This window comes from Bacteroides gallinaceum (assembly GCF_030373775.1).
Lineage (GTDB): Bacteria > Bacteroidota > Bacteroidia > Bacteroidales > Bacteroidaceae > Phocaeicola > Phocaeicola excrementipullorum.
On record NZ_JAUDEN010000004.1, the window covers coordinates 1 to 115,343 of the forward strand.

96 protein-coding genes, 1 tRNA gene, 1 rRNA gene and 1 pseudogene (1 of these 99 running past the window's edge) are annotated in these 115,343 nt (G+C 51.1%); 70 read left to right on the forward strand and 29 right to left on the reverse strand.

The window, feature by feature from the left end:
• The 7 genes from QUW60_RS03250 to QUW60_RS03285 all read left to right on the forward strand — a co-directional run.
• On the forward strand, positions 1-235 hold a 235-nt coding region (locus QUW60_RS03250), incomplete at its 5' end, for a hypothetical protein (protein ID WP_289558417.1).
• Positions 232-2,781, forward strand: a complete 2,550-nt coding sequence (locus tag QUW60_RS03255) for a glycoside hydrolase family 31 protein (RefSeq protein WP_258337713.1) — start codon at positions 232-234, stop codon at positions 2,779-2,781. The genes QUW60_RS03250 and QUW60_RS03255, both read left to right, overlap by 4 nt.
• A gap of 40 nt (positions 2,782-2,821) precedes the next feature.
• Positions 2,822-4,642, forward strand: coding sequence for a glycoside hydrolase family 2 protein (locus QUW60_RS03260; protein ID WP_258337712.1), 1,821 nt, complete (start codon positions 2,822-2,824; stop codon positions 4,640-4,642).
• 233 nt (positions 4,643-4,875) lie between these two features.
• Complete coding sequence (locus QUW60_RS03265; RefSeq protein WP_258337711.1) at positions 4,876-8,001, forward strand: SusC/RagA family TonB-linked outer membrane protein; 3,126 nt, start codon at positions 4,876-4,878, stop codon at positions 7,999-8,001.
• Positions 8,002-8,032: 31 nt separating this feature from the next.
• Positions 8,033-9,862: a RagB/SusD family nutrient uptake outer membrane protein gene (locus tag QUW60_RS03270; RefSeq protein WP_258337710.1), complete on the forward strand. Its 1,830-nt coding sequence runs from the start codon at positions 8,033-8,035 to the stop codon at positions 9,860-9,862.
• Positions 9,863-9,999: 137 nt separating this feature from the next.
• Positions 10,000-11,049, forward strand: coding sequence for a family 43 glycosylhydrolase (locus tag QUW60_RS03275; RefSeq protein WP_258337709.1), 1,050 nt, complete (start codon positions 10,000-10,002; stop codon positions 11,047-11,049).
• A gap of 54 nt (positions 11,050-11,103) precedes the next feature.
• A complete protein-coding gene (locus tag QUW60_RS03285) occupies positions 11,104-13,995 on the forward strand; it encodes a family 43 glycosylhydrolase (protein ID WP_434736842.1) in 2,892 nt (963 codons plus the stop codon).
• Positions 13,996-14,129: 134 nt separating this feature from the next.
• On the opposite strand, the gene QUW60_RS03290 is transcribed toward QUW60_RS03285, so the two are convergent.
• From QUW60_RS03290 to radA, 8 genes are all read right to left on the reverse strand, one after another.
• Positions 14,130-16,505: a TonB-dependent receptor gene (locus tag QUW60_RS03290; RefSeq protein ID WP_289558418.1), complete on the reverse strand. Its 2,376-nt coding sequence runs from the start codon at positions 16,503-16,505 to the stop codon at positions 14,130-14,132.
• Between the two features lie 271 nt (positions 16,506-16,776).
• Positions 16,777-17,835, reverse strand: a complete 1,059-nt coding sequence (locus QUW60_RS03295; RefSeq protein ID WP_289558419.1) for a HaeII family restriction endonuclease — start codon at positions 17,833-17,835, stop codon at positions 16,777-16,779.
• Positions 17,832-18,779 (reverse strand): DNA cytosine methyltransferase, encoded by a 948-nt coding sequence (locus tag QUW60_RS03300; RefSeq protein WP_289558420.1) that lies wholly within the window; start codon positions 18,777-18,779, stop codon positions 17,832-17,834. The genes QUW60_RS03295 and QUW60_RS03300 overlap by 4 nt, the downstream gene beginning before the upstream one ends.
• A 90-nt stretch (positions 18,780-18,869) precedes the next feature.
• Positions 18,870-19,094 carry a hypothetical protein gene (locus QUW60_RS03305; RefSeq protein WP_289558421.1) on the reverse strand — a complete coding sequence of 75 codons (225 nt, stop codon included), beginning with the start codon at positions 19,092-19,094 and terminating at the stop codon, positions 18,870-18,872.
• 54 nt (positions 19,095-19,148) lie between these two features.
• On the reverse strand, positions 19,149-19,727 hold the full coding sequence (locus QUW60_RS03310) for a helix-turn-helix transcriptional regulator (RefSeq protein WP_289558422.1): 579 nt from the start codon (positions 19,725-19,727) through the stop codon (positions 19,149-19,151).
• 11 nt (positions 19,728-19,738) lie between these two features.
• Positions 19,739-21,388 (reverse strand): NAD(P)/FAD-dependent oxidoreductase, encoded by a 1,650-nt coding sequence (locus QUW60_RS03315; RefSeq protein WP_258337706.1) that lies wholly within the window; start codon positions 21,386-21,388, stop codon positions 19,739-19,741.
• Positions 21,389-21,461: 73 nt separating this feature from the next.
• Positions 21,462-21,797, reverse strand: a complete 336-nt coding sequence (locus QUW60_RS03320; RefSeq protein WP_289558423.1) for a GxxExxY protein — start codon at positions 21,795-21,797, stop codon at positions 21,462-21,464.
• 55 nt (positions 21,798-21,852) lie between these two features.
• A complete protein-coding gene (gene radA / locus QUW60_RS03325) occupies positions 21,853-23,229 on the reverse strand; it encodes a DNA repair protein RadA (RefSeq protein WP_289558424.1) in 1,377 nt (458 codons plus the stop codon).
• Between the two features lie 227 nt (positions 23,230-23,456).
• Between radA and QUW60_RS03330 the strand changes: the two genes are divergently transcribed.
• Positions 23,457-23,909: an HU family DNA-binding protein gene (locus QUW60_RS03330; protein WP_258337703.1), complete on the forward strand. Its 453-nt coding sequence runs from the start codon at positions 23,457-23,459 to the stop codon at positions 23,907-23,909.
• A gap of 106 nt (positions 23,910-24,015) precedes the next feature.
• On the forward strand, positions 24,016-24,510 hold the full coding sequence (locus QUW60_RS03335) for an N-acetylmuramoyl-L-alanine amidase (protein WP_289558425.1): 495 nt from the start codon (positions 24,016-24,018) through the stop codon (positions 24,508-24,510).
• Positions 24,511-24,717: 207 nt separating this feature from the next.
• Here the strand turns inward: QUW60_RS03335 and QUW60_RS03340 are convergent, their stop codons facing one another.
• From QUW60_RS03340 to lon, 4 genes are all read right to left on the reverse strand, one after another.
• Positions 24,718-25,827 (reverse strand): MraY family glycosyltransferase, encoded by a 1,110-nt coding sequence (locus QUW60_RS03340; protein ID WP_258337701.1) that lies wholly within the window; start codon positions 25,825-25,827, stop codon positions 24,718-24,720.
• A 237-nt stretch (positions 25,828-26,064) separates the two neighbouring features.
• Complete coding sequence (locus tag QUW60_RS03345; protein WP_258337721.1) at positions 26,065-27,204, reverse strand: LptF/LptG family permease; 1,140 nt, start codon at positions 27,202-27,204, stop codon at positions 26,065-26,067.
• Between the two features lie 64 nt (positions 27,205-27,268).
• Complete coding sequence (gene tgt, locus QUW60_RS03350) at positions 27,269-28,399, reverse strand: tRNA guanosine(34) transglycosylase Tgt (protein WP_289558426.1); 1,131 nt, start codon at positions 28,397-28,399, stop codon at positions 27,269-27,271.
• 19 nt (positions 28,400-28,418) lie between these two features.
• On the reverse strand, positions 28,419-30,899 hold the full coding sequence (gene lon, locus QUW60_RS03355; protein WP_289558427.1) for an endopeptidase La: 2,481 nt from the start codon (positions 30,897-30,899) through the stop codon (positions 28,419-28,421).
• 234 nt (positions 30,900-31,133) lie between these two features.
• On the opposite strand from lon, the gene QUW60_RS03360 reads away from it, so the two are divergent.
• Positions 31,134-31,847, forward strand: a complete 714-nt coding sequence (locus QUW60_RS03360) for a tRNA1(Val) (adenine(37)-N6)-methyltransferase (protein ID WP_289558428.1) — start codon at positions 31,134-31,136, stop codon at positions 31,845-31,847.
• A gap of 50 nt (positions 31,848-31,897) precedes the next feature.
• Here QUW60_RS03360 and QUW60_RS03365 read toward each other — a convergent pair whose 3' ends face one another.
• On the reverse strand, positions 31,898-32,932 hold the full coding sequence (locus QUW60_RS03365) for a diacylglycerol/lipid kinase family protein (protein ID WP_258337697.1): 1,035 nt from the start codon (positions 32,930-32,932) through the stop codon (positions 31,898-31,900).
• Between the two features lie 425 nt (positions 32,933-33,357).
• Between QUW60_RS03365 and spt the strand changes: the two genes are divergently transcribed.
• Both spt and QUW60_RS03375 read left to right on the forward strand, forming a co-directional pair.
• Positions 33,358-34,545 (forward strand): serine palmitoyltransferase, encoded by a 1,188-nt coding sequence (spt, locus tag QUW60_RS03370; protein WP_258337696.1) that lies wholly within the window; start codon positions 33,358-33,360, stop codon positions 34,543-34,545.
• A gap of 110 nt (positions 34,546-34,655) precedes the next feature.
• On the forward strand, positions 34,656-35,186 hold the full coding sequence (locus QUW60_RS03375; protein WP_258337695.1) for a ferredoxin domain-containing protein: 531 nt from the start codon (positions 34,656-34,658) through the stop codon (positions 35,184-35,186).
• Positions 35,187-35,199: 13 nt separating this feature from the next.
• Here QUW60_RS03375 and QUW60_RS03380 read toward each other — a convergent pair whose 3' ends face one another.
• Positions 35,200-36,012: a Cof-type HAD-IIB family hydrolase gene (locus QUW60_RS03380; RefSeq protein ID WP_289558429.1), complete on the reverse strand. Its 813-nt coding sequence runs from the start codon at positions 36,010-36,012 to the stop codon at positions 35,200-35,202.
• 336 nt (positions 36,013-36,348) lie between these two features.
• On the opposite strand from QUW60_RS03380, the gene QUW60_RS03385 reads away from it, so the two are divergent.
• The 29 genes from QUW60_RS03385 to QUW60_RS03525 all read left to right on the forward strand — a co-directional run bounded on the left by QUW60_RS03385 (position 36,349) and on the right by QUW60_RS03525 (position 65,753).
• Positions 36,349-38,829 (forward strand): SLBB domain-containing protein, encoded by a 2,481-nt coding sequence (locus QUW60_RS03385; protein WP_434736788.1) that lies wholly within the window; start codon positions 36,349-36,351, stop codon positions 38,827-38,829.
• 62 nt (positions 38,830-38,891) lie between these two features.
• A complete protein-coding gene (locus QUW60_RS03390; protein WP_289558430.1) occupies positions 38,892-40,151 on the forward strand; it encodes an MFS transporter in 1,260 nt (419 codons plus the stop codon).
• Positions 40,152-40,165: 14 nt separating this feature from the next.
• Positions 40,166-40,735 (forward strand): bifunctional nuclease family protein, encoded by a 570-nt coding sequence (locus QUW60_RS03395; protein ID WP_258337692.1) that lies wholly within the window; start codon positions 40,166-40,168, stop codon positions 40,733-40,735.
• A 19-nt stretch (positions 40,736-40,754) separates the two neighbouring features.
• Positions 40,755-41,453 (forward strand): 16S rRNA (uracil(1498)-N(3))-methyltransferase, encoded by a 699-nt coding sequence (locus QUW60_RS03400; protein ID WP_289558431.1) that lies wholly within the window; start codon positions 40,755-40,757, stop codon positions 41,451-41,453.
• Between the two features lie 36 nt (positions 41,454-41,489).
• Positions 41,490-43,001, forward strand: coding sequence for a DUF4836 family protein (locus QUW60_RS03405; protein WP_289558432.1), 1,512 nt, complete (start codon positions 41,490-41,492; stop codon positions 42,999-43,001).
• Positions 43,002-43,022: 21 nt separating this feature from the next.
• Complete coding sequence (locus QUW60_RS03410) at positions 43,023-43,667, forward strand: ATP-binding cassette domain-containing protein (RefSeq protein WP_289558433.1); 645 nt, start codon at positions 43,023-43,025, stop codon at positions 43,665-43,667.
• A gap of 30 nt (positions 43,668-43,697) precedes the next feature.
• Positions 43,698-44,879: an FtsX-like permease family protein gene (locus QUW60_RS03415; protein WP_289558434.1), complete on the forward strand. Its 1,182-nt coding sequence runs from the start codon at positions 43,698-43,700 to the stop codon at positions 44,877-44,879.
• Between the two features lie 22 nt (positions 44,880-44,901).
• Positions 44,902-45,315 carry a secondary thiamine-phosphate synthase enzyme YjbQ gene (locus QUW60_RS03420; RefSeq protein WP_289558435.1) on the forward strand — a complete coding sequence of 138 codons (414 nt, stop codon included), beginning with the start codon at positions 44,902-44,904 and terminating at the stop codon, positions 45,313-45,315.
• A gap of 199 nt (positions 45,316-45,514) precedes the next feature.
• The gene (locus QUW60_RS03425; protein ID WP_289558436.1) at positions 45,515-45,982 is read left to right on the forward strand and encodes a DUF4890 domain-containing protein; all 468 of its coding nucleotides are present in this window, start codon (positions 45,515-45,517) and stop codon (positions 45,980-45,982) included.
• Between the two features lie 340 nt (positions 45,983-46,322).
• The gene (locus QUW60_RS03430; protein ID WP_289558437.1) at positions 46,323-46,511 is read left to right on the forward strand and encodes a hypothetical protein; all 189 of its coding nucleotides are present in this window, start codon (positions 46,323-46,325) and stop codon (positions 46,509-46,511) included.
• 91 nt (positions 46,512-46,602) lie between these two features.
• On the forward strand, positions 46,603-47,562 hold the full coding sequence (locus tag QUW60_RS03435) for a glycosyltransferase (RefSeq protein ID WP_289558439.1): 960 nt from the start codon (positions 46,603-46,605) through the stop codon (positions 47,560-47,562).
• Positions 47,563-47,693: 131 nt separating this feature from the next.
• Positions 47,694-47,834 carry a hypothetical protein gene (locus QUW60_RS03440; RefSeq protein ID WP_289558441.1) on the forward strand — a complete coding sequence of 47 codons (141 nt, stop codon included), beginning with the start codon at positions 47,694-47,696 and terminating at the stop codon, positions 47,832-47,834.
• A gap of 169 nt (positions 47,835-48,003) precedes the next feature.
• The gene (locus QUW60_RS03445; protein WP_289558442.1) at positions 48,004-50,304 is read left to right on the forward strand and encodes a TonB-dependent receptor; all 2,301 of its coding nucleotides are present in this window, start codon (positions 48,004-48,006) and stop codon (positions 50,302-50,304) included.
• 220 nt (positions 50,305-50,524) lie between these two features.
• Positions 50,525-52,831, forward strand: coding sequence for a TonB-dependent receptor (locus tag QUW60_RS03450; protein WP_289558443.1), 2,307 nt, complete (start codon positions 50,525-50,527; stop codon positions 52,829-52,831).
• A 56-nt stretch (positions 52,832-52,887) separates the two neighbouring features.
• Positions 52,888-53,121: a hypothetical protein gene (locus QUW60_RS03455; RefSeq protein WP_258337682.1), complete on the forward strand. Its 234-nt coding sequence runs from the start codon at positions 52,888-52,890 to the stop codon at positions 53,119-53,121.
• A gap of 88 nt (positions 53,122-53,209) precedes the next feature.
• A complete protein-coding gene (locus tag QUW60_RS03460) occupies positions 53,210-54,523 on the forward strand; it encodes a radical SAM/SPASM domain-containing protein (RefSeq protein WP_258337681.1) in 1,314 nt (437 codons plus the stop codon).
• 44 nt (positions 54,524-54,567) lie between these two features.
• Positions 54,568-56,775: a peptidase domain-containing ABC transporter gene (locus QUW60_RS03465; RefSeq protein ID WP_289558444.1), complete on the forward strand. Its 2,208-nt coding sequence runs from the start codon at positions 54,568-54,570 to the stop codon at positions 56,773-56,775.
• The gene (locus QUW60_RS03470; protein ID WP_289558445.1) at positions 56,768-56,911 is read left to right on the forward strand and encodes a hypothetical protein; all 144 of its coding nucleotides are present in this window, start codon (positions 56,768-56,770) and stop codon (positions 56,909-56,911) included. Before QUW60_RS03465 ends, QUW60_RS03470 begins: the two co-directional genes overlap by 8 nt.
• Positions 56,912-57,118: 207 nt before the next feature.
• Positions 57,119-57,940: an aldo/keto reductase gene (locus tag QUW60_RS03475; protein ID WP_289558447.1), complete on the forward strand. Its 822-nt coding sequence runs from the start codon at positions 57,119-57,121 to the stop codon at positions 57,938-57,940.
• A gap of 366 nt (positions 57,941-58,306) precedes the next feature.
• A complete protein-coding gene (gene atpD, locus QUW60_RS03480) occupies positions 58,307-59,836 on the forward strand; it encodes a F0F1 ATP synthase subunit beta (protein ID WP_289558449.1) in 1,530 nt (509 codons plus the stop codon).
• A gap of 19 nt (positions 59,837-59,855) precedes the next feature.
• Entirely contained in the window at positions 59,856-60,101 is a 246-nt protein-coding gene (gene atpC, locus QUW60_RS03485; protein ID WP_258337676.1) for an ATP synthase F1 subunit epsilon, read from the forward strand.
• Positions 60,102-60,138: 37 nt separating this feature from the next.
• Complete coding sequence (locus QUW60_RS03490) at positions 60,139-60,633, forward strand: hypothetical protein (protein WP_289558452.1); 495 nt, start codon at positions 60,139-60,141, stop codon at positions 60,631-60,633.
• A complete protein-coding gene (gene atpB, locus QUW60_RS03495) occupies positions 60,548-61,615 on the forward strand; it encodes a F0F1 ATP synthase subunit A (RefSeq protein WP_258337674.1) in 1,068 nt (355 codons plus the stop codon). Before QUW60_RS03490 ends, atpB begins: the two co-directional genes overlap by 86 nt.
• A 41-nt stretch (positions 61,616-61,656) precedes the next feature.
• Complete coding sequence (gene atpE, locus QUW60_RS03500) at positions 61,657-61,911, forward strand: ATP synthase F0 subunit C (protein WP_072542418.1); 255 nt, start codon at positions 61,657-61,659, stop codon at positions 61,909-61,911.
• A 13-nt stretch (positions 61,912-61,924) separates the two neighbouring features.
• On the forward strand, positions 61,925-62,428 hold the full coding sequence (gene atpF / locus QUW60_RS03505) for a F0F1 ATP synthase subunit B (RefSeq protein WP_258337673.1): 504 nt from the start codon (positions 61,925-61,927) through the stop codon (positions 62,426-62,428).
• 6 nt (positions 62,429-62,434) lie between these two features.
• Complete coding sequence (locus QUW60_RS03510; protein WP_289558455.1) at positions 62,435-62,989, forward strand: F0F1 ATP synthase subunit delta; 555 nt, start codon at positions 62,435-62,437, stop codon at positions 62,987-62,989.
• Positions 62,990-63,002: 13 nt separating this feature from the next.
• On the forward strand, positions 63,003-64,601 hold the full coding sequence (gene atpA / locus QUW60_RS03515) for a F0F1 ATP synthase subunit alpha (protein ID WP_258337671.1): 1,599 nt from the start codon (positions 63,003-63,005) through the stop codon (positions 64,599-64,601).
• A gap of 5 nt (positions 64,602-64,606) precedes the next feature.
• Entirely contained in the window at positions 64,607-65,500 is an 894-nt protein-coding gene (locus tag QUW60_RS03520) for a F0F1 ATP synthase subunit gamma (RefSeq protein ID WP_258337670.1), read from the forward strand.
• A gap of 178 nt (positions 65,501-65,678) precedes the next feature.
• Positions 65,679-65,753: transfer RNA gene (locus tag QUW60_RS03525), tRNA-Pro, on the forward strand.
• Positions 65,754-65,855: 102 nt separating this feature from the next.
• Here the strand turns inward: QUW60_RS03525 and QUW60_RS03530 are convergent.
• A complete protein-coding gene (locus tag QUW60_RS03530) occupies positions 65,856-66,692 on the reverse strand; it encodes a helix-turn-helix domain-containing protein (RefSeq protein ID WP_289558458.1) in 837 nt (278 codons plus the stop codon).
• Between the two features lie 139 nt (positions 66,693-66,831).
• Between QUW60_RS03530 and QUW60_RS03535 the strand changes: the two genes are divergently transcribed.
• The 3 genes from QUW60_RS03535 to QUW60_RS03545 all read left to right on the forward strand — a co-directional run bounded on the left by QUW60_RS03535 (position 66,832) and on the right by QUW60_RS03545 (position 69,831).
• Positions 66,832-67,680 (forward strand): aldo/keto reductase, encoded by an 849-nt coding sequence (locus QUW60_RS03535; RefSeq protein ID WP_289558459.1) that lies wholly within the window; start codon positions 66,832-66,834, stop codon positions 67,678-67,680.
• A gap of 2 nt (positions 67,681-67,682) precedes the next feature.
• A complete protein-coding gene (locus QUW60_RS03540) occupies positions 67,683-68,543 on the forward strand; it encodes an aldo/keto reductase (RefSeq protein WP_289558461.1) in 861 nt (286 codons plus the stop codon).
• Positions 68,544-68,796: 253 nt separating this feature from the next.
• Positions 68,797-69,831, forward strand: coding sequence for an alcohol dehydrogenase (locus QUW60_RS03545; RefSeq protein WP_289558463.1), 1,035 nt, complete (start codon positions 68,797-68,799; stop codon positions 69,829-69,831).
• Positions 69,832-69,834: 3 nt separating this feature from the next.
• Here the strand turns inward: QUW60_RS03545 and QUW60_RS03550 are convergent, their stop codons facing one another.
• Complete coding sequence (locus QUW60_RS03550) at positions 69,835-70,632, reverse strand: TrmH family RNA methyltransferase (protein WP_289558465.1); 798 nt, start codon at positions 70,630-70,632, stop codon at positions 69,835-69,837.
• A gap of 221 nt (positions 70,633-70,853) precedes the next feature.
• Between QUW60_RS03550 and QUW60_RS03555 the strand changes: the two genes are divergently transcribed.
• Genes QUW60_RS03555 through QUW60_RS03570 form a run of 4 tightly spaced genes read left to right on the forward strand, consistent with a single transcriptional unit; the run spans position 70,854 to position 74,281 of the window.
• A complete protein-coding gene (locus QUW60_RS03555; RefSeq protein ID WP_434736839.1) occupies positions 70,854-71,621 on the forward strand; it encodes a DUF1295 domain-containing protein in 768 nt (255 codons plus the stop codon).
• Between the two features lie 10 nt (positions 71,622-71,631).
• A complete protein-coding gene (locus tag QUW60_RS03560; protein WP_258337663.1) occupies positions 71,632-72,876 on the forward strand; it encodes an NADH:flavin oxidoreductase in 1,245 nt (414 codons plus the stop codon).
• The gene (locus QUW60_RS03565) at positions 72,866-73,717 is read left to right on the forward strand and encodes an SDR family oxidoreductase (RefSeq protein ID WP_289558629.1); all 852 of its coding nucleotides are present in this window, start codon (positions 72,866-72,868) and stop codon (positions 73,715-73,717) included. Before QUW60_RS03560 ends, QUW60_RS03565 begins: the two co-directional genes overlap by 11 nt.
• Positions 73,718-73,735: 18 nt before the next feature.
• A complete protein-coding gene (locus tag QUW60_RS03570) occupies positions 73,736-74,281 on the forward strand; it encodes a methylated-DNA--[protein]-cysteine S-methyltransferase (protein ID WP_289558469.1) in 546 nt (181 codons plus the stop codon).
• A gap of 89 nt (positions 74,282-74,370) precedes the next feature.
• Here the strand turns inward: QUW60_RS03570 and QUW60_RS03575 are convergent, their stop codons facing one another.
• Positions 74,371-75,390 (reverse strand): aldo/keto reductase, encoded by a 1,020-nt coding sequence (locus QUW60_RS03575; protein ID WP_289558470.1) that lies wholly within the window; start codon positions 75,388-75,390, stop codon positions 74,371-74,373.
• Positions 75,391-75,582: 192 nt separating this feature from the next.
• Here QUW60_RS03575 and QUW60_RS03580 point away from each other — a divergent pair, with 192 nt between their 5' ends.
• From QUW60_RS03580 to QUW60_RS03595, 4 genes are all read left to right on the forward strand, one after another.
• Entirely contained in the window at positions 75,583-76,389 is an 807-nt protein-coding gene (locus QUW60_RS03580; protein WP_289558472.1) for a helix-turn-helix domain-containing protein, read from the forward strand.
• A 62-nt stretch (positions 76,390-76,451) separates the two neighbouring features.
• Positions 76,452-77,132 (forward strand): zinc ribbon domain-containing protein, encoded by a 681-nt coding sequence (locus tag QUW60_RS03585; protein ID WP_289558474.1) that lies wholly within the window; start codon positions 76,452-76,454, stop codon positions 77,130-77,132.
• Between the two features lie 5 nt (positions 77,133-77,137).
• Positions 77,138-77,485 (forward strand): DUF3795 domain-containing protein, encoded by a 348-nt coding sequence (locus QUW60_RS03590; protein WP_289558476.1) that lies wholly within the window; start codon positions 77,138-77,140, stop codon positions 77,483-77,485.
• A 2-nt stretch (positions 77,486-77,487) separates the two neighbouring features.
• Entirely contained in the window at positions 77,488-78,096 is a 609-nt protein-coding gene (locus QUW60_RS03595; RefSeq protein ID WP_289558478.1) for a hypothetical protein, read from the forward strand.
• A 388-nt stretch (positions 78,097-78,484) separates the two neighbouring features.
• Here QUW60_RS03595 and QUW60_RS03600 read toward each other — a convergent pair whose 3' ends face one another.
• Both QUW60_RS03600 and QUW60_RS03605 read right to left on the reverse strand, forming a co-directional pair.
• Entirely contained in the window at positions 78,485-79,156 is a 672-nt protein-coding gene (locus tag QUW60_RS03600) for a nucleotidyl transferase AbiEii/AbiGii toxin family protein (protein ID WP_289558480.1), read from the reverse strand.
• Positions 79,156-79,668, reverse strand: coding sequence for a helix-turn-helix transcriptional regulator (locus QUW60_RS03605; protein ID WP_258337655.1), 513 nt, complete (start codon positions 79,666-79,668; stop codon positions 79,156-79,158). Before QUW60_RS03605 ends, QUW60_RS03600 begins: the two co-directional genes overlap by 1 nt.
• 375 nt (positions 79,669-80,043) lie before the next feature.
• On the opposite strand from QUW60_RS03605, the gene QUW60_RS03610 reads away from it, so the two are divergent.
• From QUW60_RS03610 to QUW60_RS03620, 3 genes are all read left to right on the forward strand, one after another.
• Positions 80,044-80,268 (forward strand): hypothetical protein, encoded by a 225-nt coding sequence (locus QUW60_RS03610; protein ID WP_289558483.1) that lies wholly within the window; start codon positions 80,044-80,046, stop codon positions 80,266-80,268.
• A gap of 65 nt (positions 80,269-80,333) precedes the next feature.
• Entirely contained in the window at positions 80,334-82,193 is a 1,860-nt protein-coding gene (locus tag QUW60_RS03615) for an alpha/beta hydrolase-fold protein (protein WP_289558485.1), read from the forward strand.
• Positions 82,194-82,330: 137 nt separating this feature from the next.
• Positions 82,331-83,176 carry an aldo/keto reductase gene (locus QUW60_RS03620; protein ID WP_289558487.1) on the forward strand — a complete coding sequence of 282 codons (846 nt, stop codon included), beginning with the start codon at positions 82,331-82,333 and terminating at the stop codon, positions 83,174-83,176.
• Between the two features lie 59 nt (positions 83,177-83,235).
• Here QUW60_RS03620 and QUW60_RS03625 read toward each other — a convergent pair whose 3' ends face one another.
• The 6 genes from QUW60_RS03625 to QUW60_RS03650 form a co-directional block, all read right to left on the reverse strand.
• Positions 83,236-83,823, reverse strand: coding sequence for a sugar O-acetyltransferase (locus QUW60_RS03625; RefSeq protein WP_289558489.1), 588 nt, complete (start codon positions 83,821-83,823; stop codon positions 83,236-83,238).
• A gap of 139 nt (positions 83,824-83,962) precedes the next feature.
• Positions 83,963-84,910, reverse strand: a complete 948-nt coding sequence (locus QUW60_RS03630; RefSeq protein ID WP_289558491.1) for an aldo/keto reductase — start codon at positions 84,908-84,910, stop codon at positions 83,963-83,965.
• Positions 84,911-86,486: 1,576 nt separating this feature from the next.
• Positions 86,487-86,595: ribosomal RNA gene (gene rrf, locus QUW60_RS03635) — 5S ribosomal RNA — on the reverse strand.
• A 44-nt stretch (positions 86,596-86,639) separates the two neighbouring features.
• A complete protein-coding gene (locus QUW60_RS03640) occupies positions 86,640-86,999 on the reverse strand; it encodes a hypothetical protein (protein ID WP_289558492.1) in 360 nt (119 codons plus the stop codon).
• 122 nt (positions 87,000-87,121) lie between these two features.
• A complete protein-coding gene (gene mobV, locus QUW60_RS03645; protein ID WP_289558494.1) occupies positions 87,122-88,414 on the reverse strand; it encodes a MobV family relaxase in 1,293 nt (430 codons plus the stop codon).
• A 162-nt stretch (positions 88,415-88,576) separates the two neighbouring features.
• Entirely contained in the window at positions 88,577-88,882 is a 306-nt protein-coding gene (locus QUW60_RS03650) for a hypothetical protein (protein ID WP_289558496.1), read from the reverse strand.
• A gap of 122 nt (positions 88,883-89,004) precedes the next feature.
• On the opposite strand from QUW60_RS03650, the gene kdsB reads away from it, so the two are divergent.
• The 8 genes from kdsB to QUW60_RS03690 all read left to right on the forward strand — a co-directional run bounded on the left by kdsB (position 89,005) and on the right by QUW60_RS03690 (position 97,371).
• Positions 89,005-89,766 (forward strand): 3-deoxy-manno-octulosonate cytidylyltransferase, encoded by a 762-nt coding sequence (kdsB, locus tag QUW60_RS03655; protein WP_289558498.1) that lies wholly within the window; start codon positions 89,005-89,007, stop codon positions 89,764-89,766.
• Positions 89,763-91,055, forward strand: coding sequence for a M16 family metallopeptidase (locus QUW60_RS03660; RefSeq protein WP_289558500.1), 1,293 nt, complete (start codon positions 89,763-89,765; stop codon positions 91,053-91,055). Before kdsB ends, QUW60_RS03660 begins: the two co-directional genes overlap by 4 nt.
• A 68-nt stretch (positions 91,056-91,123) precedes the next feature.
• Positions 91,124-92,245 carry a phosphatidylinositol-4-phosphate 5-kinase gene (locus QUW60_RS03665; RefSeq protein WP_289558502.1) on the forward strand — a complete coding sequence of 374 codons (1,122 nt, stop codon included), beginning with the start codon at positions 91,124-91,126 and terminating at the stop codon, positions 92,243-92,245.
• Positions 92,242-93,033: an inositol monophosphatase family protein gene (locus QUW60_RS03670; protein WP_289558504.1), complete on the forward strand. Its 792-nt coding sequence runs from the start codon at positions 92,242-92,244 to the stop codon at positions 93,031-93,033. Before QUW60_RS03665 ends, QUW60_RS03670 begins: the two co-directional genes overlap by 4 nt.
• A 107-nt stretch (positions 93,034-93,140) precedes the next feature.
• Positions 93,141-93,584, forward strand: a complete 444-nt coding sequence (locus tag QUW60_RS03675) for a NanQ anomerase/TabA/YiaL family protein (protein ID WP_258337645.1) — start codon at positions 93,141-93,143, stop codon at positions 93,582-93,584.
• A gap of 24 nt (positions 93,585-93,608) precedes the next feature.
• Complete coding sequence (locus tag QUW60_RS03680) at positions 93,609-95,621, forward strand: alpha amylase C-terminal domain-containing protein (protein ID WP_258337644.1); 2,013 nt, start codon at positions 93,609-93,611, stop codon at positions 95,619-95,621.
• A gap of 9 nt (positions 95,622-95,630) precedes the next feature.
• Positions 95,631-96,785 carry a DUF6057 family protein gene (locus QUW60_RS03685; RefSeq protein WP_258337643.1) on the forward strand — a complete coding sequence of 385 codons (1,155 nt, stop codon included), beginning with the start codon at positions 95,631-95,633 and terminating at the stop codon, positions 96,783-96,785.
• Positions 96,786-96,801: 16 nt separating this feature from the next.
• Positions 96,802-97,371: a flavodoxin family protein gene (locus QUW60_RS03690; protein ID WP_289558508.1), complete on the forward strand. Its 570-nt coding sequence runs from the start codon at positions 96,802-96,804 to the stop codon at positions 97,369-97,371.
• A 267-nt stretch (positions 97,372-97,638) separates the two neighbouring features.
• Here the strand turns inward: QUW60_RS03690 and QUW60_RS15145 are convergent.
• A pseudogene (locus tag QUW60_RS15145) lies at positions 97,639-98,952 on the reverse strand (IS1634 family transposase).
• A 393-nt stretch (positions 98,953-99,345) separates the two neighbouring features.
• Here QUW60_RS15145 and QUW60_RS03700 point away from each other — a divergent pair.
• The 3 genes from QUW60_RS03700 to QUW60_RS03710 are packed head-to-tail and all read left to right on the forward strand — an operon-like array spanning position 99,346 to position 105,030.
• Positions 99,346-102,453, forward strand: a complete 3,108-nt coding sequence (locus QUW60_RS03700) for a SusC/RagA family TonB-linked outer membrane protein (protein ID WP_289558510.1) — start codon at positions 99,346-99,348, stop codon at positions 102,451-102,453.
• Between the two features lie 20 nt (positions 102,454-102,473).
• Complete coding sequence (locus QUW60_RS03705) at positions 102,474-103,994, forward strand: SusD/RagB family nutrient-binding outer membrane lipoprotein (protein ID WP_289558512.1); 1,521 nt, start codon at positions 102,474-102,476, stop codon at positions 103,992-103,994.
• 19 nt (positions 103,995-104,013) lie between these two features.
• Positions 104,014-105,030, forward strand: coding sequence for an endonuclease/exonuclease/phosphatase family protein (locus tag QUW60_RS03710; RefSeq protein ID WP_289558514.1), 1,017 nt, complete (start codon positions 104,014-104,016; stop codon positions 105,028-105,030).
• Between the two features lie 406 nt (positions 105,031-105,436).
• Here the strand turns inward: QUW60_RS03710 and QUW60_RS03715 are convergent, their stop codons facing one another.
• The 3 genes from QUW60_RS03715 to QUW60_RS03725 form a co-directional block, all read right to left on the reverse strand.
• Complete coding sequence (locus QUW60_RS03715) at positions 105,437-108,310, reverse strand: PD-(D/E)XK nuclease family protein (protein WP_289558516.1); 2,874 nt, start codon at positions 108,308-108,310, stop codon at positions 105,437-105,439.
• Positions 108,311-108,316: 6 nt separating this feature from the next.
• A complete protein-coding gene (locus QUW60_RS03720) occupies positions 108,317-111,562 on the reverse strand; it encodes a UvrD-helicase domain-containing protein (protein WP_289558518.1) in 3,246 nt (1,081 codons plus the stop codon).
• A gap of 258 nt (positions 111,563-111,820) precedes the next feature.
• Positions 111,821-113,473, reverse strand: coding sequence for an AMP-binding protein (locus QUW60_RS03725; RefSeq protein WP_258337632.1), 1,653 nt, complete (start codon positions 113,471-113,473; stop codon positions 111,821-111,823).
• A 370-nt stretch (positions 113,474-113,843) separates the two neighbouring features.
• Here QUW60_RS03725 and QUW60_RS03730 point away from each other — a divergent pair, with 370 nt between their 5' ends.
• The 4 genes from QUW60_RS03730 to pulA form a co-directional block, all read left to right on the forward strand.
• Positions 113,844-114,224 (forward strand): hypothetical protein, encoded by a 381-nt coding sequence (locus QUW60_RS03730; protein ID WP_289558521.1) that lies wholly within the window; start codon positions 113,844-113,846, stop codon positions 114,222-114,224.
• A 144-nt stretch (positions 114,225-114,368) separates the two neighbouring features.
• Complete coding sequence (locus QUW60_RS03735; RefSeq protein ID WP_258337630.1) at positions 114,369-114,674, forward strand: DUF4286 family protein; 306 nt, start codon at positions 114,369-114,371, stop codon at positions 114,672-114,674.
• On the forward strand, positions 114,671-115,240 hold the full coding sequence (ruvC, locus tag QUW60_RS03740; protein WP_289558523.1) for a crossover junction endodeoxyribonuclease RuvC: 570 nt from the start codon (positions 114,671-114,673) through the stop codon (positions 115,238-115,240). Before QUW60_RS03735 ends, ruvC begins: the two co-directional genes overlap by 4 nt.
• Before the next feature lie 8 nt (positions 115,241-115,248).
• Positions 115,249-115,343 carry the 5' portion of a type I pullulanase gene (pulA, locus tag QUW60_RS03745; protein WP_289558525.1) on the forward strand. 1,903 nt of this gene lie beyond the right edge of the window, so only the first 95 of its 1,998 coding nucleotides appear in the window; its start codon is at positions 115,249-115,251; the stop codon falls past the right edge of the window.

Sequence of the window (115,343 nt, forward strand, 5' to 3'; positions counted from 1 at the left end):
CATGCAAGTCTTCAGCCTGAAGATGCAGATCTTTAATCTGAAGATGAACTTTTCTGCGGGATGCTCCGACTTTTTTGGGGGAGATAAGGCCGTTTTGCTTTGCAGGAAAGACTGTTTTCGGGAGTTTGATACATTCGTGCTATTAATTGGCATGTTTCTGTTTCTGTGGGTGTATGGGATTCCTACTTTTGCACTTCGTGAACAGTTATCTTTAATTTATAGTATAGTTCCATGAAAAGGAAATTCATATTATTGGTCGGTATGTTGCTGGCGGGTTTGTCTGTGATGGAGGCAAAAACGATGCAGCGTAATGTTGTGTATAAGGACGCGCATGTTCGTTTCACTGTAGTGTCTGATGGAGTTGTCCGGATGGAATATTCTCCGGCAGGCTGTTTTGTTGACGACAAGTCTTTTGTTGTTGTCAACCGTGCGTATCCTCAGGTTGATTATCAGTTGAAGACGAAAGGGAGATGGGTTGAGATCATTACATCGAAAATGAAACTGCGTTATCTGAAGGATAGCGGTTGTTTCACGGAAAAGAATCTGACTGTCAGTTCCAGAGGGAATCTTGTCCCTTTTGTCTGGCATCCCGGAATGCGCCAGTCGGGCAATCTGAAAGGGACGTATCGTACGCTTGACGGTATGGACGGGAATGTACAGACGCAGAAATGGGTGCGCGATACGCAGAAAGGAGATACGTTGGCATTGGAAGACGGGTTGCTCTCGACTGACGGGTGGACATTGATCGATGATTCGCAAAGCCACTTGTTTGATGGTGACAAGAAGTGGGAGTGGGTGAAGGAGCGTCCGGCCGACGGGAATCAGGACTGGATTTTTATGGCTTATGGTCATGATTATAAGTCGGCACTGAAAGATTACATCCTGTTTGCCGGCCGGATGCCTTTGCCGCCGCGCTACGCCTTCGGCTATTGGTGGTCGCGTTACTGGCTGTATTCTGATAAAGAGTTCCGCAGGCTGATAGATAATTTTCATCGGTATGACATTCCGCTGGATGTACTGGTGGTCGACATGGACTGGCATTATACGGAAAAAGGCAAAGGGGGCTGGACCGGATGGACATGGAACCGTGAACTGTTTCCATCTCCTGAAGGCTTTTTGCGTTATGTCAAAGCACAAAACCTGAAAGTCACGCTTAATCTGCATCCGGCGGGCGGTGTGGCATCTTATGAAGAACAATATGCGGAGATGGCCAAAAGTATGGGATTGAATCCGGCTGAGGGGAAGACAATCCACTGGATTAATTCGGATAAATGTTTTATGAACAGCATGTTCGACCAGATATTGACACCGATGGAGAAGTCCGGAGTTGACTTCTGGTGGCTGGACTGGCAGCAAGATTTGTATGATCCGAAGGTAAAAGGGCTGAATAATACATGGTGGATCAATTATGCCTTTTTTAGCAGAATGGAGCGCAACCGCAACACGCGTCCGTTGCTTTATCATCGTTGGGGCGGACTGGGGAACCACCGTTATCAGGTGGGATTTTCCGGGGATGCCGTTATCTCCTGGAAATCTCTCGAATACCAGCCTTATTTTAATTCTACGGCTTCCAATGTGCTTTATGGCTATTGGAGTCATGATTTAGGCGGCCATATAGGCAGTCGCATTGATCCGGAAATGTATGTCCGATGGTTGCAGTTCGGCGCTTTTAGTCCGATTATGCGTACACATTCGCAAAAAAGTGCAGAGCTGAATAAAGAGCCTTGGGCTTTTTCCCGCGGATACAGCGACATTGTCCGTGAAACGATTTGCCGGAGATATACGATGGCTCCATATATTTATACAATGGCCCGTAAGGGATATGATGAAGGGTTGTCACTTTGCCGTCCGTTGTATTATGACTGGCCGGAACAATCTCAAGCTTACCGGTTCCGCAACGAATATATGTTTGGAGATGCCATGCTGGTGTCGCCGGCAACGGCTCCTTCGGACAGCGGATATTTAAAGGTTCGTACCTGGCTGCCTGAAGGTGACTGGTTTGAATGGAGTTCTGGCACATTGTTGTCGGGCGGACAGGTCGTGGAACGGAATTTTGCTCTAGATGAGTATCCCGTTTATGTAAAGGGAGGAGCGATTCTTCCTTTTTATACAGACAAGGTCAAAAATCTGAATGGCAACGATGAGGAGATCGTGGTCACCGTATTCCCGGGAGGAGAAGGTTTTTCGTGTTTCGATCTTTATGAAGATAATGGAAATGATAAAAACTATGACTCGCAATATGCTGTCACGCACTTGGAATCTTGCCGTAAGGGAAACAAACAGACAATAGTGGTAGGCGGGCGTAAGGGTATGTATAAAGATATGCCCGTGTCGCGTCCGTTTAAGGTGAAGGTGCTGCTGTCGCATATGCCGGAATCTGTTTCCGTTAACGGGCAGCCGGCAAAGTATACTTATCAGGCCGAAGAGTTCGCACTTTTGGTCGAGCTGCCTGTCGTATCCTGCGAACAAGAGAAAAGAGTGGAAATTGTATATGGCAGAGGAAATTCTGAATTGAATGGCCTGCCGGGAATAACGCGCAGAATGTCAAAGTCAATGGAAGCGTTGAAGTACCGAAACTCTTATATCTGCTTTAAAGAGGAACTGGGAAAGATGGGCAGCCTGAATGAAACGGTCTTATATTATCCTGATGAGATGGAAAACCGTGTGGCCGAATTCTGGAAAAGTTGGTCAGAACTGCCCGCCGTATTGGAGCGCCAGGGACTGAAAAAAGAAGATGTCAGCTGGTTTTTAAGAAACGTTGGCTGGGAGCGTGCGTTTTGATAGGAATATTCTCTTGTTTTTCATTTAATTTATTTCAAGAATGGATAAATTTAGACTGTTTTTTTTCGTTTTATTGGTGAATGTCTTTTGTGCTGAGGCGCAATGGAGGCCTGCAGGAAATCGTATTCGTACTACATGGGCGGAGCATATGGATGTCAATAATGTCTTGCCGGAATATCCCCGTCCGATAATGGAGCGTGAAGAGTGGCTGAATCTGAACGGATTGTGGCATTATTCCGTTCTTCCTGCCGGATCTTCAGCTCCGGCATCGTATGAAGGTCAGATTTTAGTGCCTTATGCCATTGAGTCAAGTTTGTCTGGCGTAGGCCGAAAGTTAGGAGAGGAAAATGAACTTTGGTACATGCGCGAGTTTGAAATTCCTTCGTCTTGGAAAAACAGGCGGGTGCTGCTGCACTTTGGGGCTGTGGACTGGAAGGCTGACGTGTGGGTTAATGACATTAAGGTTGGATCCCATACAGGCGGATTTGCCCCGTTCTGTTTTGATATCACCTCATCTATTAGCAAAGGTAAAAATGTAGTGTGCGTAAAAGTATGGGATCCTGTTGACAAAGGTTTCCAGCCTCGTGGCAAGCAGGTGGACAACCCTCATGGCATCTGGTATACTTCGGTCAGCGGAATCTGGCAGACTGTCTGGTTGGAGCCTGTGCCCGAGCAATACATTGAAAAGGTCAGGATTACGCCTGATGTAGACCGGAATCTGCTTGCGGTGAATGTTGCTGCTAATATGCAGGATGAAGTGGACAAGGTGGAAGTCGCTGTTTTTGATGGCGGGAAGAAGGTTGCTTCCGGTGCGGCTCTGAACAATGTTGGCATTGATGTAGCCATGCCCGCTGATGCGAAGCTTTGGTCGCCCGACCACCCTTTCTTATATGATTTGGAAATATGCTTGTATGCTCATGGAAAACTGGTGGACAAGGTGAAAAGCTATGCAGGAATGCGTAAGTATTCTACACGCCGGGACAAAAACGGCATTATGCGCCTGCAGCTTAACAACTGTGACATCTTTCAATTTGGCCCCTTGGATCAGGGTTGGTGGCCAGACGGTCTGTATACGGCTCCAAGCGACGAGGCTTTAGCTTATGATATTCTGAAAGCAAAAGATTTGGGATTTAATATGATACGCAAGCACGTCAAGGTTGAGCCGGCCCGCTGGTACAGTTATTGCGACCGTATGGGAATTATTGTATGGCAGGATATGCCTAATGGCGACCGCAGTCCGGAATGGCAACCCGGATGTTATTTTAACGGAAGGGATGTCACTCGCTCCTCCGAGTCGGAAAATAATTTCCGGAAGGAATGGAAGGAGATTATCGACTGCCTTTATTCTTATCCTTCAATTGCTGTTTGGGTTCCTTTCAATGAGGCTTGGGGGCAGTTTAAGACTCCTGAGATTGTTGCATGGACAAAAAGTTATGATCCTTCACGTTTGGTGAACCCCGCAAGCGGAGGCAATCATTATGCCTGTGGAGATATGTTGGACCTTCATAAATATCCCGCTCCAGAACTTTATCTTTATGACGGCGCTCGCCCGACGGTTTTGGGTGAATACGGCGGCATTGGTCTGGCTTTGGAAGGACATACCTGGGAGGACAGACGCAACTGGGGTTATGTTCAGTTTAAAAATGCGGATGAAGCTACCGAGGAATACATAAGGTATGCCCGTATGCTGTTGGAGTTGGCGAAAACCGGATTTTCTGCAGCAGTTTATACGCAAATAACTGATGTGGAGGTGGAAGTCAATGGTCTGATAACTTATGACCGCAAGATTGTCAAGTTGGACGAGGCGAAACTTCGGGAAATCAATCAGACCGTCTGCCATTCGCTCGACAATAGGTTCTGACTGGTTTCTGTGCGGCAGGATGAAAAGATTCATTGCTATTTTCTAACAGTATGAAAATCCCGTTCAAAACCTGTTGTTTGGGACATTACTCCTTTTTTTTAGGATTTTTGTGCTATCCTGATTCTTGTTTTTGCCATAATTTAGCAATGTTGAAAAACTGAAAGCAAATCTTATAGATCTATAATGGACGAGTTTTTAATTTTAATGTAAACTAAGTTTTTAAATTTAATGTCATGAAAAAACGAAAGATTCTGAATGGTTCTTTGACAGGGAGGTGCTGCTTGCTGCTGCTTTTCCTGTTGTCAGTAGCATTTGTACGGGCTCAGTCATTTCGGGAAGTGTCAGGTGCTATTACCGATGATAAAGGTGAACCGATTATTGGTGTAAGTGTGACAGTTGAAGGAATCTCGTCTGCCGGGACGATTTCTGATATTGACGGGCGTTATAGCCTGCAGCTTCCTCAGAAGAAAGTTACTTTGGTCTTCTCTTTTATTGGATATAAGACTGTGGTGAAGACGTTGGACGCCAATGCAAGAATACTAAACGTAGAGATGGAAGAGGACAATAAAATGCTGGATGAGGTTGTTGTTGTCGGTTATGGTACGATGAAGAAGAAGGATTTGACCGGTTCTGTATCCCATATCGGCGAAGAGGTGATGCAGAGCAGGGTGGCGACGAATGCTTTGGATTTTCTTTCTGCCAGCATTGCCGGTGTTAACCTGACTCCTTCTACTGATGCTGCTGGCGGCGGGTCTTTGTTGATTCGTGGCAAACAGTCTTTGAAGGCCAGTTCTTCTCCGCTGATTGTATTGGACGGTGTCATTTTTTATGGTAACATTGATGATATCAACCCCAACGATATTGAAAGCATGGATGTGCTGAAGGATGCTAGCTCTACAGCCATTTATGGTGCTAAAGGTTCTGCCGGTGTAATTATGATCAACACCAAACGGGGAAAATCAAGCAAGCCGGTGATAAATATAAGCGCTAAGGTAGGTACGGTGCAGGCTACTTTCACTCCGGTAATGCCAACACCTGAGCAGTTTATACAGCGCCGTATGGATTATTGGAAAACCCAGGACTATTTTAAGCCCAGCGACTCGCAGATGAAGAACGGTTATTATGATAATCCCTATAACTTGCCTGAGGGTGTGACACAGGAACAATGGGCAGGTTACGATGCTTCATTTTCTGGTGACTATATAGGGACATGGCTGACACGCCTGGGTTTCGACCCGTTGGAAATAGAGAATTATAAGGCTGGCCGTGTTACAGACTGGATGGATCTGGTGTTGCAGAACGGTTTCCGCCAGGATTATAATGCGTCGGTTTCCGGTAAGAATGAACGTACCAATTATTATTTCTCGTTAGGCTATACGAATAATGACGGCTTCAAGGTCGGCGATTATTTTCAGGCTGTACGTGCCCGTATTAATCTGGATACACAGATTACAAAATGGCTGAATGTCGGTTTGAATGCCCAGTTTGCCACCAAAGACCAAAGCGGCATTGGCGCTGACATCTCAGGAGCTAAATCCATGAGCCCTTTTGGCAATATGTGGGAGGAAGACGGAACGATCAAAGTGAGGCCGGCAAACGATAACCGCACTTCAAATCCGTTGCTGGCCCATACGGTAGACAGTAAGTTGAATAAAAGACAGACGCTGGTTTCCAGTGTATATGGAAAACTGAAACTGCCTTGGGGATTTTCCTGGCAGACTACGTTCAATGCGCGTTTTGGCTGGATAAAAGATTATTATTTCGATTCGGACATCAAGCCAGGGGTAGACGCTGGAGGTAAGGCCAAACGCCGTGATTTCTCTGATTATGAATGGAGCGTGGATAACATGTTGAAATGGAATCAGACATTTGGAGGCATTCATAATTTCGATTTTACTTTTGTGTATACAGTCGAAAAATATCAGTCGTGGGACTCTACGGGCGAGAATAAAGCTTTCCAACCCAACGGGAATCTTATTTTTCATGCTATCCAGTCTGGTATCGCTCCTACGGTAACCTCTACGGATGAGATGCAGACCGGCAATGGCTTGCTGTGGCGCTTGAACTATTCGTTGCTGGACCGTTACCTTTTGACGGCGGCTGTGCGTCGCGACGGGTTCTCTGCTTTTGGCCAGAATGACCCTTATGGAGTGTTTCCCTCTGCTGCCGTGGCTTGGCGCATGAATGAAGAAAAATTCTTGAAGAATGTTGATTGGCTGGATAATCTGAAGCTTCGTTTTTCTTGGGGACAGACTGGTAACCGTGACATCGGCCGTTATGCAGCTTTTTCCCGCTTGACGGTAACCAATGCCATTATGAATGGCGTTAACTATAAAGCGGTTTATCCGTCCAGCTTGGCCAACCGTAATTTGAAGTGGGAAACTACTACAGGACGCAATATTGGTCTGGATTTTGGCGTGCTGAACAATCGTATTACAGGTACTGTTGATGCTTATTGGAATAAAACAACAGACTTGCTGATGGACCGGGCGATGCCTGAAATATCGGGATATGGAAGCATTGCTTCAAATCTGGGACAAATTGACAATAAAGGTGTAGAAGTCACTGTTACCACAACGAATATAAATGTTCCGGGAAAAGTGCATTGGACTACATCATTCATATATTCTACCAATAAAAATGAGATTAAGCACTTGTATGGCAATATGATCGATGTATTGGATGCCGATGGAAACGTAGTGGGGCAGCGTGAAGATGATGACGTTCAGAACGGTTGGTATATCGGCCACGGTATCGATGATATCTATGACTATAAATTTGTTGGTATCTGGCAGATGGGCGAGGAGCTTGAAGCCGATAAATACGGCAAGCAGCCGGGAGATCCGAAACTGGAAGACGTTAATAATGACGGAGTGATCAATGAGGATGACAAACAATGGCTAGGCTCTAAGATACCTACTCACCGGCTGAATATTTCCAGCAGCCTGGATTTGTGGAACTGCGTTAATTTCTCTTTCACTTTGCGCGGCGAATTTGGCTGGAAGGCTGTGGATAATTTAGCGCGCAATGAGGATAACCGTTACTTCAATCAGGCAAATTCTGTATGGACAGAATACTGGACTCCCTGGAATCCAAGTGCGGGATATGCTCGTTTAGGTTCTGACTGCAATAACCCTACGGTAAATATTTACAAGAACCGTAGTTATATGAAGATGCAGAACATGTCGTTGTCTTATACATTCCCGAAGCATCTGATACAAAAGTTGCAGATTGAGAACTTGCGTGTTAGCTTGAATGTAGACAATGCGTTCACTATATCTGGATGGCGTACGTCTGATCCGATGGTAAATGCTATTTCTCCACGCATCTTTACGTTTGGAGTAAACATGACTTTGTAACTGTAATTTTATTATATCAATTGAAATCAAAATGAAAACGAAAAGATATGTTGCAAAAGGCATTATGGCTTGTTTTATGGCTGCTGGTTTGTCCGGTTGTGTCGATCTGACGCCTGAACCAATGTCTTTCTTGACTCCAGAAAATACATTTGTAGACCGTGACGGGTTGGAAACCATGTTGCGCCTTTGTCGCAAACAAATTAGTTTTGAATGGTTTGGAGATGCTTTTAATTCTGGAAATTGTGAAACTTTTGCCGTTTACGAATATGCCTGGTCTGACTTGGCGGTGATGGGAGGCCCTGAAACCAAGGAGATTCATAATATGGTGACACAGTTGACGCCTACTACAAACATGTATTTGCATCTGCGCTATTGGGTATTCGGATGGAATGGCATTAAATATGCTAACACTGTTATAACACGTGCGCCTGAAGCTTCGGATATGGCTTCTGAAGAAGACCGTAACGCTGTTTTGGCGGAAGGATACTTTCATCGCGCGTACTGGTATTATTTGCTGACTCATCAATTCGGTGATATTCCTTGGATTGATTCTGAAATAACAGGACCGAAGCTGGATTTCAATACAACTTCACGCTGGACCATCCTGGAAAATATAAAGAAGGACATGGAATATGCCGTCAAGTGGCTGCCGGAATCCGTAACTCCAGGTTCTGTTGGCCGTGCCGCGGGCGAACACCTGCTTTCTAAAATATATTTGGCTTTGGGCGAGTTCAAGAATGCGGAGGATGCTGCGACAAGAGTTATAGACGATTATGGCTTGCATCTGATGACGGAGCGCTTTGGCGTAAATCTGGACGATTCGTCGTTAGATGTGTTCAATGATTTGTTTGATCCGGATAATATCAGTCGCACAGACAATAAGGAATGGATTATGGTGGGACAGGAACGTTATGGACTTGAAGGCTGTTCTTCGCCTAGCGGTTCAAAGCGCAAACGTAATTTCGTTCCTCAGTGGCATGCGGGAAGCAAGGTCAAGACACCCGATGGGAAGCAGGGAACGACGGATGCTTCAGGCGTTTATGATGGATATGAACAATTGGAGGAATTGGGGCGTGGCCTAGCTAAGATCCGTCCGACAAATTATGCTCAGTATGAGCTTTGGAGCAATTGCGGAAGTGACTTGCGGCATAATGAAAACAACTGGTTTGATAAATCGCGTATTGTTTATAACCGCCCGGCTAACAAGGGAGGAAGTGATAAATGGTTTGGAAAACCCGTGGATCCGGCTTATTGTACCGACACGATGCGCTGCTACTTTTCATTCCCTATTGTTAAGGTTCTGATAAGCAAAGACGATCCTAATGCCGGAGGAAAAGTGCCTGTAGGCGGTTATACTGACCAATATATTTTCCGTTTGGCAGAGACTTACCTGAATCGGGCGGAAGCGCGCTGGTGGCAAGGTGACTTGAAAGGTGCAACGGAAGATGTGAACATTATCCGCCGTCGTGCCAAAGCCCCTGAACTTCCGGAAGGATCGGTTACACTGGAACAGATTCTGGACGAAAGGGCGCGTGAACTCTTTCTTGAAGATCATCGTAAGACTGAGCTGACACGCATCGCTTATTTGAAGGCCAAATTGGGTGCAGATGGCTATTCTTTGGAAAATTTCTCTGAAAAGAATTGGTATTACGACCGCATAATGGAAAAAAACAACTTCTTTAAGGAACAATATTTTTATGACACGAATGCGTTTGTTATGGAGCCCTATCATGTATTGTGGCCGATACCTCAAAATGCGATAGAGTCGAATACTCAAGGCCGTATCAATCAGAATTACGGTTATGACGGTTATGAAGACAATATTCCTGTTGAGGAACTTGATGCGAAGATTGGGAAATAACGGAAAGGCAATAGAATGAATTTTAATTTTTAGGCATAATGAGTTTGCTGGAAATCTGTTTGTTGTGTCTATGGAACACTTCCTGGTTCAATGGCTTGCGCCTAAAAATTCAATGTGACAAATTTATATTAGATTTTATGACTAAGAAACATTTTTATATCTCAGCCCTGGCTCTGATAATGGGAGGGGCATCTGTTGCATGTTCGGATGATGAATCAACCACTTATGTGACTTATCAGCATCCTTATTCAAATCCATTGACCGATTATAGTGCGGCAGACCCGACGGTCTTGAAGGAAAATGATCATTCTTTTTATGTGTATTGTACAAATACATGGCAGGCTTTGCATTCTGCAGATTTGGTGAACTGGACTAAATGTGATCAGAATCTGTTTGAAAAGCGGCCTTCGTTTGTAACAGGCTCAGGGGTTTCTGTCTGGGCGCCCGACATAGAAAAAATAGGGGATAAATATGTTCTTTACTATGCGATGTCGGCTATGGGGAAACCGGAGAATGCAGCTATCGGAACGGCTTATTCCGACTCTCCTCAGGGACCCTTCAAACTGGACAAATCACGTGACGGAAAAGGCTTGCTCTTTACTTCTAAAGAGATTGATGTGCGTAATTCCATTGATCCCTGTTTCTTTGAGGAAGATGGCAAGAAATGGTTGTTCTGGGGGAGCTTTAATGGAATTTATGCTGTGCAGCTTTCAGATGACGGAATGAATGTATTGAACGGTGATCTGGAGGCCGCTAAGAAGAACAAGGTGAAAATAGCCGGAACGGCTTTTGAGGCTCCGTATATTTGTAAGCGAGGTGACTATTATTATATGTTTGCCTCTGTCGGCGCTTGCTGCAATGCTATGTTGAGCACCTATACAACAGTGGTTGGCCGTTCGACATCTCTGCTGGGACCGTATGTGTCTAAGTCGGGCGTGTCTATGCTGGATAACGGTTACGACGTGGTTATTCGGGCAAATGATCATTTTGTTGGCCCTGGACACAATTCGGAAATTGTGACAGACAGTGAGGGTAATGAGTTTATATTGTATCATAGTTATAATCGAATGACTCCGTCAAAAGGGCGTTTCCTTATGCTTGATAGGATTTTTTGGAGCGAGGACGGATGGCCATTGATAAAGGGAGATAGCCCTTCCAGTGAAGCCGAAGCTCCTGTATGTAAATGATGAGGAGATATGTTGAGAAGATTGTTTTTGGGAGTAACCCTTGCCATAAGCCAAATGCTTGTGGCAAGGGAATTTGTGGATATATATCGCAACCCTGTTGTGGATTATAGCTTGCCGGATCCTTCGGTCGTTAAAGCGGAGGACGGATATTACTATCTGTTTGCAACAGAAGATATACGTAATATGCCGATTTGCCGGTCTTCGAATTTAGTGGACTGGAAATTTGTGGGAACTGCATTTACAGATGATACTCGGCCTGCTTTTGAACCCGGTGGGGGATTGTGGGCTCCTGATATTAATAAGATAGGCGACAAATATGTACTGTATTATTCTATGTCACGTTGGGGCGGTGAATGGACGTGCGGTGTTGGAGTGGCTACGTCTGACAGTCCGGCCGGACCTTTTCAAGACAAGGGAATGATGTTTCGAAGTAACGAGATTGGGATTCAGAACTGCATAGATCCTTTTTATATTGAGGATAATGGAAAGAAATTTTTATTTTGGGGCAGTTTCCGAGGCATTTATGGGGCGGAGTTGTCGGATGATGGCTTGTCTTTAAAGCAGGGAACAGAGTTTAAGAAGGTTGCGGGGTCTGCTTATGAGGGAACTTACATCTATAAACGGGATGGATATTATTATTTGTTTGCTTCTACGGGCACTTGCTGTGAAGGAGTAAAGAGTACATACCAGACAGTTGTAGGACGGTCTAAATCGTTGTGGGGTCCTTATGTGGACAAACAAGGCCGGCGTATGCTGGAAAACCATCATGAACTTCTGATAGGCCGCAATGACCGCTTTGTAGGAACCGGACATAATTCTGAACTGGTAACGGATGATGTTGGGCAGGACTGGATTCTTTATCATGGAGTCAATGTTAAGAATCCGGGCGGACGCGTTCTGCTGCTGGATAGGGTGGACTGGAAAGATGGCTGGCCGGAGGTAGACAAGAAGTCTGCTTCAGCGGAATCCGAAAAACCTGTATTCTTTTCCGATGCTTTGAGCGCTGTTTTGTCTGTGAAAGTTCCTGGCAATAAGGCTGTTCATTATCCGCTCCATATGGAAGAGGCAGCGGACGGCTATTTTAATTATGAATGGAAAGCTGATACAAGTCTGCCTGTATTAATGTTTCAGAAAATAGACAAGCATGATGATGAGGCTTATCTGACTTTGCGGCTGATGGCTTTGGAAGATGTCTATTTTAATTTCAATTATCGTTTGCTGACAGGCATTCTCCATGCGAACAGCCAGTTTTATATGCCCGGCTTTTGGTATCGTCGCAATCAGCGTTCGCCCAAAAGCGCTCCGTCATTTCAGACTTCAGACAGTTGGGTGGTTCGAGAAGATCGCTTAAGTGCGCCTCTGACCGGTGTTTTTGACAGTAAAACGGGGGCATCGTTGGTCGTGAGCCGAACCGGAGAATTAAGTGTAGATGCACTGACCACGCATAAGGAAGGCGAAGTTATTCTTTCTGGAGAAACTTCGTTGGGCTTTATTGGCTTTGAGAATTTGGACGGACAAAGTGCTCTGGCTTTTGGATATCCATATAAGGAGGCTCCCAAGAGTTATTTGCGCAAACTGACCCTTGCTCCTGAAATTGAAGCCTATCGCTTTCTGGAAAAAGGGAAAACACTTTCGTTGACATGGAAAGTCAAATCGGGCAAGGCGCTTGATTTCTCTGATTTTATTTGTCAGACATGGGAGGATAGTTATGACACTTACCGTCCGATGCCTGTGGATACTCTTTGCTCTGTCGAGGAAGTGAAAAATGTTTTGAGCCGTTATTTTGTCACAAGCCTGGTTGATAAATATCCGTTGGTATATAATTCGGGGGCGCATATACGGGTAGATGATTGTCGCCCCAACGGTATAGCTGAGGTTGGATTTATTGGGCGCACGCTTTTGAATGCTTTCAATGCATGGGAATATGGCTGGCAAATGAATCGCCATGAGCTGATAAACAATAGTGCCCGGATTTTTGGTTCGTACTTGAAGAATGGTTTTACTTCCGCTGGTTTTTTCCGTGAGTATGTTGATTTGGAAGAAGGAACGGAAAAGAAGGAACTTAGTATTCGTCGTCAGTCAGAAGGCGTATATGCAATGTTGCATTATCTATCTTTTGAGAAACAACATGGTCGGCGTCATGCAGAATGGGAGGATAAAATAAGGCATTTGTTGGATGCGTTTCTTCATTTGCAAAAAGAAGATGGCAGTTTTCCACGCAAATTTTATGAAGATTTTTCCGTTGTGGATGCAAGCGGAGGCAGTACTCCTTCGGCAACACTGCCATTAGTCATGGGCTATAAATATTTTAAGGATAAGCGTTATCTGGCAGCGGCCAAGCGTACGGCTGATTATTTGGAGCATGAAATCATAGCGAAGTCGGATTACTTTTCGTCTACTCTTGATGCAAATTGTGAGGACAAAGAAGCATCGCTTTATGCTGCAACAGCTACTTATTATTTGGCTTTGGTTACTTCCGGCAACGAGAGGTTGCATTATGCCAAGCTATGTCGTACGGCGGCTTATTTTGCCTTGTCATGGTATTATTTATGGGACGTGCCGTTTGCGAAAGGTCAAATGTTGGGAGATATAGGATTGAAAACGCGCGGTTGGGGTAATGTGTCGGTAGAAAACAACCATATTGACGTTTTTGTCTTTGAGTTTGCTGATGTGTTGCGCTGGTTGTCCGAGCAGTATTCAGACTCTCGTTTTGCGGAGATGGCTGATGTTATATTTACCTCAATGAGGCAGCTGCTTCCTTTTGAAGGGCATTTATGCGGTGTTGCTAGGCCTGGGTATTATCCTGAAGTCGTACAGCATACGTCTTGGGATTACGGACATAATGGCAAAGGATTTTATAACGATATTTTTGCGCCGGGCTGGACTGTAGCTTCGTTGTGGGAATTATATACGCCAGGCAGGGCGGAAAAATTCCTGAAGCAATAAAGTATGTCGTATGTTTGAACTAAAAACAGGAGGGTATGTTTCCGAAAGGTTCCCCTCCTGTTTTTTTACCGCAGATTTACGCGGATTATTTCCTTTTATTCTTTAACTCCTCTAACTTCTCTAACTCCTCTTCCTCAGAATCTGCATTTGAGGTCGATCCCGAACTGGAGGGGACGGCCTTGCTGCGCGAATCCTCTGTTCATCGTTTCAAAGTAGAAGGCCTGGTAGTCTTTGTTCAGCGCGTTGTTTATCCAGAAGCCGACCTGGCCGTTGCCCTTGTTCAGGCTGACGCGGCCGTTGAGTATGCCGTAGAGCGGCTGGCTGGCGTTGTTCTGCTCTGTCCAGTAGATACGTCCCGCCGCACGATAGTTGGCGTTGACCGTAATGTTGTCCAGCCATGCACCTTTGCGCAGTCTGAACACGTACTGTCCGCCTGCGGTGAACGTGTGCTTCGGGACGAAAGGCACGTAGTTTCCGTTGTAGTCTTCCGTGTCGCTCAGCGTATAGTCAGTGAAGGTGGCGTATGTGTATCCGTAGCTGCCGTACAGACTGAGCGCGTCCGTGATCTGTGAGCGCAGGCTCGCTTCCGCGCCGATGCTTCGGCTCTTTCCGGCGTTGACCGTGATGCGTCCCAGTCCGCTGTCGGCGAAGCGGGAAATCTGCTGGTCGCGCGTGTCCATGTAGAAAGCGGCCAGATCAGCCTGGAGCTTTCCGCCGAACAAGGTCAGGTGCGTGCCGATTTCATAGTTCCACGAATATTCCGGCTTGTAGAGCGTAGCTTCGCGGATGGAAGCGGAGCCTGTCTTGAAATTCTCCAGCATCGAGGCGAAGCGTTTGAAGTTCGGGTCGGCGGCGAGCGCGTCGATCATCGCGTTCCGCAGCGATCCCTGGATCAGGTCGGAAAACATCTGGATGTTGTAGCCTCCCGAGCGGTATCCTTTGGTTACGCTTGCATAGACATTGTTCTGCGGATTCCATGCGTATTCGAGGGCGAATTTCGGCAGGAGCTGCGTGTAGTCGGCCGATTCCTCTCCGATGAAGGAGCTGATGGCGTGCAGGTTCTCGCTGGTGATGTGCATCGGACCCATGCCGAAGAGGAAGTCGAAGTCCATGTCGGTTCCCGAATCGTAGTGCATCTTGATCTTCTCATAGTCCAGACGCAGTCCCACGGTGAGCGACAGACCGTCGACGAAGAGGTCGTTCAGCGTCGACTGGTGGTAGACGGCTCCGTTCAGCACCGGTGTTTCGAACCGTCCGGGCACCGGCAGCGTGCTGTTGTTTACGGTGAGGTGCATGGTCGGTGCGGCAGGGTTTCCGCTGGGGAACATGGAGTTGGCATTGTCTTCGATCATCGTCTTCACCCCGTCCGGGCGGAAAGTCACCGGCGCGTCCGTGTCCAGCCACTGGTAGAATCCGCTCACTCCGGTAGTCCACTGCCATCTGCTTCCCGGCTTCGACTTCATGACGATTTCCTCGCTCAGCGTTTTCGAATTCTGCTTCTGCATGATCGTATAGATATCCTGTTCCGTGAAATCCTGGTCGAGATCCATCCGGTCGTAGAGATACTGGAATCCCGTGGCGCTGCTCAGCGTGAAGTTTCTGCCTTGGTATTCCAGGTTCACTCCCGAGTTGACCAGATTCCGCCTGTATCCGCAGTCGTTGTTGTATGATATGCTTCCGATGTATCCGGCGCGGTCTTCGGTTTCTCCGTCCGTGCGTCCTGTATATTCGTAGGGGTATCCTCCCTGGTTCGTGTATTCGTAGTTCACGGTGAAGTCCAACTTCAGGTTCTCCGTGGGCAGCCAGATCGCGCGGATGCGTCCGCCGAACTCGTTGTCCGTGTCGATGCGTTTTCCGTTGAAGTCGTTCTTGAAGAATCCTCCCTTATGGCTGTAGAAGGCACCTGCCGAAAAGGCGAATTGCGTGCTGATGCGGTGGTAGTGGGTGAGCGAAGCCTGGTAGTTGTTGTAGGTGGCTGCGCTCAGCCGGAGATCCGTTCCTTGGTAGGTGAAGGGCGACTTGGTGAAGACGCGGATCAGTCCTCCCATCGTGTTGCGTCCGTAGAGGGTTCCCTGCGGGCCGCGCATCACGTCGATGCGTTCCACATCGGCATAGTTGAAGTCGAAGGCCGACTTGTCGATGAAGGGGATGTTGTCGACATACAGTCCGATTGCCGGCGTGTTGATGCGCGAGCCGATGCCCCGGATATACACAGAGGTGGTCAGCTTCGAGCCGTAGTCGGGGATGAAGAGGTTGGGCACGAGCGCCGAGAGCGACTTGACCGAAGTGACGGCGTTGTTGCGCATGTCTTCCTGCGAGAGCGAGGTTGCCGACACCGGCTGCTGCCTCAGGCGGCTGTTTTCTTTCGGGGTGGCGATGACCACCACTTCTTCGATGTCGATTACTTTGGTTGTGTCGCCCGGCAGTGTGCCGTTGGCGTTGTTGTTTGTGGCTGCAGCCGCGGATGCGGAAGCCAGCATCAGTCCAGTTAGTATTTTATGCTTTTTCATGTTGCGGTTATTTTTTCCGCTTGCAAAGTAACGGGTTCTTTTTGTGTCCTGCAATCCTAATTTATGAGGATAATTTTCTTGTGCTGTGGGTGTTTTTTGAACCGCTGATTTACGCAGATTTACGCGGATTGTTGTTTGGGTTTTGTTTTTGCAGGACGTTCCGGGCTTGCAGGGTAACATACCGCATTATAACAGCTGCGAGTAGCATAACGCAATTTTACCGAATAGTTTTCTTCCATATCAATAGTAAGTGAAAACTAAAGGCACTGGATTACTTGTACCACGCACTGTCTTTTATGTTCTCATAGTGCCTTGATCTGATTATTTCAGGAGTTGTATCAACTGATGGAAATTCTTCTGCGATTTCTTGAGCTAAACAATGCAATAATTTCTCTCCTAATACAGCAGAATATTTTCCCCGTAATGCCTTTTCATACCAATTTATCAAATCATTTTCAGTAACGATACTTTGAATATGGCTTCGCCATCCTATTTGTGATAGCAGAGAAACTATAATATCTTTTTCTGCATCTTTACAGACTATTACAATTTTATCGCTGGAAACGCCATTGACAATATTTTCAGCCAAAGTGATATCTAAACTTAAATGCTTGATTTGAATCGCAGGTCCCCAATTAGAATACATATCCAATCCACGGTCTGCCGCATTTGTAACTCCAACCCTATAGATTTTGGCTTCTTGAATGTATTGAGGAGAAGAACTGTCCAGACACATTACTTTCTGTGAAAAATCTTCAAACTCTTTGAGTAAAGGATATGCTTCTTCCTTAACGGTTATTTCCACTTCCAAATTTAATGCTTCAACCAAAGTGGAGAACAATGCATATACAATAATTTCATAAACTTTATCAAGGCTTCGTCTTAAGCCAGCTTCGTTCCAAAAAGAATCGATAAATTTCTTTACGTAGAAGTCTTTTGCCGAAGCATTAAGACAATAATCCAATGCGTTGCTGAGCTGAATATGCTTATGAGTAAATTGATTGTATATATATGCTTCAACAGCTCCATTTGTTCTTCTGTTTTCTCTGCCTAATACAACAAGTACTGATGGTGGTGTTGCATTTGCATTAAACAAATCATCCTGGAATCGAGCGCTGCTTGTGCATTTGCGTCCAACAAGAGAAATAGTTACTGCGTCACGCCACTTTTTGCTTTGCGTTCTATAGTCTTCCAGGTTAGAAAGGTCTATGTCTTTGCAAACTCTATCCCGGTATAAGATCTCTGCCACTTGAATTGGCTTGTACAAATGCACCCGCCCCTTCTCTATGACACTATCCAATGCTCTTTTTGCTTCTTCTACTGTAATCATAACTGTTTGTTCAATTCATGTTGTTTTAAAGAAAATATCATCTGCTTGGCTACAGCCGAAATTACTGGCACAGCAACAGAATTGCCTGTTTGATGTTTCATTTGTCCATAAGAAACAACAATTTTAAAGTTTTCAGGGAATCCTTGTAGCCTTAACATTTCCCGTTCCGTTGGTCTTCTCTCATCATTTATGAGAATATAATTGGCAGAAGCTCCTGCGCGTAAACAAGACGAATATGGGTGAGGCGTTATGCTTCCGGCCATATTTTCATGTGAAATATAAGGCTTAGGATAATTAGGGTCTTTAAGCCGCATTAACCGAGATTCTTTAATACGCTCCTTTACATAATATTTATCATCAACTTTTTCTTCTAATATATCAGCAAGTTTTTTACGCTGGGAAACAGGTATCGGATCAGGAAAAGTGAACATTACATCGTCTAGGAAACCAACAATAATGATTCGTTCACGTTTTTGAGGCACTCCATAATCCAAAGCATTTAAAACCTTGGCATATACATTGTATCCTAATGCTTCCAAATGTTTCCGAATAATTTTAAATGTTTTTCCCTTGTCATGAGCCGTTAGGTTTTTCACATTTTCGAGCATAAAAGCTTTTGGCCTTTTTTCCCTTAAAATTCTTTCTATTTCAAAAAACAAAGTACCACAAGTTTCATTCTCAAATCCTTCTTTTTTCCCTATAATAGAAAATGCTTGACAAGGAAAGCCTCCAAGCAAGATGTCAAAATCAGGAATGTCTTTTGCTTCGATCTTGGTAATGTCACCAGATGGATACTCTCCAAAATTAGCTTGATAAGTTTTGCACGCATCTTTATCAAACTCTGAGGAAAAGACACAATGTCCTCCTGCGGATTCAAAACCTAACCTTATTCCTCCGATTCCTGCAAACAAATCAATAAAACTAAATGAACTCCAATCCATCATTATTTTAATTTATTGTTACTGATTGATAAATATTTCACTGCTCTTCTTCGTCTCACAAATACGATTTTTAATTTATTCAAATTAGAGCGTTTAAATTTTCCGATTAAGTATTTTATCCGCCCCTTTTTGAGCTTGTTTCCGGTCTGTTTCCCCACTTTTACTCGTCAGACAGCCTGCTATCATCCTCATGAAATCAGAAAAACATCCTTGAAAACAATTCGCAAAATAAACCTGCACAAAATTTAAACGGCTCTTAAAGTTAAATGCAAATATATATTTTTTTTGCGATAATGCGTTCTGCAGATTCAAATCCATTGTCTGTGCCTTTTCCGACAGCGCATGGCGATTTTTTTTGAACCGCGGATTCTGTCAGATGCTGTCGGCGTCGATGTATCCGTGCATGACCGCATAGATGGCAAGCCCCGACGCAGACTTGATCCCCAGCTTTTCGGTGATGTTCTTGCGGTGCGATATGACTGTGGTCAGGCTGATGTGCAGCTTTTCGGCGATTTCCTTGTTGATGAGTCCCTTTGTGAGCAGCACCAGCACTTCGATCTCCCTCGGGGTCAGTTCGTCTGCCGCTTCCGGTAGGGGGCGGTGCATGTTTTCGTGTCCTGTTTTCCGCAGCATCATGATGGCTTTGACCAGCCTTTCCTGCGGCATGCAGATGTTGAGCGTGGGGATTCCGTTCAGCAGCGGCTGTTCGCCTGCGGTGAGCACGATGCACTTCGGCCTTCTTTCAAGAAAGAAAGCCGTGTGCGCGAAATAAATATTGGCCGACACGAAATAATGCGCGTACATGTCGGGCGTATCGTCGATGAGCTGTCCGAACGAGGAAAAAGTCCGGATGACGGCATTCGGAATCATTTCTTCCAGTATGGTCTGCAAGCCGAGTGCCGTCAGCGTGTTTGGTTCGAGGATAGCGATTTCGGGTGAGGATGCTTTCATCTTGGAACAGTTTATTTTGTGACAGCCTCCAGGTAGGCGAAGGCCGCTTCGGCACACCGTTCGCCGTCGATTCCTGCCGACACGATTCCGCCGGCGTATCCTGCTCCCTCTCCGCAGGGGAAGAGACCCTCTATCGTGACGTGCTGGAGCGTTTCACGGTCGCGCACGATCCTTACGGGCGATGAGGTCCGTGTTTCCGCCGCTATCATTACCGCTTCGTTTGTCAGGAAGCCGCGCGAGCTTTTTCCGAAGAGCTGGAAGCCCTCGCCCAGCCGTTCGCTGATGAACGGAGGGAGCCAGAAGTGCAGGGGCGACGACACCAGTCCCGGGCTGTAAGAGCTGTCGGGCAGGTCGTAGCTCAGCTTTCTGCGCGTGAAGTCCGCCATCCGCTGTGCCGGTGCCGTCTGCCGCATGTTTCCCTGCTGCCAGCACACTTGTTCGAGCTTTTCCTGAAAGCGCATCACTGCCAGCGGATGTACGCCGTCCTGCACCGGATTCGACAGGATCAGCTGCTCCGTCAGTTCTTCGGCAGAATCCTTCAGGGCCTCCGACTGCACCTGCAGCGCGGGGTCTTCCAGGTCTTCGGGATGAATCTCCACCACCATTCCCGAGTTGCTCCACTTCGTTCCGCGGTTGCTCGGGCTCATGCCGTTCACCACAAGCTGGTGCGGGCCGCTGGCTGCCGGGACGACGAATCCTCCCGGGCACATGCAGAAGCTGTAGACTCCCCGTCCGTCAACCTGCTGCACGAAGCTGTATTCGGCTGCGGGGAGGTATTTTCCCCGTCCATTCTTATTATGGTATTGTATCTGGTCGATCAGCAGCGACGGGTGTTCGAGGCGCACGCCCACAGCAAGGCCTTTCGCCTCTACGGGCACTCCGTTGGCGAAGAGCCAGCGGTATACGTCGCGTGCCGAATGTCCCGTGGCGAGAATCACCGGTCCGTGGAACTCGGTTCCCCGGTTGGTCCGGATGCCTGCCACTTTGCCGTTCTCGATCAGCAGCTCGTCCATCCGCGTTTCGAAATGCACTTCACCGCCGCAGGCAAGGATGGTTTCTCTCATGTTCTCGATAACCCTCGGGAGCTTGTCAGTGCCGATATGCGGATGCGCGTCCGCCAGGATCGACGTGCTTGCTCCGTGCTGGCAGAACACGTTGAGGATTTTGTCTACGCTTCCGCGCTTCTTGCTCCGCGTATAGAGCTTTCCGTCGGAGTATGCTCCTGCTCCCCCTTCGCCGAAGCTGTAGTTCGATTCCGGATCCACTTTGTGCTCCCGGCTGATGCGTGCCAGGTCTTCCTTGCGCTTGCGCACGTCTTTTCCGCGCTCCACCACGACCGGCCTTGCGCCCAGCTCGATGAGTTTCAGAGCTGCAAAGAGTCCTCCGGGACCTGCGCCGACCACGATAACCGGCCGCTTTCCCTCCACGTTCGGGTATTCCGTGCGGATGAAGTCGTCGTTGTCCGGTTCTTCGTTGACGAATACCCTTACCTTGAGGTTGATGAAGATGGTCCGTTGGCGTGCGTCAATGCTCCGCTTGAGTGTCCGTACCGCCCGGATTGTCCGGATATCCATTCCTTTTTCTCTGCTGATGTATTGTTTCAGCGACTGTTCGCTTGCTGCCTGTTCGGGCAGAACCCGCAATTGATATTCTTCTGTCATGTTGTTTTCTTTTGTTTTTTTACCGCAGATTTCCTCAGATTTCCGCGGATTTGTATGTTTTTTATTTTATCCGTTATAAGATAATTCTTTTGATTCCATGTTGCAGGTTTGTACTGAAGAAATTAATCAACAGTCCTAAATGGATTTTGCTCAGTTTCATATAAGTTATGATCTGGGCTGTGTGGATAGGGTGGAATTGTTCTACCGTTTTTAAGTTCGATGATAATTCATATAGTACGGGCAGTTCTTTTTGCCTTTCATACTTGATGTTGAGCCTGTTAAGCTCATAGCAGAGGCAAGCTTCGCATGTGTTCTCCAATAATCCCGGACCCAATGCACGATGTACGTTATAGGCACATCCGATAATTTTATACGCCAGTTCGTTTGTTCCTTTATCTATGAATGTCATGAGAATAATCGTAAATTAAAGTGAAGAATCTGTGAAAATCTGCGGTTCGTAAATCTTATCCGAAGAGTTCGCGGAATGCTTCTTCCACTTTTCTTACCGGCGCCAGTCTGATTTTGATCTTCTTTCTGTCCAGTCCCTGCATGTTTTGTTTCGGAATCAGCATTCTGCTGAATCCCAGCTTCTCCGCCTCGCTTATCCGCTGCTCGATGCGGTTTACCGGACGGATTTCGCCGCTCAGCCCGACCTCGCCTGCCATGCACACGCCGGTTTCTATTTCCGTGTCCATGTTGCTCGAGAGGATCGCGCTGATGACAGCCAGGTCGATTGCCGGGTCGTTCACCTTCAGTCCGCCGGCGATGTTCAGAAACACGTCCTTCTGCGCCAGCTTGAAGCCCACGCGCTTTTCGAGCACCGCCAGCAGCATGTTCATGCGCCGCAGGTCGAATCCCGTGGCGGAACGTTGCGGCATTCCGTAGGCAGCCGTGCTTACCAGTGCCTGCACTTCGATCAGAAACGGGCGGATGCCTTCCACGGCTCCGGCTATGGCCACGCCGCTCATGCCTTCGTGGTCCTGCGAGAGCAGCAGCTCCGAAGGGTTGCTCACCTGTCTTAGCCCGTCCTGCCGCATCTCGTAGATGCCCAGTTCGGCGGTGCTTCCGAAGCGGTTCTTGATGCTCCTCAGGATGCGGTACATGTAGTGCTGGTCGCCTTCGAACTGAAGCACCGTGTCGACGATATGCTCCAGCACCTTCGGTCCCGCCAGGCTTCCTTCCTTATTTATATGTCCGATGAGGATGACCGGCGTGCCGGTTTCCTTCGCGAACTTCAGGATGGCAGCCGAGCACTCTCTGACCTGCACGATGCTGCCCGGAGAGGAGTCGATGCTTTCGGTAGATATGGTTTGTATGGAGTCGACGACCACCAGATCAGGCGCAACGTTCCGGATATGCGTGAAGATCTGTTCCAGCGACGTTTCGCAGGCGATGAGCAGGCTGTTGCTTTCGGAGTGGGGGATACGGTCGGCCCGCATCTTCAGCTGGCGGCTGCTTTCCTCGCCCGAGATGTAGAGCACCTTCTTGTCGGCAAGGCGCAGGACAGTCTGCAGCACGAGGGTAGACTTTCCGATTCCCGGTTCGCCTCCGATCAGCGTAAGCGATCCTTCCACCAGCCCTCCTCCGAGCACCCGGTTCAGCTCTTCATCGTGCATGTCGATGCGCTGTTCGTCGCCCGCCACGATTTCTTTCAGGTATTGCGGCTTCGAGCGTGTTCCCTCGATTCCGTGAGCCACATGTTTTGCCACGGCAGGCTCTTTCCGCACCACTTCTTCCACAAACGTGTTCCATTGTCCGCACGCCGGGCATTTCCCTGCCCATTTGGGCGATTCGTGTCCGCAGCTGGTGCATACATATACGGTTTTTTCTTTTGTTGCCATCGGTTGTATTTCGCGCTTTATTTATGCAAAGATAGCGTATTCTTTCTTCAAGGCTAAGGTCCCGTTTGAATTTTTGCGAAAAAAGAGAACTTTATGTCTGTATCCGGCATCTTATGGCACGCCTGCCGCAGACGGCTGCCGTATATTTGCAGAGCAATCAGGAACAATGGCGCCGACTGATGCATGAGAGCAACAATTGTTTTTCAGGTAAACTAAAAAAAGAAAGTATGAAAAGATCAGTGACTTATTCAGTGGTAGCGAGAAAGAATCCGAATCCGATGGCGGAAGGTGAAGTGAAGTATTATGCACGTGCCCAGGCGCGCGGCGTGATGGGCATCCGCGAGATGGCGGAGCGCATCCAGCAGGCCTGTACGGTGACCCGTGCCGATGTGATGGCCGTTCTGGTGTCGCTGGAGGATGTGGTGGCAGAAGGGCTGGCAAGCGGCGAAATCGTCCGTTTGGGCGATCTGGGATCTCTCCAGATCAGCTTAAGCGGTGAAGGGGCCGTGTCGAAGGAAGAGTATGACGATTCGCTCATCAACCGCGTCCGTATACTTTTCCGTTCCGGACAGACGCTGCGGGAGGCCATCAACAACCTCACCTACGAGCAAGTGCCGGTGAAGTCGGCTGCCGACGAAGCGGGAGGAGAGGCCGATAGTGACGAAGAAGAAACAGTGTAAGAATCAGCACTGTAGGATCATTCTATGAAAACCAGGGTAAAATGTATTATTGTCAGGATACTGAACTGTTTGCTCTGCATCCTGACGGGCAGAAAAAGGATTGCGGATGAGAAAGATTGACACGATTGTGATTCATTGCACAGCCACGAGAGCGGACAGCCCGCTCTCGCCGGCTCTGCTGACGAAGATGCACCGGCAAAGAGGGTTCAAGGGCTGCGGCTACCATTATTATATCCGCACCGACGGGAGCATTTGCACCATGCGTCCGGTGGAATGTGTGGGAGCGCATGCCAAGGGACATAACGCTTGCAGCATCGGCATTGCCTATGAAGGCGGGCTGGATGAAAACGGAAAACCGGCCGACACGCGTACCGACAGGCAGAAACACGCGATGACAGTGCTGGTGAGGGTGCTGGTGAAGGAATTTCCGATCAGGCGGATTGTAGGGCACCGCGACCTAAGTCCGGATCTGGACGGCGACGGAACGGTTGAGCCGGAAGAGTGGATCAAGCAGTGTCCGTGTTTTGAGGTAGGAGATTGTCTTCAGGAATGGATCGGGCGTCTTAAGGAACATAATGGCAATGCAGGCCTTAAAGGTTAAATAATGCAAAACGGAGTGCATTTTTCTTGGTTTTTATATGTTGCATAACATAAAAGCCGTATATTTGCACTGTGTTTTTCATGGTATTAGATTTAAGGTTAATGAAGATTGGGAATCTGGGAAGATTCCCTTTTTTTATGCCCGCCCGTTTCCGCCCTTCTGTATTCCGCGGAAAACCGCCACAGGCATCTGAAGCCCTCAAATGTTTTACTGCAGTTTGCTTTTCTTTGTGATTATCTTGTCGAACCAGACGTTAAGCAGCGTCCATGCAAGCACGTCGATAATGAAAACCACCGTGTTGTTGAGGAAATGGATGGCCGCCATCGTGAAGGCGCAGAAGCATGCCGACATAACCTGGATGCTTATCATCGCGCTCCGCGGAGAGAATCCCATGGCCAGGAACTTGTGGTGGATGTGTGATTTGTCGGGCATGAACAGCGGCTTGTGGTTGCGGGCGCGCCGGAGCACCACACGGACAACGTCCAGGCAGGGCACCATCAATACGCTGAACGACACAAGCACCGGGCTGCTCATGGGCATGATGCGCACGGCGGGGTCGTACATGCTGTATTTGATTACGAAGAAGCTCAGGATGAAGCCCAGCGTCAGGCTGCCCGTATCTCCCATGAAGATTTTCCGCCCCCTGTCGATGCTTCCGAACACGTTGTAGGAGAAGAAAGGGATGATGACACCCACGCTTACGAAGGCAAGCAGGGCGAACGACCAGTAGCGGAAGTGGATGAACAGGATGCCGAACACGATCAGCGCGACCATGCTCAGTCCCGACGCCAGTCCGTCGATTCCATCGATCAGGTTGATGGCGTTGGTGATGAACACCACCAGCAGGATGGTGAGCGGGATGCCGATGGAAGGATCTATCTGATAGATGCCGAAAAGGCCGTAGAAGCTGTTGATATACAGTCCGGACAGCGGGAACATGGCAGCAGCGAGAATCTGCACGAGGAATTTCTTGCGGTAGCGCACGCCCACCAGGTCGTCGCCTATGCCCACGATGTAGAGCAGTGTAAGCCCCCCTATCATGAAGAGGAACTCGCAGGCGATTCTCCCGACCTCTCTTGCGTCGGGGTTAAGCCCGATCATGATGCGTATGGCCGTGAACACGGAGAGGGTGAAGAGGATGACCGGAAAGAATGTGACGCCGCCCAGCCGTGGCACCGGCCGCTTGTGGACCTTTCTTGAATCGGGTTCGTCGAACAGCCTTTTCCGCAAAGAGATGACGAGAATGTTGGGGATGATGGCCTGCCCCATCAGCACTGCGCATATGAATGCTCCGATAATGATATATAAGTTTTCCATTTCTGTATGTTTGGTTTTGGCTTTGCCTCAGTCAGGCATCCGGATTTCCGTTTCCTTTCCCGTGCAAAGTTTTTAGCTGCAAAATTAACTTTATTCCCCTAATCAGACAATACGGCAGACACGAAAAATAGGGTATCGGGCTGTTTTTCCTAAAGAAATTTAGGAAATGGCAGTCCCCGAAGTTTTCCGTAGAGCCGGAATGCAACGGGCTTTGAGCTTCGCCTCCTTTTCAGGCGGTTATTTGGGAGCCTTGCGGTACAGATAGATCGCGATGAAGAGGTACAGGATATTCGGGATCCATACGGCAAGGTTCGGAGGCGTATTGCCGTTGATGGCAAACGTAGACGAAATCGTCTGGAACAGGATGTACGAGAAGCTCAGGGCGATTCCGATGCCGAGGTGAAGCCCCATTCCCCCCTTGCGCTTCTGCGACGAGAGCGACAGTCCGATTACCGTCAGGATAAACGCGGCGAAGGATGTGGCGATGCGGCGGTAGTATTCCACCTCGAACACCTTGATGTTGGCGAATCCGCGCTGCTTCTGGTTGTCGATGTATTGCCGGAGCTGGCGGCTGGTCATCGTTTCCTGCTGTCCCCGCGTGATGAGGAAGTCCTGCGGCTCCATATTGATGGTAGAGTCCAGGCGTTCGCCGCGGGTGATGGTTTCGCGCATGCCCCTCATTTCACGTATCATGTAATCCTTGATGATCCAGCGGTGTACGCCCGTCGTGTCGTAGGTGATGCGCCGTGCGGTGAGATGCGACACCAGCTTGTGGTTTTCGAACTTGTCGAGCGAGAAGCGGTAGCCCGTCTTGTTGAAGTTCTCATACCGTTCCATATAGGCCACCACCCCGGTGTCCACCTCCAGCTGGATGTTGCGGGCATAGTCTGCCTGCCGCTTGTTCTTGTATACCTCCTCGAATTTCAGGCGCGTCACGCTTCCCGTGGGGATCACTTCGGTGCTGAGCACATACGTCACGAGGGCGATGATGGCCGCTGAGATCATGTAGGGGACCATGAGCCGCTTGAAACTCATTCCGGTGGAGAACATGGCGATTATTTCGGAGTTCTCCGCCAGCTTGGAGGTGAAGAAGATGACGGCGATGAACACGAACAGCGGACTGAACAGGTTGGTGTAGTAGGGGATGAAGTTCAGGTAATAGTCGAACATGATCGCTTTCAGCGGCGCCTTGTTGTTGATGAAGTCGTCGATGTTCTCGTTGATGTCGAACACCACGGCAATCGAGATGATCAGGGCGATGGCAAAGAAGTAAGTCCCCAGGAACTTCACGATGATGTACCTGTCGAGCCTTTTCAGCCATTTTTTCTTGAAAGGATTCCCCTTGAGCTTCTTCAGTTCTTCTTTCAGCCGGGGCATTCCGGCCTTCATTTTTTCCTTTATGTTCTGTATCGCGTTTATCTTCTTCATGAGCCAGGGCAGTTTAAAGTCGGGTCGTTACCTGTTCCACCATCTTGGGCTTCCAGGTCGAGAAGTCGCCGGCGATGATATGCCTGCGCGCTTCGCCAGCCAGCCAGAGGTAGAAGGCAAGGTTGTGTATTGAGGCAATCTGCAGCGCCAGCAGCTCCTGGGCGTGGAAGAGGTGGCGCAGGTAAGCCTTGCTGTACATGGTGTCGACATACGACGCTCCGTCGGCCTCGATGGGCGAGTAGTCGTTTTCCCACTTCTTGTTGCGCATGTTCATGATTCCCTGCTTGGTGAAGAGCATGCCGTTCCGTCCGTTTCGTGTAGGCATTACGCAGTCGAACATGTCCACTCCGCGTTCGATGCCTTCGAGGATGTTTGCCGGCGTGCCCACGCCCATCAGGTATCGCGGTTTGTCGGCGGGAAGTATTTCGTTGACCACTTCGATCATCTCGTACATCTTTTCGGTAGGTTCGCCCACAGCGAGTCCGCCGATAGCGTTTCCGTCGGCATTTTTCGAGGCGATGTATTCAGCCGAGCGGCGGCGCAGGTCGGGATAGACGCATCCCTGCACGATGGGGAAGAGCGACTGGCTGTAGCCGTACTTCGGTTCCGTTTCGTTGAAGCGCGCGATGCAGCGGTCGAGCCACCGGTGCGTAAGTTCCATCGACTTTTTTGCGTACTCGTAGTCGGACGTGCCCGGCGCGCATTCGTCGAAAGCCATCATGATGTCCGCTCCGATGGTCCGTTCGATATCCATCACCCGTTCCGGCGTGAAGAGATGCTTCGATCCGTCGATGTGCGAGCGGAACTCCACGCCTTCCTCCCTCATCTTGCGTATTCCGGCAAGCGAGAACACCTGGAACCCCCCGCTGTCGGTGAGCATGGGTCGGTCGAAGCCGTTGAACCTGTGCAGTCCGCCGGCCCCCTCGATGATGTCCAGTCCCGGGCGCAGGTAGAGGTGGTATGTATTTCCCAGGATGATTTGCGCCTTGATGTCTTCCTTGAGTTCGTGCAGATGCACTCCTTTCACGGTTCCTGCCGTTCCCACGGGCATGAAGATCGGCGTTTCGATCTGTCCGTGGTCGGTTGTGATCAGTCCTGCACGCGCGTTTGATTTCGGATCAGTATATTGCAGTTCAAATTTCATTGCATTCGGTTGAAAATGATTAATTGCCGGCTTTCCCGTTTTCCTTGTGTTCGGCGGTAAAGTCGATCGGGTCTGCCACCTTTTCGTTTGTCAGGGCCAGCTTGAGCACCTCGCGTATATCCTTCACATAATGGAAGGCAACCCCCTCGAGATACATCGGCTGTATTTCCTCGATATCCTTGCGGTTGTCTTCGCAGAGGATGATGTCCTTGATTCCGGCTCGTTTGGCCGCCAGGATCTTTTCCTTGATACCCCCCACCGGCAGCACCTTTCCGCGGAGCGTGATTTCGCCCGTCATTGCCAGGTTCGCCTTCACCTTGCGCTGGGTGAGGGCAGAAGCCAGCGAGGTGACCATGGTGATGCCCGCCGACGGCCCGTCTTTGGGGATAGCCCCTTCGGGCACATGGATATGGATGTTCCAGTTGTCGAAGATTCCTTCCGGCAGGTTGAGGTATCCGCTGTGCGCCTTGAGGTATTCGAGCGCCAGCATGGCCGACTCCTTCATCACGTCCCCCAGGTTTCCGGTGAGCGTGAGCTGTCCCTTTCCCCGGCTCAGGCTGGTTTCGACGAAGAGGATCTCGCCCCCTACGGCCGTCCATGCCAGTCCCGTCACCACTCCGGCGTATTCGTTGCCCTGATACTTGTCGCGCGAGTACTCGGCGGGCCCGAGGTATTGCGGGATGTCCTTGGCCTTCAGCTCATGGGTTTCCGTAAAGTTTCCGCTGGCGATTTCGAGCGCGATTTTCCGCATCACCTTGCTGATTTTCTTCTCCAGTTCGCGCACGCCGCTCTCGCGGGTATAGTTTTCGATGATGTACTCGATGGCCCCTTTCGAGAATTTCACGTGCTCCTTCTTCAGTCCCGTGGCGTCCATTTCCTTCGGGATGAGGTGGCGGCGCGCTATCTCGATCTTCTCTTCCGTGATGTATCCGCTCACCTCGATCAGCTCCATGCGGTCGAGCAGCGGTCCCGGGATGGTGGCCAGGTTGTTTGCCGTGGCGATGAACATCACTTTCGACAGGTCATAGTCGATGTCGATGTAGTTGTCGTGGAACGAGCTGTTCTGTTCCGGGTCGAGCACTTCGAGCATGGCCGACGACGGGTCGCCGTGGCTGTCGCTGCTCAGCTTGTCGATTTCGTCGAGGATGATGACCGGGTTCGACGTTTCCGCCTTGATCAGGCTTTTGATGATGCGTCCCGGCATGGCTCCGATATACGTCTTGCGGTGTCCGCGTATCTCCGCCTCGTCGTGTACGCCTCCGAGCGACATGCGCACATACTTGCGTTTCAGCGCGGCCGCGATGGATCGTCCGAGCGAGGTTTTTCCCACGCCCGGAGGGCCGTAGAGGCAGATGATGGGCGATTTGAGGTCGCCTTTCAGCTTCAGCACGGCGAGGTGTTCAAGGATTCGCTCCTTCACCTTTTCCAGTCCGTAGTGGTCCTTGTCGAGCACCTTCTTGGCGTTCGGTATGTCGATATAGTCGGTTGAGTAGACATCCCACGGCAGCGAGAGAATGGTCTGGAGGTAGGTATACTGCACGTTGTAGTCGGGCGACTGCGGGTTCACCCTTTCCAGTTTCGTCACCTCTCTTTCGAAGACGTCTGCCACCTCCTTCTTCCATTTCTTCTTCTCGGCCTTTGCGCGGAGCTCGTCGATTTCGTCGTCCTGTCCCGTGCCCAGTTCGTCCTGTATGTTCTTGATCTGCTGCTGGAGGAAATATTCCCTCTGCTGGCGGTCGAGGTCCTCGCGCGTGCGCATCTGGATGTTCTGCTTGAGGGTGGCGAGCTGCACTTCCCTGTTGAGCACCTGGATCAGGCGGTAAAGCCTTTCCTTGAGGCTGTTTATCTGGAGCAGTTCGTATTTGTCTGCGATGGAGAACGGGAAGTTGGCGCTGATGAAGTTGATCAGCATCTCGCTGTTGTCGATGTTCTTGATGGCGAACGAAGTGTCGGGCGCCATGTGTTCGGACAGCTCGATGAGCTTGGCGCTGAGTTCCTTGCACGTGTCGAGCAGTGCCTTGAACTCGTCGGTGTCCTCCTCTGTCATGTTTTCCTCGATGACGCTGACTTTCCCTTTCATGTAGGGCCTCATGGCCGTTACTTCTTCGAGCCTGACCTTCGGTCCTGTCGCCTGCAGGATGACGGTTGTGTTTCCCGTAGGCATTTCAAAAATACGGAGCACTTTTCCGATTACGGCAACCGGGTAGAGGTCCTTGAATTCCGGATTGTCTACTTCGCTGACTTTCTGCGTGGCGATGACGATGGAGCACTTGTTTTTCAGTGCCATGTTGACCAGCTTGAGCGTAGGCCGCCTGCCCACCGTGACCGGCATGACCACAGACGGCAGTATAATCATGTTTCGCAAGGTCATCACCGGCAGTTCATCATTCAGTTCTTCCAGGTTGTTTTCGACCGGGAGAGTTTCTATTTCGGTCAGCATTGAAATGTCTTCTCCTTCTTTTTCCGGGAGAAATGCTTCTTTTCTTGTTCTTCTTGCCATATTTTGGTTTCCGTAAACTTTATATTTGTTCAAAAACGGCACAAAGTTAATCATTCCGCTTTGAATTAAGAAGAACTGCGGCTTCAAATACATATAATAAAAATGAAATGTGCGGTTATTCGCCTCTTCCGGCGGGCAAATGCGTGTGCTTCCGCCGGCTTCCGCGCGAATGACGGCGGGCTGTTTGCGGCTGTGAAATTTATTTTCCGTAACTTTGCCGCAAAATGATACGTTATGCCGAACCCTTATTTCAAATTCAAGCAGTTTACGGTGTTTCATGACAGATGCGCCATGAAGGTAGGTACCGACGGCTCGCTTCTCGGAGCCTGGGCGGAGGTGGAACACGCACGGCAGGTGCTCGACATAGGTACGGGCACGGGGCTGATCGCACTGATGGCGGCGCAGCGCAGCCGAGCGCAGGTGACGGCCGTCGACATTGACGCGGACGCGGCGGAGCAGGCGCGCGAGAATGCCGCCCGTTCGCCCTGGAAAGAACGGATCGCCGTGGAGCGGATGGACGCGAGGCAGCTTCCCGCTTCGTGGGAAAAGAGGTTTGACGCGGTGGTGTCGAATCCGCCTTATTTCGTGGAAGACGTGAAATCGCCGTCTTCGGCGCGTAGCCTGGCGCGGCATTCCGGTTCGCTGGAGTTCGGCACGCTGCTGCGGGAGGCGGGCAGGGTGCTTGCCGGCGACGGCGTGTTTTCGGTGGTTCTTCCTGCAAGTGCGGGGCCGGATTTCACGGCGCTTGCGCTTCGTGAGCGGCTGTACCTGTCGCGCCAGACATGGGTGCTGCCGAAGCCCGGCACATCGCCCAAGCGGGTGCTGCTGGCCTTCACCCATACCCAGCCCGCCGCCACGCTGACAGACGAGCTGGTGATCGAAACGGCTCCGAGGGTGTATAGTCCGGAGTTTGTGCGGCTGCTGTCCCCGTTCTACCTGGCTTTGTAGCTTGACGGATGTTTAGCCGCAGCTCTTGTTCTGCATCTTCCGCCTGCGGATCATTTCTTGGAAAGCCTTCTCAGGATCTGCTGGTTGAGCATGAGCAGCTGCTTGTGCTTGTCGGCGATGGTTGCGGTGATGGGGCGCCGCTCGATGAAGTCGGTGAAGTGCTGCAGGACGTTCAGGGGCGGCGGAGCGATGCGTTTCGGGCGTACCGGCGCTATCACGTTCAGCCCCTGGTGTACGATTTCCACCTTCAGGTCTTTCCCGCCCATCTGCGGATCTCCGTCGAAATGGAATACCCCCTCCTTCGTGCGGTGGATGATGATGCACTTGTCCTTCATGGTCTTGATCCGGCTGTTTTGGTCGAGCATCCTGTTGAAGAGCTGGAAAGCCAGCGTCGGCACGTCGAGCACGGTGAACGGTTCGAGGACGGTGATGTCCATCATCCCGTCGGTAAGCGAAGCGTGCGGCGCGATGTAGGCGTTGTTGCCATACTGCGACGCGTTTGCGCAGGCGATGAGGAAGGCCTTGTAATGGACGGTGCCGGCCGAGTTTTCGATTTCGTACGTTTCGGGCCGGTAGTTCAGCGATTCGTGGAGCGTATTTTCGAGGTACGTAAGCAGTCCCCTCCGTCCCGAGTCGGCGAACTTCAGGCTGACGAACGCATCAAACCCCACGCCGCACGTGCAGAAAAACGGGTGTCCGTCGATTATTCCGTAGTCGATCGTCTTCCGGAGATCGTCGTTGAGCACATGGATGGCCCCTTTCGGGTCCATCGGGATGTGGAGGTGCCTTGCAAGCCCGTTTCCCGAGCCGCAGGGGATGATTCCCAGGCACGAAGACGTATGGATAAGCGAGCGGCCGATTTCGTTGATGGTTCCGTCGCCTCCGATGGCCACTACCGTGTCAACACCTTCCTCCGCTGCCCGGGCTGCTATTTCGGACGCATGTCCTGCATATTCCGTCTTCCTCACTTCATAGTCGAACTTGTTGTGGTCCAGCAATTCATCGATCAGCCGGAGGATGGCCTCCTTGTTGTGTGTCCCTGATATGGGGTTGACGATGAATGTCATTCGTTTTTTCTTATCCATAATCCAATCTTCGGCTTAGAGCCTGTCTGAATTTTCCGGTTGCGTCTTTTTATCCGCCCTTTTTGAGCTTGTTTCCGGTCTGTTCTCCGCTTTTACCCGTCAGACAGCCCGCCGTCATCCCCGTAAAAGCTGAAAAAACATCCCCGAAAGCAATTCTCAAGCCGAGGCAGAGCAGAAATTTAAACAGGCTCTTGGTTTAAGTATACAAAATTAATGCAATATCGGATAAAATTGTTCGGAATTGTGGTTTATTTGTGCCGGAATTGAATTTTTTTGTGGGGCTTGCTTTGCTGAAACGAGAATTTATTATCTTTGCACATTCATTTGCGTTCGGGCCTTGCCGTTGCGGTGCCCGCAGGAAGAGAAGAGATTATTTAATTATATAATGTAAGCGGACCAGAATGCCGCTTATTCATGATTGGAATATGGGATTATTACAAGAAAAGCTAAGTAAATTCAGAGTGCCTCAGATGTATATGGAAAGAGGCGTTTACCCTTATTTCCGTGAAATAGACAGCGCACAGGACACGGAAGTGATGATGGACGGGAAGAAGGTGCTGATGTTCGGTTCCAACTCGTATATGGGGTTGACATACGACAAGCGGATCATTGAGGCGGCCATTGCCGCTACCCGCAAGTACGGTACGGGATGTGCCGGTTCGCGCCTGCTGAACGGAACGCTCGACATCCATGTGGAGCTTGAAAAGGAACTCGCGGAATTTGTGGGGAAAGACGAGGCGTTGTGTTTTTCTACCGGTTTCACGGTGAACGAAGGCGTGATTCCGCAACTGGTGGGACGGGGCGACTACATCATCTGCGACGACCGTGACCACGCTTCCATCGTCGACGGACGCCGTCTGTCGTTTGCCACACAGTTGAAGTACAAGCATAATGACATGGATGCCCTGGAGAAGGAGCTGCAGAAGTGCGACCCCGATGCCGTCAAGCTGATTGTCGTTGACAGCGTATTCTCCATGGAGGGCGACCTGGCCAATCTGCCGGAGATCGTCCGCCTGAAGAAGAAGTACAACGCTTCGGTATACGTGGACGAGGCTCATGGCCTGGGCGTGTTCGGACGCAACGGACGGGGAGTCTGCGATCATTTCGGCCTGACGGACGAGATCGACGTGATTATGGGCACGTTCAGCAAGTCGCTCGCTTCGATCGGAGGCTTTGTGGCCGCCGACAAGGACACCATCAACTGGCTGCGCCACAATGCGCGTTCCTACATCTTCCAGGCGAGCAACACGCCGGCGGCTACGGCTGCGGCAAGAGAAGCGCTGCACATCATCCGCACAGAGCCTGAACGCCAGGAGAACCTGTGGAAGATCACGAACTATGCGCTGAAGTGTTTCCGCGAGGCGGGATTTGAAATCGGCGATACCGAAAGCCCGATCATTCCGCTCTATGTGCGTGATACGGACAAGACCTTCGAGGTGACGAAGCTGGCCTTCGACGAAGGCGTGTTCATCAATCCGGTGATTCCGCCCGCATGTGCTCCGCAGGACACGCTGGTCCGTTTCGCCCTGATGGCTACGCATACGAAAGAGCAGATCGACTTCGCCATCGAAAAGCTGATAAAGTGTTTCAGGCAGCTTGACCTGTTGAAATAAGCGGAAGAAACCGCATACGGGAGGCGCAAAGATACAGAGCAGACAAACGTGGATGAGGCTGTGTCTTTGTGCCTTTTTTGTTTATATCCTATATTTTCTGTATTTGTACTATGATACTCAATGAAAAAGACAGCCGCCACGAGCAGGTGCTTCTGGTGGCGCAGGAGATGATGCTTGCGGCGCGCACGGCTCCGAAGGCGAAGGGGATGGACATAATCGAAGTGGCCATGGTGACCGAGAGCAACATCCGTATCCTGTCGGATACGATGAAGCAGATGTATGAAGAAAACGGATTCAAGTTCTTTCTGCGCGATGCGGAGAATATCCTGAAGGCAGAGTGCATCGTGCTGATCGGCACGCATGAGCATCCGCACGGAATGAACTGCGGGCACTGCGGGTTTGCAACCTGCGGCGAGCGCAGCGAAGGCGTTCCCTGCGCGATCAATTCGGTGGATGTGGGAATCGCCGTCGGCTCGGCCTGCTCTGTGGCTGCCGACCACCGCGTTGACACGCGCGTGATGTTTTCGGCGGGACTTGCCGCCCAGCAGCTCGACTGGCTGGACGGCTGTTCGCAGGTGTATGCCATACCGGTGAGCGCATCGTCGAAAAATCCCTTCTTCGACCGCAAGGCTCCGCAGTAGGAGCGGAGGGCGGTTATGACAGGATGAACTTCTCTACCGCATGCGCCACTCCGTCTTCTTCGTTGGAGAGGGTGATGAAGTCGGCGTTTTCCTTCACCACGTCCTGCGCGTTGGCCATTGCCACGCCCATTCCGGCGAATTTCACCATCGACAGGTCGTTGAATCCGTCGCCTGCCGCCATCAGCTCTTCGCGCTTCAGGCCGAGCTCGTCCAGCAGGACCGAGAGCGAGCGTGCCTTGTCGATTCCCTTCGGCACAAGCTCCAGGAAGTAAGGCTCCGAGCGGAACACTCCCATGCGGTCTTTCAGGTGCTCGCGCATCTCGGCCTCCAGCCGGGCCAGCCGTGCCGGCTCTCCCACGATGAGGCATTTGGCGATGGGGTGTTTCACGGCCTCAAGGAAGTTGTCTACCTTCTTGATTTTCATTACGTTGAGAAGGGCTTCCTTGAGCACGTACTCATCGTCGGGCTTTTCGGTCAGCACGTATTCGTTTTCGTAGGTTACGATGGCGAAGCCGTTCTTTTTCGCGCATTCGTAGAGATACGGAAGGACATCGTGGTCGAGCAGGTTCTTGTACATGATTTCGCGTGTGCGCCAGTCGATAATCTCCCCTCCGTTATAGGCGAGGATATACCCCCCGAACTTGTCCAGCCCGAGCGCGTTGGCGAGAGGAGCCACCCCGTATGTCGGCCGTCCGGATGCCAGGATGATTTTCACTCCCTTTTCCTGCTGCGCCCTGATGAGCGTTTCGCGCGTATGGGGAGTGATTTCCTTCTTCGAGTTGGTGAGCGTGCCGTCGAGGTCGAGTGCCAAAAGTTTGAATTCCATAGAATGTGTCATTTAAATTGATAAACTCTTTTCGTTGCGCAAAAATAGTGGAAAATCGGGACTTTTCCGTGCCGCCTCCGCCTTTTTCGTTCAGGATGGCGGGAAACTTTCTTTTACTTGACGGGACATTTTACTTCGGATGACGGGACATTTTGCTTCGGATGACGGGACAAGTTTTTTTTCTTTCAGCATAAAATCCTAAAAACTTGTCAACTTGCAGTCTTTGTTCATCGAAAAAGATTATCTTTGCACTAATTTTAGCATAACAAAAAGAGAAAAGCTGCCCGGTCTGCGGCGGAATTTCTCCCGTAAAATGTATAACGATTCAGAATAATTATGAGGAAACAGCTCATCGGAATTACTTTTTTTCTGTTGTCATGCGGAATCGTCGGAGTGACCGCCCAAACCAGCAGCATGACAGACTCTCAGGTGATTGAATATGTGAAGCAGGGACTGCAGCAGGGGAAAGATCAGCAGACAATCGCTCTGGAACTGCTCAGCCAGGGAGCTACGCAGGAACAGCTGCTGCGCCTGAAGTCACAGTATTCTTCTTCAACTTCTGCTGCGGAAAGCAGCTCTTCGTCGGACGAGGGAGCGTCCGAATCCGAACTCGATACCGAACGCACGCGGAAAATCAACGAAGGGAAAACCGCCGCACTGACCGGCTCGAACGCATCGGACAAGAATCCGAACGACTTTCTGCTCTCTGACGAGATGAAGGGGACGATGGAGAGGCGCGCGGCGTTGAAAAAGGCAACGGTGTCGGAAGATGACGTGTTCGGACGGAATATCTTCAACATCGACAAGTTGACTTTCGAGCCGAACAACAACATGGCTACTCCTGCCAACTACTGCCTGGGACCGGGCGACGAGGTGATCATCGACATCTGGGGGGCGAGCCAGACTACAATCAAGAAGGAAATTTCGCCCGACGGCTACATCAACATACCCAACCTTGGCCCTGTCTACCTGAACAACATGACGGTTGACGAAGCGCGCCGCGTGCTCAAGGAAGAGCTGAAGAAAATCTATGCCGACTCGGCGAACAACATCCAGGTAACGTTGGGAAACATCCGCACGATTCAGGTGAACGTGATGGGCGAAGTGGTGGCTCCGGGATCGTATGTGCTCTCGTCGTTCTCCACCGTCTTCCATGCCCTTTATGTGTCGGGCGGAGTGAGCGACATCGGCAGCCTGCGCAACGTGAAGGTGTCGCGCGCCGGAAAGCAGGTGGCCACCCTCGACGTGTACGACTATATCATGCAGGGGCGCATTGAGGACGACATCCGCCTGCAGGACGGCGACGTGGTGATCGTGCCTGCCTACGACGAGCTGGTGAAGATAAAGGGCCGCGTGAAACGGCCGATGTTCTACGAAATGAAGAAGGGCGAAACGGTGGCCACGCTGCTGAAATACGCCGGAGGCTTCTCGGCCGACGCATACAAGAAAACGGTGAGCGTGGTGCGGCAGAACGGGCGCGAATATTCCGTGGCTACGGTGGACGAAACGGACTTCTCGGTGTTCAGAACTCAGGACGGCGACGTGGTGACCGTTGATTCGATACTCAACCGCTATGCCAACCGCCTGGAAGTGCGGGGAGCCGTCTACCATCCGGGAATCTACGAGCTGAGCGGATCGCTCAACACCGTGCGCCAGCTGGTAGAAAAGGCCGACGGACTGCTTGGCGACGCCTTTGTGGGCCGGGCTGTCCTCTACCGCGAACGCGAGAACCTGACGAAGGAAGTGAAGTCGGTTGACATTCTGGGCATTCTGGAAGGCAGTTCGCCCGACATCCCTTTGCAGAAGAACGACATTCTCTATATACCGAGCATCCACGACCTTCAGGATCTGGGCAAGGTGAAGATTTTCGGCGAGGTGAACAAGCCGGGAGAATACACGTATGCCGACAACATGAGCCTGGAGGATCTGGTGATCACCGCCGGGGGACTGAAGGAATCGGCTTCGCTGGTGCGTGTGGACGTGGCGCGCAGAATCCGCGACCCGCACAGTACGGCCGAGTCGGAAACGATCGGGCAGAACTTCACTTTCCGCCTGAAGGACGGCTTTGTAGTCGACGGGCAGGCAGGCTTTGTGCTCCAGCCTTACGACCAGGTGTTTGTGCGCCGCAGCCCGAGCTACAACGAGCAGCAGATCGTGACGGTGAAGGGAGAGGTGCTCTATGCCGGCGAATACAACCTGGACTCGAAAGACCAGCGTCTGAGCAGCATCATCAGCCGTGCGGGAGGCGTGAGCCAGTTTGCCTATGTGCGCGGAACGAAGCTGCTGCGTGTGGCTAACCAGGACGAGCTGGACCGCATGAAGGACGTGATCGAGATGATAAAGAAAGAAATCGGCGCAGGGATGGTTTCTATCCTCGGGCTGAAGGTGGACAGCATCTTCTCGGTGGGAATCGACCTTGAAAAGGCTCTCGCCAATCCGGGAGGAGATGCCGACATCGTGCTTCGCGAAGGCGACATGATTGTGGTGCCCGAATACGTGAACACGGTGAAGGTGAACGGCGCGGTGATGATGCCGAACACGGTGTCTTTCATCAGCGGCGAGAACGTGAACTATTATCTGAGCCAGGCGGGCGGATACTCGAACAACGCGAAGAAGAAGCAGAAGTTCATTATCTATATGAACGGCCAGGTGGCCAAGGTGAAGGGCAGCGGAAAGAAGCAGATCGAGCCGGGATGCGAAATCGTGGTGCCGGGCAAGACACGCAGCTTCAACCTCGCCACAATGATGTCGAACGCCACTTCGTTTGCTTCGCTGGCTACGATGATCGCTTCGCTGGCGGTGATGTTCAAGAACTGATCCGCGCGGCCGCATGACGGCCGGTGCCGCCAACTCTTGGTTTAACATTAAACAATAGATACGTGAAAACAAAAGTCAGACTGATCGTGATGAACTTCCTCCAGTTCGCTGTGTGGGGAGCTTATCTCACTTCGATGGGAACTTACCTCGCAAAGGTAGGCCTGGGAGTTCACATCGGGTTGTTTTATGCGATGCAGGGTGTTGTGTCGCTGTTCATGCCCGCCATTCTGGGCATAGTGGCCGACCGCTGGGTGCCTGCCCAGCGGCTGCTGGGGCTGAGCCATCTGCTTTCGGCCCTGTTCATGGGCGGGGCTGGCTACTACGCCATGACGATGGGAGAGGATGTGGAGTTTACCACGCTGTTTGCCTTTTATTCGGTGGCGGTGGCTTTCTATATGCCTACGCTGGCTCTCTCGAATTCGGTGGCCTATACGGCCCTCGACAAGGCGGGGCTTGAAACGATCAAGGCGTTTCCTCCCATCCGCACGTTCGGGACGATCGGCTTCATCTGTTCCATGTGGATTGTCGACCTGCTGGGCTTCCAGCAGAACTACATGCAGTTTTTCGCCAGTGCGGCATGGAGCGTTGTGCTTGCGGTTTATGCGAATACGCTGCCCGAATGTCCGGTGAACCGCGGTTCGGACAAGCGCAAGTCGCTGGTCGACGCCCTCGGACTCCGCGCCTTCCTCCTGTTCAAGGACAGGAAGATGGCGATATTCTTCATCTTCTCGATGCTTCTGGGCGTTTCGCTCCAGATCACCAACGGATTCGCCAATCCGTTCATAACCAGCTTCAGCTCGATACCCGAGTATGCGGGCACGTTCGGCGTGCAGCACGCCAACCTGCTGATTTCGCTGTCGCAGATCAGCGAAACGTGCTGCATCCTGCTGATACCTTATTTCCTGAGCCGCTTCGGCATCAAGCGTGTGATGCTGATAGCGATGGTTGCATGGGTGCTGCGCTTCGGGCTTTTCGGGTTCGGCAATCCGGGAAACGGGGTCTGGATGTTCGTCTTGTCGATGATCGTCTACGGTGTGGCGTTTGACTTCTTCAATGTTTCGGGCTCGCTTTATGTGGACAAGGAAACCGATCTCTCTGTCCGCTCGAGCGCGCAGGGACTGTTTGTCATCATGACGAACGGAATCGGCGCCACGGTCGGCACGCTCAGCGCCCAGTGGGTTGTGAACCGCTTTGTCGACTTCTCTTCGTCCCTTCCTCAGGTAGACGGATGGAGCAAGGCCTGGTTTATTTTTGCCGCATATGCCCTGGTTGTGGCCGTGGCATTTTCGGCGGTATTCAGATATAAACACGAACGAAAATAAAATGGAGGTTTTTTATGAGTGAGATCATACTCAAAGTGCTGGACATATCAACGGTACTCCGTCCGTCCAACGCCCATGCGCTGGTGCTGAAGGAGGACGGTCCTCGCGAGAGAAAGCTGGCATTGATTATCGGCGCGCATGAGGCGCAGTGCATCAAGCTGGCGAGGATGGATTACCAGACCCCTCGTCCGCTGACATACGAAATGATGGCCCATGTCTTGTCGGGAGGCGGCCTGCACATTGAGAAAGCTGTCATCTACGACATCCGGGAAGGGATCTATTCATCGTGGCTGCACGTGGAGCGTCCGGACGGAAGCGTTTTTCTGGTCGACTCGCGCACCACGGACGCCATCTGCCTGTCGCTGCTCATGCACTTCCCGGTCTGCATCGACGAGGAGCTGCTGGAGCGCGAGCGGCTGCACGGCATCTCTGACGACGGAAGCTGCTACACGGTTTCGGTGAACAACGTCAGTCTGGACATGCTGAAGAAGGCGATGGACGATGCCGTGAGGGTTGAGGACTACGAGCGCGCATCGGAACTCAGGGATGAAATCCGGAGGAGAGAGAAAGGAAATGTTTGTTAGTTCGTGATATTTTGTAGGGATGCATTTGTTTTATACCCCAGATATACTCGCCAGTCCCGACCTTCCGGAAGAAGAGGCGGGGCATTGCCTCAGGGTGCTCCGTCTGGGTACAGGCGATGAAGTGACGCTCACCGACGGCAAGGGCTGCTTCTACCGGGCCGTCATCAGTGCGGCGACGGGAAAGCGTTGCCAGGTGAAAGTGTTGGAGAAGATGCCGCAGGAGCCCTTCTGGAAAGGGCATCTGCATCTGGCGATGGCTCCGACCAAGAATATGGACCGGGTGGAGTGGTTTGCAGAGAAGGCTACGGAAATCGGCTTTGATGAACTGAGCTTCCTGAACTGCCGCTTTTCGGAAAGAAAGGTGATCAAGACGGAAAGGGTGGACAAGATTGTCGTGTCGGCCATGAAACAGTCGCTCAAGGCACGCAAGCCGGCGGTGAACGAGATGACTGGTTTCACGCAGTTTATGGAGCGGGAATTTCCGAGTCAGCGTTTCATCTGCCATTGCTATGACGGAGAGAAGCCTTTGCTGAAAGATGTGCTTGTGCCCGGCGGGGATGCCGTGGTGCTGGTAGGTCCGGAAGGCGACTTCAGCCGCGAGGAGGTGGAGCTGGCCGAATCGAAAGGTTTCCGCCCCGTGAGCCTGGGACGCTCGCGGCTGCGCACGGAAACGGCGGCGCTGGTGGCTGTCCATCTGATGAACTTGGCCAACAGCTGACCGGACCGGATTGGATGAACCAAAAGTTTTTTGATTATGCGAAAATATCGTTTTTTACTTGGAGCCGTACTGTGCGCGCTTTGCTTCGTGTCGTGTACGGACAGCAGCAAATATGTAAACGCGCTGCCTGATGATGCGGCGGCTGTAGTGGCTGTGAACCTGGAGCAGATGGCAGCGAAGAGCGGGGTGGACGAGAAGACGGCCGCTTCGTTTGCCGAAGCGCTGAAAGGCGAAATTCAGGGTGCCGACGAGCTGGTCGACAGGATTGCGAAGGATCCGTCGGAAAGCGGGCTTGACCTGAAAGACAAGGTTTATCTGTTCGCTTCTCCTTCGGGAAGTCTGGCGGGACTGCTTGCACGGGTGTCTGACAGCGGAAAGGTCGGACGCATGCTGGAACTTCTGAAACAGCAGCAGGTGTGTGAGGAGCCGGTTGAAAGTGACGGATGCACGTGGACGGTGGCAGGGGCTTCGCTGGTTGCCTACACGGACGCGGCGTTTCTGATTGTGGCCGAGCCGGGAAGATCTGACGCAAGGACGCTGCAGCACAGGGTGTCGATGTTGCTGCGGCAGGGAGATGGCGAAGGCTTTGCGGCAGGCGCGGATTTTGGCAGGCTGAAGGACGCCGCTGAGGATGTGGCAGCCCTGTTGTCGCTCGACCTGCTTCCGAGAACATACGTCGCTCCGCTGACGATGGGCGTGTCGGCCGAACTGAACCTGACGAATGTGAAGTGTCTGGCTACGCTGAACTTTGAGGAAGGGAAGGCGGTGCTGGAAGCCGAGCCTCTGATTGCCGACAAGCTGATGGCAGAGATGCTCGAAAAGCAGCGGAAGGCATCGGGCCGTGTGGAAGGAACCTATCTTGATCTGTTCCCGGCCAACACCGGCGTATGGATGACGGGCAATATGGACGGAGGAAAGATATTCGACCTGCTGTGCGAGAATCCCACCGTCCGCCAGCAGTTTGAAAGCTCGATGATGCCGGTCGACTTCAAGCTGATTTTCAACTCGATAAAGGGAGATATGGCCCTTGCTGTTCCGAATCCGGCAGAAAGCGGGAGCTTCATCGCGTATGCGGATGTGACCAACCGCGATTTCTTGCAGACATTCGAGGATCTGAAGCCGCTGCTGGCGCTTACGGGCGGAACAATGACGCTGAAGAACAACGGTACGGACGAATATGAGTTCCGCATGACGGACGGTTCCGTAATCAATCTGCCCCCCGGAAACGCTTCATTCTGGTTCGGCGTGAAGGACGGGCGTTTCTATCTGACGAACGACCGTTCGCTTGTAGGCCGCAGGGTGCCGGGACTGACCTTGCGCGACTGCGAGTGGGGCGGCCGGGTGAAGGGAAAGATGTTTTATCTGGCTGTCAGCGTGAAGGATCTGGCGGCGAAGACGGCCTCTGCTTCCGGAATGGCGCGTGTCGCTCCCGTGCTGCAGCTGTCGGATTATGTGACGGTGGAGTCGGCTGACGGCAAGAAGGTCCGGATGGAGTGGGTCATGAAGGACCGGAAAAAGAATGTACTTAGACAGTTCGCGGCTTTTTGAGCCGGACGAGCAAGGCGGATTATGAATACAATCGAACTACAACAGACATTGCCCGAAGTGTTTGCGGGACGCGACGGAATCGTTTCGGACGTATGGCACAGGCAGGTAGCTTTCCAGAAAGGGCAGAAATACCTGATCGAGGCGGCTTCGGGCACAGGCAAGTCTTCGCTGTGCAGCTATATCTATGGTTACCGCAGCGATTACCAGGGAATCATCTCCTTCGACGGAGAAAACATAAGGAAGTTTCCGATGGCGCGGCGGGTGGAAATCCGCAGGCGTTCGCTCGGAATGCTTTTCCAGGAACTCCGGCTTTTTGACGAACTGACGGCGTGGGAGAATGTGCAGCTGAAGAACAGGCTGACGGGCTTCCGCGAAAAGAAGCAGGTGAAGCGGTGGTTTGAAGAGCTGGGAATCGCTGACAAGTGGGATCAGAAGGTCGGCAGGATGTCGTTCGGGCAGCAGCAGCGGGTGGCTTTCGTGAGGGCACTCTGCCAGCCGCTCGACTTTGTGCTGATGGACGAGCCGGTGAGCCATCTCGACGACGGCAATGCGCAGATCATGGCACGCATACTGACCGAGGAGGCGCAGAAGCTCGGCGCCGGCGTGATCGTGACTTCCATCGGGAAAAATCTTCCGCTGGCATACGACAGGGTGATGAAACTTTGAATAGTCCTTAATCTTTTAAATGTTAGCAACGTGATTTGGAAATTATTGCGGCAGCATGTCAGCGTGGCTCAGCTGGTGGGGTTCGCCCTGGCCAATCTGTGCGGAATGGTGATTGTGCTGGTGAGTGTACAGTTTTACAAGGATGTGCTTCCTGTGTTTATGCAGGGGGACAGTTTCATGAAAAAGGATTATCTGATTGTGAGCAGGCGCGTGAGCACGCTCGGGTCGGTTGTAGGCAGAAGCAGTGCTTTCAGCAGCGCCGAACAGGCGGAACTGGAGGAGCAGCCGTTCACGAAGAGCGTGGGAGCTTTCACTCCTGCGCGTTTCCGGGTGTCGGCAGGCATGGGTATGCAGGGGATGCAGCTTTCCACCGCTTTGTTTTTCGAATCTGTTCCCGATGCCTATGTGGATACGGACCTGGAAGGATGGTCTTTCAGTCCCGGTCAGGAAGAAATTCCCATCGTGCTTCCGCGCAACTACCTGAACCTGTATAATTTCGGATTCGCCCAAAGCAGAAGCCTTCCGCAGCTGTCGGAGGGAGTGCTGGGGATGATGAAGCTGGATATCCGCATAAGCGGAAGGGGGCAGGTGAGGCAGATGAAAGGGCGCATTGTAGGATTCTCCGACAGGCTGAACACGATTCTGGTGCCCGAAGCGTTCATGAATTGGGCGAATGCGACTTACGGCGACCAGAAAGAGGCCGGACCTTCGCGGCTCATTGTGGAAGTGAAGAATCCGGCAGACGACCGCATTGCTAAATACCTGAAGGATAAAGGATATGAAACCGAGGGCGACAAGCTGGATGCCGGAAAGACCACCTGGTTCTTGAAAATGATCGTGGGCATCGTGATGGCAGTAGGGCTCGTGATCAGCGTGCTGTCGTTCTACATTCTGATGCTCAGCATTTACCTGCTGTTGCAGAAAAACACGAAGAAGCTGGAAACGCTGCTGCTCGTCGGCTACAGTCCGGCGCGTGTGGCGCGTCCGTACCAGCTGCTTACAGTGGCGCTGAATGCCGTTGTGTTGGCGTTGGGGCTGCTGGTCGTGTCGCTGGTGCGTTCCGCCTATCTGGATGTGCTGGGACGCATGTTCCCGCAGATGAAGGGCGGAAGCATGGCGGTTGCCGTAACGGTGGGGATTGTGCTCTTCCTCATTGTGTCGGCAATAAACATTGCGGCGGTCAGAAAGAAAATTAATTCGATAAGCAACTGACGACTTTTGACGCTATAAAAAGATGATAAAACAGATTGAATTTGCTTTGAGAGCCCGTGCGCGCGGATTTCATCTCATTACCGATGAGGTGGTGGCTCATCTCGGACAACTTCCCCGCACCGGACTGCTCAATCTCTTCATACAGCATACCAGTGCGGCGCTCTCCGTCAACGAAAACTGCGATCCGGACGTGCGGAGCGACATGGGAAAGATATTCGACAACTTGGTGAAAGAACGGGAATCGTGGTACGACCACACCCTGGAAGGGTGGGACGACATGCCTGCGCACGCAAAGGCGACGCTGGTTGGCCCGAGCCTGACCATCCCCATTACGGACGGAAGGCTGAATCTGGGAACCTGGCAGGGAATCTACCTCTGCGAGTTCCGCAACCACGGGGGAAGCAGAAGGATTGTCGCCACGATTCTCGGCGAGTGAAAGAGTCGGGATGAACCGGATATATGCGGGACAGCAGCAATCCGGGCGGATTGCCGGTGCCGGCCGGGCCATATCGTGCCAATCTTTTGGCGGTTATTTTCCCGTTTTGGCAGAGTAAACCGTCTTGTTCGTATATTTTGTTTGAAATGGCTATTTATCGGACATATCTTTATCCTGAAATTATAAAAAGGAAAAAGACATGAAAAAGAATCTGGTGATTATGGGGATGATTTCTGCATTGTTCTCATCTCCGTTCAGTAGCATTTTAGCTTGTGAAAATGAATCTGTTTGGAGTATGGCCGTTTCTGACAGGAAATCGGATCATAAGGGGCCGGGAGCTTCGATGCTGACGGATGAGCTCATAAAGGCGCTCTCTTTGTCTGACGAACAGGTCGAGAAGTGGAAAGAAATAGAATCTGGCTTGCAGGAAAAAATGGAAGCCATGCGTCCGGATAGAAATAGCGGCGAACGCCCGGATCCTGAGAAGATGAGGGAAAAGATGGATTCCATGATGCAAGCATATGATGCGGCTGTGAAGAAAATACTTTCGGATGAGCAGTATGAACAGTTTCAGGCATATCGGGAGAAGAACAGGCCGAAAGGTCGTCCCGGGCACAGACCGGAAATGGATGGACCGGATCGTGAATTTGAAGACGAGATGTTTTGATTAAGGAGAAAAAAGGTGTATCAAAATATAAGGGCCTGTTTAAATTTTCCGATTCAGTATTTTTATCCGCCCCTTTTTGAGCTTGTTTCCGGTCTGTTTCCCGCTTTCACTCGTCAGACAGCCCGCTGTATCTTCGTAAAAACAGAAAAACATCCTCGAAAAATTTCCAAACCGAGGCAGAGCAAAATTTAAACAGGCTCTCAGTCTGGGCTATACCAACGCCTCTTATGGCCGCAACGAAAAATCGGAAAGCGGGCCTTGGAGCAACCTTTCCATCAGCTGGAATCTGCCCAAAGGCTGGCAGCTGAGTTTCAACGGACAGAATTTCTTGTTCCCGGCCATGAAACATAAAGTCTGGACGCAGCAGGAAAATTATTATTCATATACTGCTTCGCGCATGACGGACCGTACCCCCATGTTTGTCCTCGGTATCCGTTATTCCTTCAAGAACAAAGTGACTCAGAAGTGGAGGCAGAAGAAGCAGTTTTATGGTCGCGACAATACACTGCAGGGGATTACAGTGCAATAAAATGTGAAGGGGGAATTTTTTTCAAAAAAACAGCCGCAGCCTTGCTTTATTTCTGAATTCTTTATAAGTTTGTGTTCAAATTTAATACCAAATGTACAAAACACTTTCAACATCTCAATTGACGGTCATTATTCCTTTCTTGAATGAGGGGGAGGAAGTGGCTCATACCGTAGAGAGCGTTTGCCGATATGCCGGGGGCAAGGTGGATATATTGGTGATTAACGATGCTTCCCAGACGCTGTATGACTATGAAGAGATGTTGCGCCCGTATCCGGTGACTTATATCCGCAACGAAAAGAGGATGGGCGTCGCTGCCTGCCGGGACATGGGGGTGCGACGAATCGAAACGCCTTATTTCTTGTTTTTGGATGCGCACATGCGGTTTTACGAGGCAGGCTGGGACAGACGCTTGGTTGGCTACTTGGCTGAGGATGACAGGCGGTTGTTGTGCTGTCAGACCTATGCACTGGCCAAGGACGAGAGCGGGGATATCGAACCTATTCCCAACCGGAAAGTTTCTTACGGTACATTCTTGACGTTTGAAGGCAATACGCCGTTAAGCCCCCGCTGGATATTCGGCGAAGACCCGGCTCCAGACCGGGAACTCATAGATATTCCCTGTGTGTTTGGGGCTGCCTATGCGGCCAGCAAGCGGTATTGGACCTATTTGCGGGGATTGGAAGGACTTATTTATTATGGATATGACGAACCCTACATATCGCTCAAGGTCTGGATGGAGGGCGGACGGTGTCAGTTGGTTAAAGACCTGTTGGCCGGGCATATCTATCGGAAGCGTTCGCCCTATCGGGTCACTCCGGATGAATTGATGTACAATCCGCTGTGGATTGCCACCCTGCTGCTGCCGGAAGAAGAAAAAGGAAAGGTATATGCTGTCTATCGGCAGCAGAACGAATACCTGTTTCAACAGATGATGAAACGGATGGAAGAAAACGGCGAGTTGTTACAGGAACTGAAAGTTTACTATAAACAGATACTGAGGACAGATTTCGGTTGCGTCAAGCAACTAAATGTTTCACATATTAATAATTAAATTTATGGAAGTCAAAACAAACAAAGACTCTCGATTGCCATTAGATGACATCGAAGTGATGGAAGATGAACTGACGTTCGTTTTAGGTGGTGCCGCGATGGCTAATGTTGGGCCAGGAGAAGGTTGTGGCTGTGGATGCGCGACTGGAGGTGGTAAGGGTTGTGGTTGTGCCAGTGGTCAGGGCTGTGGCTGTGGATGCGTTGGTGGATTTGGTTGTGGTTGTGGATGTAGTGATTCTGGACAAAGTCCTGCTGAATAATAAGAGCGGTTGAGATGAAGTTTAAATAAGATCAGCCCGCTCTATATTCAAAGGACATATGAGGCATCTCTCTAAAAGTACGAGAGATGCTGTATGTTACTATGTCAGAATCTGATGTTGTGGGATTAAAGAATGATTTTGGTATATTCCCTTTATTTACTTAAACTTAAATAGTAATGCTAATGAAACGACTCTTTTTCATTCTGCTTGTTATGGCAGTAAATATGCTTGCTTATGCGCAGACTACGATAAGCGGAAGTGTAAAAAATGCGGATAACTTTCCTTTGCAAGGGTGTTCGGTATGGTTCTTGCAGGCCGACACCTTGGCGGGCGGGTGTATCACCGATCATCGGGGAAACTTCGCGCTGCAAGGATTGCCCGAGGGTGAATATATATGCAGGGTTTCGATGGTCGGGTTCAAACAGGCAGATTATGCATTCAAATTGGTTGGGAAAATCCAGATTCCTGCCTTTACCTTGACAGAAGATCCCACACAATTGAGTGAGGTGAAGGTGACCGCCGATCGGCGCAACATAGTAAAAAGCAGTGCCGGCTCATTGACTTATACCCTCTCGGAACACGCCAAACAGTCGGCCACGGCTTATGAGGCACTGATGGAAGTGCCGAGGCTGAGAATAGACCCTTTACGGCGCGAGATATTGCTGGACTCCGGCGAATCTCCACTGGTATTGATTGACGGGGTAAGGCGTGAAGGCTATATTGACGTGCTGAATCCGGAAATCATGGAATCGGTGGAGGTGGTGGAAGTGCCCTCTGCGCGCTATATGGGCGATGAGAGTACCACTTGTGTCCTGAATATCCATCTCAAACGGAACAAGATGCTTCCTTATGTAAACGGCAGTGTAAGTATGAGTCATTCTGTGGCTTCTAAATATGGAGTAGGGACATTCAATCTGGAAGTCGGTGATTCCGTTTCTTCGCTATATCTGCTGTTGCAGGACTTTTATTATAAGGATGACATGAGCGACTTCTATTCGGAGAGCCAATCCGGCGACCTGTTAAGGAAACAAACGGCCCGATCGGAATATAACTGCAATATGATATATGCCGGCTTGGGCGGGGACCGTATTTTTTCCGACAAGGACTATGCCGCCTTCTCATTGAGCTACATCACGCAGCCCACGCAGACAAGAAATGATGAACAAGGTTCTGCGGAATACCTGTCGGACGGAAGGAGGTCCGCTATGTCCGGCTATCAGAAGAGTGACAACGACTTCCATATGGTGGGTGCGGATGTGTACTACAAGCATAGTTTCAGCCAAAATCATACGCTGGAACTGACCGGCAACTATTCTTACAACGGCAGAGGCTCATGGGGTGAACGCGATGAAACAAACGATTTCTTCCGGAACCACCACGTCATTGATCTGGACAACAGCTACCATGCCGGCAAACTGAATGTGGATTACACCAAGGTGTTTCAGAGCAAGCATGCCTTGTCCGCCGGCTCCAACACGTCTTATTCCACTACGGACATTGACGACAGGATAGACGGACTGCCCTCTTTCCTTTACAATCGTTGGAAAGAATACTTATATGTGGGGGTGGACAACAACCGTTCTGCCGGCAAGTTCAAATATACGGTATCCCTGGGCCTGGATATGATGTTTTCCAAGGCCGATGGCGTGAAGAATCATTACATTGACGTGCTGCCGTCTGTGGCCCTGACGTATCAGTTCAGCCAGGTCCATGCACTGACCCTCTCGTATAACCGTCTCCGCTTCAGTCCCTCGCTCAGCATGTTGAACCCGCGCAATCTTTCTACCGACAGCCTCTACATACAGCAGGGTAATCCGTTCCTGACTCCCAGTTATCAGGACAAGGTGAGACTGAGCTACCGCCTGAATTACAAGAAGCTGTTCTTTGAACCCTACTTCACTTATCTCTATTCCTCCAAGTTGATTTCTGCCATAGGCTTCGTGAAAGACAATATCTATACCAACACGTATAAGAATTTTCTGTGTGCCAACATCATTACAGCGGGTGCTTCCGTCAATTACAATTTGCCGTTTGGCAACCTGAGCCTGAACTCTTCATACCAAAAAAGATACCAGAATGGCATGATGTTCGAAGGCAGCACCTGGAACACGTCTTTTGCCGGAAATTTCTGGTACAAGAACTTTTCGGGCTATATCAGTCTGGGCTATACCAACGCCTCTTATGGCCGCAACGAAAAATCGGAAAGCGGGCCTTGGAGCAACCTTTCCATCAGCTGGAATCTGCCCAAAGGCTGGCAGCTGAGTTTCAACGGACAGAATTTCTTGTTCCCGGCCATGAAACAGAAAGTCTGGACACAGCAGGAAAATTATTATTCATATACTGCTTCGCGCATGACGGACCGTACCCCCATGTTTGTCCTCGGCATCCGTTATTCCTTCAAGAACAAAGTGACTCAGAAGTGGAGGCAGAAGAAGCAGTTTTATGGTCGCGACAATACACTGCAGGGGATTACAGTGCAATAAAATGTGAAGGGGGGGGGTAATATTTGCAAAATATTGTTCAGTGCTTTGGCTTATTTCGGATGTTTCTGTAAATTTAACTTCAAATTTAATATCAAATGTATAATACACTTTCGTGTTAATGATACAAAGCTCTTTGATTGAATATATCTTAAGAGAATGTGTCATGCTTTTGCATAGCGAATGATAATTGGAATACTTTTTAACCTTTAGAATGCTTTGTATGCTGCGTTGTATTTGTTTGCTAATATCCTTATGGGGAGGCATCAGCTGGCTGGCTGCACAGAGTCGGTTGACCGGGTGTGTGACTGATAAGAAAGGTACTCCGTTGGAGGGTTGCTCGGTATGGTTCTTGCAGGCCGACACTTTGGCTGGCGGTTGTGTCACAGACAAGAAAGGCCGTTTCGAGCTGAAAGGGCTGCCGGGAGGCGATTACGTTTGCAGAGTGTCGATGCTGGGCTTCAAAAAGTCGGAGCGCACTTTCAGCTTGTCCGGCGACGTGAAGCTTCCGCTGTTTGTGCTGGAAGAAGACTCGACGCAGCTGGATGAAGTGACGGTGGCGGGAGACAAGCGGGATATCGTGATGAGCAATGCCGGCTCTACGACGTATTTCCTTTCTGAACACGCCAGGCAGTCGCGGACATCCTATGAAGCCTTGGCAGAAGTGCCTAAACTGATAGTCAATCCCATAGAACGTACTATTAGCCTGAATAATGGTGAATCCCCTTTGATACTAATAGATGGCGTGAAACGTCCCAAATACCTTGATGTCTTGAATCCGGAATGGATAGAATCTGTGGAGATAGTGGAAGTGCCGTCGGCCCGATATTTGGGCGACGAAAGCGTAACGTGCATTCTGAACATACATTTGAACCGTAAGAAAGTGACGCCGTATGTCAATGGGAATGCCTACGCGCAACATTCTGTTACTTCCAAATTCGGAGTGATAGGCGCTTCCGTGGAAACTGGGAATGCCAAATCTTCCCTCTACCTGAATTTGCAGACCTTCTATTTTGCTGATGATGTGTCCGATAATTATACAGAAAGCGTTTCCGGTGACATTAAGCGGACAGATACTTTCAAACATATTTATAATTCGAACAGCTATTTTGCCGGATTGGGAGGAGACCATACCTTTTCGGACAAGAGTTATCTGGCGTTTTCCGCAAGGTATGTAGCCCATCCGTCGGATGTGGAGAATAACGGGCAGGGCTATGCGGAGTATCTGTCGGACGGAAGACGCTCCGATCTGGTGGAAAATGCACAGACCGATGGAACCTATCATTTGGCCAGTGCTGACTTGTACTATCGGCAGACTTTTGCCCCTCAACATACGCTGGAGATTGCCGGGAACTATTCATACAGTGCTTCCACGTCTATGGGAAAACGGAATGAGGTGAACGATTTTTTCCTGAACAACCATCTTATCGACACGGACAACAGCCGTAATTCCGGCAAACTGGATGTGGACTATACCAAAGTATTCGGAGGGAAATACACGTTGTTGGCCGGTTCCAATACGTCCTATTCCTCCACGCGCATAGACGACCGGGTGGACGAACTGCCGGTATTTATTTATGACCGCTGGCAGGAGTATCTGTATGTGGGGTTCGACAATAACCGTTCGAGTTCCAAATTCAAATATACTTTTTCATTGGGAATGGACATGATGTTCACCAAGGCTGACGGCGTAAAGAACCACTACATAGACATGTTGCCTGCTGTGGCACTGACTTATAACTTCAGTCAGGTACATGCGCTGACCCTCAGCTATAAGCGTTTGAGATTCAGTCCTTCACTCTCCATGCTGAATCCCCGCAACATGTCGACCGACAGCCTTTATATACAGCAGGGTAATCCGTTTCTGAGACCCAGCTATCAGGACCGCGTGCGGCTGTCCTATCGGCTGAATTACAAGAAACTCTATTTGGAACCCTACGTCAACTACACCTATTCGTCCAAACTGATATCCGCCATCGGCTCGGTGACCGACAATATTTATACCAATACCTACAAGAACTTTCTGGAGGCTCATATTCTTACGGCAGGACTTTCGGCCAATTATAACCTGCCTTTTGGCAACTTGAGTGTGGGCACCTCCTTTGCCAAACGCTTTCAGGACGGCATGGTCTTTACAGAAGGTGGAGGCTGGAACTCGTATTTGTCGGGATATTTCTACTACAAGCAGCTCTCCTTGTCCCTGAATGCAGGTTATCTGACTGCCTCTTTCGACCGTAATTCTAAATCGGAGGGCATCCCGTGGAGCAATGCCACTCTCAGTTGGAATCTGCCAAAGGGATGGCAGCTCGGAGTCATAGCTGAAAGCTTTATTTGCCCGAAGATGAAGAGCAAGAGTTGGGTGGTGCAGGATGGTTATCGTTCGTTCAGATCGTCCCGCATGACAGACCGTTCTCCGAGATTCCTGGTGCGGCTGGCCTATTCGTTCAAGAACAAGGTGGAACAGAAGCAACGTGTGAAAAAGAGATTCTTTGAACAAGACAATGCCTTGGAGGGTATTCAAGTCCAATAAACAGGGTTTTTATCTTGCGGCGCAGAATGTGATATAACACCTAAAATATCTGGCATATGAAACAACAATTGACTACTAACGGAATCCTGCCATTGGATGGCATGGAAGTGATGGAAGACGAACTGATGTTCGTCTTGGGCGGCGCCTCCGGACACGGCGAGAGCGACAGCGGCTGTTCGTGCGAGGCCGGCAAGGATTGTGGTTGCGACTGCTCAGGCGGAAAAGGCTGCGGTTGCGGATGCGAAGACGGCAGCGGCTGCGGATGCGGCTGCACCAAGAAAAACGACTGACGCTGAAGGCAAGAAGTCAAGGGGGATATATCTTCCTGACTTCTTGCCTCCTTATCTATCCTAAGTTCCTAACCTTACTTGACTGATCATGAAAGCAAGTTTCTATAACATTTATACCAAGAATAAGAAAAACATCCTCTGCTATAACACAAAGAACGACGTATTCTGCCTGCTTACTCCGAAAGACTATGAGCTGCTGCGCAACGCCCCGGCACAACTGGTGCAGGAGTCGCCCCGCGTGTACGCCAAGCTGCAGGAGCTGCGCTTCGTGGTGGAGGACGACGCGGACGAGTACAAGGAACTGTGTGACGAATACCGCGCAGCCATCTACAACCCGGCTGTCTGCTACCTGACCCTGCTGCCTTCGCTGGACTGCAACCTGCGGTGCTGGTATTGCTTCGAGAAGCATGTGAAGGGCAGCCACCTGACACCGGAAAACGCGCAGGCCATCCTGACCTACGTGCGGCGGCTGTGGGACGAGCATCCGGAACTGACCTTCCTCAACGTGGAGATGTTCGGCGGCGAACCGCTGCTGTATTTCCGTGAAGAACTCTATCCGCTGCTGGAACAAATCCAGCGGGAAGCGGAAGAACGCGGACGGAAAGCTTCGTTCTTCTTTGTCACCAACGGGGTCTGCATCACGCCGGACACGCTTCCGCTGTTCGACAAGCTGCACGCCTCGTTCCAGATATCCATTGACGGCTTCAAAGACCGGCACGACCAGGTGAAGTACTTGCCCGACACGCACGAAGGCACGTATGACGGGATGATAGCTACCATCCTCCGTCTGACCCGCGAGCTGGAAAACACGTACATCAACCTGCGCATCAACTATGACGACGAAACGCTGCCCCATATGAAAGACCTTATCCAGGACCTGCTGGAGGTGGACCGCCGCAAGATAGGCGTACACCTGGAGCGCGTGTGGCAGACGGGCAACTTCATCAATTACGACAACGAAGAGCTGAAGTCTGTCATCAACCTGTGGATGCTGAACGGCTTCAGGGTGTCCTACATGAACCTGGGACGGCGGAGCTTCTCGTGCAAGGCCTCTGCCCGGAACCAGGCGGTCATCTCGTACGACGGGGCGGTGTATAAATGTTCAGGACGCGACTTCACTCCCGCACACCAGGAAGGCCGGCTCAGTGCCGACGGCTGCCTGCACTGGGAGGAGGAGAAGCTGGCCCGTCGGATGAGCATCGTGACGTATGACAACGACATGTGCCGCCGCTGCAAGCTGATGCCCCTGTGCTGGGGGCCGTGCTGCCAGAAGCAGCTGGAAGCCGCGCCGGAAGAGTTCGGACGCTTCTGCCAGAAGCAGCACATGGAACTGAGCATGGCCGACTACATGCGTTACCGCTTCAACAACGCCTGCATCGAGGATTCCCTGCGGAAATCCTGAAAATTTTCTCCTGCAATCCATCAACTTCCCCGAAGAGCACACCAATGTTCAAACGTCGTTTTCCCTATCTCAAGCAGCCGGATTCCATGGAATGCGGAGCCACCTGCCTGCGCATGGTGGCGCGCTATTACGGCAAGCTGTACTCGGCGGAGGCCATGCGGCGGCTGTGCGTGCCGGGCCATAACGGGGTGTCCATGCAAAGCCTGAACGAGGCGGCGCAGAAGATAGGCTTCCGCACGGTGTGCGGGCGCATGACGGTGGATAAGCTGGTGGAGCGACATCCTTTCCCCTGCATCCTGCATTGGAACCAGGAACACTTCGTGGTGCTCTATGGGGTGAAGGAGTCCCGGCGGGGCACCCGTATCTTCCGCATTGCCGACCCGGGGCGTTACCTGCTGAACGTGGACGAGGAGGCTTTTTGCCGCGCCTGGGCGCCCGGTGGCGGCGGACGGCAGGCCAAGGGCATCCTTATGGCTCTGCAGCCCACGGACGGATTCTACGCGCAGCAGGGCGAGGAGGGCATGGGCTATTCGGCCTCCTTCCTGTGGGGCTACCTGAAAAACTACAAGCAGCTGTTCGGGCAACTGCTCATCGGGCTGGTCATCGGCTGCGTGCTGCAGCTGGCTTTCCCCTTCCTGACGCAGGCTATTGTGGACAAGGGCATTGCAGGCAAGGACATGCGTCTGATTTACCTCATCCTGTTCGGCCAGCTGATGCTGGTGCTGGGGCGGACGTCGGTGGACTTCATCCGCCGCTGGTTGCTCTTGCACATCAGCATCCGGATCAACCTGGCCCTGCTGTCCGACTTCTTCATGAAACTGATGCGGCTGCCGATGCCCTTCTTCGACACGAAGCTGAAGGAGGACCTGCTGCAGCGCATCAACGACCACCAGCGGGTGGAGCAGTTCATGGGGACGCAGACGCTGAACACGCTGTTCTCCACTTTCAGCTTCCTGGTGTTCGGCGGAGTGCTGCTCTACTACGACGCGCGGGTGTTCTTCCTCTTCGGGGTAGGGTGCCTGCTCTATGCGGGGTGGATATGCGCCTTCCTGCGGAAACGCAAGGCGATGGACTATGAGTTCTTCGATCTGTATGCGCGGCGGCAGAACAAGACAATGCAAATCATTGATGGCATGCAGGACATCAAGCTGCAAAACTGCGAGCAGCGCAAGCGGTGGGAGTGGGAGGATACGCAGGCCGACGTGTTCCGCACGCAGATGGCTTCCATCAAGCTTCAACAGACGCAGGAGGCGGGCAGCCTGTTCATCAACGAGGTGAAAAACATCGTCATCACCATCGTGACGGCGGCGGCCGTCATCGACGGGCAGCTGACGCTGGGCATGATGCTGTCCATCCAGTACATCATCGGGCAGTTGAACGTGCCCATCGAGCAGCTGATGCGCTTCATCTATGCCTGGCAGGACGTGCAGCTCAGCATCGAGCGCATCAACGAGGTGCATCGCAGGGAGGACGAGAACGCGCACCGGCAGGCAACCCCTCCGGAGGCCGCGCAGGGAGATGTGGTGCTGGAGCACGTGTCGTTCGCCTATCCCGGCACCCGCCATACCGTTCTGGAGGACATCAGTCTGCGGATTCCCCACGGGCGGGTGACAGCCATCGTGGGCGCCAGCGGCAGCGGCAAGACAACGCTGCTGAAGCTGTTGCTGGGCTTTTACGCTCCGCAGTCCGGACGGATTTGGATAGGCGGCCGTCCTCTGGAAGAAATCAACCTCCAGTATTGGCGGGGACTATGCGGAGTGGTGATGCAGGACGGCTATATCTTCTCCGAGTCCATCGCCCGCAACATCGCCCTGGACAACCACGACATAGACTATGCCCGCATGGAGCAGGCCGCACGGACTGCCAACATCGCCGAGATGGCCGAACGCCTGCCCTTGAAGTACGACACGGTCATCGGGTCTAACGGGCAGGGCATCAGCCAGGGACAGCGGCAGCGCATCCTGATAGCCCGTGCGGTGTACAAGAATCCGGCCTTCCTGTTCTTCGACGAGGCCACCAACTCCCTGGATGCCTGCAACGAGCGGCTCATCGTCAACAACCTGCAAGAGTTTTACCGCGGAAAGACGACGGTCATCGTGGCTCACCGCCTCAGCACAGTGAAGGATGCGGACCAGATTGTCGTGCTGGAACAGGGACGGATTCAAGAAACGGGCACACACGAGGAACTGGTGGCCTGCCGGGGTGCATACTATACGTTGGTAAAGAATCAATTGGAGTTAGGCAATGGATGACGGAAACAGCCATAGCGAGAAGATGCGGCGCATTATGAGCCAGAAGCCGGCCTACCTGGTGCGGTGGGGCAATACGTGGCTGCTGGCGCTGCTGTTGTTGCTGGCGGCAGGGTGGCTGGTGTGGCAGGCGGTGTAAAGGTATGTATGAGCTCACGATGGAGGATTGGGTTTGTTGCACGGGAGAAGCCTTGTTGCATTTTTCTGTGTAAGAATTGAATTGATCTTTTCACCAATACTATTTGAGCCTCACAGCAATCGCGTTGTGGGGCTTTTGCTTTACTTTTGCATCCGTAGCCAGAATCATAAACGGCTGACCAATATAAATAAAAAACCAATTATAAGGATGGAAAACAGATTGATTACTTTCCGGAACGGACAGCAGGTCTGTCCGCTCGGGCAAGGCACATACCAGATGGGACGCAGGCGCAGCGAGGAGATACAGGCCCTGCGCCGGGGCATCGAGTTGGGCTTGACACTGATAGACACCGCCGAGATGTATGGTACGGAAGATCTTGTAGGCGAGGCCGTGCGCGGCTGCCGGCACAAGGCATTCATCGTCAGCAAGGTGTTGCCGGGCAATGCCAGCTATGAGGGGACAAAGCGTGCCTGCGAACGGAGTCTGAAACGGCTCGGAACGGATTACATCGACCTTTACCTGCTGCATTGGATCGGACGTTATCCTTTCGCCGAAACAGTACGCGCCCTGGCGGAATTGCAGCAGGAAGGCAAAATCCGGCAATGGGGCATGAGCAACCTGGATGTGGATGACATGGAACGCATCCTTGCCTTGCCGCATGGCAGGGACTGTGCGGCCAATCAGGTGCTCTACAACGTGAAAGACCGGGGCATCGAGTACGATCTTATCCCTTGGAGCAGACAGCATGACATCCCTGTCATGGCTTATACGCCTCTTGGCGAAGGACGGCTGCGCAGCCACAAAACGCTGGCGGACATTGCCCGCAGGCATGATGCCACTCCCACGCAAGTCCTGCTGGCGTGGGTGATGCGGGCACAGAATGTCATCGCCATTCCCAAAGCGGGCAGCATCGCCCATGTGGAGGAGAATGCCCGGAGCCTCGGCATTTCTCTGACGGAAGAAGACCTGTGTGACATCGACCGGGCGTTTCCGGCTCCCACGCACAAAATACGTCTGGCCGGATGGTGACCGAAACATTCGTCGCTGAAGTTTTTCACATTTTCGGGCCGGCTGCATGTGCCGGAACCCGGTAAAAGGAAAGCTGGAAGCGGCTGTGTGCGTTTCCACACGCATTGCAGCCGTTTCCTGTGTAAATAAATGTTTACCGGAATGCCCCCACTGCAAATAAGTGTAAATCGAATTAGAATATATGTCCGCAAATGTATTTATTAACACTTCTTGGAGATAAAAAATGTTGTGCTGTAGAACAAGTATTGCGGATTATTGCATAAATTTGCGTGACAGAAAAACGTAGAGGCCTCCTCTGCGAATGTTTTTTCCATTTTGAAGCGGAGGCCAGCGGTGATAAATTTTTTAATCTATAAACAATTGCTTATGTCAAAAATCGTTGGACACATTTCGCAGGTCATCGGTCCGGTGGTCGATGTGTACTTCAAACTGGATGAAGGGCAGGACGTGGAACAGTCACTGCCGAAAATCCACGATGCGCTGACTATCGCCCGTGGCGACGGCCGTACGCTGGTAATTGAAGTGCAGCAGCATATCGGTGAAGACACTGTACGCTGCGTAGCCATGGACAGTACGGACGGACTGAAGCGCGGAATGGAAGTCGTTCCTGCCGGCCGGCCGATATCCATGCCGGTAGGAAACCAGATTAAAGGACGTGTGATGAACGTGGTCGGTGATGCCATCGACGGAATGAGGGATCTGGACAGAAAAGACGGTTTCCCTATCCATCGCGAGCCGCCTAAGTTTGAAGACCTCGCCACATCGCAGGAAGTCCTGTTTACGGGTATCAAGGTGATTGACCTTCTGGAACCCTATCTAAAAGGAGGTAAAATCGGTTTGTTTGGTGGCGCCGGTGTAGGCAAGACCGTGCTCATCAAAGAGTTGATCAACAACATTGCAAAGAAGCACAACGGTTTCTCCGTGTTTGCCGGAGTGGGTGAGCGTACCCGTGAAGGCAACGACTTGCTGAGAGAGATGATCGAGTCGGGCGTAATACGCTATGGCGACGCCTTCCTCAAGAGCATGGAGGAAGGCAATTGGGACTTGTCGAAAGTAGACTACAGCGAAGTGGAGAAATCGCAGGTCGCCATGGTGTTCGGACAGATGAACGAGCCTCCCGGCGCACGTCAGTCGGTGGCATTGTCGGGTCTGACACTTGCCGAATCGTTCCGCGACCGCGACAACGGCGGCAACAGCCCGCGTGATATCCTGTTCTTTATCGACAACATATTCCGTTTCACCCAGGCTGGTTCTGAGGTGTCGGCTCTGTTGGGACGTATGCCTTCGGCCGTAGGTTATCAGCCGACGCTGGCCACTGAAATGGGACAGATGCAGGAACGGATCACTTCAACCAAGAACGGCTCCATCACTTCGGTGCAGGCGGTGTATGTGCCGGCCGATGACTTGACCGACCCGGCTCCTGCCACTACCTTCACTCACCTGGACGCAACGACGGTGCTGAGCCGTAAGATTACCGAGCTGGGCATTTATCCGGCAGTGGACCCGCTGGATTCAACGTCGCGTATCCTGGATCCGCTGATTGTGGGCAAGGAACACTACGAAACGGCCCAGCGCGTAAAGCAGATACTTCAGCGCAACAAGGAATTGCAGGACATCATCTCGATTCTGGGTATGGACGAACTTTCGGACGAAGACCGCCAGACGGTGAACCGCGCACGCCGTGTGCAGCGTTTCCTGTCGCAGCCGTTTGCCGTTGCCGAACAGTTTACCGGCGTGCCGGGCGTGATGGTTTCAATCGAAGACACGATCAAGGGATTCAAGATGATTCTGGACGGAGAGGTAGACTACCTGCCGGAACAGGCATTCCTGAATGTGGGCACGATTGAAGATGCGATCAAGAAAGGAGAAAAACTGCTTGCCGCAGCAAAAGGATAAGCATAAAAACAGAACTGTTATGAAAGAACTTCATCTGGTTATCGCTTCACCCGAACGGACGGTTTTCGACGGGAAGGTAGACATGGCAGTGTTGCCGGGAGAAATGGGTGAATTCCAGGTCCTGGTAAACCACGCTCCCCTTATTTCGTCGCTGGCGGCCGGAGAAGTGAAATATGCGGCAGGAAACGAAACGCAGTCCCTGAAGATAAAGGGGGGATTCGTCGAAGTGAGAAACAATCAGATTTCCGTGTGTGCCGAGCTTTGAGCCGGGACGCGCGAGTCACCAAAAGGCCAGTAGCGCAATGACAATAGAAGCAGTGAAGAAGAAATTCATTATCGAGTTGACGGCAGGGACAGTGGTTCTGTCGGCGGTGGCGGCGGCGGTGTTCCGCTTCCTCATCCCCGGATGGTATTTCGCATGGTTCCCGCTGATTCCGGTGTTTTTCTTCCTTTTCGGTCTGCTCTACATCTATCTGTTCGCTTTCGGCTGTATGCTGGGGCCGGGCAAGATAGCGATGACCTACCTGGTAGGAAAGGTGCTGAAACTGGTTCTGAGCATTTTCGTGCTTCTGTTCTACGGATTTGTGATAGGAAAGGATGTGGTGTCTTTTGTGGCTGCCTTCATCGTGTTCTATTTCGCGTTTCTGTTTTTTGAAACCCGTTTTTTCCTTCGTTTCGAAGCGAAACTGAAACTAAGTAAACAAGCAAACAATGAAAAAATTACGGTACATAGCAATGACACTGCTGCTGTTGCTGGCGGTTCCGACGCTCACGCTGAAAGCGGAAACAGGCGGTGAAGAGGCTGAACTGGATGTGAACGAACTGATCTTCGGGCATATCGGCGACGCTTACGAGTGGCATATCGCCACGTTCGGTGACGTGCATCTCACCATTCCGCTTCCGGTCATCGTGAAAAGCAGTACGGGCTGGCACGTGTTCTCCTCGTCCAATCTGGAGGGAGGCAAGGAATACGAAGGCCTGTACATCGCCGAAGGAGGAGCCAACGACGGCAAGATAGTGGAACGGAATGCTGCCGGAGAAGAGGTGCGTCCGCTTGACATTTCCATTACCAAAGACGTGCTCGGACTGTTCATCAACAGCACGCTGCTTGTGTGCATCATGCTGGGCTGTGCCCGCTGGTACAGGAAGCACTCGCTGGAGCAGGGCGCGCCGAAGGGAGGCGTGGGAATGATTGAGGCCACGGTGATGACGATCTATGAGGATGTTATCCAGGGATGTGTGGGCCCCGACTACAAGCGTTACACGCCTTATCTGCTGACTGCGTTCTTCTTTGTGCTGGTGAACAACCTGATGGGACTGATTCCGATCTTCCCGGGCGGCGCGAACGTGACGGGCAACATCGCCATAACGCTGGTGCTTGCTCTCTGCACTTTTGTGCTGACCAACGTGTTCGGAACAAAGGCCTACTGGAAAGAAATCTTCTGGCCGGAGGTGCCCACGTGGTTGAAAGCCCCGATTCCTATGATGCCGTTGATAGAATTCTTCGGTATTTTCACCAAGCCGTTTGCCCTGATGATCCGACTTTTCGCGAACATCATGGCCGGTCATGCCGCTGTGCTGAGCCTGATTGCCATCATCTTCATCACAGTGAAGGCGGGAGCGGTGATCAACGGTTCGATGACTGTGGTCGCAGTAGCATTCGGCATTTTCATGAATGCGCTCGAAATTCTTGTCGCATTCATCCAGGCTTATGTGTTCACCATGCTTTCGGCTGTGTTTATCGGCCTGTCGAGAGTGAAAGAACACAACGAAAAATAAAATAGCAAACAAAAAGTATAACCAATTAAATTTTTAGCATTATGTTATTATCAGTTTTATTGCAGGCTGCTGCAGGTGTTGGCATTAGTAAATTGGGCGCTGCTATCGGCGCAGGTATCGCAGTTTTGGGTGCAGGTATCGGTATCGGTAAGATCGGTGGTTCGGCTATGGAAGCCATGGCACGCCAGCCGGAAGCATCAGGCGATCTGCGAATGAACATGATTATCGCCGCTGCCTTGGTCGAAGGTGTGGCGCTGATCGCTATCGTGGTTTGTTTGTTGACTTTGTTCTTGTAAAAAACAATAGCTTATGGGATTATTAACTCCGGATCCGGGGCTGCTGTTCTGGATGCTTGTGACATTCGGAGTCGTATTCTTCCTGCTGGCAAAATACGGCTTCCCGATAATCATCAAGGCAGTAGAGGACCGGAAAGCATATATCGACAATTCGCTCAAATCAGCGCGCGAGGCCAACGAACAGCTGGCCAACGTGAAGCAGGAGAGCGAAAAGATTCTGGCTCAGGCTCGTGAGGAGCAGAACCGCATCTTGAGCGAAGCGGCCGTAACGCGCGACCGCATCATCAAAGACGCTCAAGACCGCGCCACTGTCGAAGGCCAGCGGCTTATGGCGGAAGTGAAGAAGCAGATTGAAACGGAAAAGGAAAGTGCAATCCGTGACATCCGCCGCCAGGTTGCCGTGCTGTCTGTAGGCATCGCGGAGAAGATCATGCGCGGGAAGCTTGCCGACGAGAAAGAGCAGAATGCTTTGATTGACCGTATGCTGGATGAAATGATTGAATCTTCTAAAAAATAACAGGCTATGAATACGGGAGTCATTTCCAGACGTTACGCGAAGGCTTTGCTCGCTTACGCCAAAGAGGCGGGCAAGGACAACAAAGTGTACGCTGAGGCACAAGTGCTTTCACAGCGCTTTGTGGACGTGCCGGGGCTGCGTCATGCGATTGAGAATCCTGTATTGGATATCCGGACAAAACTGAAGCTGCTCCGTGAAGGGGCAGGAGGAAACGGGCTCAGCAAAGAGCTGGACCGTTTCTTCAGTCTGGTCCTGGAGGAAAGACGGGAGAAATTCTTGCTGTTCATGATGTGGTCGTACATTGACCTGTATCGCGAGGACAAAAACATTATCATCGGCAGACTGACTACTGCGGTTCCGGCTCCCAAGCTGGTCAAGAAGCTGGAGGAGGCTTCGTCCAAGCAGACCAAAGGGAATGTTGTCATCGAAACGAAAGTTGACCCTGCAATCTTGGGCGGATACATCTTCGAACTTGCGGGCCGGCGGATGGATGCCAGTGTGTCTAACCAACTGAAGCGTGTGGAACAGCAGTTCATTGCGAAAAACAGAAGAATAGTTTAAAAAAGAAAAGTTTATGCCAGAAAACAATAACATAAAACCCAGTGAAGTTTCGGAAGTGTTGCTCCAGCAACTGAAGGGGATTGACACTTCGCTGAAATTCGACGAAGTGGGTACCGTGCTTCAGGTGAGCGACGGTGTGGCACGTATGTACGGACTGCGTAATGCGGAGGCCAACGAGCTGCTCGAATTTGAAAACGGAACCATGGGTGTCGTGATGAATCTGGAGGAGGACAACGTGGGAGCTGTGCTTCTGGGACCTACCGACCAGATCAAGGAGGGTATGGTGGTGAAACGCACCAACCGTATCGCTTCTATCAATGTGGGCGAAGGCATGCTGGGCCGTGTAATCGACCCGCTGGGAGTGCCTTTGGACGGGCGCGGCGAGATAGGCGGCGAAAAATGCGAAATGCCGCTTGAACGCAAGGCACCGGGAGTTATCTTCCGCCAGCCGGTAACCGAACCGCTCCAGACAGGTCTGAAGGCTATCGACGCCATGATTCCTATCGGACGCGGACAGCGTGAGCTGATTATCGGCGACCGTCAGACGGGTAAGACGGCCATCGCCATTGATACCATCATCAACCAGCGCCACAACTATGAAGCCGGCGACCCGGTATATTGTATTTATGTTGCCGTAGGACAGAAAGGTTCTACAGTGGCGAGCCTTGTGAATGCGTTGCGCGAAAAGGGTGCGATGGATTACACCATTGTGGTAGCGGCTACCGCTTCCGACCCTGCTGCCCTGCAGTATTTCGCTCCGTTTGCGGGTGCCGCCATCGGCGAGTATTTCCGTGATACCGGCCGCCATGCGCTTGTGGTTTACGACGACCTGTCGAAGCAGGCTGTGGCTTACCGTGAGGTGTCCCTGATTCTGCGCCGTCCGTCAGGACGTGAAGCATATCCGGGCGATATCTTCTACCTGCACTCCCGTCTGCTGGAGCGTGCGGCGAAGATCATCAGCCAGCAGGAAGTGGCAGAACAGATGAACGACCTGCCTGCAAGCCTGAAAGGCAAGGTGAAGGCGGGCGGCTCGCTCACTGCACTGCCGATTATCGAAACGCAGGCAGGCGACGTTTCTGCTTACATCCCGACCAACGTGATTTCAATCACCGACGGTCAGATCTTCCTGGAAACGGACCTGTTCAACCAGGGATTCCGTCCTGCCATCAACGTGGGTATCTCTGTTTCCCGTGTGGGCGGAAGCGCGCAGATCAAGAGTATGAAGAAAGTGGCCGGTACGCTGAAAATCGACCAGGCTCAGTATCGCGAACTGGAGTCGTTCTCTAAGTTCAGCAGCGATATGGATCCTGTTACGGCGATGGCTATCGACCGCGGACGCAAGAACAACCAGCTGCTGATACAGCCCCAGTACTCGCCGATGCCGGTGGGCGAACAGGTGGCTATCCTGTATTGCGGTACGCACGCGCTGATGCGCGATATACCTATTGACAAGGTGCGCGCTTTCCAGGACGCTTTCCTGACCAGCTTGCGGGCAAACCACAAGGAAGACGTGATTGACGTGCTTGCCGCAGGAAAGATCAGCGACGAAGTAACAGCGATTATCGAAAAAGTAGCTGCCGATACAGCCGGACAGTTCATCGTTAAAGAGTAAGCGCCATGGCATCACTGAAAGAAGTAAAAGGAAGAATCAACTCCATCAACAGTACGCTGAAGATCACTTCGGCCATGAAGATGGTGGCGTCGGCCAAGCTGCATAAGGCACAGGCTGCCATTGAAAGCATGCTTCCTTACGAACGCAGACTACACCGCATGCTTACCAATTTTTTGGGTGCGGGGCTGACAGTGGAGTCTTCTTTCATCGTGAATCATGAGGTGAAAAAGATTGCCATTGTAGTGTTTGCTTCGAACAGTAGCTTGTGCGGCGGCTTTAACGCAAATGTTATCCGTCATCTGAACGATCTGATCGACAAGTACAGCAAAGAGGTGGGGCGTGAGAACCTGCTCATCTATCCGGTGGGGCGCAAAGTGGCCGATGCCGTGAAGAAGATGAAGGGGGTTGTGCCGATGGGCGATTTCCAGCACATGAGCGGCAAGCCGAACTATAAGGAGGCTGCCGGACTGGCTGAGGAACTGATGGAGCGTTTCCTGAACGGGGAAATCCAGCGTGTGGAACTGCTCTACAACCATTTCAAGTCGACTTCTACACAGGTTCTGACTCACGAAACCTATTTGCCTATCGACTTGTCGGGAGAGGCGAACGGCGCGAAAGCGGAGGGTGCGGATGAGGATGCCATGAATGCTGACTACATCATCGAGCCTTCGGCAGAGAAGATTGTGGAGAAGCTTCTTCCGAAAGTTCTCTGCATGAAGATCTACACCGTGCTGCTTGACAGTGCGGCTGCCGAACATGCGGCCCGCACGATGGCTATGCAGATTGCAACCGATAACGCGAACGATTTGATACAGGAACTTACATTGCTTTACAACAAGAGCCGTCAGCAGGCGATTACCAACGAGCTGTTGGATATCGTGGGCGGTACGATGGCCTGATTGTGAGAATGCGGATATTTTAGAGGCTGTGCCAAAACTGGAAATGACCTTCAAAAAACAATGAAAGTGATTTTCCGTTTGGCACAGCTTCTGTTTTTTGTGAGCAAAAAATGCGTGAAAAGCTTGCACAATTGAAAGTAAATCTCTACCTTTGCATCGCTTTTGAGAAATGAAGCTTCGGGGTGTAGCGCAGTCCGGTTAGCGCACCTGCTTTGGGAGCAGGGGGTCGTGGGTTCGAATCCCGCTACCCCGACGAAGGAATCGAGGAGTTACGGTAAGACGTAGCTCCTTTTTTTATTGTCTGCTGTCCGGATGAGCCTGAATGTATATGCCGGCGAAGCTGTCACTAACGGAATCACTCCCCGCTCTTTTTCCAGAGATTGTTGCGGTATGCTGTCGGGTAAAGCCCGGTCTGCTTCTTCACATACCTGCTGAAATACGATACGGACGAGAAATGAAGCCGGTCGGCGATGTCAGTCAGCGTAAGTTCCTTTTGGCATAACAGGTTGGCGATTTCATGAAGCGTGAAGCGGTCTATCCAGTATGTGGCTGGCTTTCCGCTGGCTTTTCTGCATATTTCAGAAAGGTAGTGCGGCGTGACGCAAAGCCTGGATGCGTAATAAGGCACATCCCGATGTGTGATGTATTCGCCGCCGTACAGCATGTCCACAAACTGCTGCAAAAGCTTAGCCGTGCGTTCCGGCACCGGGCGGGGAGCCTGTCCCCGCGCATGTATGTCGTATAAGTCCAGGATATGCGCCATCAGCAGATAGCCCAGCATCTCTTCGCGGAAGAGGTGCGTCTTGTCTGCCAGCCTTTCGCGGAGCCGTTCCATGTCGCTGCTGCACTTCCGGAAGTCGGGCGGAGAGAGCTTCATCACCGGATTCTGCAGCAGGCTCAGGTGTCCGATGATGCCGTAATTGTTGCGTATGGCTATCGACAGGACAAACGGTTCGGACAGCCCCATCGTTATCCCTTCGTAGTCATCCGATTCGGAAAATCCGGAAGCCAGCGACATATTGGTCAGGATGACATAGTCGCCGGCCGCAATGTTGTAGTGTACATTCTGGAAGCGGAAGCTCATGCTGCCCCGCCTGCACAGGATATGAATCACGCAACAGGGATTGTCCGTGACATCATACTCCTTGACTGATCTGATAAAGAATATCTTGTTCCATTCCTGCCTTTCCATACGCTGCCTGTCGTTGCCGGTTGTTGAAGCAAAATTAGGCAAAAACCACGAAAAGTGCATATTTCTCCACTCATTTTGCATCAAGATTCTTGCGTGCAGCCTCTAATTTTGTTGTGGAAATCAAAAAACGATGAGAAAAATGAAACAGGTAAGATTGAACAACGGAGTGATGATGCCGTCCATAGGATTCGGCGTCTTCCAGATTCCCGTGGATGAAACGGAGCGCATTGTTTCCGATGCGCTGGAAGTGGGCTACCGGATGATAGACACGGCGGCTTCTTATTTCAACGAAGAGCAGGTGGGAAACGCCTTGCGTCACAGCGGACTGAAGCGCGAGGAGGTGTTTGTGACCACCAAACTGTGGGTGCAGGATTACGAGTACGACGATGCCTTGCGCGCTTTCGACCTTTCGATGAAGAAGCTCGGGCTGGATTATCTCGACCTCTACCTGCTGCATAAGCCCTATGGGAACTATTATGCCGCATGGCGTGCGGCGGAACGGCTCTACCGGGAGGGACGCATCCGTGCCATCGGCGTGACGAGCTTCAGCAGCGAACGTTTGCAGGATCTTTTTCTTCACAACGAGGTGAAGCCTGCCGTCAACCAGTTGGAAACGCATCCGTTCTTCCAGCAGCAGGCAGCCAACACCTTCCTCAGGCACGAAGGCATCCAGCACGAGGCGTGGGCGCCGTTTGCCGAGGGACAGAGCGGCATCTGGAACAACCCCACGCTGAAGGCCATCGCCGCCCGGCACGGCAAGACGGTGGGAAACGTTGTTCTGCGCTGGCTGAACCAGCGGAACATTGTCGTCATCCCCAAGACCGTGAGCCGCGAACGCATGGTGGAGAATCTCAGCATCTTCGACTTTGACCTTACGGACGAGGAAATGCTGGCCATCGCCGGACTGGACACCGGACGCAGCCCAATCTATGACGATATGGATTTGCAGACAGTGAAAGGAATAGGAACTTATAAAATACACGAATGACCATGAAGACCATTACATTGAACAACGGCGTGGAAATGCCGGCAGTGGGCTACGGCGTATGGCAGATAGCTCCGGAAGCATGCGAACGCTATGTGTCGGAAGCGCTTGCTGCGGGCTACCGTTCCATCGACACGGCACAGGCGTATTACAACGAAGAGGGGGTGGGGAACGCTCTCCGCAAGAGCGGCATTCCCCGCGAAAAGCTGTTCGTGACAACCAAGGTGTGGATCAGCAATGCCGGCGACGAAAAGGCGGCGCGCAGCATCGACGAATCGCTCCGCAGGCTTCAGACCGACTATATCGACCTGCTGCTTGTCCATCAGCCTTTCGGCGACTATTACGGTACCTACCGGGCAATGGAAAAAGCCTGCAAAGCGGGAAAGGTGAGGGCCATCGGACTGAGCAACTTCTATGACGCCCGTTTCGTCGACCTTGCCGAAAACATGGAGGTGAAGCCTGCCATCGTGCAGCTTGAAACGCATGTGTTCTGCCAGCAGGCGAAGATGCGCGAACTGGTGAAGCCTTACGGCACCCGCATCATGGCGTGGAGTCCGCTGGCACGCGGCATGAACGGTCTGTTCGGCAACGGAACCTTGCAGGCCATTGCCGACCGGCACGGCAAGGACATTGCGCAGATCTGCCTGAAGTTTCTGACGGACGAAGGAATCGCCGTCATTCCCCAGTCCACACGGAAGGAGCGCATGGCAAGCAATCTCGCCATCGGCGATTTCGAGCTGACGGATGAGGAGCGCGGCATGATCCGCAGCATGGACGGGGGAAAGCCGCTGGCGGCCGACTTCAACGACCCTGCTCTGGCGAAATTCCTTTTGGATTACGACAGGCAGTTCAATCCCGGCAAATGAGCCGGATCCGGAGCGGCAGGCCTTGAACAGACGCTAAAATAAGCCGGCTCGGGCGGAATATTTCTGGAAATTCGTTATTTTTGCTGCAAACGCACCAATGATAAGTGAGTGCATAAAATAATTGATAGCATCAGAAACACAGATTTTCGCAGATTAAAAGCAGGCAATCAGCGCAATTACCTGCGAAAATCCGCGTTAGTCTGCGTTTCTGGACAGGCATATTTGTATAAACTAATTCTCAACATCTATTTATATGTTAGCCTATACTTATATTGAACACGGAAAGTTCGGCCTTCTTGACAAGCCGAAACCTGTACTGGAAGATCCGCGCGACGCGATTGTGCGCGTCACGCTCGGAAGTGTCTGTACGAGCGACCTGCATATCAAGCACGGCAGTGTGCCGCGGGCTGTTCCCGGCATTACTGTCGGCCATGAGATGGTGGGAGTGGTTGAGGCTGTGGGAACGGAGGTCACGAACGTAAAGCCCGGCGATCGGGTCACGGTGAATGTGGAAACGTTTTGCGGAGAGTGCTTCTTCTGCCGCCGCGGATATGTGAACAACTGCACCGACCCCAACGGGGGATGGGCGCTGGGATGCCGTATCGACGGAGGGCAGGCGGAATACGTGCGGGTGCCTTATGCCGACCGCGGGCTGAACCGCATTCCCGATTCCGTGACCGACGAGCAGGCGTTGTTTGTGGGGGATATTCTGGCAACCGGCTTCTGGGCCGCACGCATATCGGAAATTGCGGAAGAAGATACGGTGCTCATCATCGGGGCCGGGCCTACGGGCATCTGCACCTTGCAGTGTGTGATGCTGAAGCGTCCCGAAAAAATCATCGTCTGTGAGCGGTCGGACGAAAGAATACGCTTTGTCCGTGCGCATTATCCCGGCGTGCTGGCGGTGAAGCCGGAAGAATGCAGGGACTTTGTCCGTGCCCAAAGCCGTCATGGAGGAGCGGATGTGGTGATCGAGGTGGCAGGCGCGGACGATACCTTCCGGCTGGCCTGGGAGTGCGCCCGTCCGAATGCGGTGGTTACGGTGGTGGCGCTTTACGACAAGCCTCAGGTGCTTCCTTTGCCGGACATGTACGGAAAGAACCTGACATTCAAGACCGGAGGCGTGGACGGATGCGACTGCGCCGAGATTCTCCGCCTGATAGAGGAAGGCAGGATTGACACCACGCCGCTCATCACTCACCGCTTTCCGCTGAGCCGGATAGAAGAGGCTTACCGGATATTCGAGAACAGGCTCGACGGAGTGATAAAGGTGGCGATAGTGGGATGAACGTCATTTGCGCAGCTCCCAGAAGGCAACGGCCGAGGCCGCGGCGACATTGAGCGAGTCCACTCCGTGCGCCATGGGGATGCGCACCACGTAGTCGGCCTGCGCTATCGTTTCGTGAGGCAGTCCGTCGCCTTCGGTTCCCAGCACGAGAGCCAGCCGCTGCTCCTGCTTCAAGGCCGGACTGTCGAGCGGAATCGAGTTGTCGGTCAGCGCCATGGCTGCCGTGCGGAATCCCATCTGCCGGAGCTCGGACAGGCCGGGATCTGTCCATCCCCATGGAATCAGAAACACCGAACCCATCGACACGCGCACGGCCCGGCGGTTCAGCGGGTCGCATGAGTCGGGTGTCAGCAGCACGGCGTCAATGCCCAGCGCCGCCGCCGAGCGGAATATGGCTCCGATGTTGGTGGTGTCTGTAACTCCCTTTATCACGGCAACCCGCCGCGCGTTCCGGCATACCTGTGCCGTCATCAGCCGGAGCGGACGGCGCATGGCGCAGAGCACGCCGCGCGTCAGCACATATCCCGTGAGCCGGGAGAGCAGTTCGCGGCTTCCGGTGTAGACCGGAATGCCTTCGCAGCGGGACAGGATGTCTGCCGCGTCGCCTTCGATGTGCTTCTTCTCGCAGAGGATGGACAGCGGCTCGTATCCGGCATCCAGTGCCACGCGGATCACTTTGGGGCTTTCGGCGATGAACACGCCTTTTTCCGGCTCCAGCCGTTGGCGCAGCTGGGCTTCGGTGAGGCTGCTGAACACTTCCGTTCCCGGTTCGTCCAGCGAGGTGATTTCGATTATGGGCATAACTTTTTTGGGGGCAAAGATACGCACTTATCCCGTAAAGGGGGCGTGTTTTGCCGGATTCTTTTTGCGGCGGAGCTTCTTTCGGGCACAGCGCTTCCGGCCCCGTTCTGAGGGCTTCGGGAAGCGTCTGAAAAATGACGGGTCATCTTGATTAAAATAACGGCTTGTTTTGTTGAAGATGACGGGTTATTTTTTTATTTTTACGCCAACAACTTTCAGACATGGATATGGCAGCTTTTGATCTGTTTCTGTGGGTGATGTCGGCTGTCGCTCTGGCCGTATTTGTCGCCCTGTATTTTGTGAAGGCCGGCTACGGAATCTTCCGTACCCCGTCGTGGGGAGTGTCCGTCGACAACCGGTGGGCATGGATGCTGATGGAGTGTCCGGTCTTTGCCGTGATGTTTGTTCTGTGGGCGAGGAGCGGCGTGGGCTTTGCCATGCCCCAGTTTCTTTTCTTCCTTCTTTTCCAGTTGCACTACTTCCAGCGTGCGTTCGTCTTTCCGTTTCTGCTGAAGGGCAGGAGCCGGATGCCGGTTGCCATCATGGTGATGGGGATGGTGTTCAATGTGCTCAACGGACTGATGCAGGGCGGCGGGCTGTTCTGGTTCGGCCGTGCGGCCTGGGAGGAAGGAGCCTCCTGCCTGCTTGCGCCCCATGCCATTGCCGGACTTGCGCTGTTTGCCGTGGGGATGGGCATCAACCTCCATTCCGACCACGTGATCCGCAACCTCCGCAAGCCGGGAGATACGAAGCATTATCTGCCGCAGAAAGGCATGTACCGCTATGTTACCTCGGCCAACTATTTCGGCGAACTGCTGGAGTGGACAGGCTTTGCCATACTTACGGCATCCCCCGCCGCATGGGTGTTCGTGTGGTGGACGGCTGCCAATCTGGTGCCGCGTGCCGATGCCATCCACCGCAGGTATTGCGAGGAGTTCGGGAGAGAGGCCGTCGGCAGAAGGAAGAGAATCATTCCGTTTGTTTATTGATTGCAGAAAAATGAAAGACTCGAAACTTTTTACACCGGTTACACTGGGACCGTTGACGTTACGGAACCGCACCATCCGGTCGGCCGCCTTTGAGAGCATGTGTCCCGGAAACAAGCCTTCGCAGATGCTGCTCGACTACCATCGCTCGGTTGCCGCGGGAGGCGTGGGCATGACCACGGTTGCCTATGCGGCTGTTACGAGAAGCGGCCTGTCGTTCGACCGCCAGCTGTGGATGCGTCCCGAGATAGTGCCCGGCCTGCGCCGGCTGACCGATGCCGTCCATGCGGAAGGAGCGGCTGCAGCCATCCAGCTGGGGCATTGCGGCAACATGTCGCACAAGAGCATCTGCGGCTGTCTGCCCGTGGGAGCCAGCGGAGGCTTCAACCTTTATTCGCCTACCTTTGTGCGCGGACTCCGTGCCGGCGAGCTTCCCGAAATGGCAAAGGCTTATGGCAATGCCGTGAACCTTGCCCGCGAGTCGGGCTTCGATGCCGTGGAAATCCATGCCGGCCACGGTTACCTGATCAGCCAGTTTCTGTCGCCCGCCACGAACCGCCGCAAGGATGCATACGGCGGCTCGCTGCAGAACCGGATGCGTTTCATGGATATGGTGATGGACGAAGTGATGAAGGCGGCGGGAAACGATATGGCCGTGCTGGTGAAAATGAACATGCGCGACGGCTTCAAGGGAGGCATGGAGCTTGACGAAACGCTTCAGGTGGCCAGGCGGCTGGAGCAGTCGGGCGCGCACGCGCTGGTCCTCAGCGGAGGCTTTGTCAGCAAGGCTCCCATGTATGTGATGCGTGGAGAGATGCCGATCCGGAGCATGACCCACTACATGACGTGCTGGTGGCTGAAGTGCGGCGTCCGTCTGGCGGGGAAATGGATGATACCTTCCGTTCCGTTCAGGGAGGCTTATTTCCTGGAAGACGCGCTGAAGTTCAGAAAAGCAGTACGGATGCCGCTGGTGTATGTGGGAGGGCTTGTGTCGCGCGAGAAAATAGACGAGGTGCTTGATTGCGGGTTCGAGGCGGTGCAGATGGCGCGTGCGCTGCTCAACGACCCCGGGTTCGTCAACCGCATGCGTGCGGACGAGAAGGCTCGCTGCAACTGCCGCCACAGCAACTATTGCATCGCGCGGATGTATACCCTTGAGATGGCGTGCCACCAGCATCTGGAGGAAGAACTTCCCCCGTGCCTGAAAAAAGAAATTGATGAAATCGAAAAACGGCAGGCTGCGGACTATGGAGAATAACGGAAAACTGGCGGTCATAACGGGGGCGGACGGAGGCATGGGCAGGGAAATAACCCGGGCGGTTGCCGGAGCGGGCTATCGGGTGATCATGGCCTGCCTGCGCAGACAGAAGGCCGAAGAAGTGCGCGCAAGGCTGCTCCAGGAACGGCCCGGCCTGCAGATCGAGATCCGTAGCCTTGATCTCGCTTCGCTTGCGTCGGTGGCGGAGTTTGCCGGACGGATGCTGGAAGAGGGCAGGAGGATCGGCCTGCTGATGAACAACGCCGGCACGATGGAAACGGGGCTTCACGTCACGGAAGACGGACTGGAGCGGACGGTGAGCGTAAATTACGTGGGACATTACCTCCTGTCGCGGAAGCTTCTGCCGCTGATGGGCGAGGGAAGCCGCATCGTCAATATGGTTTCGTGTACCTATGCCGTGGGGCGGCTGGACTTTCCCGACTTCTTTACCCGCGGACGGAAAGGTTCGTTCTGGCGCATCCCGGTATACAGCAACACGAAGCTTGCGCTGACGCTTTTTACTCTGGATCTCGCTTCGCGCGTGAAAGACAGAGGGATTGTTGTCAATGCGGCCGATCCCGGCATCGTGTCGACCGACATCATCACGATGCACATGTGGTTTGATCCGCTGACCGACGTCTTCTTCCGCCCGTTCATACGCACACCGTTGCAGGGGGCCGCTACGGCCATTCACCTCCTGCTGGACGAGGATGCCGGAAAGCGCACCGGGACATTGAACGCGAACAGTCACGCCAGGCCGCTTTCGGACAAGTATATGCGCCATGTGCAGATGGGCGAGCTGTGGGAAAGGACAGAAGGGATTGTGGAAAAATGGTTGTAGTTTGAAAACAGTTGTTTTATGAAAGAAGAAAACGTGATACAGACGCAGCGTTACCATTCTCCGTGCGGAGAGCTGGTGCTCGGTTCGCTCGGCGGAAAGCTTTGCCTTTGCAACTGGACGGAGGAGAAGCATCCGGGCAGGGTGGAGCGGAGGCTGCGCAGGCTGCTGGCGGCGGAGTTTGAAGAATCTCCTTCGGAAGTGGTTGGAGAGGCCGCGAAACAGTTGGACGAATATTTCCGTGGCGGGCGGAGGGGCTTCACCGTTCCTTTGCTTTTTGCTGGCACGGATTTTCAGCAGAAAGTGTGGAGGCTGCTGCAAGAAATCCCATACGGCAGTACGCTCACCTATGCCGAGCTGGCGGCCGGGCTGGGCATGCCTGGGGCTGTGCGTGCGGTGGCGAATGCGAACGGTGCGAACGCCCTTTCTTTGTTTGTGCCTTGTCACCGGGTGATCGGTGCAGACGGCTCGCTTACGGGATATGCCGGAGGAACGGACGCGAAAAAATATCTCCTGGACCTGGAGCGCGGCTTTGGCGGTCAGCCTTGTTTCAGCTTTTCCACATAGCTGTCGATGAGCCTCATTTGCGATGGAATGGAAATTCACGTCAGACTGTCGGCAGAGGCTCAACAGCGGATGGCATACCGGCGGACAAATCAGCCTTTCCGCTTTTCTCTGCCTTTTACGGGTGAACCGCTGAACACGTCGCTCATGGGCATCGCGTCAAGGGCAGCATCTATGTCTTTGATCTCTTCGGCAGAAAGCAAGATGTCTGCCGCTCCGATGTTCTCCTTCAGCCGGCATCGTTTGCGCGTGCCGGGAATGGGAACGATCCACGGCTTCTTGCACATCATCCAGGCAAGAGAAATCTGTGCAGGCGTGGCGTGCTTCTGTTCTGCCAGCCTGTCAAGGAGAGAGAACAGCGCCTTGTTCTGCCCGAAGCTCTCCTTCTGGAATTGGGGCATGGAAGCGCGGTAGTCATCAGCCGCATCGAAACGGTCGTTTTCCGTATAATACCGGGTGAGCAGGCCGTTGGCAAGCGGAGAGAAGGCCACGAAGCCGATGCCCAGTTCTTCGAGCACGGGAAAAAGAGATTCATTCCGCCGTGCCATCATCGAATAGCGGTTTTGTATGGCTGTCACGGGACATACACGGTGCGCCCTGCGGATGTATGCTTCGCTTGCCTCCGAAAGTCCCCAGTGGAGAATCTTGCCCTCCTTTATCAGGCCGGCCATCACGGACGCCACCGTTTCCGGTTCTGTTTCCGGATCTGTGCGATGCTGGTAATAGAGGTCGATATGGTCGGTCTGCAACCTCTTCAGGGAGCCTTCGACCGAACGGCGTATTGTTTCCGGACGCGAATCCGTGATGACGGCATGTGTGCCGGATGCCTCCGGATTCTCAAACGAAATGCCGAATTTGGTTGCCAAGACGATTCTGTTTCGGAAAGGTTTGAGGGCTTCTCCCAACAGCTCCTCGTTGTCATGAGGATTGCCGGCGGTGCCGTATGCTTCAGCCGTGTCGAAAAACGTGTAGCCCATATCCACCGCATCTGCCAGCAGTTCGGTCATCTCCCGTCTGTCTGCCGGTGCGCCGTAAGCGTAGCTCATGCCCATGCATCCCAATCCTATGGCGGACACTCTCAGTCCGCTCAAGCCTAATGTTCTGTAGTTCATATTTTGATTCTTATTGTATCGTCGCAAAATTACGGCGGCCGGAGAAAAACCGCTTTACAAGGATTGCGGTAGGACATGCACTTATTTCCGTTTTTGTCCAATAAATGCAAAAAAGCAGGCGTTCCGGGAAGTCTTACGGGAGTTATCGGCTTGAAATATGTATATTTGCGGGGAATACAGGAAAATGAGGATATGGCAGAAACGGAAAATATTATCATAAAGGATACTCTGGACGGACTGGGCACGGACGCTTACAGCAATTACCTCGCCCATGCCCTTTGTCTGGCAGGCAGTTGCAGGCTGAAATACAACGGAGAGGAACGCGAGCTGCAGGCGGGCGACCTGATGATTGTACGCAAGGGCAAGCTGGTGGAACGCATTCGCCCGGCAGACGATTTCCGGGTAAAGGTGATATACGTGACCTCTGAATTTGTCGTACTCTCCACGCCGCTCAGCAACTATGGCATGAAGGGTCAGCTTGCCCTGTTCCTCAATCCCATCATGAAACTGAATGCCGAACAACGCGAGTTGTGCCGCAAGGATTTCGAAATGGTGGAAGCGCGGCTGGCACAGACCGGCCATCATTTCCGCCGCGACTTGCTGATAGCCTCCGTACAGATGCTGATTATTGATTTCTTCAATTTCCATTCCCATCTTTACGGAGTGGACAACATCCCGCAGCAAAGTGCCGCAATTATGAACGGATTTCTCAATATGCTGGAAAACGGGACGTACCGCGAACACCGCGAAGTGAACTGGTATGCCGACAAGCTGTGCGTTACGCCCAAATACCTGTCCGAAGTTTCCCGCAAGATAAGCGGTTACGCCGCCAACTACTGGATAAACCGCTACACCGTGCTCGACATCTCCCGCCTGCTCCGCGACAAGTCGCTGACCTTCGTGCGTATTTCCGACCTGTTCGGTTTCTCATCGCCTGCCTATTTCAGCCGTTACGTGCAGCAGCATCTGGGGGTAAGCCCGACGGAGTATAGGGGATGATATCCTTGTTAAGTAACTATAACCGTCCATAAAGAAAGAGATAGACATTAAATAGGATATATATGGAACAACAATTTTGTCAAAGTTGCGGCATGCCCCTGAACGATGAGAACAGAGGGACTAATGCCGATGGAAGCCGTAGCGAAGATTATTGCATGTATTGTTACAAGAACGGTGCGTTTACCCAGGATTTCACGATGGGACAAATGATTGAGTTCTGCCTGCAATTCTTAGACCAATGGAATGCACAGGCTGGATGTAACTTAACTCCCATACAGGCCAAAGAACAAATGCTTCAATACTTTCCGCGCCTGAAACGGTGGAAAGAAAAAGACGAACGGACACTGGCGGAAAAAGCAACCCATTTGCTTGCCCAATGCGAGAACGTGACGGTCGCTTCCATAGATGCCAACGGTTATCCCCGACCTGTGCAGATGTCCAAGATTGGAGCAAAGGGTTTTCATGAGGTGTGGATGGCGACAAGCGCCGATTCTGTAAAGGTCAATGATTTTAAGGCGAACGACAAGGCGGGTCTTTGTTATGATCATTACGGAGACGGGGTTGCCCTACGCGGAACAGTAGAGGTTATCACGGACGATGCCATCCGCAAGGAAATGTGGCAAGACTGGTTTGCCTATCATTTCCCCGGCGGACCGAACGACCCGAATTATGTGCTTCTTCACTTCGTTGGCAAGGAAGCCACCTTCTGGATTAACGGTGAATTTTCTCACTCCAACATCTGATATTTATGAAACCTGTCGTATCCGATACGCACAACATCGCCGCTTGCGGTCTTTATTGCGGAGCTTGCCGCAAGTTCTTGACAGGGAAATGCCCCGGATGCAAATGCAATGAAAAGGCGACTTGGTGCAAAATCCGTTCGTGTTGTCAAGAAAACAAGTTCAATACCTGCGCTGAATGCTCCCATGATGTAAAGGAATGCAAGGTGTTTTCCAATTGGATAGGCAAGGTGTTCGCTTTCCTTTTCAATTCCGACCGTGCCGCCTGCATCCATTACATCAAGGAACATGGCGAACAGGCTTTTGCCGAAGAAATGACCCAACGTAAATGTCAGACCATTAAAAGAAGAAAATAGAAATGAAAGATTCAGTTATTCGTTTTCTGAGAGAAACCATCATCGGTAAGACCTTGTTTACTGACGATATAATTTACAAACTTGGAGAAGGGCGTATGGAAGGTGTGTATAGCGATCAAATGATGTTTTCTGATTTAGTGGAAACAGAAAACGGCTTCAAATTCAATATGACCACTGTAACCCATGAGTTGGTGTATAACTTGGATGAACAAGGGGTGAGGACAACGGTTGTTAAAGATTATACGGGAACGAGTGTGTTTTGTTATGAATTAGCCATGCGGAAAAGCACTAACCAACTGACCGGCTATATGCATTGCGTTTCGACTACGGTAAATAATTCCACAATGGAAGCAGTCGTTTGCGGAATATTTGATGTGGTTTTAGATAAGAAAGAATTGAGATGGCAAGAGAGCCAGTTGCTGTATAGGGATAATCTGATAGGCGAAAATCAATATAAGCCAGTGGCTTTTGATTCTAAAGCCAGATTTTATCTTGACAAAGGGAAAGTTGTCTTTGAGTATCTGCCTATGCTTTGGGAGGTAAATCCTGACACATTGGCAAAAGGATTGTCTAAGGACAATTATCCGCCATACATATCAAAAGAAAGGTAAAGGGGCTGTCATATTTGGAAAATTGCGATTAAGACAAGAATCCGTGGGTATGTGAAGTGTATCCGTTTTGTATAAAAACGAGATATGTAAATAGGAGTATATTAGAAATAAGCCACTTATGAGCATTTCTCAAAGAATGAGGCATGACTTGGCAACAGTCGCTATTTCTGCGATATGCGGTATTCTACTTCATCAACTCTGAAACAAAGGTAGCATATTGCCAATAAATGGCAAAAGTGTTTGCTGTTTTAGATTTTCATCAGTTTGATGCAACCGTTTGAAGAATAAACTTTTAGCAGAGTATTTGAGGACCAAAGGTAACGATTTGGCAACCGCCTTTTCCATAAATTTATTGATACTCCATTCTTTCATTGCCGGATGTAGTATTTTAGTTTTTTCCCTGATTGAAATATTCTTCTGCGGCTGCCTTTAAATCCATGCTGATAAGTTCCCACGCATAGCCCCTGTAACAGTCTATCCCTTCAGGGCATTCTTTGAGATCAAAGATTCTTTCAAATCCGGCTTTTATATCGTTTTCCGTAAAGCTCCATTCATCACGCATCATCGCCCATTCTATCATTTCTTTTAGGCTGTACGTGTTGCTGAGTTCGTAAATGTCCCAAAAGTCTTTTTGTCTGGGCTCATCCTGAGTGATTGCCTTGATTTTCATTGCCGCAATCTCTCTTATATCCGCAAGCCTGATGCCATCCGTTTGTTTGACGGGGAAGATAAAGTTTTCCGTATAGAAGAAGTCAGCTTTGATGCAGTCAGCCGGAGATTCACCGATGCGGACAGAATAACCCAAAGCTGGCAGGTCTAAGCTGTCTAGGTTTTCTGAATATGGGAAGTTTTCTTGCAAGAAAATTTTCATGGCGGTGGCATTCATGCTTCCGTAGTCTATGGCTGTAAACAAATCTATGTCTATGGAGCGTCTGTGTCCTAATTGAAGACTTAGACACGTTCCACCAACCAAGTTGAAATCTTTGAATACATCAGATTGCATAATCGTTTTCAGGCAGCGGATTAACTGGGGAGATACGGTTTCGTAATGAAGTTTCATTATACAAATTCTTTAAAGTTTTTTTCTCTTGTTTCTTTTTTCCATTTGCTGTGTGTGTCCTGCAATACAGCCTGTATTGTTTCTTTGCCGTAAAACCTTATGGCTTCTTCTATTTCCTGACTGTTTCCGTATTCAAATATACGCTGAATGACCCATTCCTTGTTTTTTATCCAGTTGATTTTCTCTATTTTCGTGTCCCAAAATAATGCCATGCTGAATTTTGACAAGTCCGGGTGTGTTTCCCTCTCTTTTTCGGTCAGATAGGCATAGACTTCATAATTGGCTTGTATCTTGTAGAAATAGCCTTCAATGCCTATCCCCAAAGCTCTTTCTATGGCAATGGACTGCTGAATCGTGAAAGCTCTTGTTCCGTTAATTAGTTCACTGATTCTTTGCGGATATACACCTGCCTTAATGGATAGTTGCTTTTGGGTTATTTTTGCTTTTCTCAAAATATGCTCCAGAACTTTTCCTGCTGGTGTCCTTTCAGATTTGATATATTCCTCATACATATATTGCTGTGTTTTATATGTTCAAGTACAAAAATACATTCGTTTTTGTAAATAACCAAATTTGGTTGTTGGCTTTCTTTTGGTCTTTTCAGAAAGATAATCTTTCTGAAAGATATTTCAATGTGTCGTTTGCCTTATTATAAAGTAATATATACCCCGTTGGCGGAATTAAATTAGCGTATATTTAACTTTGCCAATGGGACTGTTTTATTGTAGGATTGTAAGTGCGCTAATCTTCCCTATAATTCAGGCAAAATTTCTTATAATCAATTGGTCACACAGCTATGAGAATATCTCAAAAGAAGGGGATATATTCCCTTATTGTGGATATATTGAATAGGCGTAAATGTCAAATCACCCAAAGAGAATAGTAGTATGAAAGATTCAGTCATTCGTTTTCTGAGAGAAACCATCATCGGTAAGACCTTGTTTACTGACGATATAATTTACAAACTTGGAGAAGGGCGTATGGAAGGTGTGTATAGCGATCAAATGATGTTTTCTGAATTTAGTGGAAACAGAAAACGGCTTCTGTGGGTATGTAAAGCGCATCCGTTTTGTATAACAAACCGCAAAAATGTAGGTACTTGCAGTAATTAGTGTAATAGTCGGCACAAGAATTATGCTGAACTTTGCAGCCGTAAAGTAATGAAATGATGAGAAGAATGACCTACATTGCAATCATAATGGCTGCTATGATGACAGGACTATGGTCTTGTACGGAAAAAACAGAAATCCCTACTGATATGAATGGAAACGGAACAACCAATACTGACAGTTTTCAGATTCAGATGACCCATCCTGTTCCCAATCAATACTTTTCGGAGGCAACAGAGCAGGGGCAGGTAGTAAGAATCGAATATGAATCGAAAGATTATACCCGCGATGACCGTCCTGCCGCGCGGAAGCCTGCCTATGTCTATCTGCCTTACGGATATGACGAGAGCCGGCAATACGATGTCGTCTACCTGATGCACGGATGGACGGGAACGGCAGAGGAAACATTTGAAACATTGGGCGGCGCACAGAAGAACATTTTGGACTGGATGATTCAGCAAGGAGATTGCAAGCCTGTCATCGTGGTGTCGCCCACGTGGGACAAAGACAACCGGGCAAAAGATTGGGGTGAATCGTGCGAGGAAATCGCTGTGTTCCATAATGAAAATGAATATGAGAATGACCTGATTCCTGCCGTTGAAAGCCGCTTCTCGACATACGCTGAAACGACTGACCGGGCAGGTATCGTGGCATCGCGTGACCACCGGGCTTTCGGCGGCTTCTCGCTGGGCAGTGTGACGACATGGTATATCTTTGAACATTGTTTCGACTTGCAACGCTTTTTCCTGCCGATGAGTGGTGACAGTTGGCACGTTTCGATTTTTGGCGGACAGACGGTGCCGGAGCAGACGGCTCAGTTTCTTGCTTCGGTAGTTCAGGCATCGCCTTACGGAACGGATAACGGTTTTCACGTATGGCACGCCGTGGGAACACAGGATGCACGCTTTTATCAGACCCATAATCAGGCGATGGCATGTATGCAGCTGACCGATGTGTTTACTCCCCATAACTTTTCTTACCACCAGCGAGAGGGAGGGCAACACGATTACAATTCCGTCGTGGAGTTTGTATATAATGCTCTGCCGTTTTTCTTTCCGCCTGAAGCGGGGCAATCTTTCACCCGCACAAGCCGTATCAGTGATGTTATGAATGACCCGGCTTTCGGTAATTGGGGACGGCTGATTTTCCCCGTAGACGAGGGCTATTGGAGCGGCGAGACTTTGGAACAGTTGCGCTTGGTGTGGTATAACTACATAGACCCGGACAAGACCGTTGAAATCTGCAATTACCTGAAGGCACATGCCGGCAGCGTATTTCTTGACATTTATACGGAGGCCGAAAAGCAGGACGACCCGCAGAAGCGCAATACGGGACTGTTCTTTTTCCGGGGAAATCCGGGTGCGCCCTTTGCCGTCTGCAATGCCGGTGGTGCATTCGCGTATGTCGGAGCCATGCACGACAGCTTTCCTCATGCTCTTGAACTGTCCAAACTTGGGTACAATGCTTTTGCGCTCATTTACCGTCCGGAATATGCCTACGAAGACCTTGCCCGCGCCATCACTTATATTTATGACCATGCCGATGAGCTGGGCGTAAGCGCTTCCGGCTATTCCCTTTGGGGCGGTTCGGCAGGAGCACGCATGGCGGCTGTGCTCGGCAATGAGGATTACTTGCAAGAACTCACCGGACGCACGGATATTCCGCAAGCCTCGGCTGTCATCATGCAATATATGGGTTATAGCATGGTTAGTTCGCAAGACGCGGCAACATACGCCTGTGTCGGTACGAACGACGGCATTGCTTCATGGCGCACCATGCAACGGCGGCTGCAAGGTCTTTCCTCCCTCGGCATCCCGACCGAATTTCATGCTTACGACGGGCATCCTCACGGTTTCGGACTTGGCACGGGGACGGTGGCTGAAGGCTGGCTGACGGATGCTGTCCGTTTTTGGGAAGAAAACCGATAATCGATGGAGCATATTTAAAACTGCCTCATTCCGGACAATCCGTAAAAAAGGTACGACCGTCTGTAATCCGTGTATGGAAGGATGCAACATTATGCCGTACCTTTGTATGTATAGGGAACTGATTAAACAAAGACAATATGGAAACAATCAAACTGAGCAACGGCGTGGAAATGCCGCTATTGGGTTACGGAGTGTTCAAGGTAGCTCCGCAGGAATGTGAACGGTGCGTAAGCGATGCGCTGAATGTGGGTTATCGCCTGATTGACACGGCGCAGGCTTACTTCAACGAGGAAGGTGTAGGAAATGCCATAAGCAAGAGCGATATTGTCCGGCAGGACATTTTTCTGGTGACGAAAGTATGGATTTCGAATGCAGGCGAGGAGAGAGCGTCAGCAAGCATCGACGAGAGCCTGCGCAAGTTGAAGACCGACTATATCGATCTGCTGCTCATCCATCAGGCATACGGCGACGTGTTCGGCTCGTGGAGGGCGATGGAGAAAGCCTACCGGGCAGGCAAGGTGCGTGCCATCGGTGTAAGCAATTTTCAGGCAGGACGTTTCTTCGACTTCGCCCACTATGTGGACATCAAGCCGATGGTGAACCAGTTGCAATGCAATCCGCTCGTCCAGCAACAGGGCATCGAGCCGCTTCTCGCAGAACACGACACGAAGATGATGGCATGGGGGTCGCTTGGCGGTGAGGGTGCCGAAGATGTGATAAAGAACGAACTGCTTGCTTCCATTGGCGAAGGCTACGGGAAGACCGCCGCACAGGTGGCACTGCGCTGGCTCACGCAGCGGGGCATCGTCGCCATCCCCAAGAGCACGCATGTGGAGCGTATGCGGCAGAATCTGGACATCTTCGACTTTACGCTGACCGATGAGGAAATGAAACGTATTGCCACACTCAACTGTCACGATGCGGGAACGGTGAATTTCGGCGACCCGCAGTTGGTGAAGTTCCTGATTGAGACATACGGGTAAAGAAAAAAGAACTCCCGCAGCGCAGAGAACCCGTTGCGGGAGTTTTTTTGTATAGGCTTTTATTTGAGTTTCCGAGTCACCCTACACGGATTCCCCACCGCCACGCAGTTTGCCGGAATGGAGTGCGTCACCACGCTGCCCGCGCCGATAACGGCATTCTCTCCAATCGTCACACCGGGCAGGATGATTGCTCCGCCGCCTATCCATGCGCCGTCTTCTATCCTGACCGGACGCGCGATGGTGTTGCAGATGTCGTTTCCCTCCATCCAATCCCAAGCCATTCGCTCGCGCACATCGGTGGAATGCGTGGCGGTGTATATCTGCACATTAGGTGCAATCAGGACGTTGTTGCCGATGTCGATGCGGTTATTGTCCACAAAGGTACAGTTCATGTTGATGATAACCTTATCGCCGACGAAGATGTGCTTGCCGTATTCGCAATGGAAGTCGATGTCCACGTGAACCCCCTTCCCGATACTGCCGAACAGTTGGCTCAGCAAAGCCTGTTTGCGTCCGGTATCAGCGTAGTCCGTGGCGTTGAGTTGCGCCAGCAGGCGTTTTGCCCGCACTGTCATTTCCATTATCTTCGGGTCCCAGCCTCCGTTGAAAGGTTCGCCTGCCATACATTTTTTGTATTCTGTCTTCATGTTTGTAGATTTTTTATGGTTCGCTTGTGAAGATAGTGAAAATCAAGGAGCGGGCAAAAGTTACAGCTCATAAAATCAGAAAAGCACCTCCGTGCCTCCACAGAGATGCTTCTCTATATCATTTACGTATGTCAAGCCATCACAGTCTTGCCCCCCAAACCATCTTCTCCACATCTTCCAGTGTGGCGTTGAAGAAACGCTTCTCCTTGTTGAGCGAGCGCATCTGCTGCATCTCGTCGTCGGTCAACTGGAAGTCGAAGATTTGGATGTTCTCCTTGATGTAGTCGGGATTCGATGCACCGGGGATGACGGAGAAGCCTTCCTGGATGTGCCAGCGTAGGATGACCTGTGCCGGGGTCTTGCCGTGGGCTTCGGCTATCTTCTTTATTACGGGGTCTTTGAACAGGGCACTGCCCGACATGGCACCTCCCAACGGGAACCAGCATTCCATCTGTATCCCTTCTTTTGCGGCTTTCTTGCGCATCTCCAACCGCTGGGCGTAAGGGTGGCACTCTATCTGGAGTACTTGAGGCTTGATAGTCGCTGCTTTCATAATCGTGTTCCACACCTCATCGTTCGCATCGAAGTTGCTGGTGCCGAGGGCACGCACTTTGCCCATCTTCACCGCCTTTTCCATGTCTTTCCATGCGCCTACGAAGTCGCCCACGGGCTGGTGAACATAGAGCAGGTCGATGTAATCCAGTTGCATCCGCTTCAGCATCTCGTCGATGGCTTTCAGCGTCTTTCCCTCGCCGTATTCCGTGGGCCAGAGTTTGCTGGTAATCCAGATTTCCTCGCGAGGTATACCGCTTTCCTTGACTGCACGCCCCACGCCCGCTTCGTCCTGATAGGCATGGGCCGTGTCGATGTGCCGATATCCGGCTTTCAAGGCAGTGAGGCACGACTGTTCGCACACTTCGTCACTGGGCTGGAGGAATGTGCCGATGCCGAAGCGGGGCATCTCCACGCCGTTGTTCAACTTGACCATCGGCACACCGGCCGTCGTTGTTTTCTCTTGTGCACAGGTAGCACATACGCCGCCACATAGTATCAAGGCGGCCAGCAGAAGTTTTTTTAGTGATTCCATACTCTTTTTTATAAACTGAATAATTGTCTGTTTGCAATAAGGCGGAGGTGGCAATGACACCGTTCACAACAGTGGCTTCCGTCAGTCTCAGCATACTGCATCGGCTGGTATTACTGCCGCTCTTTTTATTTCCCACTCTTGATGTCTTCTGTGGTTGATGCAAAGGTAGGTGATGCCCGTGTAAACGGACTTACATAAAATTCGGGAGGATGTGCTGTTTTTGCGGTAAAATAGCTGTCGGAATAACAGCTTTATGTTAGAGGAGGCTCTTGGTGCAGATAGACTTCCATTCAAGGAACTTTGTAGAAATCAGGTGTCGTTTGTCCAATTTGCCAGATGGCAGTTCCTTAAATTGTTGTGAAATATGCTCTTTTTCAAAGCAACAATGGTTCGTGTCAAAGAAATGAATTGCTTTTGTCGAAAAGACTCGGAACCAAAACACACGGATGGCCTGCAAATAGGGTACTCTCTGACAAGGAGAAAGATATCAAGATAGCGTGTGATGTTGTTCATCTGAAATTATTTTTGCAGGCGGAATCAGATGCGGCGATCCCGTAACCGATGAACATTATTGAAAGATGGTGGAAGTTTACCAGGAAATCCGTTTTGCATGGCGATGGTGTGGCAGGCTTGCGAAAACATATCAGGCCTTCAAGGATTTTCCAGAGGAAATAAACCGCAAACGGCAGCTGCACTTTGAGCCTCCTACAGAACTGTATGGACAATGATTTTGACGGGCAAGTTACGCAAAAGGAACAGAAATATCTTTTGCTAATCTGCCGGAATCCGGCGGTTTTTCCACAGAATTTCCGTAAATCTGTATAAGGAATATACCTACTTGAATTTAAGAGAGTTATAAGAATTACCTTGTTTTCGGGTAATGAGTTGGCAACTGTTCCTATTGCCGTGGTCTGCATCGCTTTGCTTGTTAGGTAACTCATCTTACTGCAAAATTAAGCAATAATTTGGATTTCCTTGCTTCTTTCTGATATAAATCAATCAAATGAAAATCGAAAAGATGTCGAAAAAAAGCAGAATCAGTTAACCTTATAAATGACGTATGGCGATATAAATCGCCATACGGGTTGTCAGTTTTCCTTCTTAGGCAAAGATTCTATGCCACTTAATATGTACAAATCTTTATCTTGCCATTATAGCATAAATGAGTATCATAAAATCCAACATTACCGAAGTGATTCCCAACAGCAAAGCAAATTGCGGGAACACAAACATGCCACAAACTGTTAAGCTAATAGATAGAATACTCACTGCAGACTGCCACTATAAAAACTCACCTCTCTATAGCGAAGTAAAGAGTGAATATCCGTCCACGATTATACAACCATAACCCATGAATCCCAACTGCGGATGCATTGATAAAGTCGTTGTAATTAACGATATTGTACATATTCTAAGCTATTCATCTGTTGTAGCCTTTCTAAGTGTAGGGAGAATTCTTTTGGAAATGGATTCTCCGATCTACGAAAAAAAGTTTTTTTTCATTTTATCTTGATCTTAAAATTATTTTTCCACGAGACTCATTCTCTTTGCACGGTCTGTGAGTCTCAACCTCAGACCTTGGCGACACTTACTCTTCCACTTTTGCAGTACCATCAGCGTATATAGTCTTAACTTCTCTGTTCGGAAAGGGAAGAGGTGATTCCTATATACTATTAGTCACCGTTGCTTTATTTTTAATTTACATATTTACTTGTTCAGACAGGCGTAATTAATTTACATGTAGAGCTATCCGACAACAAATCAGCCAAAAACTACCAGGATTCATATAAGTATGATTGTCAAACTGAGCATCCATATATTTAACATATGCTCGCGCCATCTCCATTACTCCAACATATTTATTATCCTCTCCATCTTCCGATAGATTCAATTTGTTAATTATATCAGCTAACAATTCCGCGTTACGCTTAATTATAACGTCATCATGAAAGATTTGTCTATGCTGCTCAATGTTCTCTTGAGTATCATTGAAAAATGATGGCATCATCATAAAGAAACCTAATTCCCTACTTGATGTGAGTGTAAAGTAATTCCAAAAATTAGCAGCCTGTACTCTTGAAATTTCCATAATTCTTTTTATTATTTATTCTATTTGATATCGTAATTCGCTTACAAAGGTAGAGGATTTTTGTGATAATCCTCTATCTTCTAATACTTTTATTTGTTTTTAGAGTGGTTTTTGGATGTATTCTACATTTTCAATCCTTTATCTTGTCTTGTAGAAGCAATCCCCAAACTGTTTCTACATTCATTCGCTTTTTGTCTGAACCATTGTACAAGCGGAATGTCATTCACGCATATATGGTAATGTCCTTTTCTGTTCTTGTCTTCCTCAAATGAGAAAGCCGCATTCTCGTCACGAAACTTTCGGTTGAACTCGGGAGAATAGAAATCACCTTTCAGCCTTACCTTCTTCAACTTGCACAACTCTTGGATTACCCTTTCAGAAAAGTTCAAGGTGTTACGGCAGAAGCCAACCAACGGCAACAGCTTCTCCACATAAGGGAAGTAACGCTGTATCTTGTCCATATATTCGTTGAACTTGGCGCGTTCTTCCTTATGCTCTCGTTCCATTGTTCCAATATACCGTACCAATTCTTCGTTCTGACTTTCAAGGGCGGATATGCGTTGCTGTAATTCCTCCCTTTCCGCTTTCAACTTATTGCTGCCCAAAAGAGAACCGACCTTTGCCACGAGTGCCGCTTTCGCCTCAGTCTTGGCGGCTTCCAGCTTCTCCGACTTGATTTCCTTCCGCACTTCGTCAAGTTGCCGTTCCGCCTGCCGCTGTTCGGTCTGTAATTGCCGCATGTTGGCTTCAAGCTCTCCCGTCTGCCGTTTCAGGTCTCGGTAGTATTGGGCGGTGGTGGTGTGCCGTGCCTCCGAACCACGGATGCCACGCTGCAAGCCGTATTTCGCCATCGCTGCGGCATAGCTGTCGTGGTAGGCGACAAGCCTTTCACGGGTCAGGAGGTCATCGGCACACAGGCGCACGGCGTTGGCTTTCTTGCGGTAGGTGCGTCTGCCCTCCGTCTGTTTCCGTTTGGCTTTTCTGCGCTCTCCCGTCACTATCGGCACGACCGTGGCGTGGATGTGCGGAGTGTGTTCGTCCATGTGCAGCACAGCCGATACGGTGTTCTCCCTGCCGAATGTGCGGTGCAGCCATTGCAGGTTGTCATCGCACCACTCGTCAAGCCTTCCCTCGTCCTGCACTTTAATCATGTCCTCGTGCGTACCCGAAAGCACGATGCGGATTGCCCTTACTTGGTCGGGCGTTATTTTCCGTTTAATGCCAGCCGTGCGGATGCGCTGGCTTATCGCTTCGGTGCGGTCTGACACGCCGTCGGGGAATTGCACCAGCTCACGGTTGAGGTGGGTGCGTGTGGGGTCTGCATTCTTGGGCGTGTTCTTGCGTTCGATGTGGTCGGATGCGCCCGTGTCAGCCGACCCTTTCGCCTTGTTGATTTGGATGCTGATATATCCCATGTCTGTTTCTTGTTTTTTTAGGTTCTATAAACTTGTTTGTCGGTATCCGTCCGCCTGCGGTCGTGCCGCACGGGGGCAAACGGGGGTGTCCAGAGGAGTGTAACCCCGTTGGCTCATTAGGATGTTTTTAGCATGAGCGAAGCGGTGCGTGAAGAAAACGCCCTAATGAGCTATGGCTTTTTGTTTCCCAAAAGTCTGCGGCGGTGTCGGCGATGATGCGGCGGACATTGGTTGCTTTTTTCTTTTCGCCAGCGATGAAGGCTTTCCCTTGTCGGTCGGCAAGACGGAAGTCCGTCCGACCAGCCGGCGGATGGCGGTGTTCACCTCTGTTGCTTCCCCCGGCGGACTTGATGAGGGGTGAAAATCCGATGAAATGATGAATAAAATCTGCACTTTCATCGGGTAATGAATAGGAAACCATTCTTCTGCTTTAATCCGCTTAGAAACGGTTCTCAGCTCTCTTTCCAACTTCCGTAATTTTCTCCTAACTGCTTAATTCACAGATTATATTGCGTTAATCTGCCGGAATCCGGCGGTTTTTCCACAGAATTTTCTTAACTTTGTCAACCGATTCTAAAAGTTATCCAGTTATGAAGTTTATAGGAATAATTCCGGCAAGATATGCATCCACACGTTTTCCTGCAAAGCCTTTGGCTATGTTGGGAGGAAAGCCTGTGATTCAGAGAGTGTATGAACAGGTGGCAGGCGTTTTGGACGACGTCTGTGTGGCAACCGACGACGAACGGATTGAAAAGGCTGTAGAAGCTTTCGGCGGCAAGGTTGTCATGACATCCGTCAATCATAAAAGCGGAACCGACCGTTGCTATGAGGCCTATTGCAAGGCAGGGAAAGGGTATGATGTGGTAGTGAACATCCAAGGCGACGAACCTTTCATTCAGCGCTCGCAGCTGGAGGCGGTGAAGGCTTGTTTTGATGATGAGGCGACTCAAATAGCTACGTTGGTGAAACCTTTCCGTCCGGAAGACGGATTCGATGCGCTTGAAAATGTAAATTCGCCGAAAGTGGTGGTGAACAGGCAGATGCAGGCACTTTATTTCAGCCGCTCCATCATTCCGTTCCAGCGCAGCCGCGACCGTAAGGATTGGCTGGCAAATCATGTATACTACAAGCACATCGGACTTTACGCATACAGGGCTTCGGTCTTGAAGGAAATCACCGCATTGTCCCAGTCGCCGCTTGAGCTGGCAGAGTCGCTCGAGCAGTTGCGCTGGCTTGAAAACGGCTATACCGTCAAGGTGGGCATCAGCGATGTGGAAACGATCGGCATTGATACGCCGCAGGATCTGGAGCGGGCAGAAGCATTTCTAAACCAACACCCGGAATTGAGATGAGTACGCTTGACAGAACCGTGGCTCCCGAAATCCGCCAGTTGGATGACTTTTCGATCGTGTGTCCGGAAAGGCGCATGATGCGGAACGGCATGCCGCTCTTTACCATAGAAGCAGGAAGTGAAGATGTCGTGCGTTTTGACCTGGTGATTAAAAGCGGACAGCTCCAGCAGGAACAGCCCTTGCAGGCTGTGTTTACGAACCGTATGCTCAGGGAAGGGACGCGTAACCTTTCGTCGGCGGAGATCGCTGAAACGCTGGACTATTATGGAGCGTGGCTTGATCTCTCAGTGTCGGTGGATTGCAGTTATGTGACACTCTATTCACTGTCGCGCTATTTCAGCAAGACGCTTGAAGTGGTGGCCTCAATGGTTATGGAGTCTGTGTTTCCGGAAAAAGAATTTGCTGTGATCCGCGATATCCACAAGCATCAGTTTATGGTGAACAACCAGCGGGTGGACGTGCTTTCGCGCAAGCAGCTCTGCCGTTCGCTCTTCGGAGAGAGGCATCCGTTAGGCAGGTATGCCGAACTGGATGACTATGACCGTATCGGCGTGGAAAGCCTGAAGGAATATTACCGCAGGTTCTATCGTTCGGGCAATTGTTCGGTTTATCTGTCCGGACGTGTTACTCCAGACACGGTCCGTTGCGTGGAAAGGCTGTTCGGGGATGCGGAGTGGGGCGAACGCTCGTCCGATTTTGTCCTTCCCCAGCCGGTTATAATTACGGATACCCGCAAGCGCGTGTTCGTGGAGAAAGAGGATGCGATGCAGAGTTCGGTGAAGATGGGCGGATTTACGCTCGACCGGAAGCATCCGGACTACCTGAAGCTGCGTGTACTGGTAACCCTCTTCGGCGGCTATTTTGGCAGCCGGCTTATGTCGAACATACGCGAAGACAAAGGTTATACCTACGGAATCGGAGCGGGGCTGGTCGTTTATCCGGGAACCGGACTGCTGATGATCAGCACGGAAACCGGAAACGAATACGTGGAGCAAGTGATAAAAGAGGTCTATCATGAAATGGACAGGCTGAGGGAGGAGCGCGTGTCGGACGAAGAGCTGGACATGGTGCGCAACTATATGCTTGGTGATATATGCCGTTCATACGAAAGCCCCTTTTCGCTTTCTGACGCATGGATCTTTATCGAAGCATCGGGACTGGATTATGACTTTTATGACCGCTCGCTTGCCGCCGTGCGCGACATTTCCTCCGAAGATATTCTGTCGCTTTCGCGGAAGTACTTCTGCAAAGAAGATTTAATAGAGGTGGTGGCTGGTAAAAAAGTATGAATCCGGAATCCGATTACTGACCAAAAAAATTAATTTTGAACTCTATAATTAACAAGAAGAATAATCTAATGAATAAATATAGCATTTTGTTGTTTGCCCTTCTGGCTGTGGGGACGAATTCCGTTTCGGCTCAGATGTCTTTGGGATATTATAAATTCAAGGATGGGGCCGAATATACCGGAGAACTGAAAGGGCGGCGGCCGAACGGAAGAGGGCGTACTGTGTTTAAGAACGGCGACGTGTATGAGGGTGAATATGTGAAGGGGAAACGCCAGGGGCAGGGTACCTATACTTTCAGCGACGGGGAGAAGTATGTGGGCGAATGGTATCAGGACCAGCAGCATGGAAAAGGAACTTTCTATTTTATGAACAATAACCGTTACGACGGGTTCTGGTTTCAGGACTTTCAGGAAGGGAAAGGCACCATGACTTATTATAACGGCGACTTCTATGACGGAACATGGCATCAGGACAAGCGTGACGGAAAGGGAACCTATATATGGAAGGGAGGAGCTACCTATAGCGGTGAGTGGAAAAATGACTTGAAGAACGGACAGGGTACCATGACGTGGGAAGACAATTCGAAATATGAAGGCGAATGGAAAGACGGAATGCGTGACGGAAAAGGCACTTTCTACTATACCAACGGTGACAAGTATGTAGGCGACTGGAAGAACGACGTGCAGGAAGGAAAGGGAATCTATTATTTTCAGAACGGAGAAAAATACGAAGGCGATTATGTCAACGGAGAACGCACGGGAGAGGGCATTTATACTTACCCCAACGGCGACAGGTATGTCGGACAGTTCTCCAACGGTTGGCAGAACGGCAAAGGCACGTTCACGTGGGCGAACGGAGCGGTTTATGAAGGCCAGTGGCTGAGAAACCAGCGTTCGGGAACGGGAACCTACAAGTGGGCGAACGGCGACGTGTACGAAGGACAGTGGAAGAACAACATGGCTGAAGGCGAAGGCACATTGCGTACGGCCGACGGCTCTGTATATACAGGCGGATTCGTGAGAGGCAAGGAAGACGGCAAAGGCACACTCGTGAGCAAAGACGGAATCCGTTTTGAAGGCTTTTTCAAGCAGGGAAAGAAGGACGGGCCTTTTGTGGAAACCGATGCGGACGGCAAGGTGATCCGGAAAGGCACATTCAAGTATGGACGTTTGCTGGAGGAAAAGAAATGAAACTGAATTTACAGGAACTGACGGAGAAGGTGCGTGCGCTGGCTGTGGAAACAGGAAGCTTCATCCGTCAGGAAAGAAGCCGGTTCTCCCGCGAACGGGTGGAGAAGAAACATGCGCACGATTATGTTTCTTATGTAGACAAAGAGTCGGAAAGAAGAATTGTAGCCTGCTTGAGGGAGTTGCTTCCCGAGGCAGGTTTTATTGTTGAGGAGGGCAGTGCCGGATTTTCCGGAGAGCCTTATTGCTGGGTGGTCGACCCCTTGGACGGCACAACCAATTTTATCCACGACAATGCTCCTTACTGCGTCAGCATCGCTTTGCGTGACCGCGAGGAAATCCTGATAGGAGTTGTGTATGAAATTTGCAGGGGTGAATGTTTCTGGACCTGCAAAGGCGATTCTTCGTACCGGAACGGCGAGCCGGTTCACGTTTCGGACGTGGATTGCGCGGACAATGCTTTTCTGGCTTTGGGCCTGCCGTACGATGCGGATGCCTACAGGCCGGTGTTCCGGAAGCTGGTGGACGGCGTTTATGGGAAGGTGGCGGGGACGAGAGTCGTAGGCGCTGCCGCAGCCGAAATGTGCTATGTGGCATGCGGGCGTTTTGATGCAAGGGTAGAGGCTCTTCTCGGTCCGTGGGACATTGCTGCCGGCATTCTGATTGTGCAGAATGCGGGAGGGCGTGTTACCGACTTCTGCGGAGGGGACAGTTATGAGCAAGGCAGCCAGGTCGTGGCGTCAAACGGGAAAATACATGATTTTCTGTTGAAAATCCTGGCAGGCTCTTAAAAAACGCCCTTTTTTTTCGGATTATCAGAATATATTTCGTAAGTTTGTGTAGCTCAAGCCGCACAGGTATGGGCTGAATCGGATTATTAATATTAAAACATTGCATTATGGTTATCGACAAATTAGAAAATCTGGAAAAGTACGTAGCTTTGAATCCTTTGTTCGTACAGGCTGTGGAGTTTCTGAAATCCACTGACCTGAATGCGCATGAAATAGGGAAGGTGGTCTTGAAGGAAGGCGAACTGACCGTCAATTTCTCGCAGACCCGCCCGAAAACGAAAGAAGAGGCCAGGATTGAAACGCATGACAATTTCATCGATATCCAGATTCCGCTGTCGGGAGTGGAGCTGATGGGCTATATGCCTCGCACAGATCTTCCGGAAGCTTCTTATAATCCGGAAAAGGATATAACTTTCTATGAAGGTCTGGCCACCGACTATCTGACTGTCAAACCGGGGATGTTTGCCATATTCTTTCCTGAAGACGCTCATGCGCCGGGGGTAACTCCGGATGGAGTAAAGAAAGTGATTGTGAAAGTTCGCGCGAAATAATTGTCAAACAAAATAACTGATACTATGGATGAGGTTTTGAATATCATCAAAAATGATCCGTGGCTGGAGCCGTATGCTGATGCCATCAACGGACGTCACCAACACGCTGTTGCCAAGGAAAAAGAATTGACGGGGAAAAAGAAATTGTCGGACTTTGCCGACGGGCACCTTTATTTCGGACTGCACCACACCGACAAAGGATGGGTGTTCCGCGAATGGGCGCCGAATGCTACAGAGATTTATCTGATCGGCGATTTCAACGGGTGGAAAGAAATGCCGGCCTATAAGATGAAGCGTCTGCGCAACAGCGGCAACTGGGAAATCAAGCTTCCGGAGAAAGCGATGAAGCATGGCGACCTTTACAAGCTGAAAGTTCACTGGGAGGGAGGCTGCGGAGAGCGTATCCCGGCATGGGCAAGAAGGGTTGTGCAGGACGATGTCACAAAAATATTCAGCGCGCAGGTGTGGAATCCTGAAAAGCCGTACAAATTCAAGAAAAAGGCCTTCACGCCAAACGTGGGTCCGCTTATGATTTATGAATGCCACGTAGGAATGGCGCAGGACGCCGAACGTGTGGGCACTTACAATGAGTTCCGCGAAAATGTGCTTCCGCGCGTGAAGGAGGACGGCTACAACTGCATCCAGATTATGGCCATCCAGGAACATCCTTATTATGGCAGCTTCGGCTATCATGTTTCAAGTTTCTTTGCTCCTTCCTCACGCTTCGGAACGCCTGACGAACTGAAGCAGCTGATTGATGCGGCTCATCAGATGGGCATCGCCGTAATTATGGATATCGTGCATTCGCATGCGGTGAAGAACGAGGTGGAGGGACTGGGCAATTTTGCCGGCGATCCGTGCCAGTATTTCTATCAGGGCGACCGCCGGGAACATCCGGCCTGGGACTCTCTCTGCTTTGACTATGGCAAGAACGAGGTGCTGCATTTCCTCTTGTCAAACTGCAAGTACTGGCTTGAAGAGTTCCGCTTCGACGGATTCCGTTTTGATGGAGTGACTTCGATGCTCTATTACAGCCACGGTCTGGGCGAGGCTTTCTGCAACTACGGGGACTATTTCAACGGACATCAGGACGACAATGCAATCTGTTACCTGACCTTGGCCAACAAGCTGATTCATGAAGTCAATCCGAAGGCAATCACCATTGCCGAAGAGGTGTCGGGCATGCCGGGACTTGCCGCGCCGATAGAAGATGGCGGGTACGGTTTTGACTACCGTATGGCGATGAATATCCCCGACTACTGGATCAAGATAATCAAGGAACGGCGTGATGAGGACTGGAAGCCGTCGAGCCTGTTCTGGGAAGTGACAAACAGGCGTAAGGATGAGAAGACCGTTTCCTACTGTGAAAGCCATGACCAGGCTTTGGTGGGCGACAAAACCATTATCTTCCGTCTGATTGACGCTGACATGTACTGGCACTTCAGGAAGGGTGATGAGAACGGCGTGGTGGAGAGAGGCATCGCTCTGCACAAGATGATCCGTCTGCTCACGGCCTCTACCATCAACGGCGGTTACCTGAACTTTATGGGAAACGAGTTCGGCCATCCCGAATGGATCGACTTCCCGCGTGAGGGCAACGGATGGTCTTACAAATATGCCCGCCGCCAATGGCATCTGGTTGACGACAAGAGCCTGTGCTATCATTATCTGGGCGATTTTGACAAGGCGATGGTGCATCTGCTCACCGATGTGAAGAACATCCAGAAATCGGATGTGATCGAAGTCTGGCATAACGACGGAGATCAGATTCTTGCTTACCGCAGAAAAGACCTGGTATTTGTGTTCAACTTCAACCCGACCCGTTCATTCACCGACTATGGTTTCCTGGTTCCGCGCGGAGCATACGATGTGGTGCTGAATACGGACAACAAGGCTTTCGGCGGCTTCGGATTCTCTGACGATTCGCTCCGCCACTTTACTTGCGCTGACCCGCTCTATGCGAAGGACAAGAAAGAATGGCTGAAATTGTACGTACCTGCCCGTTCCGCCGTAGTCTTGAAACGGGTGAAAGCTTAGTTTTTGTTTATGAGTTATTACGCCAATTCATTTCATAAGAAGGCCGCACGCATCATGATCGTGGTTTGCGGTCTTCTTTTTTCTGTTTTCAGTTTTGTTTATCTGTATGTGTTCCAGCGCGAGATGCTTGAAGCTCTGCACTATTCGCTGGCGCATGGGAAGACGCATTTTGCTCCGGCGGTGAGTGCCATTGTCATCACGCTGATTCTGCTGCTGCTCAGATGGGGGGTGAACAGCCTGCTGGGGCTCAAGGGATATGTGCGCGCCTTGTCGTATGTCCCTTCCTTTCTGGTGCTGTGCGCTTTGACGGACGTTGGGCGCGATGTCTATACCTCGTCGTACCACTCATGCTGGGTGTGGCTTCTTCCGCTTCTGATCATTGTCTTTATAGGCGTGACATACTGGTTGAGGGGAGTGTTCAGAATCCGTTTGAACCAGGAAGACAATACGATGGGGATTGTCAACGGCAATCTGTTCATCCTGCTTGTCTTGTGCGTAATGACTGTTCTTTGCGGTAATTCAGACAGGTCATTCCATCATGAATTGCAGGCCGAATATTATCTCCGCAACCGCGACTACGGACGGGCGATGCAGGTGGGCGAGAAGTCGCTCGAAGCCAGCCGGACATTCACTGCCTTGCGCGGCATGGCCATGGCGCGGACAGGTTCGATGGGCGACCGTTTGTTTGACTATCCGCAGTATTATCGTTCGGACGGGCTTTTCTTCCCCGATGATTCATTGCAGACGCTCCGGTATACAAACGATTCCATCTATTACCTTTTGGGGGCAAGGCCGTATAAGGGGGAGGACCGGAATGTCTTTCTCCGCAACATCTGTTATAAGGGAACCGGAAAATATACTTCGCTCGACTACTATCTGTCGGCGCTGCTTCTTGACAAGAATCTGGAGGAGTTTGCAACGGCGGTAAACGACTTCTTTGAACCCGAAGATACGCTGCCCCGCTTCTATCGTGAGGCGATGGTGCTCTACCATTCACAGCGTTCCGACTCCGTCGCTTTAGCGGCGAGGGATTCGTCGTGCGTGCGCCGGTTTATGGAGTATAAAGAGAAGGGAAAGGAGTATGTTTCGGCCAAGGAGCGCGAGAACTGGCTGCGCAGGCATTACGGAAATACTTACTGGTGGTATTTTGATTATCAGAACTGACAGAATCTGTTTTTTAATGAAAGTATTGGTTATCAACGGAAGTCCGCGGAAAAAGGGAAATGTGGCCCGGATGCTGGCTGCCGTCAGGGAAGAGGCGGAAGAAAGGGGGTTCGACGTGACCTGCCTTTCTGTGTCTGATCTGAAGGTGGCTCCATGCACGGGGTGTATGGTGTGCCGCAGCCGTCTGAGCTGTGTCTTGCCTAAGGATGACGCGCAGCGGGTGCTTGGGCTGATAGAGGCTTGCGATGTCCTTGTGGTTGGCGCTCCCTGTTATTGGGGAAATATGCCCGGGCAGTTGAAAGTGCTGTTCGACCGGATTGTCTATGGCATGATGGGAGAGAGCGCAAGCGGCATTCCGAAGCCGCTGCACAAAGGCAAGAAAGCGATTCTTGTGGCTGCCTGCACGACTCCCTTTCCGTTCAACATTCTGTTCGGCCAATCCCAGGGAGTGGTCAGGGCCTTGAAAGAGATTCTGAAGTGGAGCGGATTCAAGGTGGTGGCTGCAGTGCAGCAGGGCGGGACGAAGAAGCGTCCGGTCACCGAAAGGAAACTCCGTTCCTGCCGCAGAGCTTTAAGAAAGATATAGGGTGTTTCAGACTTATATGGAGTATGGAAGAGTCCGGATGCCGTATCTGCTGTGGCAGGGAAAGATTTCATACTGGCATATGGCCGCAGGCAAGGCACTCCGCCAATCCGGACAAGGAAAAATCTGTATCTCCAGCCTGAAGATATAAATCTCCAGGCTAAAAACATACATCTCCAGCTTGAAGATATGCATCTCCAGTCTGGAGATGAACTTTTCTGCCTCAGCCGTTGTCTGGACTAGCCTTTTTTCGTCTTTTTCCTGACTTCGTCAACGCGTACCCCAAAATTCATCAGCAAACAATGGAGCGATACGTTGATGCCGTTTCATAAGCATAGTCCTATTGATAGTCTGCTTGCTTTGAGGCAATGTAATCTGTATAGTCACTATAGTTTTAGCAAGTTCGAGCACCTTGTCCACACTCATATTTATGCCGGATAGTTTCAGCAGACGTTCCAATTCCTTGTAAACTTTCAAGGCCACGAAGCAGATACAGACATGAGCTTCTATCCTACGACGTGTAAAGTGAAACATTGGTCTTATCTCAATCTTTGATTTTGATATGCGGAAGGCCCTTTCAACATGCCATAGGTTATGGTAGGCGGCATATACGTCATTGACAGGTATATTCGTATTGGTAAGGTATCCTTTGAGACCATCCCATTTCGCATCTTTCTCCAGTTTCTCGTAATTGATGGTCACTTTCACATCTCCTTCCATTTTCAGAAACTTGTTGTATCCGCGCTTGTTGATATTGTCTTGAGTAAGCGTACCTCTTCGGTATGCCTTCTCCAGACGGCGTATCCCTTTCTCCCGGTTATAAGCATCCTTTCGGGCACGGTCTTCCGTATATCCGACCTATAACCTCTGTCCGTTGCCTTTATCGTATTCAACCATCTGGCAGTCTGTCTTAGGCTGCTCCAGTATCCATTCCTGTATCTTCCTGCTCTCGTTCCTGATTTCCTTGGAGAAACCCGTTTTGCGAAGCTCGTCCTCATAGTCCGCTTCAAAATAGAGTGTGGTGACATCATAAAACAGCACACCGATATGGCCGCCTAAAATCTTCTTTGTGTGAAGGACGCTTATGTCCTGAACTATCTTATGCTGGTTATCGCTCAGTTTGTCCAAATAACGATAGATCTTCGACAGGCTGACATCTTCATCAAAATGATTCTTCAGATACTTCACTGTGGCAGATTTGCTTGCAGGATAAGACAAGCGGGCTTTTACAAGTTGGCGGAACACCTCATCATCTATCCTGTTGAAGCCCACATTGTCAAGGACACGGTCAAGTATCAGGTCCGCTCCATTGATGGAGATGTTGGTTATGCACGAAAGCATCTGTTCGGCATTCAGAAGTTCTGCATCACACTTCTTACGTTCCTCACCGAAAAGATCCAGCCGTGGATGGCGGCGTTCCTGTTCCGCATCTATCCATTTACGACCTTTCATTATGAGAGAATCTATCTCTTCTTGAGTACGCGCTATACCTATAGTGGCAAGCTCATTCATCTTGCCGTTGACCTTTTCAACGACTATGACACCTACATTGCCTGATGGGTATTTCTTTTTACGTATAAACATATTTTTGTACCGTGTCACCCTAAAATGGGTGACACAAAATTACAAAATATTGTTTATCAGCCAATTATAATATTGAGGTTTTTTGAGTGACGAAGTCAGGAAAAAGAGTCGTTTGACAGATTCATCGTATGTTTTCAAACTCCTGTCCAGGCCGTAAATCCTTGTGTGAAGAAACATAAACGTAATATCTTCGCAATATCTATGTTTTAACACACTTATATTTTTGCGGCGTTTTCGATAGCTATCTTATGAGTTTGGAAACGTTTCTTTGCATTTTTGTCAATCCGTTAACGGACAAAATCAGAAGAAGGACAACCTGTTTCCATAACACTAATTTTTATAGCCCTTTCTTTGGTTGTCCGAAAGGGAAAACGCAAAAAATACACTCGTTAAATGGAAAAACATGCTTACGGTTTCCGCTATCTGGCAGGATTGTTATGCGCGGCAGGTTTTCTGCAAGTTTCCCCGTTGGGGGCTTCCAATCCTGCCACTGAAACAGGATATATGCAACAGCAAACCCGTAACTTGGTTACCGGAAAAGTAGTTGATGCAGCAGGAATGCCCATCATTGGTGTCAATGTAATAGAAAAAGGAAACGGCAGCAACGGTACGATCACCAATATCGATGGCGAATTTTCTGTCCGTGTAATCCCGGGAGCTACATTGGTCATTTCTTATATCGGTTATAAAACCCAAGAGGTAAAGGTGGAGTCAAGCCAGCCCTTGCACATTACACTGCAAGAAGACAGCGAACTGTTGGGCGAAGTGGTGGTTACGGCACTGGGTATCAAACGGGAAGAAAAAGCTTTGGGCTATTCTGTGCAGAAAGTATCGGGAGATGCGCTCAACACTGTGAAATCAGTGAATGTGGCTACCAGCCTTACCGGTAGGATTGCCGGACTGAATGTGCAGAACAGTACCGAATTTAACGAGGCTCCCACGCTGACCCTTCGAGGAGAAACCCCTCTGCTTGTGGTGGATGGAGTGCCTTACCAGAACTTGACATTAAGCGATATCGCTTCAGACGACATCGAGTCGGTAGACGTATTGAAAGGAGCGACAGCCTCAGCCCTTTACGGCTCGCGCGGAGGCAGCGGAGCCATCATGGTCACTACCAAAAAGGGCGGAGGCGAAGGATTGCAGATACAGATCAACAGCAGCACCATGTTTAATGCCGGATACCTGCGCCTGCCTGAAGTGCAGACTTCGTACAGTACCGGACAGGCTGGCAAATACCTTGCGGGAAGCTACGTATGGGGCGACAAGATGGACATCGGGCGGGAAGCCTTGCAGTATAATCCTTATACTTATGAGTGGGAAATGCGTCCGCTGGTGTCGGTGGGCAAAGACAACCTGAAGAACTTCCAGGAATTGAGCTTCGTTACCAACAACAACGTCAGCGTGACTCAAAAAGGCAAATTGGGAAGTTTCCGCACTTCGCTTACGCACGTGTACAACAAAGGACAATGGCCCAATGAAAAGCTCAACAAAATCACTTACAACGTTTCCGGTACCATGAATGTCGGGAAATTCAGCGCCGATGCCGGACTTTCCTACAACAAGCGTTTCTATCCGAACATGGGAGGAACAGGTTACGGAGGAAGCGGCTATCTGTATAACCTGCTCATCTGGAGTGGCGCCGACTTCGACATACGCGATTATAAGGATTATTGGATAAAAGGCCAAGAGGGACAGCAGTCCAACTGGATGGACCGCAGCTGGTATGAGAACCCTTACCTCATAGCCAATGAAGTAACCACGTCCAATGACTACAACCTTGTAAACGGATACATCAACGCTTCTTATCAGCTTGCTCCCTGGCTGAAAGCAACCCTGCGCTCGGGCGTTGACTTTTACAGCAGCAAGACGGAATGGAAGACGCCCATAGGCTCCACGGCGGGATGGGGCTCGAAGAAAGGTTATTACGGCATCCGGAACAACACCGGTTTCAGTACCAACAACGACTTGTTGCTGATGGCAGAGAAACAATGGGGAGATTTTTCGGTAGACGGATTCATCGGAGGCTCTATCTATTACTACAATACCAGCAGCCTGACGGGAGAAACACAGAACGGAATCATTTTGCCCGGCTACTATTCGCTGGCGGCTTCCGTCGAACCTTCTACTTCCAGCAAGAGTGTCACAGGCAAGCAGGTAAACTCTGTCTACGGAAAAGCAGCCGCTTCGTGGCGCAGCACCGTCTTTCTGGAGGTGACCGGACGTAACGACTGGTCGTCTACCTTGCCCGAAGAAACACGTTCTTATTTCTATCCTTCTGTGGCAGGAAGCGTGGTGCTTTCCGAATTCGTTCCCCTGCCTTCCTGGACCAACTTCTGGAAAGTGCGCGGTTCGTGGACAAAGACCAAAGACGACACAGGCGTATACGACATCAACCGCGTATATTCCGTAAGCACTAATGTCTGGGATAATATGACAGCCGCCTATAACCCGCGTACCATCCGCAGCGCCACGCTTAAGCCTTCGGAATCGCGCACTTATGAAATTGGTATGGCACTCAGTTTCCTGGGAAACCGGCTCCGGGTGGATTATGCTTATTACAACAAAGAAAACTATAACAACATCCGCAGCGTTTCACTCAGTCCCACCACAGGTTATACAAGTGCTCTTGTAAACTATGGCGAAACGCAAGTGCGAAAAGGACATGAAATCACCGTTTCGGGAGATATCATCAAGCGTGAAGATCTGATGTGGACAGCTACTTTCAACTGGGCGCGCGACCGCTACTATTACGGAGATGTCGACCCCGTATATTCTACCCAGAAGCCGTGGGTAGCCAAGGGAGAACGATGGGACTGGATCTCGGCATACGACTACCAGCGCGACTCGGAAGGGAATATCATCCACAACAGCGAAGGACTGCCGCTTATCAATCCTTATGAAAGCATACAGGGATATACCTCGCCCGACTGGATCTGGGGCCTTTCCACTACCTTGAGATGGAAGAACTTCACTTTCGACATAGCTGTAGACGGCCGTGTGGGAGGTTTGGCGCACGCGCAGACCGAACAGGCATTATGGAACTCTGGCGCACATATCGACAGTGACAACCAGTACCGTTATGAAGAAGTGGTGAACGGCAACATTACATTTGTGGGCGATGGCGTGAAGCTGGTTTCGGGAAGTGCCGAATGGGATTCTTACGGAAATGTGTTATATGATGACCGCGTATTCGCACCGAATGATATCCCCGTGTCTTACGAATCATACATGACCACTATGAATCCCTACATCGGTACCGTACGCACGCAAAACTTGCTTGACCAGACATTCATCAAACTGCGTAACGTGGCGATCAGCTATACCCTGCCCGCAAGCCTTTGCCAGAAGATGAAGCTGAAAGGCCTTACTGTGGGTGTCATCGGCCAGAACCTGCTGATGTGGACCAAGGAATTCCGTTTCTCTGACCCTGACAAAGGCTCGGACGATATCAACACGCCTTCTACCCGTCTGGTAGGCTTCAACATTAAACTTGACATTTAAATACAGAATAATCTATCCGTATGAAACATATCAAAACCATAGCTGCAGGCGTTGTTTGCACCCTGCTGGCAGGATGTTCCAATTTTGAAGACATCAATACCAATCCGGATACTCCCACCAACGTAAACTCCTCCTTGTTGGCGACAGGCGCTATTCATGGGATACTGGCACCGTCGAGTTCGGGAAAGACATTCGTTACCCATATGTTCATCACCAAATACCTGGGATGGGGCGAGGGAGCCGTAGACGGCCAGTACAATGATTTCGGGCGTGCCAGTTTCAGCGACTATGCCTACCTGCAAGACTACAAGAACATGGCAGAGCTGGCTCCGGAGAGCAACAAGTCGGCCTACGAAGGACTGGCGGCCTTGTTGAAAGCCTATGTGCTTTTCAACCACACGCTGGAAGTGGGAGATATCCCTTACAGCCAGATTCTGCAAGGAGAAGAAGGTTTGCTTACACCCGTTTATGACACGCAGAAAGATGTATGCTTGGGTGTCCTTGAGGATTTGCAGGAAGCATACAGCAAACTCTCGGCCGCACAGGATTTCAGCGGTGACATTGTTTTCGGCGGCAGTGCCAGGCAATGGGCGAAGGTGGCGACTGCCTTGCAGCTGCGCGTGCTTATCAACCTCTCTAAAAGAGAAGACGATGCCGACCTGAATGTAGCCCAACGTTTCCGGGAGGCTTACCAGAACGGACTGCTCATGGAAAGCAACGAAGACAACCTGCAACTTGCTTTCTCTGACAAAGCCGGGCAATACTATCCATACAACTCGTCTACCAACCGTCACTGGGCTTATGCCATGCTGTCTGACTTCCTGGTAAAACTGCTGAAAGACAATCAGGACTACCGCCTCTTCTATTACGGACGGCCGGCACAGACCCAGCTTGACGCGGGCGTAGCCGCCGCTTCGTGGGACGCTTTTGTGGGTGTAGACCCTACTGCTCCTATCTCGGAAGTAAAAGACCACTATGCGGCAGGCGACTGCAGCGGGCTTAATCCCCGGTACGTGGATTATATTTCCGGCGAACCTTACATTCAGTTGGGCTATGCCGAACAGTGCTTCATCCTGGCGGAAGCTGCGCTGCGCGGCTGGATTTCGGCTGATGCCAGCCAGCTGTATAAGCAAGGCATACGCGCCAGCATGGAATTTATCTATGACCATACGCCCGACAGCGAAACTTATCACTACGGCCATCCGCTGACTGACACTTACATCGACAGTTTTCTTAAACAGTCTTCCGTGCAGCTCTCCGGCAGTTTCGATGAGCAGTTGCGCAAAATCATGGAGCAGAAGTACATTGCCGCTTTCATGCAGCTGCCTTATCAGCCTTATTACGACTATCGCCGCACCGGTTATCCCGTGCTGCCTGTCAATCCGGAAACCAGCCAGAACTTCAACGCGCCGGACAAATTGCCCATGCGCTGGCAGTATCCCGACGTAGAGATTTCTTATAATACCGAAAATGTGGAAACAGCCATCCAGCGCCAATACGGTTCGGACGAAGTCAATGGAGTGATGTGGATATTACAGTGAAAAGGGTAACTTTGCATACATGATGAAACAACTGCTTCTATTTTTGTTTTGCCTGCTGCCGGCAGGGCTTCGGGCAAATACGGATACCGGCAAGCAACTGAAAGTGTTGCAGCTTAATGTCTGGCAAGACGCTACGCAAGTAGACGGTGCTTTCGAGGCAATCGCAGACGAAGTCGCGGCCCATCGTCCCGATATAGTCACGCTGTGTGAAGTGAGGGATTATCATGGCATACACTTTACTGATAGCCTGTGCCGCAGCCTGCGCGGAAAAGGTTTGCTGTATTATACATGTCCCAGTAAAGACGGAGGCATCCTCAGCCGTTATCCCATTATGGAAAGCGGAGCGTTGGATTCGGTCAGCATCAACCGTGCCGTCATCGATGTGGAAGGACGGCAGATGGCCGTTTATGCCGTTCATCTGGACTACACGCATTATGCCTGCTACTTGCCTCGCGGCTATGACGGAGTGACATGGAAAGAATGTCCTCTTCCTGCGGCGGTGGAAGAGGTGCTGGCGCAGAATGATGCTTCACAGCGTCCGCGCCAGATCAGGATAATGATGCGCCATGCCGAGAAAGACATTGAAAAGGGAATGCCTGTCGTTGTTGGGGGGGACTTCAATGAGCCTTCATGGATGGACTGGCAGGCGGATACAAAGGACCTGTACGACCATCACGGGTTCATTGTGCCGTGGACTACCACACGGCTGCTGCACGAAGCCGGCTACCACGACGCTTACCGCACGGTCTATCCCAGCGCGGTGACACACCCCGGCTTTACTTGGGTGGCTTCTAATGAAGATGCGGAGATCGGCAAGCTGGCCTGGGCACCCAAAGCGGATGAACGGGACCGCATCGACTTTATTTTCTACAAGGGCACCGGTGTCCGGTCTGTGAAAGCCGCCGTTCTTGGTCCGAAAGCTTCCGTCATTCGCGGAAAGCGGGCTGATGAAACTTCTCAGGATCCCATCATCGAACCGCAAGGCACGTGGCCCAGCGACCACAAGGGCGTGCTGGTAACTCTGGAGTGGCAATAAAAACCTCTTTGCCGTCGGCCGGACAGCAAAGCGGAGGTTGCTGCGGAAAATCTGTATCTTTAGCCTGGAGATATAAATCTCCAGCTTGAAGATGCATATCTCCAGACTGAAGATATATAGCTTCAGACTGAAGACAAACTTTGATGCGTGAAGCTTCGGATTTCCGGATCCGCGCGGGAAGGAAAGGAAAAGGGAAGAAAGAGAATAAAAAAAGGAAAGCGACTGCTGGGGAACTGCAGTCGCTTTCGTCTTTAGGAACAAACGCTTTTGTCCCTACAGTTGATACTTTCACAAGCACCAGACTGTATAAATACTATGAAAAACACTAGTATAACCGCGAACTCGCGATAAAAGTTTTTGCATATCCGTAAAAACTTCTGTTTATTAACATTCTTTTGCTATTTGGCTACTTTTTGCATAATTTTTTGAAGTCGCAATACTGACAATTGTCCTCCACTTCCGTTTGGGTGAATGCGATGTCAGCGCAGAAAATAGCTTCGAGCAGGCTTTGCAGACGTTCTCTGAACTCGTCCTCGTAAATGCTGAAATCCGAAACCTCCACTTGTGGCTTGCCTAGCTTTATCACAGGCGAGTAGGAGGCCGAGGCTGCGCGGTGGATATAAAGCAGGGCTGGAGCCACGGTTCTGCCGCTGTTTTCGTCGCGCATCTTTCTGTTCATGATCGCCGCATACAGAAATGTCTGGAATGCGTAATGGGGGCGTTTTCTGGCCGGCAGGAAGAGCGACTCCACGCTTTCCGGAGCTTCCGGTTCGCCTCCCGTCTTGTAGTCAACGATCCGGAGCATGTTGTCCTTGCAGTCTGTCCGGTCGATTGTGCCTCCTATGCACGACCTGATTTCTCCTTGCGGCGTTCTGACTGTGATGTCTTCTCTGACCTTTACTTCCGAGTCGAGGAAGGTGAAAGGCGTATATTCCTTGTCCAGCCGGAGCAGTTGCCTTATGTAGCGGTAGATAACCTCCGAGTTGATCAGTTGCGTTCCGTTGTATTCGGGAAGCTGCGGAGCCTGTGGCGATTTGTTGGCTTCGGGGTTGAAGAACAGTTCCCTGAATCCGTTGTCCACATACCTTCTCAGCCGGACAGGGTCTTTCAGCAGCCTCTCGATCGTTTCCCTGTCCACCGTTTTCTGCCTTTCGCTCATGTCCTTGTAGATATGTTCGGCTGCATAGTGGAAGATGCTTCCGAACTTGGCCGGATCGATGTCTGCGCTCACATCATCGGGAGCCGTCAGGCGGGCTACATATTTATAGTAAAACTTGAGCGGGCAGTCCAGGTAGGTGTTGAGCGCCGTCGGTGACATGAGCGCATGCTTGTTGCGCCTTGTGTCGAAGACATCCGCCATTCTCTCCATGATTTCCGGGGTTTTTTCTATGACGGTCGGGCACGCCGCCGCCGGTATCTGTTCTGCCGCCAGCTGCTTCCTGCCGATCGGGTGCCTCCATTCTATCAGCAGCTGCCTCATGAAGCGCGACATCTCTCCGCGGTTGATTCCGTCGGTAGCGGTGTTGTACATCAGCGTGACCTTATCCGCCCGTTGGATCATGCGGTAGAAATAATAGGCATATACGGCAATCTTGTGGTCGACGGTTGTCAGGCCGAACGCTTTGCGCAGGTTGTAGGGGATAAACGAGGACTCCCCTCCGCTTTTGGGAAGCTGCCCTTCGTTGACCGACAGCAGTATCAGGTGGCGGAAATCCAGGTTTCGGGTTTCGAGAACTCCCATAACCTGCATTCCGATGGCCGGTTCTCCGTGAAAGGGTATGGATGCCGCCGACATGACACGGACCAGCAGGCGTCTGAACGTTTCGGTCTTGACGTCAAGCTCTTTGTCTTCAACGAGCGAGCGGAAGCGGTTGGTCATGGTGTATGCCTTGAACAGTGCTTCCTGATAGAGCTGGTCGTATGCGTCGCCTGTCTTTTCCCCCTTGTGGAGCGTTGCGATCTGTTTCAGCAGCGAAGACAGTCTTTCGCACAGTGACAGGTTGCCGGCGCATGGCGAGAACGCCTCTTCAAGCACACCGTCCTTCGACAGTTCCGAGGGCAGGGGATAGAAGCGGTTGCCTTTTACCAGTTCGCTTTCCACATTGGCGGTATGGGGTGAGATCTTCTGCATGTAAGGGTGTTTCAGCAGAGATACGACCGGTGCGAAGAGGAAATGCCCCGCTTTGGCATCATACCCTTCGGTGTGCAGTTCGACAAACGCTTTCACGAAACTGTATGCCGGAGTCTGCGAGAGCGGAAATCCCATGGTAATGTTGATGTGCCTTATGTTTTCGGGGAGCGAATGGAGGACAGGCTGCAGCAGCGATTCGTTGCACAACACCACGGCTGTTTCTTTTTCCGGTTCCGTAAGGTTCTCCCTGATCCATTGCGGCAGGTAGCGCGCCTGTCCGTTTTCCGTAGGCGACTCGATGAATTCGATCTGCTTGTCACGGTTCAGCCAGTCGAAGCAGGAAGGCGGAAGTTCCGAGGGAAAATCTCTCAGGTTCCGGCTGATGAACTCGCCGGCTTCGTGCGGCTTCTTGAGGTAGAACACATCGTAGTCCCAATAGAACATGGCCTTGCCTGCATCGTGCAGTTTGCTGAACAGGCGGTGTTCCACCCTGTTCAGTACGTTGAATCCGACGAATACATATCTTTCATACGGCAGCTTTTCCACACTGAGCGAGTCTGCCACTTCGCGGTAGAGCATCCCCTCGTAGGCGATTCCCTGCGTTTTCAGACGCTCCTTGTATTGCCGGTAGATTTTGCCCAGCGAGTTCCACATCAGGGTAAACCGGCTCTTCAGAGCGGTATCGTTCTTGATGGAGAAGTTGTGGAAGAACTGGCTGATTGCCTCTTTCTGTTCATCCTCCATGAAGTCGAAGCCCTCGGACATGTCGTTGAGGTCTTTCAGGTTGCTGAAAAGCGCATCGGTATCTGCCATATTCTTGTCGGCGTCGTCGAAGTCGCTTATCATCATTTCGCCCCAGAAATAGAAGTTGTCAAGCGGCTCGTCGCTGCCCGTGACCTCAATGTACGTTCTGTAGAGGTCGCACACCAGCTTCACCGGATCGCCGATGAGAAGGCCCGACGACTGTCTGAACAGTTCGCTGATGCTCAAGTAGGCAGGCGACCAGAGTGGCTGCTCCGATTCTTTGGCGAGGTATTCGTTGAAAAACAGTCCGGCGCGTTTGTTCGGGAAGATTACTGCCGTGCGGCTCAATTCGCCTCCGGTCTTTTCAAACAGGTCGTGCGCCACTGATTTTAGAAATGTTTCCATAATGATTTAGCTTACGTGTTGTTCGTCACAATTGATTCTTTCCAGTTCGTCGGCAAACACATACCACAGATAACCCTCCACATGCTTGTGTCCCATTCTCGTCAGGAGTTCCATGTATTCGCGCACCTGCTGCCTGTATGCGTCATGTTTTTTCCCGAATTTGAAGTCGACCACAACGACTCGGCCGTCTTTCTTCATCACGCGGTCGGGCCTCCGGGTCTGCAATCCGCCTTCCTCGTCCCTGAAAATGATGCTGCATTCATTGTACAGCTCCCATCCGCCGTCGAACCAGTCGGCAACGACCGGGTTTTCCAGTGCTTTTTCCGCTATTTCCCTGGTTCTGCGTTCCTGCTCTTCCGTTTCAAAGATACCGTTGAAGCGGAGGTTGCCGATGGCCTGTTCCAGGTCGCTTTTCCGCCTGATGGAGGCAAAAACGCTGTGGAGCAGCTGCCCCTGCTGGATATAGTGCGCCTTGTCGTCTTCGTCCCCCCGGATGAACTCTGCCGATTTGTTTGATTGCTTGAATTCGATTTCCGGTGTAAGGCTCTCTACCCGCATGGAGATGGTTTCCGGTTTGGCTTTCAGCCGGTTTGCCGACTGCTTTCTGCCTTCCTGCTCAGTGCAGAGAGAACCGAACTCATATGTTTCGCATGTGTCGCCTTCTTCCGGACATTCACCGGAAGGGTCGGGCTCCGGTGTCTGCATGAAATCCAGCTTTTCTACCGCTTCGCGCAGCAGTTCGGACACCGAGTTGGCCTGCTTCTGCTTGCCGAGCACGATCAGGTTCTTGCAGGCACGTGTGAATGCCACGTAGAGCAAGTTCAGGTTGTCGACCCATAACTGCAGGTGCTCTGTCTGGTAACAGTCGTGGTAAACCGACTGGGCCATGTCTTTTGAATAGTTGATGGGAGCCAGATCCAGTTCGTTGAAAGGCGCGAAGTCAGGGTTGTCCGCATCGAGCGAGCACCATACCAGGTGGCTGTTCGTTTCATTTTCCATTTTCCAGTCGCAGAAAGGAATCAGCACGGTATGGTATTCCAGCCCTTTCGACTTGTGGATCGACAGGATGCGGATGCCGTCAATTTCTCCGGAGGGGATGGTCTTTTCGTGCAGCACCTCTTCCCAGTAGGCAATGAAAGCAGCTATGTCCGATGAATTGTCCTGGACATACAGCGTCACCGCATCGTAAAATGCGCAGAGATAAGCGTCCTGTCCTTTGATTTCGCGGATATTGAAGATCGATGCCAGCGTTTCGAGCAGTTCATAAAGCGGCATGAACATAAGTGTGTCTTTCCGCAGGAGGAGTTCTGCGGGAAGGTATTTTTCCGCCCCTTCAAGCAGTATCGTGTTCAAGGCGGTGTCCTTGTGCAGGATTTCCTGCTGGTACGTTGCGGCCAGGCGTGCAAGCGATATGGAGTCGTCGGGAAAAGCAAAGAGCCGTAGCCCGTCGACCAGCATGTTTGCGGCCGGCGAAGCGTCCAGCCTGAAAGCTTCGTCAGACACGATCCGGTGGGACGTGTGCTGCTCGAAGTAGCCGGCTATTTCGGGGATCGCCTTGTTCTTCCGGACCAGGATGGCGATGTCGCTGGCAACTATGCCTTGTCCGACCAGACGTTCCACCTCGGCGGCCAGCTGTTCAAGCATTGATTCCGCATACGGATGCTCCTTGCTGTTGGGCAGGAAAGCAAGCTTCACGTATCCTCTGTTGTCCTTCTTCGGCGTTTTCTGTTCCACATCCGCGTAGGCTTCGGTCAGATCCGTGCAGTGGTTTCCGGTTTCTTCGCGGTACCTTTCGTCAAGGACGAGCGATGCGGCCTTGAAAATTCCGTTGTTGAACCGGATGATGTTGGTTTCGCTTCTCCAGTTTGTGTCCAGCGTGCATTCCCTTGTCCTGAAGGCAGGGTCTTTCTTTATGTTGGCGAGAATCCTCCAGTCGCCGTTCCGCCAGCGGTAAATGCTCTGTTTGATGTCGCCTACAATCAGGCTGCCTTCTTTTTGTGCGAGGCTTTCTTCGAGCAGGAGGTGGAAATTCTCCCACTGCATGCGCGAAGTGTCCTGAAACTCGTCAATCATAACGGTATCAACGGTTGTGCCGATTTTCTCGTAAATGAACGAAGCGTCGCCTTTAGCCATCAGATTATGGAGCAGGGCGTTGGTTTCCGAGAGCAGGAAACGGTTGTGTTCCCGGTTCAGCAGGTTGATTTCGTCGTAGATGTTTGCCAGCAGCCTCAGGTTGTTGAGATATCTCAGCGAGAGCTTGCACGAATTGAGAATCATGTTGTTTTTCGGACGCACTTTCTCGGCTTCCTGCAAGAGCGGGAGAAGGGAGGATGCAGCCAGTTGGCGGATGATGTCACGCTTGGGAGATGTCTTCGAAGCCCAGTTGCCTGCATCCTCCAGACAGTTTCTTACCGTCGCGTTGCAAATGTCGTCGCCCAGCTTTCCGTCGCCCAGCTTCCGGAAATAGCCGCTTATTCCGCTGCTTTTCTTTATCAGGTCGGCCGGGTCAAGTCCGTTCGCGCTGAGGGCTGAAAGATACTTTTCGCTGAAGTCCTTCATCTGCTTCAGTATCTTTGCCTGGATATTTTCAAGCTCTTTCTTGTAGTTCGGAAGGAAGTGGGGATCGGCAAGCTTCTCCCTCAGTTTCTCTCCCTTTTCGATATAGCTTTCGTCAAAGATGTTCCAGCCGAAACTTTTTATTTCTTCCGAAACGTTCCAGCGTTTGTCGTTTTCTATTTTTTCTTCGATGTACTCGATCAGCCAGTACAGTACGGGAGAGTTCCGGTCCAGCTTTTCAATCAGGATGTCTACGGCATCGCTCAGCACCTCCTTGTTGTTCAGTTCGATCGAAAGCCCTGCGCCCAGATTGAGTTCGCGGGCGAGGTTTCTCAGAACGGACTGGAAGAACGAGTCGATGGTTTCGATCCGGAAACGGCTGTAGTCGTGGATGATGTTGGTCAGTGCCTTGCCTGCCGACCGGCGTATCTCGTTTTCCGCCTTGCCTGTACGTTTCTGTATTTCCTTCAGGTATCCGTCCGAGTCCGGACAACGTTCGGCGATTCCGTCAAGCTGTTCCAGGATTCGCTCCTTCATTTCGGCTGTAGCCTTGTTCGTGAACGTTACGGCAAGAATCCTCCGGTAGGCAGTGGGGTCTTCAATCAGTTGGCAGATGTAATTGACTGCCAGCGTGAAGGTCTTTCCCGAACCGGCGGAAGCCTTATAGACCAGAAGTTCCGGGTTAGAATGTGACATAGGTTAAGGTTTAAGCCCCGTCAGTCCTCCCCCGGAGGGAAGGCTTTTGAGGGGGAGTATGACATTTATGTGAGGTTGCGGGTATGTCAAAAAAAGAGTCAGCTTCCGTTCTTGTCATCTGAAGGACAACCGCAGGAAGGAAGACACAACGTTCGGCGAAGTCTGTCCCGCATCCGCGCGGATGCCTTCGAAATCTTTCGCTAACGCTCGGGGCGGCATCGTTTCTGGCAGCCAGATTCTGTTTTGACACGTCCGCGCTTATTGATACAGGAAGCGTTTGATGCTCTTCTTCGCTGTCTTTTCAAATTCTTCGGGATAGAGTTTGACATGTGCGACCTGCGAGTAGGCAGGAAGCAGCTTGTTGAGCTCGACACGGTTCTGCTCGATGGCATCTTCCAGTTGCTTTTTGGTCAGGTTCTGGGCGAAAGCCTCCTCATTGTCCGGATATACGAGTGCCACGAGCTTGTTGTCTTTCAGTATTACCAGCGATTCGTTTACGAAAGGCATGTTGTTGAGCCTTGCCTCTATCTCTTCCGGATAGATATTCTGTCCGGAGGCTGTGAGCAGCATATTCTTGCAGCGTCCTTTGATGAATATGTTTCCGTCCGCATCCTTTACGGCCATGTCCCCGGTGTGGAGCCATCCGTCCTTGTCGATGGTCTGTCCGGTCGCCTCCTGGTTCTTGTAGTATCCCAGCATGACATTCATGCCCCGGCACAGCAGTTCGCCCGGAATGTTTTCCGGATCGGGCGAGTCGACTTTCGTTTCCATGTTTGAAACGGTTTTTCCGCATGACATATAAAGGATCTCGTCCCAGCGGCTGTGGCAGATAAGCGGAGCGCATTCCGTCATTCCGTAGGCGATGGTGTACGGGAAGTTTATTTTCCTCAGAAAGGCTTCCACCTCAGCGTTGAACGGAGCTCCTCCGATGACGATCTCGATGAAGTTCCCTCCAAATACCTCCATGGCCTGTTTGCGTATCTGGTCCTTGATTTTGTCGCTCACGATCGGGATGTGCAGCAGAAGCTTGCCCAGCTTGCTGTCGACCTGCGGAAGAATGTTTTTCTTGAAGATTTTTTCAACGATGAGGGGCACGCAGGCGATGACGCGGGGACGGATGACGGCAAACGATTCGGCGATGATTTTCGGGCTTGGCATGCGTGTAAGAAACCACAGGTGAGCTCCGACGGTAATGCCGTAAAGGAAGTCGAATACCAGTCCGAAAATATGTCCCAGCGGAAGCATCGATACGATCCGGTCGCCCGGCTTCAGCCCGACTTTCGAGTCGATGTGCACGATGTTTGAAATGATGCTGCGGTAGGGGAGCATCACTCCCTTTGAATACCCCGTGGTTCCCGATGTGTAATTGATTACGGCCAGTTCCTCAGGGTCTTCGCGGCGGTAGGCAACCTGTTCCGCACGGAACCGGCAGGGATATTTCTTTCCGAACTCTTCGTTCAGGTGCTCTCTTGCATAGGTGAGTTTTTTTGAGCGCGAAACCACCAGGTCGTAGTTTTTCAGCTCGATGATGCCTTCCAGGTTCGGCATGGCACGCTCGTTGAAGTTTTCCCACACCTGGTCGCCCACAAACAGCATCCGTGCTTCCGAATGGTTGACGATGTGGTGCACGTTGTCTGCCTTGAATTCATGCAGGATAGGCACAGCCACAGCTCCGTATGTGACGATTCCCAGGAATGCGGCTGTCCAGTTTGCGCTGTTCCGTCCGCACAAGGCAATCTTGTCGCCCTTCTTTATTCCGGCATGTTCGAAAAGGATATGCATCTTTTCTATCTTTCTGGCAACGTCGCGGTATTGCAGCGTTGCTCCTTTGTAATCTGTCAAAGCGTCCAAATTCCAGTTCTTGCGGATGCTTTCTTCTACCAATTGTATAAAGCTGTTTTGAATCTCCATTTTGCAAATTGCACATTTGTTCTTACAATGTGCGCAAAAATAATAAAACTTTGCTTAAGGAAGCCCTGCTTTTAGCGTTTTTAATGATTACAGGCTACATTTTGGACACTTCTGCAAAAAAGCACGTTGCGGAACTGCGTTGCTTGTCTGCTTTGGAGGACTCCTGAACCGGTGTGCCGGCGACGATGCTTCTGCCGTGAGTTGTCCGTCCGTCAGCCACCGCATTCTTCTCCGTTTTTACATGCGGCGTAATGGCTGCAAAACGAAGAATAGGCCTCTGTATATGCTGCAAAAATAAAGAAAAATGCCTGCCGGTTTTCAAGAAATTATTTACCTTTGTACATATACGCACATCAAAAAACTTCTGTTTATGAAAAAACTGTTTCATCTTGCCTTTGCCATCGGCTTTGCCGGCATGTGTTTCACCGCATGTACAGGCTACAGCGCCCAAGACTATGTGAACGACATGAAAAGCCTGACCGAAAAAACGCTCAAGAATGCATCTTCCTATACGGAAGAAGACTGGAAGCGGGTGGGTGAGGAATACCGCAGCATCAATGAAAAAGGCAAAAAGGTATTGGAGGATATGACCGAAGACCAGCGGAAGGAACTGGAAAAGTTCTCGGAAGAAGTGTCGGAAAAAGCCGCCGAGTTCAATCATGAGGAACTGAAGCAGCAGTTTGATGACCTGATGCAGCAGGCGGACGGTTTCATCAATGATATGTTAGAAGAAATCAAAGACAAAGAATAGGCAAAAGACGTATCGTAATCGGTATGCAGCGCATCGGATTTTTTTCGGTTGCTGATTGTCGTTGCGCAAATCTGCATTTCTTCTGCGTTTTCTCACATATTTTGCTTATGTTTGCAGAAAGATTGAATCAAAAGAAACGGAATTATGCTGGTTTACAACACGACTTATCATGTAGAAATGGATGACGCGCGCAATTTTGTCATCTGGCTGAACGAATGTTATATTCCTGAAGCGGAGAAGAGCGGTATTCTGAAGAATCCGCGCATACTCCGCATACTGAGCCACAAGGAACAGGACAGCGAATGCTTTTCGTTGCAGTGGGAGGCGGAGGATTCGGCCGCACTGCACAAGTGGCTGGTGAACGGAGGAGAACATCTGAACGGGGAAATCAAAAAGATATTCAAGGATAAAGTGGTCGGGTTTCCGACATTGATGGAGGTCATCAGGTGATACAGCCCGTCAAAGAGAAGATCATACTGGGCATAGATCCGGGAACGAATGTCATGGGATACGGCGTGCTGAAGATTGCGGGAGTCAAGCCGCATGTGATGGCGCTTGGAGTGATCGACCTCCGCAAATGCGTGGATCCTTATCTGAAGCTGAAGCATATTTACGAGCGGGTGCAGGGAATCATCACTTCGTATCTGCCCGACGAGCTTGCCATTGAGGCTCCTTTCTTCGGGAAAAACGTGCAGTCGATGCTGAAGCTCGGACGTGCGCAGGGGGTGGCTATCGTGGCTGCGCTGTGCCGCGACATACCTGTCACTGAATATGCCCCGCTGAAAATCAAAATGGCAATCACGGGGAACGGACAGGCAAGCAAGGAGCAGGTGGCGGACATGCTGAAACGCATGCTCCATATTCCGGAGTCGGAGATGGGGCCTTTTCTTGATGCGACCGACGCGCTCGGGGCTGCCTATTGCCATTATCTTCAGATGGGAAATCCGGTCCTGCCCAAAGTTTATTCAAACTGGAGAGATTTCATAGCGAAAAATCCGAACCGAATAAAAAAATAATTTGTAAAATGAAACTGAAACACGTAATTCTGATGTCTGTCATTACGGCTGCCGGATGCAGCCAGTCGCAGAAAGACGGTTTTTCTTCGTATGAGGATTATCC

What these genes read in the sequence shown, in the direction of transcription:
- QUW60_RS03690 (WP_289558508.1), top strand. Translation starts at nt 96,802, where the DNA reads ATGAAAGTATTGGTTATCAACGGAAGTCCGCGGAAAAAGGGAAATGTG.
- QUW60_RS03365 (WP_258337697.1), bottom strand. Translation starts at nt 32,932, where the DNA reads ATGGATAAGAAAAAACGAATGACATTCATCGTCAACCCCATATCAGGG.
- QUW60_RS03315 (WP_258337706.1), bottom strand. Translation starts at nt 21,388, where the DNA reads ATGACAGAAGAATATCAATTGCGGGTTCTGCCCGAACAGGCAGCAAGC.
- QUW60_RS03675 (WP_258337645.1), top strand. Translation starts at nt 93,141, where the DNA reads ATGGTTATCGACAAATTAGAAAATCTGGAAAAGTACGTAGCTTTGAAT.
- QUW60_RS03345 (WP_258337721.1), bottom strand. Translation starts at nt 27,204, where the DNA reads ATGCCCCGGCTGAAAGAAGAACTGAAGAAGCTCAAGGGGAATCCTTTC.
- QUW60_RS03400 (WP_289558431.1), top strand. Translation starts at nt 40,755, where the DNA reads ATGCATTTGTTTTATACCCCAGATATACTCGCCAGTCCCGACCTTCCG.
- QUW60_RS03490 (WP_289558452.1), top strand. Translation starts at nt 60,139, where the DNA reads ATGACAATAGAAGCAGTGAAGAAGAAATTCATTATCGAGTTGACGGCA.
- QUW60_RS03550 (WP_289558465.1), bottom strand. Translation starts at nt 70,632, where the DNA reads ATGCCCATAATCGAAATCACCTCGCTGGACGAACCGGGAACGGAAGTG.
- QUW60_RS03685 (WP_258337643.1), top strand. Translation starts at nt 95,631, where the DNA reads ATGAGTTATTACGCCAATTCATTTCATAAGAAGGCCGCACGCATCATG.
- QUW60_RS03340 (WP_258337701.1), bottom strand. Translation starts at nt 25,827, where the DNA reads ATGGAAAACTTATATATCATTATCGGAGCATTCATATGCGCAGTGCTG.
- QUW60_RS03620 (WP_289558487.1), top strand. Translation starts at nt 82,331, where the DNA reads ATGGAAACAATCAAACTGAGCAACGGCGTGGAAATGCCGCTATTGGGT.
- QUW60_RS03285 (WP_434736842.1), top strand. Translation starts at nt 11,104, where the DNA reads ATGCTTGTGGCAAGGGAATTTGTGGATATATATCGCAACCCTGTTGTG.
- QUW60_RS03425 (WP_289558436.1), top strand. Translation starts at nt 45,515, where the DNA reads ATGAAAAAGAATCTGGTGATTATGGGGATGATTTCTGCATTGTTCTCA.
- QUW60_RS03430 (WP_289558437.1), top strand. Translation starts at nt 46,323, where the DNA reads ATGAAACATAAAGTCTGGACGCAGCAGGAAAATTATTATTCATATACT.
- QUW60_RS03395 (WP_258337692.1), top strand. Translation starts at nt 40,166, where the DNA reads ATGAGTGAGATCATACTCAAAGTGCTGGACATATCAACGGTACTCCGT.
- QUW60_RS03560 (WP_258337663.1), top strand. Translation starts at nt 71,632, where the DNA reads ATGAAAGACTCGAAACTTTTTACACCGGTTACACTGGGACCGTTGACG.
- QUW60_RS03665 (WP_289558502.1), top strand. Translation starts at nt 91,124, where the DNA reads ATGAATAAATATAGCATTTTGTTGTTTGCCCTTCTGGCTGTGGGGACG.
- tgt (WP_289558426.1), bottom strand. Translation starts at nt 28,399, where the DNA reads ATGAAATTTGAACTGCAATATACTGATCCGAAATCAAACGCGCGTGCA.
- QUW60_RS03565 (WP_289558629.1), top strand. Translation starts at nt 72,866, where the DNA reads ATGGAGAATAACGGAAAACTGGCGGTCATAACGGGGGCGGACGGAGGC.
- kdsB (WP_289558498.1), top strand. Translation starts at nt 89,005, where the DNA reads ATGAAGTTTATAGGAATAATTCCGGCAAGATATGCATCCACACGTTTT.
- QUW60_RS03555 (WP_434736839.1), top strand. Translation starts at nt 70,854, where the DNA reads ATGGATATGGCAGCTTTTGATCTGTTTCTGTGGGTGATGTCGGCTGTC.
- QUW60_RS03735 (WP_258337630.1), top strand. Translation starts at nt 114,369, where the DNA reads ATGCTGGTTTACAACACGACTTATCATGTAGAAATGGATGACGCGCGC.
- QUW60_RS03465 (WP_289558444.1), top strand. Translation starts at nt 54,568, where the DNA reads ATGTTCAAACGTCGTTTTCCCTATCTCAAGCAGCCGGATTCCATGGAA.
- QUW60_RS03335 (WP_289558425.1), top strand. Translation starts at nt 24,016, where the DNA reads ATGAGAAAGATTGACACGATTGTGATTCATTGCACAGCCACGAGAGCG.
- QUW60_RS03460 (WP_258337681.1), top strand. Translation starts at nt 53,210, where the DNA reads ATGAAAGCAAGTTTCTATAACATTTATACCAAGAATAAGAAAAACATC.
- QUW60_RS03670 (WP_289558504.1), top strand. Translation starts at nt 92,242, where the DNA reads ATGAAACTGAATTTACAGGAACTGACGGAGAAGGTGCGTGCGCTGGCT.
- QUW60_RS03295 (WP_289558419.1), bottom strand. Translation starts at nt 17,835, where the DNA reads ATGATTACAGTAGAAGAAGCAAAAAGAGCATTGGATAGTGTCATAGAG.
- QUW60_RS03630 (WP_289558491.1), bottom strand. Translation starts at nt 84,910, where the DNA reads ATGGAATCACTAAAAAAACTTCTGCTGGCCGCCTTGATACTATGTGGC.
- QUW60_RS03730 (WP_289558521.1), top strand. Translation starts at nt 113,844, where the DNA reads ATGAAAAAACTGTTTCATCTTGCCTTTGCCATCGGCTTTGCCGGCATG.
- QUW60_RS03255 (WP_258337713.1), top strand. Translation starts at nt 232, where the DNA reads ATGAAAAGGAAATTCATATTATTGGTCGGTATGTTGCTGGCGGGTTTG.
- QUW60_RS03580 (WP_289558472.1), top strand. Translation starts at nt 75,583, where the DNA reads ATGGCAGAAACGGAAAATATTATCATAAAGGATACTCTGGACGGACTG.
- QUW60_RS03360 (WP_289558428.1), top strand. Translation starts at nt 31,134, where the DNA reads ATGCCGAACCCTTATTTCAAATTCAAGCAGTTTACGGTGTTTCATGAC.
- QUW60_RS03615 (WP_289558485.1), top strand. Translation starts at nt 80,334, where the DNA reads ATGACCTACATTGCAATCATAATGGCTGCTATGATGACAGGACTATGG.
- QUW60_RS03450 (WP_289558443.1), top strand. Translation starts at nt 50,525, where the DNA reads ATGCTGCGTTGTATTTGTTTGCTAATATCCTTATGGGGAGGCATCAGC.
- QUW60_RS03540 (WP_289558461.1), top strand. Translation starts at nt 67,683, where the DNA reads ATGAAGACCATTACATTGAACAACGGCGTGGAAATGCCGGCAGTGGGC.
- QUW60_RS03510 (WP_289558455.1), top strand. Translation starts at nt 62,435, where the DNA reads ATGAATACGGGAGTCATTTCCAGACGTTACGCGAAGGCTTTGCTCGCT.
- QUW60_RS03610 (WP_289558483.1), top strand. Translation starts at nt 80,044, where the DNA reads ATGAAAGATTCAGTCATTCGTTTTCTGAGAGAAACCATCATCGGTAAG.
- QUW60_RS03705 (WP_289558512.1), top strand. Translation starts at nt 102,474, where the DNA reads ATGAAACATATCAAAACCATAGCTGCAGGCGTTGTTTGCACCCTGCTG.
- QUW60_RS03700 (WP_289558510.1), top strand. Translation starts at nt 99,346, where the DNA reads ATGGAAAAACATGCTTACGGTTTCCGCTATCTGGCAGGATTGTTATGC.
- QUW60_RS03455 (WP_258337682.1), top strand. Translation starts at nt 52,888, where the DNA reads ATGAAACAACAATTGACTACTAACGGAATCCTGCCATTGGATGGCATG.
- QUW60_RS03640 (WP_289558492.1), bottom strand. Translation starts at nt 86,999, where the DNA reads ATGGAAATTTCAAGAGTACAGGCTGCTAATTTTTGGAATTACTTTACA.
- QUW60_RS03275 (WP_258337709.1), top strand. Translation starts at nt 10,000, where the DNA reads ATGACTAAGAAACATTTTTATATCTCAGCCCTGGCTCTGATAATGGGA.
- QUW60_RS03260 (WP_258337712.1), top strand. Translation starts at nt 2,822, where the DNA reads ATGGATAAATTTAGACTGTTTTTTTTCGTTTTATTGGTGAATGTCTTT.
- QUW60_RS03265 (WP_258337711.1), top strand. Translation starts at nt 4,876, where the DNA reads ATGAAAAAACGAAAGATTCTGAATGGTTCTTTGACAGGGAGGTGCTGC.
- QUW60_RS03590 (WP_289558476.1), top strand. Translation starts at nt 77,138, where the DNA reads ATGAAACCTGTCGTATCCGATACGCACAACATCGCCGCTTGCGGTCTT.
- QUW60_RS03410 (WP_289558433.1), top strand. Translation starts at nt 43,023, where the DNA reads ATGAATACAATCGAACTACAACAGACATTGCCCGAAGTGTTTGCGGGA.
- QUW60_RS03600 (WP_289558480.1), bottom strand. Translation starts at nt 79,156, where the DNA reads ATGAAACTTCATTACGAAACCGTATCTCCCCAGTTAATCCGCTGCCTG.
- radA (WP_289558424.1), bottom strand. Translation starts at nt 23,229, where the DNA reads ATGGCAACAAAAGAAAAAACCGTATATGTATGCACCAGCTGCGGACAC.
- QUW60_RS03270 (WP_258337710.1), top strand. Translation starts at nt 8,033, where the DNA reads ATGAAAACGAAAAGATATGTTGCAAAAGGCATTATGGCTTGTTTTATG.
- lon (WP_289558427.1), bottom strand. Translation starts at nt 30,899, where the DNA reads ATGGCAAGAAGAACAAGAAAAGAAGCATTTCTCCCGGAAAAAGAAGGA.
- QUW60_RS03595 (WP_289558478.1), top strand. Translation starts at nt 77,488, where the DNA reads ATGAAAGATTCAGTTATTCGTTTTCTGAGAGAAACCATCATCGGTAAG.
- QUW60_RS03535 (WP_289558459.1), top strand. Translation starts at nt 66,832, where the DNA reads ATGAAACAGGTAAGATTGAACAACGGAGTGATGATGCCGTCCATAGGA.
- QUW60_RS03435 (WP_289558439.1), top strand. Translation starts at nt 46,603, where the DNA reads ATGTACAAAACACTTTCAACATCTCAATTGACGGTCATTATTCCTTTC.
- QUW60_RS03290 (WP_289558418.1), bottom strand. Translation starts at nt 16,505, where the DNA reads ATGAAAAAGCATAAAATACTAACTGGACTGATGCTGGCTTCCGCATCC.
- atpF (WP_258337673.1), top strand. Translation starts at nt 61,925, where the DNA reads ATGGGATTATTAACTCCGGATCCGGGGCTGCTGTTCTGGATGCTTGTG.
- QUW60_RS03530 (WP_289558458.1), bottom strand. Translation starts at nt 66,692, where the DNA reads ATGGAAAGGCAGGAATGGAACAAGATATTCTTTATCAGATCAGTCAAG.
- QUW60_RS03680 (WP_258337644.1), top strand. Translation starts at nt 93,609, where the DNA reads ATGGATGAGGTTTTGAATATCATCAAAAATGATCCGTGGCTGGAGCCG.
- QUW60_RS03380 (WP_289558429.1), bottom strand. Translation starts at nt 36,012, where the DNA reads ATGGAATTCAAACTTTTGGCACTCGACCTCGACGGCACGCTCACCAAC.
- QUW60_RS03305 (WP_289558421.1), bottom strand. Translation starts at nt 19,094, where the DNA reads ATGGATTTGAATCTGCAGAACGCATTATCGCAAAAAAAATATATATTT.
- QUW60_RS03375 (WP_258337695.1), top strand. Translation starts at nt 34,656, where the DNA reads ATGATACTCAATGAAAAAGACAGCCGCCACGAGCAGGTGCTTCTGGTG.
- QUW60_RS03310 (WP_289558422.1), bottom strand. Translation starts at nt 19,727, where the DNA reads ATGAAAGCATCCTCACCCGAAATCGCTATCCTCGAACCAAACACGCTG.
- QUW60_RS03715 (WP_289558516.1), bottom strand. Translation starts at nt 108,310, where the DNA reads ATGGAAACATTTCTAAAATCAGTGGCGCACGACCTGTTTGAAAAGACC.
- QUW60_RS03470 (WP_289558445.1), top strand. Translation starts at nt 56,768, where the DNA reads ATGGATGACGGAAACAGCCATAGCGAGAAGATGCGGCGCATTATGAGC.
- spt (WP_258337696.1), top strand. Translation starts at nt 33,358, where the DNA reads ATGGGATTATTACAAGAAAAGCTAAGTAAATTCAGAGTGCCTCAGATG.
- QUW60_RS03420 (WP_289558435.1), top strand. Translation starts at nt 44,902, where the DNA reads ATGATAAAACAGATTGAATTTGCTTTGAGAGCCCGTGCGCGCGGATTT.
- QUW60_RS03570 (WP_289558469.1), top strand. Translation starts at nt 73,736, where the DNA reads ATGAAAGAAGAAAACGTGATACAGACGCAGCGTTACCATTCTCCGTGC.
- QUW60_RS03385 (WP_434736788.1), top strand. Translation starts at nt 36,349, where the DNA reads ATGAGGAAACAGCTCATCGGAATTACTTTTTTTCTGTTGTCATGCGGA.
- QUW60_RS03405 (WP_289558432.1), top strand. Translation starts at nt 41,490, where the DNA reads ATGCGAAAATATCGTTTTTTACTTGGAGCCGTACTGTGCGCGCTTTGC.
- QUW60_RS03475 (WP_289558447.1), top strand. Translation starts at nt 57,119, where the DNA reads ATGGAAAACAGATTGATTACTTTCCGGAACGGACAGCAGGTCTGTCCG.
- QUW60_RS03605 (WP_258337655.1), bottom strand. Translation starts at nt 79,668, where the DNA reads ATGTATGAGGAATATATCAAATCTGAAAGGACACCAGCAGGAAAAGTT.
- QUW60_RS03300 (WP_289558420.1), bottom strand. Translation starts at nt 18,779, where the DNA reads ATGATGGATTGGAGTTCATTTAGTTTTATTGATTTGTTTGCAGGAATC.
- QUW60_RS03330 (WP_258337703.1), top strand. Translation starts at nt 23,457, where the DNA reads ATGAAAAGATCAGTGACTTATTCAGTGGTAGCGAGAAAGAATCCGAAT.
- QUW60_RS03725 (WP_258337632.1), bottom strand. Translation starts at nt 113,473, where the DNA reads ATGGAGATTCAAAACAGCTTTATACAATTGGTAGAAGAAAGCATCCGC.
- QUW60_RS03720 (WP_289558518.1), bottom strand. Translation starts at nt 111,562, where the DNA reads ATGTCACATTCTAACCCGGAACTTCTGGTCTATAAGGCTTCCGCCGGT.
- QUW60_RS03545 (WP_289558463.1), top strand. Translation starts at nt 68,797, where the DNA reads ATGTTAGCCTATACTTATATTGAACACGGAAAGTTCGGCCTTCTTGAC.
- QUW60_RS03575 (WP_289558470.1), bottom strand. Translation starts at nt 75,390, where the DNA reads ATGAACTACAGAACATTAGGCTTGAGCGGACTGAGAGTGTCCGCCATA.
- QUW60_RS03520 (WP_258337670.1), top strand. Translation starts at nt 64,607, where the DNA reads ATGGCATCACTGAAAGAAGTAAAAGGAAGAATCAACTCCATCAACAGT.
- QUW60_RS03710 (WP_289558514.1), top strand. Translation starts at nt 104,014, where the DNA reads ATGATGAAACAACTGCTTCTATTTTTGTTTTGCCTGCTGCCGGCAGGG.
- QUW60_RS03320 (WP_289558423.1), bottom strand. Translation starts at nt 21,797, where the DNA reads ATGACATTCATAGATAAAGGAACAAACGAACTGGCGTATAAAATTATC.
- mobV (WP_289558494.1), bottom strand. Translation starts at nt 88,414, where the DNA reads ATGGGATATATCAGCATCCAAATCAACAAGGCGAAAGGGTCGGCTGAC.
- atpB (WP_258337674.1), top strand. Translation starts at nt 60,548, where the DNA reads ATGAAAAAATTACGGTACATAGCAATGACACTGCTGCTGTTGCTGGCG.
- atpA (WP_258337671.1), top strand. Translation starts at nt 63,003, where the DNA reads ATGCCAGAAAACAATAACATAAAACCCAGTGAAGTTTCGGAAGTGTTG.
- atpC (WP_258337676.1), top strand. Translation starts at nt 59,856, where the DNA reads ATGAAAGAACTTCATCTGGTTATCGCTTCACCCGAACGGACGGTTTTC.
- QUW60_RS03585 (WP_289558474.1), top strand. Translation starts at nt 76,452, where the DNA reads ATGGAACAACAATTTTGTCAAAGTTGCGGCATGCCCCTGAACGATGAG.
- atpD (WP_289558449.1), top strand. Translation starts at nt 58,307, where the DNA reads ATGTCAAAAATCGTTGGACACATTTCGCAGGTCATCGGTCCGGTGGTC.
- QUW60_RS03625 (WP_289558489.1), bottom strand. Translation starts at nt 83,823, where the DNA reads ATGAAGACAGAATACAAAAAATGTATGGCAGGCGAACCTTTCAACGGA.
- QUW60_RS03445 (WP_289558442.1), top strand. Translation starts at nt 48,004, where the DNA reads ATGAAACGACTCTTTTTCATTCTGCTTGTTATGGCAGTAAATATGCTT.
- atpE (WP_072542418.1), top strand. Translation starts at nt 61,657, where the DNA reads ATGTTATTATCAGTTTTATTGCAGGCTGCTGCAGGTGTTGGCATTAGT.
- QUW60_RS03660 (WP_289558500.1), top strand. Translation starts at nt 89,763, where the DNA reads ATGAGTACGCTTGACAGAACCGTGGCTCCCGAAATCCGCCAGTTGGAT.